The following is a 110,851-nucleotide window of genomic DNA, read 5'->3' on the forward strand; positions in this document are numbered from 1 at the left end:
GGCGTGGAGGTTGCTGTCATCATCGCCGCCGCAACCTTTGGGATCGCGCTGATACTGGCTATTCATAAGGGGTATAACGTGAAGCGCCAAGCGGATGGATCGTATGAGTTCACTGCGAAGCCTTCTGCATGAGATCCGGCTTGGTTCCTGGGCCGCCGTATTTCTTTGCCTGCAAAAAGTGCGCGCACGAATTTACTAGGCGCGTGAACGTCGGCCTGCTTTGCCCGAAGTGCTTTTCGCTTTCGGTGGTTCCCAGGCTTGTGTTGAAATAGCCACTTAGAGTCTCTCCAATGCTGACAATCTGCGGCTGGTATTTCCCGCAGTTTTCGATTTCGCCAACATCGCTCCTGCAGGCCTCGGGAGACACGTTCTCGTCTCCCGAGGTCCGGCAGGGAAGAGGGGCAGAGAGCGCGTAGCACCAAGCCCTGAAGCGATGGGTGCGGGAGCACGCTGAAGAGCTGGAAGACTTCGGAGAGTTTGAGCCCGGCAAGAACGAGGCGGTGCTGAGCAGTGGGGACCGCTTGGACGTGCTCTTCGACAATGCCAGACAGCGCTTGGCCGTGGAAGTAAAGACCAGCAAATGCTCGGAGGACGAGCTCATGCGTGGGGTCTACCAGTGCGTGAAATGCCGAGCCGTCCTCCGGGCAGAACAGTTGGCGATGCGCCAAATGCCCAACGGCGAGGCCGTCCTGGTCTGTCCGCGTGCTCCCAGCAACACGACTAAAGCGCTCGTCAAGCGACTGAACGTGAACTTCCACCGGGTGCCCGTCGATGCAGAACGCTGAACAAGGGTGTGCGGGAGAGCGTGCGTGAGGGGCCTGGGCTGGGGGCCCATGGGGTTGCTTGTCGTAGCAGGCTGGATGCTCAACAAAATAGGTGAGGGGGCTTTCACGGTGCTCCTCTACTTGGTGATCGGGGTCGTCCTGCTGCGTGAAGTTATGGTTCTGATAGCGAGGTTCGGCTGGTTGAAGCCGCAGGGTTCGGCTACAGCGGATGATGCAACGGAAGCGAAGCGGAAGCGCTGCGAATCACGTAGAGGGGCGAGCGTTGCAGAGCTGATCAGGGCCGTCCGGGAGCGGAATGCGGATCGCATCGAGTTCCTGGTGCTGCAAAAGAACATCAGCCCGTATGAGTCAGGGCGTGTTCCAGGGCAGGCCGGTATCTCAAATGCCAGTCGAGAAGCCCAGGCGGTGGGGTATCGAGCTGCAACGGAGTTCTTCGAAGATTGGTCGAGAAACGGCGCCAAGGCGCGCTTCTCAAGGACATGAGGCCGGTGTCAGTGAGGAGTCAGCTAAACACCGTCCTCCGCAATGTTCTGCATTGCGTTGACTGCCTCAAAGGCGACCTCACTCCCACAGCCACCCGCCTTAAACTGGCCGAACTTAACTGGACGAGCTCACAACCGATGACGCGCTATCCCTGCCTCGTTTCGCTCGCTGCGACTGCAGCCATGATCGCCTTAGCTGGGTGCGCTTCAATTGATCGGCCAGTCTTGAGCCACTTCGAAATGACCGACAGCGGGTGGAACATGACAGCCAAGACCGCGGCAAACTATGCTCCGGACAGTGGTTCGGCGGAAAAGGCCCGTCTGGGGTGGATCAAGCAATACACCGAGGCCAACGGGTGCAAGGGGTTCGAGGTGGTCTCGCGTCGCTGGACAAAGGAGCCTACGGGTAACTTTGTTCAAACCGGCTTTTCCGAGTCTGTGGGGTCGCTCGCCTACACCGGGACCTGCCAGCGCTAGCAGGCGTTGCAGCCGTTGAGACGCGGCGAAGCCAAACCTTGTTGGCCTGATCTCAACGCACCTGTTCCATGCCCTCCGAACCTTCGCAACCCCTCCCTAACGACTGCGGCACCTTGTTGGTGCTGGCTTAGGAGAACGCATGAACGACGCATTGGAAGAGGTGGACACCCCCGAGAAGCATATCGAGCGGATCGATGGGTGGATCCGGGCGTTGACCAACGAAGCGCATTTCCAGGAAGAGCGGGTTCATCTGCTCAAGCCTTTGGTGTTGGACACAGAAGTTCAGATCGCCATGAAAGCCAAGCTGGACAAGACCCGGGGTGTGGCGCTGTGGAATCACTTGGCCCCATTGCTGGGGCAAGACTACATCCGAGACTTGGCTCGACTGTTCTTGGACAAAGGAGGGAAGACGGGCAGCTTGACCAACATCTGGAAGAAGCTTCAGGTGCCGGGAATGCGAGATCACTACCGCGAGAGTTACAGCCGTATGGATGATGATCTTCAGGCGGAGCCCCTTGAAGGCATCAGTGCTGCAACCGTTGAAGCTTGGCGCCAGCGGGATCGCGACGACAACGCTGCTCAGTTCGATGAGAAGTGGGCAGCGATTGCTCAGACCATGGCTTATTTGGACGCCGACCCGCTCGCGCTGAAAATCAAGACCTTTCGCGACAAGCACCACGCGCACATGGAAATGCAGCCCATGGGGCAGGAACCCAAGCCATTCGACATCGCTACGCTGGGGCTGACGTTCAATGAGGTTTTTAGCTTCGGTCGGCGATGCCAGCAACTGCTGGCAGACCTGGGCGTCTTGTTGACCCACACCCACTGGGAGCCGGATCAATTCTCTGGCATCAGCGCCGAGAGTGGCAAGGCGTTGTGGATGACGCTGGCGAAGTGAATCACCAGCGTCTCGGTCCTGCCCGTTAGTCGTCGCTCGGGAACTGGAAATCCATGTCCGCAGCGGACACCAGATCCTCGCCAGGCATTAGCTCCAGGTCTTGAGAGTCCAGCACATAGAGGGCGTGCGACGTGGTTCGGTATCGAAGCTCGACTCGGACCAAGCCCCCGTCCCCGCTCGGTGTGGTGTATTCGCCGGTCAGCTGCGCAATCAAGTGTTGCTGACCGACCAGTAGGTGTCCGGAGAAATCCGTCGAGCATTGGATCTGCGCGTTCTCACCAAGCATGCGGCGATTGGGCTCCGTCATGGCCATCAGTTGGCGCTGGGCGAAGCGCTGAAGGGACGGCAGGGGCAGGCCAGGGGATTGGTGAATCGCGACCGTTGCTGAAGCGGTAGTGTCTAAGAACCGGACCAGCTCATTGAGGATAGGCGCGGGGGCAAGGTCAGGCAGCAGGTGCTTGCACCTGGCGGAGGCCAACGCCCGATCTACGACCAAAAGCACGTTGCCGGGAGGCTCTCCGGCAGGAAGCAGTGGGCTGGCTTGGAGGGCAGCCAACGACTTGAAGCCGCAGAGGGCGGCAATCAGTTCTCGAATGTGGTTCTTGGTAACCACAATGCCAGCATCGGCAAGGGTCTTCTCCGCCAGGAAGGCGGGGCGGGAATAGATCGACATGGTCAGCTCTCTTTACGAAGCCGGGTGAGCGATTACGCCGTCTTCGTCGCCAAGCTGGCAGTCGAATCGGGTAGGGACGGGTCAAGCTTTCAAGCGAGGGTTCGAGCCACTCACAACTCAAGGTCTCCACCGTCCGTGGAGCATATCGGCATCTCTTGAGAGAGGCAACGGAAAATATGGGGTCGATAGAGCTGGGCCAAGACAGGAGTCTTGGTCCCAGCCGTTCGTATCTACCGAATTTCGTAGGTTCAGATCACCAGCGCTGGGTCAGTCGCTTTACCATCGGCAATGAAGAGATTGACTGCGGTGTTGCCAACAATGTTGGTCGCAGCGAGATCTACAGCTCCGCCGATGACGCCGCCCAAGACAGGAACCATCTTGCTGAGGTTGACTACTCCAGTTGTGCCGGCCTTGGTCAGCAGACGGAAACCGACTGCTTGGTTGATTTTTGTGAGCGTCGCGCCCGTGATCCGGTTGATGCTGGCCTGGGCCATCTTCTTGCCAACCTGAATGCCAACGTCTTTAAGCACTTCTTTGGCTGCGTTGCCGGTAAGGCACGCGTAAACCATTGTTTTGACCTTGTCGTCCCTGACGTTGTAGCCACCCATGTGGGCGATGGCTGCGATCATTCGGATCTGGATGAAATACACGCTGGCTAGGTTGGCTGGGATCGTCACGGGCATGACCAAGAGACCGCCCAGGCCAGTCACAAATCCAGATGTAGCGGCTTTCGTGTTCTGCCAGCGGACAAGGGAGTTGGCTTGTTCTAAGAGTGTTCCGGACTCCTTTTTGTAGCTCTCAGCCATCTCAATGGCGTTATCCACGCCAGGCAAGCCGTTCATAGCCTTGTCGTATGCATAGTCGAGTGCTTGCATGATCTTGCTTTCAGTCAGTTCACTTTTTGCCACGAGTCATTCCTTGTGTGACATGGATACAGCCGCCTTGCTTGTGCAACGCGGTGACGAAGAAATAGAGTGTTGATCAGAAGGAGGTACGTCAGCGCAAGAGGGGGCATGACTGGGCAACGTCTCCTCCTTGAGATCACGATTGTTTCGAGCATAAGCCGTTGGTATCGGCCGTTCACAAAAAAACTTTAGACTGCCAGCGCCCATCAAGCACGCAGCGCTTGAGATGTTTCATCGTCCTCCATGGACGCAGCAGTGGTATGGAGATTAGCCGAAGGGTGGCTGGATTAGGAGATCTAATGCTGCCACGCGATTACTCTTCAACGAACTTGCCCCAGTGGGCCTTCCCTCAAGCCTTCTACTCCTTCACTGCGTTGCGGCCCATCCCTGCGCTCGGCATGGCCGTGCTTGCTCTTGGGTGCGGGAAGGGCCGGATCCGGGGCCATCGGTTCGCGGGCAATCTGCTCTGCCAGCAGGCCAAGCCCGATGAACTACTACACCGAAGCCAACGCCGAGTTCCAACGCCTCTCCGCCGTCTCGCTCGAAGACGCCGGATACACCCCGGCCGAGTTCGCGCAACGCTACGGCGACCTCCCAGCCAAGCAAGCCGCCTTCGAAGCCGGCGCTGACTACGACCTGGATCGCGTGGACTTGGGGTGGCGATAGCCGCCCCACTCGGTGGCTGAGGACACGAGCAGCTCCCATAGCCGGTTCGTGCGCGCGTGGACGTGGTGCAGGCAATGCGGGCCTGGGCGAAGAAATAACGCGTCAAGGGCGCTGAGGTCTGGCTTTGCCACGCCGCTGCATCGGATGTGAGCCGTTTCACGGATTCTTCCGTTTTGGAGGCATCAAAGCAGATCTGAAAATTAGTCGTTTTCTTCGGCCGGTCAACCCTTGCCAAACCGCCGATCCGATCAAGGATGAATGAATAAACATTCATGGGAGGGCGAATCGATGGGTAGTTACACATTAAAACAAGGGGAGAAGGCCGAGGGAACGAGCAAGATCTTCTTCATTGGATCGGATGGTCAGCTGGTGGAGGGTGAGGTTCATGGTCTCCCGTCATTCGGAGCGTTGCTTCCGTCATTAGCTGAGAAGCCAACCAGGTTTATGAGCGCAGCGGTATCCGGGTCGGTGGCGGTGTCGCCTGCGGCGCAGGCATTTTTCCGGAAGATGGAAAAGGCATTCGCGGAGCGTGAGCGCGAGCGCCAACGCAGGAAAGCGGTGCGGCGGGCAGGAGCACTGGATAAGTGGCTGCCGAAGGCTGCGCCATCCAAGGCGCAGGCGCGCTTCTGATGGCACGCCTCTGCAAACCCCAACGCCTGCCCAAGGTCCTGGTTCCAACAGCCATCCATGAAGTGCTTCGCCGGCAATCCCAGGCTGCCGGCATCACCACGGCCGAAGCCGTCCGCCAGTTGTTGGCGCAGGCGCTCGCCTATCCCATGGGGTCCCCCGCAGGCGAGGAGGAAAGCCGGCGGGTCGCACTGGCCCCGGTCAATGCGCCTGCCGATCTAGTGCTCGCGATAAGGTCCAGGGCCGCCGAGGAGAAGGTCAGCGTCGCAGAAGCGGTGCGGCGAGGATTGAACGAAACACTCAACGAGGGGAGGGGGGCATGACCTGGTGGACGGGTAATGTGTCGATTGTGTTGCTGGCAGCCATCTCACTAGTCATCGTGGGCTACAGACTTTGGCGACAAAGAAAGCGACGTTTAGCTGCCAAAGCAAACGTGGACGACTACAAGAATGCGTGGGGACACTTCATGCAAGGAGGTCGATGGTTACACCAGAAGCATTGCATGACGCTGTTTGACGCTCGCATGCTTTTGTATCCGGTTCATCAGGGAAGCAGTGACAGCGCTTGGAATTGGGTTCGCGCGTGCCTGCCGGCAGAAGTTACGATCCCCATGAACGCCCCAGGCCCGCTGAGCTTGAGCGGGTGATACGGAGCGACGCGAGGGCGAGACGGGCACTCATCGCGCAACGCATGAACGACGAAGAGGGAAGGACGTTCTTTCCGTTCCAGATGCTGGCCTCTATGGCCATGACGTCCGCAGGGCTGGGCGCCCCTGACCGGTCTTGGTTACATGGCGCCGTTGGGCGGCCGTGGCTGGTTGAGGATGACAACGTAAGGACGAAGGACGTCATCCTCCAAGACATCGGTTTGCGATGCCACGCTCTCGAGCTGGCCTTGGCCGTGGAGGAAAACATGCACGGGGAGGCTGTGGATGGGGCTGAGGTTGTGGCCGATCCAGGGGCTGGAGCTCAAGCTGGAGCTGGGGCTGAGGCTGGGAAGGTGTCGGACCCCACAAGCAAAGCGATTTGGGTTGAGCACATCCACGGAAACTGCTGAGACGGCGCTGCCGGACGGCAGGCCACGCCTGAAGGGGTGCGACCATCAGGGCAACGAAAAGGGGCAGCTGCCCCTTTCGTCCTGACGGCCCGCGGCCCGCATCGTAGCCTTTCATCATTCCAATCGATGAGCGGCTACCCATGAAGCACGCAACCCCGCACTTCCCCCTGTCCAACCATCACCGCGACCTGGCCATCGTTGTCCTTGCACAAGCAGGTGGCACTGTTCGCGACATCGCCCATGGCGTTGAAGCGTCCACGAGCACCGTCCGCCGCGTGCTGAAGGCCGCTGCCGTTGCACCCGGTTGGGGCTACGGCATGCGCAAGTTCCTCATCTCGGGTGTCGAGTGGGACACCGACGGGCGCGTGCTGAAGCGCTTGCCGAGCGAAGGGGAAGTTCTCCTTGGTGCTGAGCAGATTGACGATCGAGCCCCGGACGAGATCGCCGAACTGGTCTACAACACCTTCAGCGATCACCACGGTTACTGCATTTGCGCCTGCCAAGTGTCGGAGGTGATCAAGGATGCAGAGAGATGAGGGCCATCTCACAGTATTCGTGTTTCTTGCTTTCGATGCGGCAAATAGCGGGTTTAGTCAATAAATGATCGGCGGACGCCCTTGTCAATACATGGGGTTTTTATAGTGTTTGTTGAAGGGGAATGACATCTGAGAGAGCACGTGACTGATCGCCGCAAACGCTATTTCGCTTACGAGCGTCGCTCGGGGGGCACCTGCTATTTTGCCAAGGACATGCACGAGCACCTGCAGCGCTATCCGCACACCATCGGCCATTACCAGCTGGCCCGCTGTCTGGGCACGTCCGCGCTGCTGACAGCCTCTGAAGCGAACGATCACGCTTGGTTGCCCAAGCCCAAACCGAGCACTCCATGCCCTACACGTTGAGGCCCAAACCACCAAAGCCGGACCTTGAGGAGATCTATGCAGCGCGCATCGCTCCCGACGTGTTGGCTGCATTCTCCCGCTTGGCGGCAGGGCAGGGGCTTTCCGTTCAAGCCGCGTTGACTCAACTCATCCGGGAACATGCCCAGGTGCGGCAGCCGTTTGCCAAGCGCGTGCGTCTCCAGAAGGGGGGAGGCCAGCGTTACACGGCCATGCTGCCGGAGTGCTGGGTCGAACCACATGTGGCGATGGCGTTGCTGATTGATGAGAACAGGGCCGGGATCAAGCGAGGCGAAGCCGTGCGGCAGCTGGTGAGCCGGTGCCTGGCTGCCAGTTCGTGGCCAGATAGCGAGGGCTCGTGAGCCGCACGGCGGTTGCTGCCTTTTTCTTGTCTGCGCTTTAGAACGGCTGACTGGCTTCCGTGGAGGATGCAGTGCCATCAGGGGAAGCGAACGCCAAAAGCCAAAAGCCAAAAGCGGCTAGAGCAAAACCCTGCATGGGGAAAGATGCAAGGGCCTATGCGCCTCCCTGGGATCAATTTTGAACGGGGAAATGTGAGTTGGTGCAACTATTTCCAAGATCTGCTTTTGGATATCCAGTTTTTAGATTTAGTCAAAAAATGATCGGTAAATGGCATTGTCAAAAATGGGTTTTCTCATAACCTGGAATCAGAGGAAGGCAGCCCGCTGACCACGACTTCAAGAAAGAGACAAGCCCATGATCATCGTCCTTGCCGTTTACGCATCCAGCCTGTTGCTCGGCATTTTCATCGCCCAGGTCATCGCTGACCGGATCGAATCCAATCCACATTTCGTTTAAGGAGTTTCTATGTTCTTTTATCCATTCAATGAGCAAGGGTATGTTTGCGTGGACCAGTTGGACGCCGAGCGAGACAACGAAACGAACCGCCTTATGTATGAGGTGCAATCGCTCGCTCGGGAACGAGGACCGAAGGCTTGGGCACTGTTCCTGGAAATGCAAGGCGCCGGAAATGATCAGTGGGAGGCGTTGACGGCCAAGGTCGACGAGGCGTCGAACGTTTCCTCCGAGGAGGGCTTTCGGGCCTATCAGGCTCATTCCTACGCCCGTTACGTGCTCACCGTCGCTCAATGCGAGCAACAGCTCGCCGCGTTGAGCGCTCTTCGTTGGGACGAACCATGAGCGCTCAACCCGATCGGCTGCCCATGATCCCCGAGCTCAAGCCGCTGGCCGCTCACGACTACGTGGCACTGCTGCACTTGCTTTGGCTGGGCGTTTCAGGCCTTGGCGTTGCCCGGTGTGGCTGGGAGATGGTCACCGGCAAGCAAGCAGCGCTGTCCGACGTGGCCCTGGGAGTCCTGTTGCTCTGCGCTCCATTGGTCGTGGCCTGCATCTGGGGCGGCTGTTTGGTGGGCGTTGCCCAGCATTACCGTCTCATCTGAAACCCGATTACCTGACATAGCGGAGGACACCGTCCCATGCGCAAGATCTTCAACAAGCTGCTCAACATCGCCCTCTTCGGAATGGTCCTCTTCGCCCTGGACAAGGTTCCGGAGCGCCTTGATCGCATGGCGCATACCGCCCAAAACTTGGCTCAGAACGTCGGCTATTCAGGGCCGATGGTCGGGATTCCCTCGGGTGCTCCAGACGATTACGAGTGGTGATCATGGGCACATTCAAGATTTCATCCCCCGCATGAAAACAGGAGACGATGCTCATGGGGCGCAACAGGCCGAGTCCCTACAGTCCGCGCAGTTGGCGGCATCACGGGCCAAGGTTCGGTTCTAATGGACGATGACGTTTCCTGGTCACAAGCGGAGCTCGTCCGCTTGGCTTGGGCGGCACGGCGAGACAGCCTCGCACGGGGCGAGCTGCTACAAGCCTTCCAAGCAGGCGCAGACTTTTATGCGCCGCTTTCCAGCCGCGATCTCGATGACGACCCCTTCGTGGCCGTCGGCGACTGCGTGGCCGCGATCGTGATGCGGGAGTTGACGGGCGCGGGGGAAGCGGAGGCCTGGCTCCATACGTTTTTAAGGGCCCACGAGTTGCGGCAAGACCTCCCTCCGCCGCTGAGCGCCACCTGCAAGGGCAAGCGACGCTTCTGAACCCGACGATCCGTTTGTCCGATGGATGGAGTGCGAATACGCCGAAACTAGCTGTTGGGCTTGGCCGCCGCTTCCGCTCGTCCGTTAAAGTCCTTGATCCAGTCCAGCATCGTCTGCACGTCCGCCAGAAGCTCATCCGGCGCCGGCAGCCACGTCGGCGTCTCCATAGACTGGGAGTGCTCGAATGCCGAGTATTTGGTCATCATCTTGTTGATCAGCGCGCAATCATCTGCTGTGATGGCATGCAAGCGTTGAAGCACGTTTAGCGTTCTTACTTCGCGCCTGAACCGATTGATGACGCCTGAGCAAAGATCATCCTCAACGGATCGCTCCACCAGGATGCGGAAGTTGCTGCAAGAAGCTTTGAGAAGGATTGCTCTGACGTCAGGGTCTTGCTTCTTGATTCCGACGATGCTGTTCTTGATATGTTCAAACCCTGTCTTGGGCTTGAGTGAGAATGCGTCAATCGTAGTCGGCATGCCGGTGCTCGCGCCGTCGCGGCCGATGGCCACCGTGGTGACCTCCACCGGCGGGAGTGCCAGGTCAGCGCGCTGCTTTGCTGCGTTCCTTAGCAGCACCATCAGGGACAGCCGGTGGGTGAATACGATCACCTGTCGTTGCTCTGCCAAGCTAACCAAACGCCTAGCGACAGCTTCCTCATAGAGTTGGTCCAAGGATGAGATCGGGTCGTCGAAGATGACAGGGATGCCACTATCGGCTCCCGTGGCATCGGCGAGGAACGCGGCCAACGCCACGATACGCTGTTCCCCTTCGCTGAGAACGTCCCTGTTCTTGACCGACAGTGCTGCTTCCTTCAACTCAATGAAAAAACTGTAGACGCCTTTCCCCGAGGACTTGTGGTTCATGCGCACCGGGATACTGCCACCCCCCAAGCCATCAAGCTCCGCGTTGAATCGATCGCAATACCCTTGGGCCAGTTCCAGCTTCCCGATGTCATTGCTTTTGGTCGTCAGTGGGGTCGTTTTCGTCATAGGAAGGGCTTTCGCGACGATGGCAAGCTTCTTGAGTCGCTCCACCTCTGCCTTTATCGGCTCAACCTGACCAGACAACCATTCCTGCGCCTTTAGCTCCCGCAACCTGGCTTCCTTCTGGGCGCGGCCGGCAGGGTCCAACAAGGTGGCCAGCGCTTCGCGTTGAGCCGTGATGGTGGCAGTGGAAGAGGCGAGCGCGCCGGTCCAGGGGGACCAGTCCATTTCAGGAACCGCCGACAACTCGATTGCACTGCCCATCGCTTTGACTCTGGCGTTGACGTTCTGTGCCAGCGCTGCGGCTTGCTCGCTGTCGAGGGTGACGGCCGCGCACTGTGCTTGCCACGATGGGCTTTCTGCGTCGATCAAAGCGGGGAGCGTGAGGGCAGTAAGCGCAGCCTCAGCCGCCTTCGCCTCGGTCTGGAGGGTCGCACTGAGATACTGATCAAAGCTCTTGAGCCGATCCTTCCCCTCTCCGTCCAGAGGTTGTTGGCAGAGCACACAACGGGCTCCATCTCCCACGTGTGGATAGGCGTGCTCTGGATAGGCGTGGCCCGTTGAATAAGCTTTGGCCGCCTCCCAGAGCGTCTCCCAGACCGCGTCCCCAACGCCCTTCAGTGGCATGCCTTCAATGAAGGCGGTGGCGTAGGCAGTGGCGGCCTGCCGCTTGTCCGCAGCGGTTTTGCGTGCCGCGATCAGGCCAAGCGCTTTCTCGTCGCTCAATGCCGATGCAAGCTCACCCATGTTCTCGGCAAACTTCGAGAGGCGATCCAGATCCGAGATGGCCTTTGCGTGGGCATCAGCAGGATTGGCTTGCGCAAGCGCCGTTTCCAAGGCCAGTCGCTCTTTAAGCCATAGGTCAGGAAAAGCGCAGGCCTTGTCGATTGCATCATGGTCCAGCGCAGGCTTCAGAGACTGGAGAAAGCGGTTGGCCACGGACTGGGCGTGCTCTACTGGTGTAAGTGGGAGGTGAGTCTGGAGCTGGCCCGCTCGGGCTTCTAGGCGTTTTCCAACCCGGTCAGCAATGGAGATCAGGGCGCTGACGAAACGCATCGAACGGGGCAGGTAAGTTGCTTCGCTTGGGGTGTCGCCAAGCTCCATGGCGGTTGCTGAGTCGAACACTGGCACCGCGTTGAGCTTCGGGTGTGGTCCTGACGCTGCGTTCCAGCCGAGGGTGCTGGGGGTAGCGGATCCATCGATTTCACTGAGTGTGGTGACGGCGACCTGAGCAGAAGCGGATTGCTGTGCATCGTGGAACACGTTGCCGTGAATCATCCCCTTGGCGCGTGCACCGCAGATGTGCTTCAACAGGCGCGCGTAGCCAGATTTGCCCGAGCCATTGGCACCGTAAACAACCGTCATACCCTTTGTAGACACGTCCAGCACCGCATCTGGTCCGATTGCGTTCACGCCGCGGATCTCGGATACCGAATCAATGCGCAGTGATCCCGCGGTGGGGGTTCCCAAGATGACGCCAGGAGCCAGAGCGGGATGCTTGGCGGCAAGGGTTTTGGCCGCCTCTTGCATGCAATGATCGGCGAGTGCGTCGATTTCCAGTTCGTTCGGATTGCGCCGGTCTCGCACCAACCCGTCCGCGGCCATTCGCAACCAACTCGGTCGCAAGTCCAGCCAACTCTCTAGCGTCGCGGGCGCAGTAGCCCCGTCCTTCTTTGCCATCGGTCACTTCCCTTGTGCGTGGCGGTAGCCAGGAAGGCTCCGTCCCCCTTTGCCAATAGTGACGCGGGTCACATTTGGGGGCAAGTCGGCGATGGTCCTATGCATCAAGGATTGCGCTCAAGGATTGGCAGGGCAGGCCGATAGCCCGTATTCGAGGCCAACTCAAGAACGATGGGCGATGTCGCCAGATGCGGAAGGAAATGTCCCGTTACGCGGGACCGTCTTTGGTCTTGGCTTCAAGCAGTTTGGCGAATGTTTCGCGCTCTTGAATCGGCAGCTTGACGAGCGCGTTCAACATGTCCGCCAGGTGGGACTGCTGGGAGATGCCCTCCATGCTCAGGGCAAGAATGGCTTCGGACATGCTTGGCGTCGTGGCGACCAAGTATGCAGGCGGCACTTCCAGTGCTTCGGCGAGCTTAAAGAGCGCCTCCAGGCTGATCGACATCGATCCCGACTCGTATCGAGAGATTCGCGCGGAGGCAGTGTCTTTGTCCAAGCCCATCCGGATCCCCACTTCGCGCTGACTCAAACCCCGAAGGTCACGGGCTTGGCGCAGGCGCGCGGCCACGATCGCCCTAGGCGTGGACGGGGCAGCGGTCATGGGCTGAACGGATGCATTGCAGGCATGCGGTCAGGATGACGGAAGGCCTACGCCCCGGGTAGACTCTACGTGACACGTAAGTTGGCGGCAACCCATAGCTAGGAGCAGGGTATGAAGCGTTGGACAGGGGGCATTTGCGCGGTTGCTTTGATGGTTTCAACCGGGGCTCACGCCCAAGATGCAACGGGATTGCTGCGACAGATCGGGCAGGCCATTTCGGGGACGCCCAAGGCGGCGGCTGATCGTGTCAGGACCCCTTACTTTGAGCCCGCCGGCACCTACTGGGACGACGGCGATCCACCGGTGTTGGACGGCTACACGCGGATCCGTTGGGGCCTTGCGGCCACAGCCTCAGGCGGCTTCGATATGTGCGAAGGCAACCTGATCGCGCTGACCAAAGCCGGGTTCGCAATGGCCCCATCCACCCGGACCCACTGCATCGGCTCCTGGGAGCACCAGTTCAAGCGGGTGGGAGAGAGGGGCGACCCTGCCTCCGCCTTTGACGCCAAGGCGCGCCAGATTGCATCAACGGACGCGTTCTACCTTCGGCCGCACCTCGACGTGGAGATCGACCAGAAAACCGGCATCCTCCACGCCTACGCCAAAATCTTTAACAACTCCTGGTATCCGAACTCCCCCGGGTTTCTTCCCACGGCGGTGATCGGTGCATCGCCCTTCGGCAAGGGCAACGCGGTGGTGGGGGTGGAACACGGTGGGCGCTATCACGCGGCGCTGCGCCTGAAGCCCGAAGACGTGGCAGAGCTTGGCCGGGTGGGACGCGACGCTACCGGCGACCGAATCTTTTTCAAAGTCGTGAAGGGCGGGCTTCAGCCCAATGGATTGCCGGACATTGTTCTCCAAATCGACCGGATGGAGATCGGCTACAAGAACCAGGTCATCGGCATCATCCCTTCCAAAGACAAGGACGCATGATATGAAACAAGCAATGATCGTGGCCGCAGCAGTGGCACTCCTGACCCTGACGGCCTGCTCTGGTGACAAGGGGCCCACCAAGGAGGACGGGGTCAAAGTTGTAGAAGGGTTCTTTACCGAGCAAGGGAAGCAGGCGACGTTGCAGCGCACCTGGAAGCTTGAGGTCACCGATGCGGGCGGCCTGGAGTTCGATTGCGAGAAGAAGCCCAATGGGGATCAAGAGTGCATGGTGGGCGGGTCGGTAAAAGCCCAGGGTTCCATCGGTGGCCCGCCCACCAAGCCGGAGCCGGGCACCCTCAAGCCGAAGCTGCGTGCACTGTTCCGCCCTCAAGGCGAGGGTTGGCAGCCGGTCGAGGTGAAGGACGAAGGGACGTCCGCAGGCTAAACGCCTGGACGCCATGTCTTGACTGCACACGGGTTCCGATCAAGCGTGCAGCCACGACCCCAAGGGAGAGAAAAGATGACTGCTTACGCACCGCAGCCCCGCATGATGGCCCCACCTGGGCCGTCTCAGATGATCCTGCCGTTCGTGATCTTGGGCCCGTTGGGGCTTGTCGCACTGGCATCGGGACTGGAAGTCATGAAGCGGGACTTCTTCATCGGCCTGATCTGCTGCGTGCCGGGAGGCCTGATCTTTGCGTTCTTGGCCTTCTGCTTCGCTCTCCATGTTCGAGCTCAGCGGCTTTGGGGCTGGCACGTCCAAACCGGCCGTGTCCCGACGTTCCGCAATCACGGGTTCCTGAAGGGGGCGGCAGTCGGTGCGGTGACCGGGGGCGGCTTGGTGGTGATGGCGGCGTGGCTCGGCTTGCGGCTGATGGACGACCCGCTCTATGGGACGTTTGCCAACTACGCCTTCTACGGGGCCTTCCTCTATGGTCTGCCGGTGTTGGTTTTGATGGCCGTGGTGGCCGGCTGGGCAAAGCGAGCGTGGGATCGCACGGCCATCCCTCCACCGCTGAAGAACGTCAGCGGCCCTGGGGACAGCGAACGGCATGTCACTTGAAGCAAAGCAGGGGCCCGAAAAGGGGCCCTTTCCACGTGTCCCTCCCGTGCGCCTTTTCCTTGGGCCGCCTTTGCTTTTGGCCTCAAGAGCACGCGGCCCCGGGCCGCGTCGTAGGGGAAGGAAAGGCAGGTGGCAGCGGCTTCCGCCGCCGCCAGGCGTCACCGACAAGAGGTAGGCGTATCATGGCTTAGGCCCCATGCACGTCAGGCTGAACTCCAGGGTTGATCCTGATGAGGTGGTCGAGCTACGGATACCAGTGGCGAGCGATGACGTGGCACACGTTGTTCACCGGGCACGATGGCCACGCCTTTTATTACCCAGACCAGCCGTTAGACACCCACCCGGGCTGCCCGATGCAGCTCTCGTCAGAAATGGACGCAACCGTCCAGCTGCTCGGCGAGGCGTGTGGTTGATCGAACGTTCCGCAGAAGGGGCGCCGACTCAGCCACCCCCATGCTGCGCAAGTGTTCAGCCTGACGTGAGGCCAAGCTCTTTGATCGCGCCCCAAGGCATTATGGTAATGCCGTCGCATTCGCCCGCGAGGACGCCGTTGGAATCCGCCTTGGAAACGATGCCATGTCCGTTGTTCCCTCGGACTACTGCGGCACCGCTGTCCCCCGGCGCGCATGCGAGCGCTGGACCCTGGACGCGTATCCAAGTGCTCGCACACGGAAGAGCCTGGCCGGGTCCGCACGAGATGCCAGGATCCCACCCGATGCTGACTACCTTGCCGCAACTCCACCCCGTTCGGACGCCTCGGAAACAGAGTTCTTGCCCCACTTGTGCACCTGTCCACATGTACATGATCGAGCGCTTGTTGTAGTCCGAGGTTGAGGTTGCATACACGCTCCTAAGTGGCGTATGGGCGCCGACCGTATGCCATTGAACGTCATGACTGGCATCGTTGATGCCATCGACGTAGGTCAGCGGCGTGGAAAACTTGGTGGGGTAGCCGTAGTTGCCGTAAATCAGAGCGTCGGGGCAATGGGCAGCAGTCGTAATACCTTTCCGACCCGTCGCGGTATGCTTGACGGGAAATCCTGAGGTGCAAAAAGAGTTGTTGTTCTGAAGCACCGCGCCGCCGTTGATGTATTCCATGTTCAACGACTTGGACATGTTAGGCCTGAGGGAGAGAGAAATGCCTAAGACGCGTTCAAGCTTTTTAAGGGTCGTCTTGAGTTCCTCAGTCTTTGCCTCATCACCCGTAATGTGGATCACAAGCAGGTCTTGACCGGGCAGCCCCATCGTGCCCACGATGCCGGGTATTGCGCCATAGAGTAGGTCTCGATGCTTATCTACAATGGCGTAAAACTCTTCTTCGTTATGCTTGCGGCCGGTCTCAATAACGACGCGGGTGGTGCCGCTGGCTGTTTTTAGAACCCTGCTGTTCACGGGCTCTGAGCCCTTCAGTTCGACCAGGATGTGTTGATCCGGCCCCTGCTGAATAGATATTGCGGTCAGTCTTTCTGAAAATTCCTGCCGAAGGTCCTCCATCGGCTGCAGTATTTCGGTCTGAACTGCGAGTCGGGTGACCGCGTCGTCGATGGATACTTCGGGATGCTCGGTCACATAATTCTTCACCAATGTTTGCATCTCCTCGCCTAGTTCGGAGTCCGGATCGGGCACCTGTGCCCAAGCGCTCGTCGACAGGCAAAGCAAGAATGAACAACCGAGAAGCTTCCATTTCATAAGGGTCTCCGTGTCCCTGTAGGTTGATCCCAGCGCCATGCAATGCGTAGGGAGAAAGCAGGCTATCAGTCAAACGAAGAACGTTCAGTGACCAGCCTCACACACTACTGCTGCTTCGTTTAACAGGGCGAATGAATAAACAGGCGTTCAACCGCGCGGATAGGGGGCAGTGCGGTCATCGCGGAGGACCAATGCAAGTCAGACTGAACTCCTGGTAGTCCACCCGTCCTGGGTTGTAGAACTGCCGATACCAGCGGTAAGCGGTGGCTTGGCCCACGTTGTTCTCGCTGCATGCAGGCAGGCCGGATTGGTTTCCAAAACTGCCGTTGGGGGTGCATCCGGGTTGCCCCGTGCAGGTCACGTAAGGAACGGACGCAAGCGCCGAGCTGCTGGGCCATTCCCAGCGATAGGGGTTGTTCGTCTTCCCCACCAGGTCGGACGCGCAGGCCTGGCGACAAACCGCCATGGATGTGCCCCCGCCGGTCCAGTTGTAGTCGCAATAGTGCATGCCCATGTTGGACACGCACTCGAAGTCATAAGAGTAGGCGTAGTTGATGTTTCCAACGTCTCCCAATGCGTTGCATTGCTCCGCGTAGCTCGCTGACTCGCTGACGTTCGCCGGCCAGTTCCCGGGCATCGGGGCAGGGGTTTCCGTGCGGACAACAGGAACGTTCTGGATGGCCCACGCCAGGCGGGCCTTCTCTGCTGCCGTCAGGCCGACCACTGAGTCGTGATACCAATACCCCACGCCACTCGATCCAGGGGGCGGTGGCAACTCGTCCACGGCCGCCGAATGCCACGCAGCGACCTGCAAGCTGCCATCGCTGCAGCGCGGGGCCGTCGGCACGCACGTGTTGACCGAATTGCGCTGGCTGCCGGTATCCGACCAGGCCGACCATCCACCAACGTTAGGCAATGGAACCGTTGTGCGACCGGCGGGGCAGGCGTAGGTGATATCCCGCGAACGGACCTGCTCCCATTCCTGCGACACGGTCCCCGTCATCCCGGAAGGGCATGACCCCGTGCGCGTGACCCACTGGGCCTGCGTTTGCCGCTCGCTGGTGGGGCACGCCTGGCAGTTGCTGGCAATCGTCTTTTTTACCTCGACAGCACGAGCCCAGGCTTCCGGATGCTCCCACGCCGCGTCGGTGTTGGGATCAACGCCTCCGTTCGGACAGACGGTGCGGGTGCGAAGCGTTTCCGTCCCCCACGTCCCCGCCGGGCACGTTCCCGTTTGCGTCAACGACTCTGCCTGCTGACAGGGCACCAACGCCGGCGGCAAGGTCGGTGGAAGGCCGATGGGCGAGGGCTGCGGCACCAACGGGGTCGCTGCGGCAGGGGGCAGGGCTGGAACTGGAGGAGGGGCAGGAGGCAGCCCCTCAGGCGAGGGCGTGACGGGATTCCCTGGGAGTGCATCGTCCACCGAAGGCGCGGATGCCACGGGTCCCGCTGGGGTCGTTGGTGCATCAAGGAAGGGAGACGGCACGGGTGCAGCCGGTTCAATGACAGTGGCCACCGAGCCTCCGCTTGCCAGCCCCGAGTAATACACCACCTCCAACACGTTCCCGCTCTCCTGGCAGGCGGCGGCCAACGTGGGCACATCCAACTGGCCTCCCGTGTTCCATTTCGCCGAGGTCGCGTCCACACGAACGTCCTGGACGTAAGCGTCTCCTGCCACTGCACTGAGGAACGGCACGCAAGCCCGGCGGGGCACGCCGGAGAACGCCACGGTGAAACTGTCTCCAAAGCGGCGAACCGTGGAGGGAGTGATGGCAATGGGACCGCCCCAGGCGTTGCTCAGCGCCGACCCAGAGGATGCCTTTCGGAAGTCGGCGGGCGCCAGGTTGTCCTCGACCACGCTAGACGCACTCACGTTTCGATACGTGCCCACAACGCCGTAGGAACGATCAATGGCGTTCGCCATCGCGCGGAGGTTCTCAACATCCGTTGCCACATACACCCGGGTCTGGACGCGGGGATAGAAGAACAACGCCGCTGCGCCTATGGCTGCGGCAGCACCCAAGGCCAGCAGCAACTCGGCCAGGGCAAAGCCTGGAGTGGGCGAACGTGGGCGTGGGCGGGCATGCGGTGTCATTCACTTCAGCATGCGACAGAACCGCGTTTTGACAAGCCCTGAGAGCATCTCCTGTTTTTAGTCAAAAATGGTTGAAATCAATGGGTTGACATCAGTTGGAGATGTGGTTGGATCGTGGTGTAGGAGCGGTTTAATGGGTAAATCGACCTACCCACAAAGAGGGAGTGAAGGCATGAAGATCCATCCCGTAGAGCCCGCTAGCAACGACCTGACGCACTTCCAGCTCCACACCGCCATGCAGTTCCTGGACCGCACCAATGGCCTGAATCAGTTGGCCGAAAAGCACCGCCGAATCCAGCGCCTGGCCACCCGCGCCCGCCATGAGCGGCGATGGAACAAGGAAGCGGAGCGCTTCGCATGAGCTTGAACATGGCCTTGCTTTTGGTCGGCATCCTGAGCACTGCGGTGTTCTACCGGGACCTGGTTGCCAACCCCCTTGACGCCGGGCGTGGATTGCTCCGGTTCTACCAACTACCGGCCCAACGTCGGCAAAGCAGCGTTCTTCCGGACGTATCGGCGGAGTGGTGGCGCGTGATGTTGTTGCCCGTATACGTTTTGTCGGCCTTGGTGCTCATCGGGATCCTGGGAGGTGGGCAATGAGCGCTGGGACCGAAAACCTCATCCGGGCCATTCAAACCAACGATTCGATGGCCTTCTACGGATGGCTGCACGCGCTCAGGGGAACGCCAGCCTTGGATGCCGGCGTGGCCGGTGATCCGGGCATCACCCCTTTGGCGGTGGCCGCGGTCATGTATGCCAATGTGCTCAAGTCAGACCGTCACCAAGCAGGGGGGTATGCGGCCATGGTTGCAGCGCTTCTGGACGCGGGAGCCAATCCCTTGGCGCGGATCGGGGAGCGTTTCGTTGTGAGGCGAAACCATGCCGGGAAGCTCGAACGGCGTCGGGTGGCCGATGGTAAGACGCTGGCTGAAGTTTGCGAGAGCGTTCTCGCCCCCGCTATGGAGGCCTGGTTTGAACGGTATACCGTCGACCGGATGAACACCGAACTCCACCGACACCACCCGGCGTTCGTTCAATCCCCACGGCACATCGCGGAAGTCGCCTGAAGCCAGAGCCGGCGGCTGCTCGCCGCCGAAAAGCGGTGGGGAGAAAAGGAGGGGAGGGCCACGGCTTCCGCCGGGCCCAGGCCTTGCTTAACCCAAGACGTCTGCACGGCTACAACCCCCTAGCTGCACGGCCCTTGCGGGAATAGGTTTGCATCGTAGTGTGTTGCACGACCTATCCATAAAAGGGAATATCCGCATGCGACTTGTTGTTTGTTGCTTCAAAGGGGGCGTGGGGCGCACAACGCTTTCTCTCAACCTCGCGGCCGCTTTCGCCGGCCAGTCCCGCGTGCTGGTCAACGACCGTGACCCGCAATGCGGTTCAGTGGCATGGGCTGCGCTGTCTGACGAAACCCCGTTCACCGTGGGCCGCTCGTCCTCCCCGGGGTTCGATCTGGAGATCCAGGACCTGCCGCCCAGCGCACCGGTGAAAGACCAGCTCCCGGACGGGGATCTCTACATCGTGCCCACGCTGCTGGACGGTGGCAGTTATGTGGTCTACCTGCGCACCATTGAGACCCTGCGACGTCAGGGCAAGCCGTTCCTGCCGGTGGCCAACCGGGTCAACCTCAAGCGTGCAGAACACCGCCGCCGGCTGGGAGACCCGAGCCTAGCAGGGGCCGTTGTCATCCCCGAGCGTGCGGCCCTGGCGAGCTATTACGAGCTGGGCGAGACCGTCTTCTCTATGCGTGGCGCAGGCGTAAAGGATGCACGGGAAGACATTTTGAGGGTGGGTGGAGCTATCCAAAAAAGGTTGACCGATGCTAAGGGGGCTGCATGATGGAGGCCCCGTTGCTGCCCCTGCCTGAGCTCATGGCTACCAAGAAGAACCCTGTCAAGAACGCCATGCGTAAGAAAGCCCCGGTCCGCAAGAACCTGGCCGCCGCCGCCAAGGTGGTTCACTCCAAGCCGGAGCGGGAATATGCACCGCTCATCGACTTGGGGCAGTTCTCTGAGGAGGAGTTGGCTGAGCTGATGGTGGCTGCAGGGGACGCCCCTGCGCGAAAGACGTATTTCGACTACAGCGAAGAAGCGCCCTACACCCGATCCGGGCAGAGGATCTACCTGGAGGTGGGGCGCGATTCAACGATGTTCGACTACCGCGACGAGAACGGGACGCGTGTAGAGCGAACGATGGTCACCGTTCCCCCAAAACTGCGAGAGCAGCTCCAAGAGATCACAGGGGAGGAGCAGCCCATCGTCACGACGTCGATCATCGCCCTCGCGTCCTGGGCCTGCCAAGAGCTCAAGAAGACCAAGCGGCGCTTGGTGGTGACGACGGCGACTGATGACCTGGACCCGGTGCGCAAGCAGGTGCGGAAGGCCATCGTCGCAAAAAGTCGAAAAACTCGCTGATCCCCCCACGCAATGGCGGTAGTAGGCGATCGAGCCCCTCAGATGGGGTGTTTTTAAGTTTAGCAGAGGCATGGAAGATGCTCATCAGCAATGAACCTGCGGTTGTTGCACTGGGAATGTCACCCGAAGAGGCGGCTGGGCTCGATAGGGCATTGGCTGAGGTGAGGCGGTTGCTAGGCCCGTTGGATGCCTATATGGCCACGTATGCAGGCATGCGGAACCCTACGCTGATTTTTGGTAGGAAAGCCGTTGATGCTCGGAAAGGGAATCCGCTGCTGATAGTCAGAAAAGTTCGTAACACCTATGTGCTGGGCTTCGCCAAGTCTCAGAAAAGCGGACGTCAAGTGCTCCAGTATTTTTTTGATGCCGGGACCTGGGGCGATTTGATCAAGGGTGAGGTCTACCCCCTGGAAAAGCTTGCAGAAAATAGCTCAGTGTTCGCATCAAAAATGAAAAGGCTTGGCACCTGGTTGAAGAAAGAACACGAGGATCTTTACGAAGTCTGGATCGAAGGTGAGTCGTTGATGCCATCTGACTATCTTTTGAACGATGGCCACAATGAGCAAGGCTCCCTTCTACTGGGGGAACTTCAGCAGCTTTCTTCAGAACCATCCATTACCACGCGAGTGCAACTGATCGATGCGCGGTTAGGTCAAGGAAATTTTCGGCAGAAGGTGCTTGATCGCTGGGGCCGGCGCTGTGCCGTCACTGGGTGCACAGTAGAGGCATTGCTTCGCGCCTCCCATGTTCAGCCTTGGGCTTACGTGGTGAAAGCCAATCAGTCGCTACCGGGCGCGCCGGATCCACGTCTGGATCCTAACAATGGGCTGCCGCTTGTGGCGACCCTTGATGCGCTGTTCGATTCGGGCTTGATGACCTTCAACGACGATGGTTGTGCGCTTTTTGCTGACGCTTTCATAGAAGAAGAACTCATTGCAAAAAAGCTCATTCCCGCGCAGGCGCGTCTGAGAAGCTTGCCCGGGGGTGAGTTGAAGCGCTACCTCCAAATCCATCGGGACGAGGTATTTCAACGGCCGAGGGGGAGCGCGAGGCAGGGCCGGGCCGCCGATTAAAGCCAGCTCTAGGCCGACGCGGAATAATGGCCATGGCAAGGGCCACACCGCCGTATAGTTGGATTTCCGTGTGCTTGATGAGGTGGGTGAGCGGTTCGTTTCCGATGTCTGGGCAGCGGAGATCTCGCTCGCCGGGGCCCTACGGCAGTCGATGGACCGGTGCCTGGACCAGAATAGGTGAACGGTCGAAGCACGCTCATGTGCGATTGGAATGCTTAGCTATTGCTTCAATGTGCTTGGCAAAGCACGTTTAGAATATTCGGAAGGAGCATCAATCTTGGAAGATCCTCGACGACAGTTGGTAGAAATCACCTTGAGCTGGGAAAGAGCATTCGGCAACGCCCGATCCATCACATCGGCTCTGTCCGAGCATTATGCTGCCGTGCTCCTTGGCTGTCCCCTGGCCGATTACTCCACAAGCAAGAGGGCTGCAAGGGCAGTCCAACGGGGCTACGACTTCGTCTACCGAGGCCTGCGCTGCCAAGTGTAGGGAAACCGGCCTAGTGGGAAGCGTGGGAGCGCGGTGACCTGGGTGCCGAAGCCGAGAAACTACGACTGGGACCGGTTGATCTGGATCCTCTACAACCCTGCCTACGAGGTCCAGGAGGCCTGGCTCTGGGAGGTGGAGGCCTACAAGCTCCGGTTCGATGAGGTCCAGCGTCTAGGGCCGGCGCACATGCGCTTGGGGAAACCACTTGCCGATCTGATAATCTCAGGTGACGGATCATCATGGAGCGGTAGATGAGTAATCAGGTTACATACGAAGAGTTGATTAAGCTGCTTAACGAGATCGACCCTTTTTATAAATCAGGGAACTCGATTCCTGCGGAAAGAGCATTCATTCCTATAGCTGTATGGGAGCGCTTCAGAGCTCTTATAGGGCGCATTCAACTTGAAGAGCATACGCAACACGTTAGTTCTGAGGAGCGTCCAATTGATGCGATCAAGTTCCCAGGAAAGCCTGACATTTCTAGCGCGAACCAGCGGGCTGAAGGTGGCTATTCGGATGGCTGGAATGATGCGCTTACGGAAATCCGAAACATCAACACGCGTAGGCTCTAGTCCCGTCAGCGAACGCTGTATTCCGTGTTTTTAGGTGGCGTTGCTAACACTACACGGCTGGCTACCTCATCGTGAGGGGGGGGCTCTGGCGAGCCACGAAATCTGGCCTCAGCGGGCCGGAGAGGGAACGCTTGGTCCACGAGCTGATGGACGCGCGGCGGGCCGTGAAGTCGGCGAAGTCCAACGGGGACAAGGAGGCTCTGGTCGCCGCCCGGCGTGCCGCGGACAGCGCGAAGAGAGGCCAGGGCGAACGGGGCCCGGTGTGGTGGACCGATGGGCCGCCGGATTGGAACCGGCACCTGGTGGAGAACTCGCCCTATGCGGTGTGGTTCTCTGAAAGACGAGCAGTAGCAGGTTCAGCGTAAGCCATCATGCCTTTGGCTGGGCACTCATTTCTGACAGGCCGAAATCCATTTCAAGGTGGAGAACAACGGCGTCGACGACGTTGGGCGTCTGGGTGGCTCCTCTGGCGAGAAGGCTTCGCTTATAGCGATCAACACAGTCCGAAACAACAACGTGTTGACCATCTTCCTCCGCAACAAGCACGACCTGTTCTAGGGCGCGATACATCAAAGCTTGGTAGCGCAAATGGTCAGGGAGAATGACGTTGGGTATCTCAATCACGGTTGGATAGACATCAAGCACCATTGCTGATGGATAGTTCGAATCATCCCTGCCTTCGTGTTTAAAGTGAAGTTTGAATAGACTGGAAGCTCCGTTCCCGCCATACGGTTGAGCCCATAGCTTCCAAGGTGAGGTGAAGTGAGGAGCAAGCACGCTCATAGCGGCAGCAACCGGCCTGTAGCTTCGATCCCTCAAGGAGATTTGTTCAACCATTGCAAGGTCCATTTATCGCTCTCGCTCCATGTTCAGGGACCGTCAGCCAATCTTTGCCCGATAGGTTGAGATCTTCAGCCACACCCATCGCTTTCCTCCTGGGGTGCTTGGACAGCACCCGCCTTCCGGCCGCCTCGGCGGCTGTTATTGGCATTGGCCATGATCCTGGCCACCTCTTCTTTGTCACCGCGCACCAAAGCGATCAGCGCCAAGCCGCGCGCGTCCCACAGCCGCACGACGCCTTTCCGTGCGCGCGTCAGGTCCACCCCGGAGCGCCGGGCCAGCTCGTGGCCCACCGCCCGGTGGTCGGGCGCTTCTTCCTTCAGCAGGTCAGCCACTTGCCACCTCCACGCGCTTGAACTCAATCACCCACACCCACGGGTTTTCCGCCCAGATGCCGCCGGTCGAATCCCACAGGGTCATGCTGCGGACAGTCAGCGATTCGTGCGCGCCGCCGTTGAAGGTGAACCGACCGTTGAGTTGCTCAATTCCTTCAGCCAGCGCATCGGCTTCACTGATTGCCTGCAGCCGCTCCACGCGCACGTCGGTGATCTCCAGCACCAGGCGGCACGCCCAGCGCGGCAGGGGATGCTGGGGCGCCACCGGCCCGGATCGCATCGGGCGAAGCCTTCGCGGTAGTAAGCGATCTGCTTGCCGTCATCCGACACGGTGGATGGCAGGCCGCCCCATGGGCCCCAGCGCTCACCATCGGCGCGGTGCTGGCCGTACGTAGGGAAGATGGCGTGCGTCTCCCTCACCCACAACCGGTCGCCGGGCTGGCCGAAGGGGCAGTACACGATTGGGCCGCCATACTCCCAGTAGCAGCCACGGAGCGGGGGACTTCCTTCGATCATGCATGCCGTGCGCACGATGTTGGCGCTAGGTTGCGGCTTCACCAGCCGCCGGGTCTGCGTCTTCGCGCCCGACAGGATGGCGCGCACCATGGCACCGTTGAACAGTGTAGGGTGGGTGACCCGTTCGGGCGGGTACATGCAGGTGCACGGCAAGCCGTTCGGCACCACCGGTGATCTGATGCACTACATCGGGATCGGCTCAGATCCGAACGCCGCCAGCAAGGCGAACGGCATCTTCTGGATCGACAACAAGGGCAACGCCTATTTTGGTGGCAGCTTGTCGGCGGGTACGTTGCGCAACGCAGTACAGACCACATCCACTGCAGGCAACGCCGAAATCATCAACGGTCCATTCTCGACATTGGGTCGGCAGAAGAGCGTGGTGGTCAGCTACAGCCTGCGGAAGACGGACACGGCCACCACCGGCACATGGAACCCGCCGAGCGGTGCAGTGAACGCTACGATCTACATCTACCGGAAGGTGGGAAATGGCCCAGAGCAAATGATCAACAGCTTTGTGGTCAATGGCGCGTTCGAGGTGTTGAACGAGACTGGCGGGCCGTCCAAGCTTGTTTCGACCATGAGCGGTGCGCATACGTTCAACGACAACACGCCGGGCACCGATCAGTTTACATATCGTGCAATTCTGATCAGCCGCAACGTCGCTGCCTCAACACCCAGCAGTGGCACTGTGAATGTTGAGATACAGCAGAGCCTTGGAATCATTTCAGTGGAGCAATGAGCATGAGCCTCATCCTTTCCGAGGGCGGCAACAATGCGGTGGAAATGTTCGCTACCCGCATCGATGTGCAGTGGGACTTCCGCACCAACACGGGCCCGGTGCTGTTCCACTTCGAACGGGTGGACTGGGACCGCTCCACCCGCATGGTCAACGCGCGGGGTTATGACCGGACCGTGCCGCAGGACATTGGGCTGATCAACGGCCAGTACACGATCACCGATCCGTTCACCGGCGAAGAGTCGGTGGAGCCGGGCTGGAAGCTGATGGCGCTGATCAAGGCGGCGACCGAGCGGGTTTGGGATGCCGAGACTGCCGTGCCTCCTGTGGCAGATACTGACGAGGGCGCGCCGGCGTGATCCGTGAATCAGATGTCCGGGGGTACTGGTGGGACTGGATATCCGCGAACCTGCCCTAGCCGCCCAGCTGCAACAGCTCCGGGACGTTGTTGCGCGGCGAGTTCACCGCTCGGCTAACCCGGTATGCCTCCATCGCAGGGGGCTCGCTGGCCAGCAGCATCGCCATAGCGTCGTCGGGCTCGGCGGCCATCCAGTCGTCGACCTGGTCCGCCTGCAGCCACACCGGCATGCGATCGTGGATATCGGCCGATACCCCGCTGCTGTCCCCGGTAATGACGGTGAAGGTGCCGAGGTTGCCCTCGGCCAGGAGGGGGCTGGTGTCCTCCCACAGGCCGGCGGCGAGCAGCGGCCCAGCCGCATGGATGAACCACGGATCCTTCTTGCCGTCTTCGGTGTTGACCGACCACTCGTAGTAGCCGGCCATCGGCACCACGCAGCGGCGCTTCTTGAAGGCAGTCCGGAATGCCGGCTTCGTCGCTACTGTCTCGATCCTGGCGTTGATGGTCGAGCCTTGCAGGCTCTTCGCCTTGGCCCAGAAGGGCAGGAGACCCCACACCATTCGGGTGACCTGCCGGCCCGTTCCGCGGTCGATGATGACCGATGCGCGCTGGCTCGGGGCCAGGTTGTAACTGGGCGGCAGCTCGAGCAGGTCCTGGGCCAGGTCGGGCAGGCCGAGCTGATCAGGTTTGAAGATGGGGGTTTGGACGAATCGGCCGCACATGAGCTACATCTACGGCACCCAGCGTGATTACTCCGCCTAGAGCATCACAATATTTTATTCACAGTTCGGTTATGTTCGACCTCCCCATCAGGAGCCGGCAATGCCGATTCACGCAGTCGTCTACGCCAGCCACGTGGCCGCTGAGCTACCAGCAGAGCGTCTGGACGCCCTTGTTCAGGACGCTGCGAGGTTCAACGTGATCGCAGGCGTGACCGGCCTGCTTCTATTCGACGGGGAACGCTTTCTGCAGTACCTAGAAGGCCCTGATGATGGATTGCGTGCGGCCTATGGCCGCGTGCTCATCGCGAGCAGCCACTTCGACATTGTGCAGCTGGCTCGAGGGCTGGTCGGTAGCCGGCTGGCTCCGTACTGGTCTATGACCATGGTAGGTACGCCGCGACGAGACCTCGGCACAATCGCGGTCGCGGACTGGAACAGCTTCGTCCGCCGCGGAAGCTCGCTGCGGCCAACGGCGATGGACCACTTGGTCAGAATCATGGATCGGCACCGGCAGGACGAGTGCCGCGCAGGCTGAACCCTTCACCGCTGTATCGGGCTATGAGACTGCGCCGGCCTATCCTCCTGCCCATGGACGCCGACACCCAGACCCTGACCCCCATGCCTGACGGCTTCTACTGGAAGCCCCGCTGCCACCTCGACACGCTCCCGACAGGCCTGTTCCTGCATGGGGAGCAGGTAGCGTCCATGCAGCAGAGGGTCGATGGCAGGTGGCTGGCCAGGCTGACCCCCGAGGATGGGGTGCATGCACCGCTGCTGCTCCGGCACTGCAGCTCGTTTGATGCAGGCCGGCGCGGTTGCGAGATGTGGGCCTTGCGCCACGAGCAGGCGCTGCGCCGGAAGGTGGCCAAAAAGCTACAGTGGATCCAGGACAACGTGGTGCTGCGGGGCAGGGGGAAGCAACTGGACCCCCGCGACGTGCTCGGTCCGGCCTAGACCTGCTCGGCGCTGCCAGCTTGCCGGTCTGCTGCACCTTGGATGTGATCGGATAGCCCAGCCAGCGCCTGCTGGAAAGCGGCATCGAAGAGTGGGGAACTGCTGCCATCGCCGCCATGCACGTCTGCCACTTCGGGTAGTACATGGGACCACAGCTCCGCCAGAGCTGCAGGCGTAGGGTGGGAGGCTATGACCGCCTGTAGGCCGTACTCCAGGGCCTTGATGTAGCCGCGTGAAGCTTGGAGTTCGAGCTCGCATCTCGCCAGGCGTTCGAGGATCTGCTCTATCGGCTGATTCATGGGTATCTCTGCTAGGTCTGCGCCTTAGTCTACGGCCCAGTCAGCTGCCGTTGCCTCCGTATCGGCCCTTGCGACAGGCCGGCGGGACAATGGACCCATGACAAGAGAGCACGCAGGAAAGGCGCGCTGGGTGCGCGCGAGGGCGGCTCCGCGATGACGGCAGGCCGAGTTCCTCTACCGGCCTAGGGGACAAAATTGAACGTTGGAGCTGAGTGCAGGGTCAAGAGCTCATAGATTGTGAGCGTCTGTACGCCCATTGCGGAAGCGGCATTAGGAATGGGGATGCCATTCTTTTTCTCGGCATTCCATTTTTCATGCGTAGCGATCTTCCAGCCCTTGTGCATCGCCGTAGCGATCAAAAAGGCATCCGCTTTGTCTGCATTCGCGAATACCGCCTTGGCCCGCGGCTGGTAATGCGAGCTAGACGCTGCCCATTGCTGTACAGCCGCGTAATTGGTCATTACACCGGGGTCGGTATCGTCTGGTAGGAAGAACGCAGCTGGCATCGCATTGGCCCAGGTTACGCACGGATCACCTGCGGGCCCGTCTAGCAGTTCCTTTCTCACCTTATTGATGCTGAAGACCTTCTGGCTCGCGTGAGCGTTGACTACCCAGTCCCAAAAACCAGTGCAGAACCCGAACTGATAGTGAAAATTCTTGCCCTGCAGGAACACGTTAGTGTCTATTAGATACATTTTTAGGCTTCCCTGCCGAATACACGATTGCCAAGTTTGATCACCGTGTCAGGCTTGCTGTTTAGAAGACTTGCAGCTTCGCGAAGCAAGGTCTCGCCGCTGAGCGCACTTCCAACTACTGCTCGCGTCAGTCGTTTGCTATTCCGGACAGGTATGGTCCTGAATGGATCCCCGCCTGGCTCGCGCGGCTTCCTCGGAAGCGGCCGGAGATAGAGCTCGAATTCCGGCCAGCTAATGAGTCCGTTGTCGAAAGCACGGCGCGCAATCACGGCTCGGCTTACGCGGAATAATCTCGCGAGCGCTTCCACGTTCGGCGTATTAGTCCACTGCGCCAAAAATTCATGATTAGGAACTAGGACCTCGGCAGATACAGCATTGCAGAAGATTTCAATGCCGCGGTCTGTGGTCGGACTGAGATCCGAAACTCCGCTTTCCCCAAGCCAGATGTGGGCAATCTCATGCATCAGCGTAAACACGGAGGCGACAACGGCGTCCTGTCCATTGATGAAAACTATAGGCGCCATGGGGTGCGCGACTGCAAAGCCACGAAACTCGCCTTCCGAGAGGCGACGTCTAGTAAACGCGCGCACGATTCCCGACTTCATGACCAAGATGCCCTGGTCCTCAGCTCGGTCGGATAGCTTCCGGAAATATGCGTCGGCGTCTTGGCTAGATGTTCTATCAGCCACGGTTACGCCGAGAGTCCGGCGAATGTCCTCCGCGACGACGGCCACTTTTGGGCGACTTGCAAAGCGGAAGCGGCCTACGAACGGGAGCGAGTCCGCGCCTCCCTCGCGAAGATGGTCAATGAACCATTCCTGTTTTGAAGTCGCGTCTGCCAAGACTTCAAAAAAATCATCGCTCAGCGGTGCGGCATCCGTCACCCGCCTTAGGTCAGGGATAGAAGGGCGACTAGGTTCTGGGGGCACCTGTAGGAAAAGGAATCCAAATGGAATCCTCGCCAACTTAGCTACCTTCTCCGCCTGACGTATCGTCAACTCACCCTGGAGGATGCGCCTCCGGTCGTCGTCTCGCTTGGCGATTTCCTCGGCGAGAGATTGGCGGTCTCTGCCGGCTTCCTTGGCAGCCCAGTCGAGGACCGTGAGAGAGAGGTTCAACGCGGCCATTTAAGAGCGCTCAACTGCAGTTCCGAACAAGTGCGCATAGGATACTCCTTGATCCTTCTAGGGAGGATAGGGCTTAAATGCTCGGCCGCGTCAAGTGCCGTAGTCTCATGAGGTGGTGAGATGGCCTGCTAAGTCTGTGGTCGCGGGAACATATCTTTTGGGCGGAAGTCTGCGGTGGTGCATGCCGTGGCAGCTTGCTGCATACGGCTAAGCATTAGTAGCTGCAAATCGCAGCAAATCGGCACACCTTTGGCACAGCTGTTAGTAACAGCGCTGCTACAAGTAGCTGGATCGCCCCCCTCCTAAGGGGAAGGTCGCCCGTTCGAATCGGGCCGGGGTCACCAGAAATCAAATACTTACGCCGATTGGCACTGTGCCATAAGTCCATAAAATTCCAGAATTCTCAGGAATTGGTCACAGTGGTCACAGTGACGAATCAATAAGTTAGCGTCGCCACTGCACTGTCGTCTCCTTCAGGCGTCAGGTGTGCGTAGTACTTCTCCGTGGTGGCGTAATCCGAGTGGCCCGCCAGTATCTGCACGCGGCGAAGCGGCACGCCAGCCATGACCATATGAGCGCAGAACGTATGCCTCAAGCGGTGCAGGCTCCCGCCCACGCCTGCTTTCTTTGCATCGCTGGCGAACCAGTCGCTCACCGTGTCCTTGTGCACGCTCACCAGCGGATCCGGAAGCGCGGCAAGCGCGGCGGCGGCTTGGCTGTTCAATGGCACCTCCCTCCACCTCCCTGACTTCGTCCGCCCGTTGCCATCCTCATCGGGGTCACTTTCGATCAGTAGCCGACCAGCGACCGCGTTCTCATGCTTCAAGTGCATGAGCTCGCCGCGGCGTATGCCCGTGTGCGCCATGAACCGCCATAGGTTCGCCCTGGCCTCGTTGGCGGCATAGAGCTGCTGCTTGGCGCTGGCGCTGTAGAACTTCACCGCCACGCTGCGTACGCCGCGCGGGGCTTTGATGCCCTCAAACGGATTGGCGTCCAGCTCCTTCCACTGGACACCGCAGCTCAACGCAGCCTGGAGGCGGCGAACCTCCTTGCCCACCGTCTCAGGTGCCATCTTGTCCGTGACCAGCCGCTGGGTCTTGTAGGCCTCCAGCTCGATCGGCCGCAGAGTGTCGATGGGGCGATGACCAAGCTTCGCGATGATGATGCGAAGTTCGCTCTTGGCCTTCTTGTGGGTGGTCGGATGCTCCGCCTTGTACCAGGTGAGCCAAGTGTCCAGGAACTCCCGCAGCGCTGGCATGCGGGGAATGATCCGGACACCGTGCCTTAGTTCTGCTTCTTTCGCAGATCGTATCTCCTCAGCCTCTCGTGGGCTGAGGCGACCGATGGCGACGCGGCTTCGGGAACCGCCATCACGCCAGTTGAGGTACGCGACGTCGTCCCGCCAGTAAATTGTGACTTTGACTATTTCTGCGCGCTATAGATTGCTTCGTAGAGTTCCGCCTTTTCATAGAGCTTATTGCCCATGAACTCGCGCGGCACCAGGTTGTATTGCTCGACTCGGGCATAGAACTGGCTGACCGAGACGCCGCAGTAGAAAGCGGATTCCTCGAGCTGATACTGCGCTTCATCGCGTAGAAGCGTCAATGGCTCGTTGCTCGCTCACCAAGCGCGCCCAGGCAGTCTGTAAAGATCTCACTTCATCCGCCCATGCCCTGTATTCGTCCCGCGGCATTGGGGCTTCCAGTCCGCGCTTCACTCGCTCCACATATTTGCTCTTCCTGGCTATCGCTTCTCGATACAACAGCTCGGCCTCCTCCAGCCTGTCGGCCCGTTTCGCGGCCTGCAGTTGGGCCAGCCGGCGAACTGAATCCGGATTAGTAGAGAGCACACGGGGGGCATGAGGCAGCGCCTGCCCGCCGGTCATCGGCACCCGCTTGTGGTTGCTTACCGGGTCCATCACTCGGTGGCGCCAGCACTCGCGCCAGTCACCAGGGTCCACCGGGCCATCGCCTGGAACGTCCAGCGGCAGCACGATCCCATGGCCCTCAATGAGCGCCCACAGGGCCTTCAGGAACCCATCAGTCGGAAGCCGTAAAAGGCTCAGCCGGCCCTCGGCCAGCACCTCGGCCCCATCCCTAATTTGTAACGCCAGTAGGGCCTCACCAGTCGCCGTGGGATCCCCGGCGCGGGTGCTCCAGCCTACCAAGCAACAGCGCTCTCCATCCACCTCACCAGCCCACGCGTAGACCCGGAAGCGGGGCTTGTCGAAACGAGAACCCAAGTGAGCCAGCAGCCGCTCACGCTTCGAGTGACGGCTCAACGGGGTGAAGTGGTTCTCTGCATACAGCAACGCAGCGTGCCGCCGGGCCAGCAGCAAGGCAACCCGGTCAGGGGCCGCCGACGCTTTCCACTTTGACCAGCTCACGACATCGCGCAGGCCCTTTGCAGCAGCGCATGAACGGCAGGCAGGCACCCAGTTCTCCACCACGCCAGCGGGGCCGCCCAGTTGCGCGGGGGCCAGCGACGTAGCAGTCCAGGACTTGGGAGAGGGCAGGTCCAGAGGATCGGAGCAGAAGGCGCAGGCGTTGCCGAACTCCGCCAAGCCCGCTTTGCGTTGCCACCCATTGGCCTTGCCTTCCAGCGGGGCGTCGGCTCGGGCGATGGCATCAAGGAAGGGGGCGAGCTCAAGCATGGGAAGCCCCAAAGCCGTTCAAACCAGAACTAGCGCCAGGATCGCAGGACGGGGGCAGGGGAGCGTAGCAGGTGCTTGAAAAAGATTTGACTAAAACGATTTGCCGAGCTTGTCGAACCTCGCCAGCAACCCCCGATCTCAAACCCAGAACTCGCTTCGCCGATGCGTTCTCAGGGCAGCTTTGAACCTCCAGCCGCTGATCGAATGCCGAGGCGCGGTGAACGAGAGTTTGGGCAACCCGCTTGACTAAAACTGAATGACTCAAGGCTTTTCGCGCAACCAAGCCGAGCGCCGAACTCCAAGCACTCGACCGCCAGAGCCCCCGAGCAGCGTTGACTAAAACGGATTGAGGCAGGGCTTTCCGAACACCCGAGCAGCACTGCAGAACCCCAGCACTCGACCACCCGAACCCAAGGAATCGATCAGCGGAAACAGGGGGTGACAGTGGTGCGGGGACGTGGGGGTTGGAAGGGGGGCCGTTACGGAAGTGGGCGTGGGGCTGATCGTTGGGAAGCAGGCTGACGGGGTGCTTCGCTGGATGGGTTGCAGGGGGGAAGCGGAACGGATTGGGCGGAAGCGGTGGGGCGAAGGCGGTGGGCATTGGGTCTCCGGGTTCGTTGAGGATTGGGGCTTTCCTAAACTTCTACCGGGGAAAAGCGGAAGGGCAAGAGCGGTGGAGCGAAAACTGGGGGGCGATTGCGAGGAACCGATTTGTCTCCCTAGTCACCGTTAAAGGTTTTCCGAAAGGTGAAGGGAGTGGGCCATACACAAGTCGCACCAAGGTGTTTTTCCGGCTTGGCTAGAAACGCTGCGCGTTTCCACCCGGTCAAGCCTTGCTGCGCCTTGTTCTACGTCTTGGCTAACAACTTGGCCAACAGCTCGGCTGAAAAGATGAGAAAAGCACTGGGAATCAAAAGATCTCCGGCTTAGCCCGCTTGCGCTTCTGAAAACTCCTGCTAATCCATTAGGTATGGATTTTCATCGCAGGGGGTTAAGTGGTTCGCCAGTCGCTACTAATGAAGTCTTTCAATATCGCCAGCGATGAGCTGGAGAGTGCGCGCTATCTCGCGAAAGAGGGGGGGGTCTCCCTCAACAAGTATTTGCGCCTGGCGGTTCTCGAAAAGAATCGCGGCGTGGTGCAGGGGCTGGAAGCTAACGATGCCCTGAAATACATCCAAACCACGGTACGCGAAGCCGAGTCCCGAAATGCCTTGGCGCTGGAAAGCGCGCTGGCTGACATGCGCGCCGAGCAGGCGGCAGCACTCCAGGCAAACGAGGACTTGGTGATGAAAACCCTTCAGGCCTTCAGCCAGTTCCTCTCGCCATCCCAGCCATCCCAAGGAAGCCCGCGCACGCCCCGTCCAGAAACGGCGAAGACGCCTTCCAAACCCGATGCGACCGACTGGCAGCGCTACGCCAGCGGCTCTTAACACTTCCCCCACTGCCTCAAAGGAGCTCACCCATGAAACGTTTCGCACTCACTCTCACCATCGCCGCACTGCTTGCTCCGGGTCTGTCGTCTGCCCAGGACTCGCGACAACCGGAACCGCAGAAGAAGACGGACAAGCTGCGCATGTTCAAGGCCGGTGGCATCGGTTGCTTGGCCGGCGGTGGCCTGGCCTATCTGACCGGAAAGAAAGACAAGGCGGCAGTGGCATGTGCTGCCGCCGCCGTCGTGGGTGGCATTGCCAGCTACCGCGCCCAGGTCAAGGAAGCCCAGGAAGTGGCAGATGCAGCCAAGGCCGCGGGCTTGGATGCGCGAGTCCAGACCAAGACAGTGGAGACCAAGGACGGCCAAGCTGAGGCACTGGACAAGCTGGTCATCAAATACCCCGTCGCAGACATGAAGTCCCTGAATCCGGCCACGGCAAACACGCTCGACAAGTTGGGCGCGCTGCTCAAGTCGAGCAAGGAAAAGTTGACCGTCTCGTTCAGCGGTGCCGACGCAAGCGTGTGCGAGGTGCCCTTGGTTGAGCTGGCCAAACGGGGGGCGTTGGCAAACGCCACCGTCCAGGACGCCTGCGGGACCGGCGACCACGCCATCACCGTCAGCCCCATCCCTGACGTTCGTTGATGCCAGCGGTGGACCGGGGGCGTGAGCCCCTGGTCCAGATCTTTCTCAATCTCCTGGAGGAACCATGAGCAACACCCCATCCCCTGAAGAGCTGCGCCGCCTCCAAGAGTTGGCTGAAATGTTTGACGACGGCACATCCATGCCTGGGACGCCGAGCCCTGAGCGGTCCGCTCCTTCGCCAGGCGCAAGCGAGGTCATGAATGCCGCCAAGCATTGGGGCCGCGTGTTTGGGAGCAAGGCCAAAGAGCTCTCAGAGAAGGCGGTCGAAAAATCCAAGGAAGCCCAGGACGCCATCGCACGCCGGGCAGCAGAGGCGAAGGCGAAGAAAGAAGCAGAGCGAGCGCAAGACGCCGCCGCCGCGATTCCAGCCGCTGCGCCAACCGAGCTGCTGCAGGTCGAACCCGAGGCGATTTCTCCGCCTGTTGTGACGGAAACCATGGTCGAGTCGGAGGACGAGGCAGCGCGGCTCGAGCGACTGGCTCCGATGAAAGCCAATGCGAAAAAGGTAACCAAAGAGCTAACCAAAGCGGTTCGTGAGAACCCCGCAGTCGCTGCATTGATCTACGACGGGATGGGCACGCTCCCGCAGTTGCGCGACCTGCCCGATGAAGTGGTGGACCCTGTCACCCCTGATCAGCACTCCCCATCCGCCCCCGAAAGTATTCCCCAGGGGGAGCCCGTCGTATCGGTAACGCCGGACCATGCCCCCAACAATGGGCCGAGCCGAAAGAAGGGCTATCAAATGTTGGCCGCGGCTGCTTTTGTTGTCCTGGTGCTTGCTGGCGCCACGGCATGGTGGGTCACTCGCCATGATTCCGAAACGCCGGGCGTGGCCGCAGGCACGGCCGCCCCGGCAGCAATGCCCCCGGTCGTGGCTACCCCGCGTCCAGCGCCCGTCGTTGATCCGCTGCCGGTGGCCGTGCCGATTGAGCGCGTGCCTGCGTCACCCGTTGACGCAAAAGCTACTCCCCTACCGGATGCAATCCTGCCGGTTGAAGCGCCGGCCACAAAGCTTGTCCCAGCGATCACACCCAATGCCAAACCCACATCCAAGGTTTCGATGCCCACGGTCCGGCTAGCGGTAAAGCCGAAAGCCTCCGTCGTCCCCGCGCCCCAGCCAAAACCTGATGAAACAAACGGATGGCAGGAAAAAGCCGGCGACGACATGGATGCATGGGCAAAGAAGGCAGGGATCAACTGATCCCCTTGCCGAAACCAAATGATCCATTACAAGTAATGGGTATTTAAACCAAAGGGAGGCGTCATGTTGGGTTGGTTGTTTCTTCCATACAAAAGCACAGGGGTTTCGTTTACCTCCCGCTTCATGCGGTGGCATGGTGAGCGATTCCTCGGTCGTCCTGAGGGCTTGGGTCTTCGCGGCATACTTCAGGATGTCCTTGATAGTTATTACTACTTGGCCGTGGACCGTCCGGTTCAAGAGCACAAACACGATTTCAAAACATGGCAGATCGACCAGCAGCACGCGGAAGAGGCCCGGCTCGTGAGCAAGGCGGAGATCCCCAAAGCAACGTTTTTGGCCGTCGTCGCGATTAGCTTGGTTTGTTCGCTAGTGGCTGCTCCGTTTGCCGACTGGAAAGGCTCCCCCATTGGCCAAGGCACTTCACTGCTGACCAAGTTGGACGTGAATAAGGGGGTTAAGGCGCTGATGGCTTCTAAAGCATCTCCTCAAGCCGCGCAGGCGACCGACGACTCCACGGTAAGGGCAGATTGCGAAAACAAATTCAGGACCGGTCGCTATACGAATAGTGACATTCCGGTGTGCTCGAGCGTGTGGAACGAGCTGGCAACCAAGGGGGGACAATGATCATGAACATCTATTCGCTGTTGGACATCGCTATCCAGTTCAAGCACCGCGTGCTGTTGCGAGCACCGGCTCGACCGGTGGCCGATAGGATGTGGTTCAACGTCGCCGCACGCTTTGCCAACGTTCGCGGAAAAGTGAACGCCCATAACCGGGTGTCGAGCCGCACGTTGGTGGTGCCCGCGAGTTATGGGCCCAGAGCTGAGGCACTGGGGGCCGTCTACGACGCGGCAACCAATACCTATGTTGTCCCTGACGCGCTGGATGAGAAAGATGCTAAGTTCGCGCCGTTCTGGCCCTCTGCTCCGCGGGACCTCCAGAACCAGGAGGGACGTGCCGAGCTGTCAAGGGACGGCCAGGTAATTGAAAGCCTGGTCCATCCGCACGATCGCTTGCAAGGCGGGGACAGCACCGCGCTGTTTCTGATGTATGCGGCCCTGCCGATCATCGGTGCCGTGATCGCTGCCCTGACCTCCATTCCAGTCGTGGGTTGGCTGGCTTGGCTGCTGTTGCCGGCGGTGGTGCCCTACGTCCGCGCGATCGCGCGCAGCGAGAAAGCGCCCGAGGCGTTCAGGGCAACCGTGCTGACCTTCGTGCTTCCGCTGGCAGCAGCCAAAGGGTTCCTTCTGGCGGCTGGATCCAGCGGTATTGCGTTTGGTGTGTTTGCGACGATCCTCAACGTCTATCTCTTTCTCGGACTGCTCTATTGCCTGATCGCACCTGTTGAACAGGAAGATCAAGCGTGGGGAGGCCGTTGGACGCGGATCAAAGGCTTCGCGTTGTGGAACACCGCGGGGTTGGTGGCGATCGGTATGACGATGCTCTTCCCGTCGGTCATCGGCGGCTTCCTCTGGTTCGTGATGGCCGGTGCCTATGGCTTCGTCTACTACGCCCGGGATTACAAAGAGCGCACCTTGGTTCTTCAGTCCCAGAGCGCGCGCTTCAATCTGGGTAAGCAAGGTTTGATGGAGGACTTCAACAGCCAGGCACTGGAGGCACAGGTCCGCAAAGCGCTGGCCGACCCCAGCCCCTTCATCCAATGGGGTGTGGCGCTGGGTCACCTGCGGAAGAAAGGCGTCAAGAAGTCCTACGACACTGACTCGCCGGCCGGCATTTCTATTGAGGACCTCTTCATGCACGCCATGATCTGGGCCGAAACCGGTATGGGCAAGTCGGCTTACATTCGCTGGCTGATGGCCGAAATCCTGAAATCCGGCTATCCGTGTGCGTTCGCCGTCTTCTGCGGCAAGGGCGCCTTGGCGGGCGAAGTGCGCGGCATGCTGGACATGGTCATTGAGACCGGCGTTCACCTGGGGCTGATTGAAGGCTTGGATGCGCAAGGACTGAAGGCCGCGCTGACCAACACGAAGATGGAAGACGACAACGCGGACATCTGGACGGGCATCTCAAGCTTGGTCATCGACCACGCCGCCGTGATCCTCGAGGCGCTACACCACCACGAGCTGATGCTGCGTGCGCTGGATGCGGCGAAGAAGCTCGAGCTGGAAACCGAAATCGAGGGGTTGCTCCAGGTCAAAGACCAGGACGAGGCCAACGGCAAGGACGTCGCCGACATTGATGAGGCGTTGGCACGTTTAGGCAAAGAGTTGGGCGAGCGCATTAACGCCCTTTCCGAAGAGCGCGAATGGAAATGGACCCTGGAGCGCTTCGATAAGCTGATTCAAGCCATCGGTGACGTGCGTGCCGACAGCAATATTCCTGGCGAGGGCTTGTTGGCTGCTGCCAACTACATCGGTGTGCAACCCATTCACCTAGGCAACGACGAAGATTTCATTGCGCGCAAAGCCGACTGGGCGGAGCGACTGGCAAAGGCGCCGCAGACCATCCATCCGGATCTACTGCAGCCCGGCTCGCTGCTTCAGCAGTCGTTCGGCTGGGTGTTGAAGACGTGGCCGGCCTTTGCCGCAGAGACCCGTGGCAGCTTCATGGCCAACGTTCAGAACCGGCTGGTGCCCCTCATGCGCGGCAAATACCTGGTGGACGACCAAGGGGTGCCGTGGCACAGCATTGAGCACGGGTCGGTCAACGTTGGCGACATGCTGAAGGGAACGTCCATGGGCGTCAACGTCCCAGATACCCGGCACGGGACGGCCGGCATTTTGGTTCAGAACCTCATCAGCCAGCGGCTCTACACCGGCATCAAGCTTCGCAACGAAGTCAGCGAGGCAGAGTGGCGCGGGCGCGGTGAGCTGCCCGTCATCCAAATCATGGACGAATGCCAGAACCTCATTGGCCGTGAAGAGCAGCGCATCCTGCCGATCTCTCGCTCGACAAAAATGGCCTGTATCTACGCTACGCAAGGTTACGAAGGAATCTTGGCCAAGCTGCCGGAAGCCGCTGCCCAGCAGTTCTGCAACAGCTTCCAGAACTGGGCCCTGTATCGCACCTCGCCTCAGAGCTACGAATACATGGAGCTGCGCTTCGGGGTAGAAGAAATGACTGTATTTCGGAGCAAAACGGCCGGTCTGGATTACGACGGCGGGCTTGACATGGTCTTGGACAACGCTTTGTTCGATCCCAACCACCCCAATGCAGCGGGCATGAAGCAGTTGCGCAAGGCCGGGGCGGGACGCGTGGTGGCGAGTCACATTGATCCGGTCAGCAAGAACCGCTGGGTAGGGCAGAAGTTCACGGGCATCCAAGCGACAAAAGACCTCGAGATCCCTGCAAATGGTCGTCGCGAGTCCCAGCCGCTGTTCTCCAAGTCCGAGTTCAATGGTCTGCTAAACCAGCAGGGGCGCGCCATCCTCTGGTTTAACCGCGCCGGTGTTCGGCGGGCCGACATCTGCAAGACGCCGTTCTTGCCTTTGGACAAGGTCGACGACGTGGTCAAGGCCATCAAAGCATCGAGGGCGGCGTAAGCCTCCCTCTCTACCACCCCCACTATAGGAGCCAATCAGCATGAACCACACCGAGAAAGACCAACAGTTCCGCGAACGCATGGCCGCTTCCACGAGCGAGGACGCCAAGCAATGGACCTCCCTCGACCGGAAAGCCGAGAGCGAGCAGCGCGACGTGGATAAGATGCAACGCTCGCTGAACAAGCGCCTTGATCCAGAGCGCATCACCCAGTTGGAGGAGCAGGTTCAGAGCCTGGGCCTTCAACGCCACGAGATGGAGGTGGCCGGCCGCCCCGGCCTCTTCCTTCGGAAGCAGCGAGCCGAATACGACGAGAAGCTGCAGGGCATCGAGACCGGCCTGAAGGAAGCACGCAAAGACATCCGGGAATGGTCCCGGCAATCCGAGCCGGAGGTGGTAGCCAAGCACCAGGCGCGCATGCAAGGCAAGCAGGACGAGCTCAACGAGACCGTGAAGCAGCGTCAAGGCCTGGGCATGCTGCCCTCGGAAGAGAAAAAGCAGGAGCAGCGCGTCGATGGGGCGGTCGAGACCCCGATGATGCGGGTGGACGAATGGCGGAAGAACCGTCAAGCCGCGCAGGGGAGAGACGGTGGCACGGAGGCGAGCGTGCCCCAATACGGACATGGCAAGTTCGGGTTTGCCACCTTTGCTGCCACCGCAAAGGCCGAGCAGGAAAAGATGCGCAAATACGAGAGCGAGTTCGACTGGCAGAAGCAGGATCGCGAGCGCCAGCCCAACGTCTTCCGTCAGTGAAGACAGAGGCTTCCCACAAAGGGCTCCTCGGGGCCCTTTGTGTATGCAGCGTCGAATCATGAGTGGTCCGATCTACCCATAAATGCAACGTCAAAAGCAGCTTAAGGCAACAGCAAGGATCGGGGTTTGACAAAGGGAAAAGCGGACGCATGCTGAAGCAATGAACAACAATCCCAAGCGATTTGCCAGGCCAAAACGAACCGCCGTCATCAATGCGCGGGTTGAGCCCGAGTGCCGTGAAGCCTTGGAGGCGTATGCGCGCAAGCATGGTTACTCCCTGGCCGATGCCCTCTCGCGACTGATCAAAGAACATCTCATCAAGCAATAGTTACGGCGTTGACTAAAATGGAAAACTGTCGAGCGCTTCTCATTTTCGCGCTTGCCAATGTGTGCATTTGTGTTTGACTGGGTTTACACAAAACACAATCGAGGGAGGTCCTCATGCATATTTTCGCTGACGCTTATGAGTTTTCGGTAGACAACGTGGGAAACCTGTTGCTCACGCTGGGTGGGATTTCCGTGGTGAGCTACGTGGTCGCAAACGTCGCCGGCTGGATGGCATGATTGCCTGGATCCGCGCGGATATGGAGCAAATGGATATGCACAACGTCGTGTTTGTGCTTCAGGTCGGTTTTATTGTCGGCGTTGCACTCTTCCTGAAAGTTTGCGGGTGATTGCCAAACCGGGAAAAACCGGTATGCAATGGGGATGGAACCCCACATTGAAAATCGAGCAAACCTGAGCGGGGGCGATTTTTTGAATCGCCCCCATGAGTCGTTGTTCCACTCAATCATGCGTCCCCTGACCCTTGCCCGGTTCTACGGGAAGCACCACGAGCAGCTGGCCACGTCCGACCCCAGACAAGCGCTGGCGTTGGCCGAGCAGTTCTGCCGTCAGGCCCAGGTCGCTGGCTTGGACACCTGCACACAGGTGGGGTTTGACTGGGTGATGACGCCCAGCCGGTTCTCCAATCGGATCAACCTGGAGCTGGGTCAGGGCGGCCATGCCACGCTGGTCCAGGTTGAACCCAACCTTTCCCCCCACCAGTTGGATGCGACAATCCATACCGGCCTCATAGGCCATAAGACGCTCGCCCAGGTCTACGCATTGCTGCCCAGTGATCAACGGGACGGCCTCTTGTCAGAACTGCGCGAATCCATAGACCAGGTTCAGGGCAACCGCATCGCCGCCGATCGGCTCCAAGCCCTTCGGGCCCAGCCCGAGCTGCCTTCGCCACCCCAGCCGCGTTTGGACATTGCCCGCGTGCTGCAGCGCTTCGAGGTTCCCGAGCAGCAGGCCAAGGCGACAGAAAAGCACCTCATCGCGACCTACGGCGACGCGTTGACACGGATGCATGGGAGCCAGGTGATTGCTGCTGCCCATGCGCGTTCTCCGCACTTAGGGCTCTACGGAGCGCCTTGGCAGACTTGGCTTTGCGAGCACGCAACGACGGGGTGCCTCGATGGGGTGGAGGCGTGTTTGGGTATGCAGGCCGAGCCCAATGTCCCCAACACCAATGGTGAGATGCCGCTACACCTTGCTGCGCGCCACGGCCACCCCGGCATCGTTCATCGGTTGATTCGGGCCGGCGCGGATCCAGCCTTGGGCAACCCCCTTGGCGAAACACCTCTCCACGTTGCCGCCCAACACAATCATGCGCGTTGCTGCTTGGAGTTGCTGGCTGCAGGCGCGGACCCCGGGCATTTGGACCGGGAAGGGCGGAAGCCTGGTGACGTGCACCGGGGAAGGGGGAAGGGGCGTGAGCAAGCCTTCGGTCTTTGACTGCTGGAGCTGGACGGTCCCATCGAGCATCGAGCCAAGCCGGGACGTCCGGTATTGGCCCCAGGCCTTGCTGTCCGGGGTCTGCGTCGCCACGGTGACGTATCCAGCCGCGCTATGGCTGGGCTGGCAGATTGGGAGCAGACACACCCTCATGAACTACAGCCAAGGCCTCACCGGAAGCCTGGCGGCGCTGGGCAACCTTGCCACCGGCACCATCTCCCTGCGTGAGCCGGCCAGCGCGTTCTGGGAGGTCGCCCGCGAGCAGGCCACCTTCGGCACACTGGCGAGGATTGGAGTTGCGGCAGGGTTAGCTGGGTGGGCGGCTGCGTGGGTCACCCGCCGGGGCCTCATCCCTCGCTCGAACACCTGGCACGTATCCGGTGCTCAACTGCTCCAGGGCAAAGAAGCGCTGACTGAAGCTCGCCGGCGTTCGCTCACCAAGAAAGAGCGGGAAGACGAGGTGCATGCCTTGTCGCTGCACCCTGATTGGGTGGTCTCCAAGAAGCTTCTGGCTCGTCACATGTTCCTTTACGGAAGCGTGGGCTCGGGCAAGAGCGTCATCCTCAAGCACCTGCTGGAGCAGGTGGTGCGGCTGAACAAGAAGGCCTTCGTTTATGACATCAAGGGCGACTTCACCTCCATCTTCAAACGGCCGGCGATTGTTTGCCCGTTCGACAAACGCAGCTGGGTCTGGGACGTGGGTAGGGACGTAGCTACCGTGACCCAAGCCGCCGCGTTTTCCCAGTCAATCATTCCCAGCGAAGAAGGATCTGGGGCGTTCTGGGCTTCCGCAGCGCAAGCGTTGTTGGAAGGCTGCGTGCGCGAGCTACAAGCGACGAAAGGCAAGGACTGGGGGTGGTCAGAACTGGCCGAGTTGGTTGCCCGACCCGCTGAACAAATGGGGGAGGCCATGACGCTCTACTACCCGCGTGCAGGAGCGCTGATTTCCAATCCAGACAGCAACACCACCTCCAGCTGCATGGCCGTCCTCGCCAACGGCACCGCGGTCATCGAGCGCTTGGCCTTGGCCTGGCCGGGGCGAAAGCCGGATCGCATGTTCTCCATGTTGGATTGGATCAAAGACGACTACACGGGGCGCAAGCAGGTCATCGTTCAATCAGGGCCGGACGAGGTGCTTGCGCGCAGTTACATCTCGGCCATGATCAACGTCGCGGTGCCAGAAATCATTGGGCCGAGCCTGCCGGATGATGAAGCCGGGCGATTCCTGGGGTTCTTCTTCGATGAGCTCACATCAGCTGGCAAGCTCAACATCGAGCCATTGCTGGCACTGGGCCGCTCAAAAGGCGTAGTGGCCTGCATGGCCGTGCAGGACTGGAGCCAGGTTGAGAAGGTCTACGGCGACAAGACAGCCCAGGCATTCAGTGGGTTGGTCGGCACACACATTGTTTGCCAGTTGCAGGTCGGCGAGACGCGAGAAAAAATCAGCCGGAACCTGGGCAAGCGGACCGTTGCTTGGCGCACGCATGACGACAAGGCGGCCATCCACGAGGAGAGCAAGGCGATTGTGCCACCAGGCCGGCTCACGGACGATCTAGGCTTCCGCAAAGGGAAGGCCTACCGCAAGGAACACTGGGGCATCCGGGCCATCGTGCAGAGCTCCGGCGATTTGTTGTTGTTGTCCTGGCCGGGCGTCAGCTACCCGAAGGTCCGAGATGGCCAGAAACGTGCGAAGTGGACCAAGCAGGGCGCGCAACCGGTGCAGAAAAAGTCCCTGCCCGAAGCCAACGCGCAGAGCGCCGCGGAGGTCCAGCGCGTCCTGAAACTGACCGCCGATCAAGCCAGCGCAGAGCTTCAGAAGCGGGGGGCAACGCCGCCGAAGCTCCGTGCCGTCAGTCACGATGAGCTGGAACACATCTTCCGGAAGTAGATCAATCTCGCTCTTCCTCATCCTAGCCGTAGCTTGGTGACAAGAACTCGAAGCTCTCAAGCCGGTCGCAGCTGATGCAGTGATACATGTGAGAAGCGTCTTGGAAATGCATGCCGCAGAAAGACCCGCAAAACGGGCAGCACTCTTCGAACTCCAAGTCACCCCAGTTCCAGACACCCATGTATTCGGGTATGCCATCTCGGTCATGACCTACGATGGCGAATGAGTCCTCCGTCGTCCCCACAAAGCCGTCAATGCCAAAGTGCGAGAGGATTGGGAGGACATCCGCTGGGTCAATGTGAAACCACTCGCCGGGGCCTCGCTGAACGTTGAAGTGTTCGTGGATCTCTCTCTCCACGCGGACGTCGTCGTCGGTGCGGATCCAGCCGAGCAGCAACAGCTTGCGATGGTTCCCGGTTTGTAGATTGCGACGGCGCCGTTCGATGTCTTTGGCTCGACCAATCTTGACCAGATCGTCGGTGTCTTCAATGAAGAAATAGATCATCCAGGCCTCCGAATCCCATTGCTGATTTGAGCATTTTTGCTATGAATTGGGGGACACCTGTAGAGGAGAGCCCCATGTTCAACGTCACCGCATTGACCGCTCAAGGCACGGACAACAAGTCCGGTGCCGCCGTGGTCGAATACCTGATGGCTACCGAGTATTACCTCGACAAAGACGGAAACGCGCAGGGCACCATGGCGTGGGGCGGCGAGATGGCCGCGCACCTCAACCTGCTTTCTGCCGCGGTGACACGCGAGACAATGAGCAAGTTGGCCGAGGGGTTCGACCCACTGACGGGGAGGGCGCTATGCCAGAACGCAGGGCACAAGGGGAGGGTGCGGCCAAAGGTGGACAAGAACGGGGATCCCGTCATGGATGCCCAAGGCAAGCCCGAGGTTGTTGTCGTCGGTGGTCACCGGGTCGGCTACGACGTCACGGTGTCATCGCCCAAGGACGTGGGGATCCTGTTTGCGATGGAGTCGCCCGAAAAGCGCGATGCCGTGCTCAAGGCGCATCAGGCCGCTTCTGCAACGGCGATGAACCGGCTGGAATCGATGGTCGAGACCCGCCGCGGGAAAGGCGGCAAAGACGTGATCGGCGTCAGCGGCTTGGTGTGGTCCAGCCACCAGCACTTTGCCGGGCGAGACCTGGACATGGATCTCCACACCCACCACCTGGTCTACGGGGTGGCGTTGGGCGAGGACGGCAAGGAATCGACCTTCGATGCCGTCGAAATCTACCGGCATGCCCGGGCCATGGACGAAATCTACAAGCTGGAGCTCTACAAGAACCTTCAGGACTTGGGCTACCAGGTCGAGCACGTCCGGGAGCTGGACGACGACGGCAAAGAAACCGACCGATCCTACGCACGCCTGGCCGGCATCGACCAGGACGTCATCGACCACTTCAGCAAGCGCCGGAAGGCCCTGCTCGAATACGCAGAACAGCATGGGGTCACCAACCAGCAGGCGAACAAGGCCACCCGCAAGCACAAGCACGAGCCCACGTATGCCGAGCTGGTGGAGCATTGGCAGGAGGCCTTGAAGGGCTTCGACCTGACCCCCGACAAGCTCAAAGCAGCTCAAGGCAGCCTGGACCAAGTGGAGCACAAGAGCGACGCCGAGTTGCTGGAGCTACTGCATCAGAACGAGGCGGTGTTCAACGGCATTGATCTGGTGCGGGTGCTGGGGATGGAATACGCGGGCAAGTTGGACGCGGCCGGGCTCGATGCCCGCATTGAACAGTTCAAGCAAGACAATGGCCTGGTGCTGGTCAACGCCGAGCGCCTGGCAGACGAAGACCGGGGGCTGACGCTGGCCCGCAAGCACACCGAGGATCGGTTCTGCGCCCCATGGATGCTGGAAGCGGAGCAGGCGGTGGTGGACATTGCCAACCGCCGGGCCAATGAGACCCAGCACCACGCCTCGCAGGCCACGGTGAATCGCGTCATCGAGGACTACCAGCAAGTCAAGGGTTTCCAGCTTACGCAGGAGCAGTTGGTGGCCGTGAACCACATCTGCCGAGGCAGTGGTGGAGTAGCGAACTTGAGCGGCCTGGCAGGCACGGGCAAGACCACGATTTCGGAGCTCTACAAGGAGGCCCTGGAATCCGAAGGCATGGTGCTCTTGGGGGTGTGCGTGTCGAACAAGGCCGCCCAGAAGCTTGAAGCGGAATCGGTGGTGCCCTCCACGTCTATGGCCCAGATGCTGTTCGATTTGGATGAGGGGAAGCGCTTGCTTCAGCCCAACGACGTAATCGTGATCGATGAAGCAGGCATGGTGGACACCCGCGACACCCGAGCCTTGTTGGCCTATGCCGAGAAAGCGAAGGCCAAGGTCATCCTCCAGGGCGACGCAGAGCAGTTGCAGCCCATCGGCGCGGGATCCGGCTTTCAGCTCACCAAGCAGGCGGTGGGCGACGTGAAGTTGACCGAGATTCGCCGGCAGGCGCGGCAGGAGGACCGCGAGACGGCAATGGGATTCTATGCTCGGGACGAGAACGGCAAGGTGATCGATCTGAAGAAGGGCACCCGCAGCCGGCAACAAACGCTGGACATGGGCGAGGAGCAAAAAAAGCGGCTGATGGACTCCATCGTGGAAGCCCACTCGCAGGAGAAATCCATCGAGCGCCTCGTGACCGACTACTTCAAGAACAAGGCCCCGTTGGACGACAAGCTGGTGCTGGCGCATAGCCGGGCCGAGGTGGGCGCGCTCAACGCCGGGATTCGCCAAGGGCTGAAGGAGCGCGGCGAGATCGGCACCGATGAAGTGGTGGTGGAGGGGCGCGTCAATGGCCGCAAGTTCGATCTAGCCTTGGTGGAAGGGGATCGGGTGATGTTCACCGCAAAGAACGTGGAGCTGGGGGTGGTCAACGGCACCCAGGCTACCATCCAATCCATCAAGCCCTCGCGCTCAGGCGGCTACGACATCACCGGCACGCTGCGGTCAGATAACCCCAAGGAGAACGGGCGTAAGGTCGTTTGGAACACGCACGAGCACAAGGCGGTGGTCCACGATTACGCCGTGACCGTCCACAAGTCACAGGGGCAGGGCAGGCGCGAAGTGTTCCACCTCATGAACCTGGGGATGATGGACAACGCGTCGTCGCTGGTGGCCTTTACCCGGCTCACCAAGGGGAGCTACAAGCTCTACGGGACCTACGACGACGTGGAGCAGCTCAATAGCCGGTTGGGGCTGGAGCGATTGAAGGCAACCGTGCTCGATGCCGGGGTCAAGGAGCGGCAGGGGGCCATGCCCCCAGCCCAGAGTCCCAGGACACAGGCCGGGGCTCTTCAAAGCAAGCTCGATGCGCTGTTCCACGAGCACAAAGAAGGGCAAGAAACACGACGGGCAATGAGTGACGGCGAGCGCAAAGCGCGCCGCCTCTTGGAGGTTTTCGATCATGGCCGTCAACGAGCGACCATACCACCAGGATCTCTGGAAGGGGCCCGGATTCCGGCCTCACGGCTACAGCAGGGACTGGGGCGCTGACGACATGCGGGTGCGTTATAGTTCGCGGAGAGCCGTGTGGTGCTCAAGGAGAACCAGCTTGAAAGCGAATGGATTTGGCGGATCGGTCTTTGCCGGAGCGATGGGGGCTTTGCTGGTGGCTTGCCAGCCCGGTGGCACACCGGCACCGGTCGGAACTGCCCCCGTTGCGGTCGACAATAGCCCGCAGGTTAGTAGCCCGGCGGATGTTCCTTCAGAAGCTCCCTCTGCTTCGAGCGTCGAGGAAAGCTCCGCTATCGCTAGTTTCCGGAAGTATTGCTATGACACCCAGAGCGATACAGCGAAGGTGACGCGGTTAATTGAAGTTGATGCATTACAACCTGCTGACGAGGCGGCCAGCGGCTACTCCAGGGCGCCTCAGCGAGGGCGGCGACAGATGTATACGCTCCCGTCGAAAGGAAATGGGACGTCATCGTTCAACCTCGTGATCAACAACTTGGGAGTGTGTGGTGTTCAGGTCAGTGGTGAGGCAGCGGCCGTGCTGGAGGCGGATATCATCAAATCGTTCAACGCCTTCCGTGTGCCTGCCCCGCAGAATCCCGCAGTCCGCGCCGGCGTTTTCATTCCCTACGGTTCATCGGTTAGTGAACAAGACGTCCGTAGGCACGGATTGATCAATACCATGACATCTGACGCCAAGAGCGTTGCCATGGTGATCTATATCCCGCCATTGCAGGCCGAAGAGGTCTTGGCGAACGCCCGTGGACAGTAGAGTGTTCGCTGACGGCTGTCGTTTTCTGACAATAGCCATCTCTCGTTTTCGCTCTCAACCAGTTCGAACGGGATGATTCAGTGATAAGAGGAGCAGATTCAATGTCTGGGCAGTGTCTTGATCCCATCAACGGCCGGGGTCCATACATCGAAAAGATGCTTGGTCGCCATGCTGAGTCCTTGGAAATCACTGGCTCTCTTGCAACTGCTGGTGAACTCTTCGTCGCCAAGCTTGAGATATCGGCCGACGATCCGCATCAGCTCATCCCTACCTGCCTTCTCATCAGGCAGGTGTCAGCGCTTCGTGCGCTGGCCCTCTTGGCAGTGAACGGGTTCTACACCGAAGCGCTGGGACACCAACGAAGCCTAATGGAGGCGCTGGCCCGTCTGTCGGCTTTAGTAGCTCGCCCTGAGTTGCTTCAGGACTATCTGATCCAAGACGTCTTGAATCGGAAGAAGATGTTGGGCGACATCCTCAACTTCCGCCAGGACTGGCCGCCTGAGATGGTTCCCGAGCCGTCGGATGAGGAGTTGCGGCAGGAAATAGCAGAGGCTACCCACCGTTTGACCCACTTCAAAGATCAGCAAGGACGGACGGCCCGTGACATCAAGACACTTGATTGGGCTCAGATAGGTGGCGTGGATCAGCTGATGTATGGCAGGTTCGTCATGGCCTCTGAGGCGCTTCATTTTTCACCGAAGTCTTTGGAAGGCCTGTTGGTGACCAACGGGGACGTTCTAGAGTCGATACGCATAGGTCCGGAGGAAAGGGACTTTGATCACCTTCTGATGACGTCCTGTCGCTATGTTTTCGTGGGTATACAGCGGCTTGCAAACCATCTGGGCGTTGACCTTCTGGGCGATGTGGAAGATCTGTATCAGCGTTTCAATACGCTTGATGAGCGGATGGCCGACGATGCGCTCCGCGAGGAGTGAAGTCAGCACATCGATCATGGTGATGCCTGATTCGCGAGCTCAGAGACGGTAGTGGCCTGTTCCGGCGGCATACCTAGCGCAGGACGATGCGTGACGACGACAGCGCCAATGCGAGCAAAACGGGGTAGAGAAACAGCCACTTGAAGGCACCCCAAAGCAGGCCGTTGCTCGTCGCTGCATGCCGTCCAAGTGCTGGTGCGCGTGCTGGCCACATGAACCCATGCGCCAGACTTTTCATGTGCCACGTCGTCCGCCGACGGGGATCCCGGATGAGGACGCCCGGCGGCTTGGAGTAGATCCGCCAGCCTTTCTGAAAGGCCTTGTAGCGCCACGCAAATTCGTGCTGCTCAGCGTCGGCCTGGGTTCCGGTCATGCTGGAGAGCGGAACAAAGGAGAACGTTTGTCCCTGCCAGCCTCCGCGACTACTCCGGTGCTGCTGCTCCCGTTGCCTCAAGTCCACGGTTTGACCGACGTAGCAACAGCCATTGGAAAAGAACAGGGCGTAAAGGTGCCGGGTGCGGGGCAAGTATTTTTGGTTGCGTTTCCAGGCCAAGGGTCCTCCATCAATGGGTATACCTACATACCCATAGAGGAGAATCCGGGTTCGTCAAGCGGCCCAACGAACAAGGGCCCCGAAGGACCCTTGCCGAGATCAATCACCTCCTTTGTCCACCTCGCAATCGTTCAACGCCCCAGGTTGATGCTGATCCCGAACCCGGCCACCGGCTTGTTGCCGGAACCGAAGCTAACGCCAGCCGAGACGCTGACCTTTTCAGACACGCGAGCCCCCCACCCGACGCTCAACGCCGCCTCGCCGCCGCTGAACCCGACGCCCGCGTTGAGGTTGACCTGGCCGATGGCGGCCCCGCCGCCCTGAGCAGCCGCGGTTGCGGCCTGGGTCATGGCGCCCATCTGCGCGCCCAGGGCATTGATGCGGCGATCCTGGTGGCGGAACCGACGGTCGGTCTCCGTCCAGCGGTCATCCCAGACCTGCTGCACGTCGTAGAGCTGTCCGCCATTGACGGCATCCGTCGATCCGCGCTCGATACGGCCGTTGGCTACAGATGTCACGCGCTGGTTGCCTGCGTCCACGCCCGCCGCGGTGACCGAGGGACCGCCTTGAACCTTCATGCCTTGGGCGTTGACCGTGGTGGCACCGACTTGGACCGAGCCTGCGTCAGACAGCTGCACCTTGTCGCTGACCGAAACCGTTTGGCTTCCGTCCTCGTTGGTGGTGACTTCGACGTTCCTGCCCGCCTTTGCAGTTGAACCCGAGCCGGTCCCGGCGGTTCCGTCCACGCCATCGTTGCCGGCAGGCCCTTGGATCCCTGGCTCCCCTTTCAGGCTTGCCAGCCAATCGTGCTCATTGCCCTGGAAACCGTTGGCCAGCGCCACCTCATAGGCGCTCAACCCATCCCCGCCACGCGGTCCGGGCGTGCCCGAGCCGCCCCCAGGGGTTTGCTCAATGGTGGTGACGCGACCATCCAGATCGGTCAGGGCGTCGCCCACATTGTTGTAGGTGTTGCCGCTCTTGAAGGTGTAAGTAGGAGCTGCGAAGACACCGCCTGCATAGGAGGCTCCCCCGCCCAGTGCCGAAGCAACCGGCTGCAGCTGGCCCACCGTGGCCGCGTCGTTGTTGGCCACGCCCGCCGTCACGTTGGTAACGCGGCGAGTGCCTTGAGGTCCACCAGCGCCCACGGATACCGTGTCTGCCTCCCGGCATTCCGATCCCTCGCCCAGCGCAACGCAGTTGTCTGCGTAGGCGCCAGCGTTTGCTCCGAGCACGGTGACTTTGAACAGCCCATCCCCGGTTCGGCTGGATGCACCAACCACTGTGTTGTCCTTCCCATTTGTTCCGGCGAGGGAGCCAACCACGGTGTTGCGCACGCCATGGGTGGTTGAGCCGCCGCCGACGACGGTAGAGTTGTAACCATTGGTTTTAGTGTCAGTGCCGATGGCGATCGCCGCTGCATACTGGGTCTGCATCGGATCGCCGTAGCCTTGTTGGCTGTGATTGCGAGTGGTGGCATTGGTGCCGACGGCAACCCCATCGACGTAAGGGATGACGCCCGATTGACCGTAGTTGCTGTAGAGGTTGTTGCTGTTGGCGCCGTTGCCGATGGCGACACCTCCGCTTGCGGACGCCTGGTGTCCAAAGGCGGTGCCTCCCAGTGAAGCGAATCCAGACGTGCCGACCACGGTGGATCCATTGTCTCTAGCGACACTGTTAGCACCCACAGCCGTTCCGTTCAGGCCGACATCAGCGTTGGCACCGACCGCAGTGCAGTTGTCCCCCTGGGTTCCTTGCGCCCCAGCGCCTATGGCAGTGCAGTTGATACCACCAGCGTTGGCATTGGCGCCGTCGGCAGTGGAGTTGTCCCCCGTGGCCCGAGCGTTCTCACCCGTGGCGGTAGAGTTGACGCCGCTGGCGACTGCACCTGCGCCCGTGGCGGTTTGGGCGTGAGCCGGCGCAACAAACAAGGCTGCGCCGATCAATGCAGTTAAAACAGCTAGTCGATGCGGAAACATTCAAACCCTCCCGAGTTATGGATTGATACTTAAATCCATAGCAGGGGATTTCATTTGCGCAAGCCGATCAGGCGATCTTTTTCCAAGTGTTAGGAAAGGTTGCCGAGCAAACCCGACCCGGGAACATCCATCGCCAGGACATTTGATTTTCACTGCCCCAAGCCAGGCACGCTGCTTCCATTCCGGGCGGGCACCAGCTCGGCGCAAGTGCTCGGGCAAGCACGTAAGAAGAAGGTTCTCCTGCTGCTGCGAAGACGGGGAGCTTTCGGCCGTGGCGATACGCCCACTTGGATTGGCCGCATTCCGCTTTCAACTCGACATGCGGGTAATCACGGGGGGCAGTCCAGCGCCCGCCCCAGTTCAGGCCAACCATTTCTGACAGCTCACCGAACCGCATGTAACCCGCCAGCACGTGGGGATCGTCCAAGTCCCAGCTTGGCGCTCCGTTGATGAACACCCCGGCGTCCAGGGCCAGCCCGTAGTTATGACAGGATCCCCAGGATCCCACGCTCGTCACCCCACTTGCCGAGGCCAGCAGAGCGGCTTGTCGCTCCGGACTCCGATAGCCTTCCACCACGCGAATATCAAACCCCTCTGCCGCCAATTGCGCCAAGACGGCTTCCACTTTTTCACGCAAGGCAGGCGAGACCCCTTTCCAGATTCGCTCTTGCTTGGGATGAAAGAAACGGTAACCGGGGCCGTGTTGCTTTGGGGTTGTCCAACCCAGAGAGGGTGGCGTTGGATTAGAGGGGGTGGGTTTGATGGTTGAACAACCGGCCATCGCCATTAAAGCGATGGCCGCTGACGCGGGAAAAGATTTGCTGCGGGGTTTCATGCTTTCCTCCCAGAAAGATATGGATGCTCTCAGGGGTATTCGAATTTAAGGAAAGCGCAAGGGGTTTGGATAAAAAAGCCCCCGGCAACCCGGGGGAGGAGACCTGTCGCCGAGGGCTTAGTGAGGCAAGGGACGAACTAAAAGGCTCGCCTCGTTTGAATCGATAACATAAATGCCCCGAACGTCAAGGGGGGCATCAACGGACACTGCTGCGGTTTCCCTGCGACCGAGAAGGCTCATCGGTCTCTGCGGATCCGCGTTGTGGAACCACTGTTATGGGTTAGCATCTGGGCTCACACCCCAAGGATGAGACCATGACTGAACAGAACCAGGACAAGTCAAAGGAAGATCTCTTCAAAGAGTTCATTTACAGCCTAGCTGCGGCAGACGCAGTGGCTGATAGGGCGGCCAACACCCTGGACACGTATGGACCTTACGTGGCTCAGGTTGTAAGGGAGACATGGACGGCGTTGCAAGGTATGCCGTTGATGTTCTTTGCTGGTCACAGTGGGATGGCGGCCCATGTCGAGCTCGAACCGGTGCAACGTGCAATTCAGCGCGCTCGGTGTATCAACTGTCGCATCGCCTCGATCCGCTGGAAGCTAGTAGCTCACATTTCCTCGCTCGATGATGTGCAACCACCGGCACCTAATTTGTTGGCGGCCGAACTCGCGCTTGGCATAGCTGAGCAGGGGAGCGATGATGCCTTTAATGGATTCGTTGACTCGGTGCTTCAGAAGGATCTGCTAGAGAAGGTAGTGAAACCGGCGTCGCCTGGTGCGCCAGCTGATCCCACGACCGGTCGTTTCTGAACGATGCGCTGCCTCGGCTGCCCTTCCAGCAGAAGGGCGGTCAGGGCGGTGAGCTCGGGAAGTCCAGCTCTAATTTTGCTGTTTAGTTCTGCCACTAGACTTCTGTCGATTCTTTGTCCTAATGGCTGCTTCCAGATCTGCTGCCAAGTCTTCAACTTTCGGATTGTAGTAGCGCATGAGCATCTGAGCGGTCTTGTGACCGGAGATGCGCATAACCTTCTGTAAAGGGAGTAGGTTGGCGAGTTCAGTCAACCGCGTGTGTCTTAGATCATGTAGGGTTGCACCTGTTACGCCCGCGGCGTGGCACGCACGCTCCCAAGCTTGCGTGAGGCTGTCCGCGGCGATTGGCGAATTACCTTCGTCAACCGAGAAGACGGGACCATGTCCTGGGTTGGCCGGCACTGGATGGTTCTTCAGGGTCTTGCCATGCCGAGCTAGCCATACGGCGTGGTGCTCCGCCGTAAGCGTATTCAGCGCACTGACCGCGTCCTTGGTCAGCGGAATTGTGCGGCTGCTTACCTGGCCCGCTATTGGATTTTTAGTGTCGCGGAAGATGGCTTGAGGTGTCCCTTCAAGGCTGACGTCCTCCCATCGAAGCTTGACGGCCTCGCCACGTCGACAGGCGGTCCACCGCATGAACAAAATGGCGGCTCGGGTGGCTGGACGCATGGGTGCAAGACAGTCGAGGATGGACCGCCATTCCTCCGGTGAAACCACGCGTTCACGGCTATTGCTTATGGCAGGTTTGGTGGCCTTCAGTAGCGGGTTTTCCTTCAGCGAGTAGTGCCACTCTTCAATGGCGGCCGTGAACACTTGAGATACGACGGCTTGGTTCCGGCGCACGGTAGCCGGTGCGAGGAGGTAAGTCTCGTCAAGGGTGTGGCCCATGCCAAGGGAGGTCATTCCGAAGTCGCGTGGTAAGAGATCCGCCACAGGACGGTTGCAGAGCTTTGGAAAGCGTTCTTGAATCGACCTCAAAAGCCGCTCATCTCCCTTCCCGGCTTTCTTCTTCGGGCAGATCTCGGCGATGTAGCGGTCGATCCATTTTGAGAGAGTCTGCGTGCCCAGCAGGTCAGAAGCGGGGCGCTTCTCAACATGAAGGGCGGCGCGTTCGCTGGCGGCGAATGCGGCCGCATGCTTGAACACTGCGGCTCGGCTGTCCGCAGCAACTGAGGCGGACAGCTTGTTGTAAGGGAAGGTCCTGTTGATTCGGTGAATGTTGCCGGCCGCATCCTGGCGTTTCACGCGGACCTGCCAGGCGCTGCCGCGGTCGTAGACCCCTTGGCCTGTCAGTTCCTTCTTGGGGCGAGCCATGCTTGATAGTCCCTATCATTAGAGGTGACTAGTTTTCCCAGAATTTTCCCTGTTCGTCAATAAGTAATTGATATTTAGTGGTTAAAAGGATGTTAGCTTATATTTCGTAATGCGTAGGTCGTAGGTTCGATTCCTATTTCCGGCACCAGCTACAGCAAAAAGCCCCGGCCTTGGTCGGGGCTTTTTGTTTGTGGGCAATCGGAAGTCATTGACTGGTGCGGCATTTGTTGCGAGCCGATCGTCGCAAGCATCAATGCTGCTCGTTGCGGAAGGTTTGCATCCGTATGGGTGTTGTGGGTCGCATTCGGAAGCCTGGCTTCCAAAGCACTTATGCCTGAGCAGGGTCGGACCCTGACCCAATAGCTCGAAGACATGAAGCTTGGAGCTTCAGTTTGCAAGAGCGAATGCAGCAAAGTGCGGCATCAATCCCCTAGACTCGCCTTTAGTCGCCAGGCGATTGGAGAGAGCAGCAATGGGCTATCAGCTGTGGACATCGCCGGTAACGGGATATCGACGTCACGGCACACGATTGAGCGATTTTAACGAGGTTCTTGGCGGCAGGGTGCTGACGAGTGACATCTGTGAACCGCTGAAATGCTGTGCCGCTGGAGCGCCTGCTGATGAAATTCGTGCTGAGCTCGAGCGACTTGATTTCACCATTGCTGGAGTGAGAGAGCATGAGGGTGGTCCCGTGATTGGCTATGTGGAAGGAGCGGCCCTTCTGCATGGCGAAGTACGCGATCATCTCCACGATCTAACAGAGGTCGCGGCCATTCCAAAGGCCACGGATATTGTTGCCCTACTGCGGATACTCAAAGATAGGCCCTTTGCGTATGTGGAGGGAGAGTCCGGCATCGAGGCAATTGTGACCTGGGCAGATATCAATAAACCCATGGTTAGGATTTACATTTTTGGCTTGATATCAATGCTGGAGATGCATCTCAGCTTTTGGGTGGCTAACGTATACGGCAAGGACGAATGGAAGCGGGTGCTTACGGATGGCAGAGTCAAAGCTGCCGCTGTTGTACAGGATGCCCGTAGAGAGATAGGTCAAGAACTGCCTCTAATTTACTGTCTACAACTATGTGACAAACGGAAGCTTATTCTTCATTCTGACGAACTAGTGGGCTTGCTGTGTTTAGGCTCAAAGAAGGCGGGAAGGAGGTTCTTTAAGGGTGTCGAAGTGCTAAGAGATGCACTTGCCCACAGTCAGTACGATTTGGTGGTGGCAAATGCATGGGGGGATTTGCTGATTCTCATTGCTCAGATACAGGGTGTATTGGCTCTATCTGACGCTCAGGTTGAAAATCATGCGGAGAAAAGCTCCAAAGGATTTTCCGGATCTCTCTGGTGAAATGTTTTTCATGCAGTGGAATGAATATGAGATAGTCATATCTGCATCAGCTGAATTAAGTCTATGGCATTGGCTCGGGTCTTCGCGAGTTATCTTATGACGAGCAATTGCACTGGGGTTGCATGCTGAGCTTGACATCGGCCGAGCTCGAGCAGTGCCTGCAGTCCGGCCGAGTGATCACTTGGCCGGACCGCGTTTCATGGAACGCCCGCGCCAGATTTCAGGCCATACGGCGGCGGCTGCTGCTCTACCAATCCGCTCGTTCTCTTCGTCAGACATCCCCAGCCAGTCTGTCATTTCATTGAGGCCGGGCCAATGACGGTCAAGAAAGGCTGATAAGTACTCAAGATCAAGCTCCAGCGTGATCTTTTCACTATTCTTCGTTCTAACTTTGATTGGACTCTGGCAGGCGGCAAGTATGGTTATTGTTAAGCCTGGCTCTTCAGTTCGCGCAAAATAGAATAGCTCAGGGAGTGCGAAATCTAGAAGGGGTACAAAAAACCTAACTTCAGGAATTTCATAGAGCTCGCGCGGATCATCTTCATATCCGGAAAAATATATGACCACTTTGCCCTGCGCTTCTCGCGCGAGCTTCTTGGTTCTCTTTAAGCTGTCAAATAGATTTCTCGCAAAATCCACTTTCCGCGCTAAGACATCCTTACGAGGAATGTGCAGGGCGATAAATCCGCTGCTGCGGATGAGCTCGGCATGCTCTGCTGCCTCTCTGTGTTTCCCGATATGGTCATTGGTTGGTGTGCAAAGTGCTGTGATTGCGTTCTTGGAAGTGCTCAGTTTGTTGCTAAACGGAACTTCGATGGTCCATGATCCCTGATTATGTTCTGTCTCTGCTGGGTCAAATAGCCGCCAGTAACATTGATCATTCTTGGGGTGGGACAATATAAGTAAGATGGGGGCTGGGTTGTTGCAGTAGTAGTTGAAGTGTTTGATTTCACCTCTGAAGATGTAGCTAGATTTTGTCTTCTGTCTGAAATATGTCGCGCCGTGCTTTATCTGAACGGCAATGACTTGGCCAGTCACTGAGCCGTCTTCCATTACCACGTCGATGTAACCATCTATTCCAAAATCGTCCTCTTGATGTGTTCGGCGAAATAGCCAGCCGAATTCAGTTACTACTCTTCCCACATTTTCCACGCCCTTGTTCCCGATGCGTGATTGAAGGCTAATCTTAGGGTAATTGTTGTTCATAGGGTTGTGCGTTCTAGTCCCAAAGGGAGTGATCGACCTATTGATGTCTGACCGCTGCGCGTGTGACAGCGTTGCTGTGATGATCCATCGTTTGTTTGCTGATTTTTACAGGTGACCATCAGTGGCTGCCATCTCTTCGCGAAGAGTGGTGCAATTAATAATTGGGATTCGTATTTGCTGGTTGAGCTTTACCGGCGCTGTTCAATCCTTTGATTTTTCTTAATTCAACAATCGCATGATTGTATGAAATTTCGTATAATACCTGGATACTATGGAAGTGCCTCAGTTCCAGAGGCTGATGACCTCTGAAATGGCAACAGTAGCCATGATGCCCAAGGCGATGAGGAGAAATAAAAACATATATTTGCTGAGCGGTCTGAATATCCTGTACGCGCCTTCTCCTTTCTTTACTCTTTGCCACTCAGTAAAAAGGAGTATGCGACCTTCCTCTTGGAATTCGGTCAGTAGGTCAGTGCTGCCTGTTTGCAGAGTGCGCTCGCTCCATTCCTTGTTGTCGACCTTGGTGAGGAGGTAGATGACGGACTGATGTTTATTCGGATCTAGGCGCATTCGCAACATCGCGATGTTCCTTTTTATTGAAAGCATGTCTTCTGCAAATTCTATATGTATCTGGGGTTCCGCTGTTCCCTGCGCTCTAAGTCTTTTTGATGATGCTTGAATATGGAGGCATCTGGATGAGATTTCAGCGATCTCTGCTCTGACAGTGTCCATCCAGGCGAGGCGGAAGTCGGAGATCTTCGCGTCTTTGGATAGCGTAGCGGTCAGGAAGGTCACACCTGCGGCGACGGTGGCGGCGATGACCGTTCCGATTGCTGTCCATAGCTCTTTTGAGGGAAATTCCACTTTGCCGTCCTGTTTGATCTCCTGGGAAGTATCGGCTGGGAATGGCGAACGCTTTAGCCCTTGCTTTCTTCCACCTCGTCATAGCGCGGTCGATCCTTGTCCAAACACCGCCTCGCATCCTGTCCTAAGTTGCTCTTATCGTCACTTACGGACAGTCGCTCAATGTCATCCGCCCTTACCAAGCGCATCGTTCTTACGTCAGAGCCCCGAGATCGCCCCTATGAGGTTAGGGACGCCCAGGTTCGCGGCCTTATTCTTCGCGTGCAGCCCTCTGGGCACAAGGCTTGGATCGTGACCTGGGCGCACGGTAAGCGTCGTACCTTAGGTTCAGTCGAACATCTGTCACTTGATCAGGCCCGCGACCAAGCCCGGCAAGCCGTTGCTGAGTACGTTCAGTCGGGATTGCCGACGCTCGCGAAGACCAAGCCCACCAGTTGCACGCTCGAAACGCTGCTCAACGATCATTTCGAGCCTTGGGCGATAGCTGAGCTCAAGGGTGGTCGCCAGTACCCGGACCGCATCCGATCGGTGTTCCCGTGGCTGTTGCGCCGTCAGATCATCGAGATCGACGTACCCACAATGGAGCGATGGTGGCGCGGGCGTGTCGCTGGACCCGACGCCGTAACCAGGGCAACCGCAGCGCGCGACTTTGCTTGTTTGCGGTCTGCCTTGTCTCGCGCCGTGGAGTGGAAGCTGATCGAGACGAGCCCCTTGATGGGCATGCGTCAGCGGTCAGCAGCTAGCCGCAAGGTGGTTCGGTTCCTTTCCCCAGATGAGGAGGCGATGCTCCGGGCCGCGCTGGCAGCGCGCGATCTAGCTGGGGTTGAGGGAAGAGCAAATGCCAACGCTTCTCGTCGCCGGTATCGGCAAGCGGTTCTGCCTGATTTGCCGATGGACGGGTATGTCGATCACCTAACGCCCGTGGTTCTTACAGCCATGAACACCGGTATGAGACGGGGTGAGCTGCTGTCGATGACATGGGCCGACATCAACTGGGAAGCAAAGATGCTCACCATCCAGGCGGAGAACGCCAAGTCCGGCAGGCAACGTCACATCCCTCTGAACGTCGAAGCCATGGAAGTCCTGCAGCGTTGGGCCGGTCAAGCGGGCGAGCGACGCGCGGGCAAGGTATTCGAGGTGAGCGACATCAAAAAAGGGTGGGGCAAGCTGATCACTGATGCCCGCATCAAACAGTTCCGGTTCCATGACCTACACCATCACTTTGCATCGTGCCTGGTGCGGGCGGGAGTGGACTTGAACACTCTGCGAAAGCTCTTGGGTCATGCAGATATCACTCTGACGATGCGGTATGCGTTTTGTGATCCTTTGCAGGGTGGACGGATGCCCAGCTGAAGCGCCACTGGAGGATTTCAGTCGCCAAATGAAGAAGCTGCCCAAATCCACGCGTACCAGTTTGACCTATTACCGAGGCACGGAGCTGACGTGCTACCCAGAGCTGATGGACCTCTTGGATATCGACGTGTGGTTTCCTGATCCACACGCGCCTTGGCAGCGTGGCAGCAACGAGAGAACCAACGGATTGCTTCGGCAGTTCCTGCCCAAGGGCATCGATCTGCCCTGCGCGAATCAGGAATATCTCAACCACGTTGCGATGCCCATCAGCACGCGAACACGTCAGGGGCTGGGCTGGAAGACACCCGCCGAAGTGATAGACAAAGAGATCGCTGAATCCAGATCACGTGTTGCGCTCACTTCTTGAGACCGCCCTGCCTTCTCCGGCTATATCGATGGATTGCTCAGAACACGCCTGCGGGAAAAAATTGCGACCCATGCCCGTCAAATCATGCTCCTAATGCCCTAGCATAGAGATCACTCACACAGGCATGGACGCGTTGACAGCCGCATGGGTTGGTCACGTGAAGATGAAGATCGAGGAGATCGCAGGGATGAAGCATCTTGCATGGAGCACGCGTTTTGGGATTACTTTGGTCGCAGCCACATGCGCCACCCAAGCGGTTGCCATCGAGCCGTATCAGGAGTACCGCAAGCACATCGAGTCTGCGCAGAATCTAACGGCGCTCAAGGACGACCTGATGGGCGACAGCGTCAGTCCTTACAATGGACAGACGGAGTTTGCGGTCACGGACATCAGCCTGCCGGGCAACAGCGCGCTTGCTGTCCAGTTGCGCCGGCGATTCAGCATCGAACTCGATCTTGTGGGTGACACCACCTTCAATGCGAATATCGACGGTGTGGGTGGCTGGGAGATCGATGTCCCCCATATTTCGGGAACGTTCCCAACGTCGGGATGGGCCGACGACCGCTGCAGCGGACACATGGTTCCCTCTTATCCATCTGCATTCCAGCTGACGGAGATATGGCAGGGCAACAAGGTGCACATCCCGGGACAGGGTGACCGCGCCATGCTCGGACTCAATGCGGATTCACCACGTCCAGACGATGGTATCGCTCGGAAATGGACGACCATGCAGCGAGATGCCATCGACTGCATTCCCATGCAGGCAGGACTTTCAGGGGAAGGATATCGCCTGAAGACTACCGAAGGCGTAGCGTATTACTTCGATATAGCCACCAGCCGACTGGCCGGCACCCTGGACAGATCGATGGGGGAGGGTGGTCGCGCCCGGGTGGGCCGCGTTCGCAGGTATCTCCAGGCCAGCAAGGTCGAAGATCGTTTCGGGAACTGGGTCCAGTACGCGTACAACGCTGAGGGGCGGCCGACGAGGATCTGGTCCAGTGATGGACGCGAAATCACGCTTGTCTACGAAGGCGAGCACCTTGCCACGGCGACGGCGAACGGGAGGAGCTGGTCCTATGCCTACGGCGCGGTCGAAGGCAAAACGCGCCTGACGTCGGTGACGCAGCCTGACGGGAGCGCTTGGACCTACGGTTACTCGAGTGCGCTGGTAAGCGAAACGCCCGTGTGGGATGGCAATTCACGGCCCGACTGCGCCGAGCAGCCCGTTGAAGCCTTTGGTGCGCTTACCATGGTGGTGGGCCATCCATCGGGCGCAAGCGGAACATTCAATTTCCGCAACATGCGCCACGGGCGCAGTGGCGTGCACAGGAGCACTTGTCTCCAGCGCGTCAGCAATGCGGATGCCTCCACAGGCGTCTACTACTACATTCTTTCCACGCCGAACTTCTTTGATGTCGTTTCACTTACGGACAAGACAATCTCTGGTCCGGGGCTGCCGACGCCGCTGACCTGGTCATACAGTTACGGGAACGGGTTCGAGCCCCTGTGGGGAAGCGCTGGCTCACCCGCGGTTTATCCGTGCACCACCTGTAAGCAGGAAAAAAGCGTAACCGTCGCTAATCCTGACGGAACGAGTACGGTACACCGCTACGGCAGTCAATACGCCCTCAATGAGGGACGGCTGCTCGGGACCAGCACCCTAGACGCGACTGGCAATGTGGTGAGCACGCGGTCCAGTGTTTACATGTCAGCCGCCGAGGTCGCAGTGCAGCCCTTCGCATCCGCGTATGGCTTGATTTACGGTTCGGATGACCCCAGTACGGCGCAGGTGCGGCCCGTCGTGGCCGAAGCGATTGATCAGGATGGCGTCAGCTATCAGACCAGCATGCTTTCGTTTGATGGGTATGCCCGACCAATCCGAGTCAATCGGTCCAGTGCATTGGGGTCACGAACAGATGCCACGACTTATCAGGATAACTCCGCTCTGTGGGTTCTGGGACAGCCCGCGACGCAGGTAAACGAAGACACCGGCTTGGTTCCGTCTGAGACGCGTTATGACGAACTCATGCGACCCGTCGAGGAGCTCGCTTTCGGTGTGCTGAAACAAAGTCTCTCGTATAACGCGGATGGCACCGTCGCCACGGTTGCCGACGGCCTTGGACATGTCACTGCTCTGCACGACTGGAAGCGTGGGATGCCACAGAGCATCACCTTCGCTGACGGGGTGTCGCAGTCTGCGGTTGTTGATGACAATGGCTGGATCGGGTCGATCACCGACGAGAACGGTTCGGCAACGGTGTATGCCTACGACGCGATGGGGCGCATTGCCAGTATTGACTGGCCGGCCGGTGACAGCGTTGCTTGGGCTCGCACGACACAATCGTTCAGCCAGATCGGAACGGATGAACATGGCATCGGTCCCGGCCATTGGCGCCAGGATGTCGTCATGGGCGGTCTTCGGAAGCACGTCTACTTCGATGCATTCTGGCGTCCCGTGCTTACCGAAGAATACGACAATGCGTGGCGCCCTGAGACGCAGCGTTTTCAGCGATTCGCCTATGACGAAGCGGGCCGTCAGGTCTTCTCTTCCTACCCGGGAAGCAGCACCGCACTCACTGCAGGCACATGGACGACGCATGATGCGTTGGGCAGAGTTCGCGCGGTGTCGGTGGACGCTGAGTCCGGGCTGCTGACTACGCTGACCGAGTACCTCGGTGGCGGACAGATCAAGCAGACAGACCCGCGGGGCAATGTAACAACCACACAGTTCCAAGCCTTTGGTGAGCCGTCTACGGAAAGCCCCGTGGCCATCTCACATCCGGAGGGCACAATCACCGAAATCAACCGGGACATTTTCAGCAAGCCGGTTGCCATTGTGCGGAGGAATCTGGACGGCAGTGTGCGCTTAGGCCGGAGCTACGTTTACGACAGCGGCCAGCGTTTGTGCAAATCGGTGGAGCCGGAGACCGGCGCGACACTTCTGGCTTACGATGCGGCAGACAATCTGATCTGGAGCGCAGCCGGGATGGATCTGGCTGACGTCACAACCTGTAGCTTGGACTCGGCTACAGCGGATGTCCGCAAAGTTTCCCGTGGGTACGATGCGCGGAGCCGTCTTGTTTCTTTGCGCTTCCCGGATGCCAATGGCAACCAAGACTGGGCGTACACACCGGACGGAAAACCAGCCACCGTCACCACGCTCAATGAGGCGGGTGCGACGCAGGCATTGAACACGTACACCTACAACAAGCGAGGCCTGCTGACAGCGGAAACGTCCAGCGACAGTACCTTGGGTATCCAGTCGCTTGGTTACGCTTACGATCCACTTGGCGCAGTGGCTGGGCTGACCTACCCAAGCGGGCGGTACGTAGATTACGCGCCCAACGCGCTCGGGCAGGCAACCAAGGCAGGGGATTTCGCTACCGGCGTGTTGTATCACCCAAATGGTGCGATCAAGCAGTTCACCTACGGAAATGGACTGGTCCACGGCATGGAGCAGAATGCGCGCCAGCTGCCTGCCAGAACAAGCGACAGCGGTGGCGCACTGGACACGAGCTATGAGTACGATCCGAACAGTAATGTTGGTCGTATCGTTGATCACCTGGATGAAAGCCGCACCCGCACGATGACCTACGACGGATTGGATCGTCTGGTAGAGGCGGCTTCGCCGTCATTCGGCGGTGATGGGTTATTCCGGTACTCCTATGATGCCGTGGATAACCTCCGCAGCGCCAATCTTGCTGGAATCAAGGATCATGTGTATTGGTACGATGCAAATAATCGCCTCGCCAATGTCCAGGACAGCGGCGGTGCCACGACGATTGCCCTGACCTACGATGTCCAGGGGAATGTGGCCATGCGCAGTGGCCTGGGTTACTCGTTCGACTTCGGCAATCGACTGCGTGCGGTGGCTCAGGCGGAGCAATATCGCTATGACGCACAGGGTCGACGGATTCTCTCAACCGCTGCGGACGGCGGAACGATCCGCTCGCTTTATGGGAACGACGGTATCTTGCGGCGCCAGGACAATGCCCGGACGGGGAAGAATACCGAGTACATTCATCTCAATGGGAGCCTCGTCGCCCGAGTGAGCCAAGTGGTTGCGCCTGTCATGCCGGTGCTGAGCGCACCCACATTCAGCAATGACGGTGCCTATGCGCTTAGCTGGACCGCAGTGCCGCTGGCGACCCGTTACGAACTGAGGGAACAGTCAGATGAGCTGGCTTGGACCACGGTCTATGACGGCCCCGAGCTTGGCTGGTCAGTCAGTGCGAAGGAAGAGGGAACGTTTTCGTACAGCGTACGTGCGTGTCAGGCAGCGGCCTGCAGCAGCTGGAGCGCGACCGCTTCGGTGTCCGTGCAGAAGCCGCCGGCAGGTGGCGTGGCCGTTTCCCTCGCCCCCGTTTCGCTCAACGGCACGTATGTCGTGTCTTGGAACAGCGTTCCCGGTGCGGCGACGTACCGGCTTGAAGAGGATGCCGGCGGCGGCGCTTGGTCCGTGGTGGCAGACGCTGCTGCCAACAGCTTCACCGCTGCCGGCAAGGCAGCAGGCATCTACTCCTACCGCGTTCAGGCGTGTAATCCAGCTGGCTGCGGACCGGTGTCCTCACCGGCCTCCACGACCGTGGTTTATCCACCGGCGGGAATCGTCGGTGTTTCGGTGCCGGGGGAGAGCCTCGGCGGCGCCTATACGGTCGAGTGGTCGCCGCTTGCGGATGCTACCCGCTATGAGCTCGAGGAGAGCGCCAACGGCGCAGCCTGGACGGCCGTGGCAACGCTGGCGTCCACCAACCAAGCCTTCAGCGGGAAGGCATCGGGGAGTTACGCCTATCGTGTGCGCGCAGGCAATGACGCAGGGTGGGGTGCGTATTCGGAAGCGGCGACTGTTGCGGTCATCCAGCCGCCCGTGGCGCCTGAACTCTCCGCCCCGGCCGGCTCGGCGGACGGAACGGCAGTCGTCAGTTGGACGCCGGTTGCGATGGCAGTGAATTACGTGCTCGAAGAGAGCGTAGAAGGTGCGGCGTGGGCTGCGATCCAGAACGACGGATCCACGCAGGCCTACCGATCTGGCCTTGGTTTCGCAACGTATTCGTATCGGGTGCAGGCGTGCAATGCAGCGGGGTGCAGCGGTTACTCGAACGTTGCTTCGGTGGCCTCGAACCCACCGCCTGCCACACCCACCATCACGTCCTCGGTCCAGTATGTGTGGCTCGCAAATGGCGCTCGAAAGATCCGATGCGAGGCGTCCTGGACCCCAGTGACTGGCGCAACGAGCTACGAGTTCCAAGCCTACGGCGGAAGTACGGAGTACGTGGGGCCGCTGACCTCGATCAAGGCCGAAGGCTCAGCCTACTGCGCGATCAACCACATCATCCGGGCATGCAATGCGAACGGATGCTCGGCTTGGTCCGATCCACCGAAGGATCAGCCCGTGGTGGACCTCGGTGACCTGACGAACCCATGGTGACGGTGATGGAGATAACGATCATGAAGATCATCAGGCAGGCGATTGCAGTCCTGGCGTTGTTGAGCTTGGCAGGGGCAGTGGGTGCGCAGGAAACGGTGGAGTACATCCACACCGACGCACTGGGATCGCCCGTGGCGGTGTCCGATGCTGGCGGAACTGTCATAGAGCGGAGTGTGTACGAGCCGTACGGCGCATCGGTCGGTGGGGAGCTGACCGACGGTCCCGGGTATACCGGGCATGTGAGCGACTCGGCCACCGGGTTGAGCTACATGCAGCAGCGGTACATGGACCCGCAGCTGGGCGCGTTCCTGTCGGTTGACCCCGTTACGGCATATGAGCAGCCTGTTGGGCAGTTCAATCGGTATCGGTATGCGAACGGAAATCCATACAAGTTCACGGATCCGGATGGTCGCATCGTCGAGACCCTATGGGATTTGGCAAACGTCGCGATGGGTGCCAGTAGCGCCTATTCAAACTTCACAAAAGGCAATGTGGGCGCGGGCATTGTCGACTCAGTTGGTGTAGCCATTGATGCAACGGCTGCGGCTGTACCCTTCGTGCCCGGTGGCGCTGGGGCCACGATCAAGGCAGTCCGCACCGCTGACAAGGCGGTGGATGCTGCGCGATCGGGGCGGAACACGAACAAACTGCGTCCGGACTCCAATGCAGAGGGCGCACACTCTGCTTTCAAGCGCGGAAAGGATGGCAATATTAGCAACACAGCCACTTACGAACCGAATTCGAATAATCCATCCGGCTTCCAAGAGGTGAAGCGTGTTGATGTAGCCGGCAGGGCCCACACCAACCCAGATGGATCTACTGTTCCTACGCCTCACGTAAAAGAGGCAGGTCAGAAGGGTGTACGTCCGGCACTGCCGGAAGAACTGCCGAAGCTAAAGTGAGAATACTTATGGATACTGCTATCTCGTTGTTGCAAAAATGGTACGCGCGACACTGCGATGAAGATTGGGAGCACTCCTACGGCATCAAGATAGATACGCTGGACAACCCGGGATGGATTCTTACCGTCGACTTGGCCGATACGGAGTTCAGTGAAAATCTGCTGCCTCGCAATCGCGTTGATCGTTCAGAAGCAGATTGGGTCCAGTCGGAGATTTCAGGGCAGCGCTACATTGCTTGCGGGGGCGTGTTTAACCTAGAGGAGATGGTTCTTCAGTTTCTGACTTTCGTTGGGGAGCGCGGAGTCGAGAACTTCTGTGCGCCGTCCTCGGGGGCTGGGACGTAGTTGAATCGCCCCGGGCTCTCGTGGAGGCTCCAACCTTTGAGGGCATGCAGTTATGAGCAAGTCGAATAAGTTCTCCCTCGAAATCCGCGAGCGAGCCGCACGCATGGTGCAGGAGCATCGAGGAGAGTACTTGCCGCTTTAGCTGGAGCCGACCGACGGTCCCGGTATACCGGGCATGTGAGCCACTCGGCCATTGGGTTGAGCTAAAGGTAAGCTCTACAGTGGAGCGGCAGTCGGCAGTTGGTCGACAGTTGTTCGCCGAGAGGACCTAGGACCAAAAAGATGACGCCCAAAGAAGAGGTTGAAGGATTGCTCAGCGATTTGCTGGAGTTCGCTAGAAAGATGCTTGTCGAGCATGGGGAATTTCACCCATTTGGCGGCTACCTCACGTCCTCTGGAAATGTGGTTCACATGGGTGTCCAGATGGATGGGGGCGGCGCGGTAGATCGAACGAGCCTGCTGCATTCGGCTTTGCAAGAGCGGGCCGATTGCGCCATTGCATGTGGTGTGGCTTCAAACATTTGGCTGCCGCAGAGTGATGGCGTCGGATTCGATGCGGTCAAGGTATTTCTGGAGCATAAGGATGGATATTGTACGGACGTGTTCTGTCCATACGATCTTTCTAGGCACGATCCGCTACTTGCCCCGGAAATGTTTGCTCAGCGTGGCGATTCGGTCTTTTTTGCCCAGTCTTCCTTGGACTGCGGAAGATAATGTCTGGTTGTTCCGTGATCTGTTAGCCAAGCATCCTCACTGGGCGCTCTTAATCGCCCCGCAGGTTAGTTGCGGCCAGACGCGGAACTTCCTGGAAGCCCAAGGCCTCTCTCAAGCTCAAGGCTTCCCCGCCCCGGCTTTCCGCAGTACATCGGCAGCAACCTCGCCGGCATTCAATGCCAACGGGTCTGGTTGGTGATCAGAGCAGCCCTCTGGCAGGAGGAAATAAGAATGGCAGGCGGCATACAAGCGGCAGCCTAAAGCCGGAGTTCGGCGGCACCGGGAAATACGAAGACGATCTCAAGACGCTCGCCGGGGATACAAGGCCTGCGGTTCGAGGGGACCGTGCTCCCCCTGGGGCACAAATCGGGGAGAATGGCGTTTTTGGTCGCCAGACGAACAGCTCCGGTGGAAAAAGTATCGACATCCCTGCCAATGGTGGTAAGCCACATGAAACCCTACACTACGATTGAACAACGTCCCGACGGTGGGCACTATTTTCCGCTGCAATTGCAAGGAGTGGAGCTGGGCAAGTTGGCAGCTTTGCTCCGAGGGCGCCGGCTTCTTGCATGCAAAGTCCCCAAGATGCAGACAGCCAGATCGGCTTGGCAGGTGATCTTGATTTTTGATCCTGATATGTACCTTGAATTGACATCTTCTAGTACCGTTGCTCAGGGATGGGACGATTTTGGAACGATAAATGTCGAAGTGCTGGCCGGAGCCGCTGTCGAATCAATGTTCGAACGGGAAAATTTGCAGTTTCCGGAAGTCCTTGTTGTTGTCCGGGCTGAGATTGTTCGTTGGCAAGGCGGAGGGTTGATCGTTGATTCCGGTATTCGTTTGCACTTCGCCGATGGCCGGACCTTCTCAGCCGTGGCTTCGGACGTGCCTGGAGCGCTTCTCTTGACCATGCCAGAAGAGGCTGCTCCAACTTCTTGGCAGTTTCCAGCAAGTGAATACTCCTTCGTAGCGATTGAATGAGTAAGTTTGATTCTGCTGTTCGGCACATTTTCTTATTCAAACGAGCCTCTTGGCAGTAGCTTGTGACTGGCATTGCGTAGGTCGTAGGTTCGATCCCTATTTTCGGCACCAGATTCAGCAAAAGCCCACGCCTTGGTCAGGACTTTTTGTTTGCGGCGGGTCGGAACCTGTTGGTAGAGAAGGGCTTTGTCTCGAGTCGTTGTGCGCCTTAGCTCAATTGCAGCCAACTGTGGATGATGCGTATCCGTGCCGATCAATTGCAGTAACCGCTAGCATCTTGGCCGATCGCCTTCTTGGTCATCGGCCAGCGGCTGGGGTTTCCGTTGACCATGACCACGGCACCGTATCACTTGATCGTCAAATACGGCGATGAAGAACAGGGCCAGTGGACGGACTTTGAGGCCACAAGCGCCTTGTTCCATCCGGATAGTGGCTACGAACAGGCCATGAGCATTCCGTCCGAGGCGACGCGCAACGACACGTCCCTACACCCTTTCTCGCAACGGGAAACGGTGGCCCTGTTCGCAACCGCTTCCCAGGTATGTTGTCTTTTCAGGTCGGGGATGTGATGGTGTACATCGTAAGCTTGATCCCTATGCCGGCACCAGATAAGGCGAGAAGCCGCGGCCTTGGTCGGCGCTTTGTTTGTGCGGCTGTTGGAAATCTTTGATTGGTGAGAGGTTCGTGGCGGACGGATTGCTGCTGGGCTTCATTGGGGCGAGTTGCGGATGGCTGTTGCCGTGCGCACGGGTTGCGTTGGTCTTGATCACTTGGCTTCGTCTCAACTTACATGAAGGTGTTCCATGGCCTCACTGATCCAAGTTCGCCTGGTATCCCCAGTACGCTTGGTTGGTAGTAGCACGTTGGCCCTTGATGCGTAGGTTCCGGATAGGCACGGACGCCAACACAAGGGGAGATGCGCGGATCTCTGCGAGCGCGCAAACGGTGACCCACATCCACCTTTGTCGTTGTCCAAACTGGAATGGGCAGCATGGTTCAATCATCAGCGGCGGCTGGAACCCACCGTCTAAAGTCCATCTGCCGTGGGTGAGGCGAACTACAATCGGCAACTAGCCAATCAAGCCCTCGCGGTGGCCTCCTGAGTTAAACCAGCCGACCTCCGAAACCTGGAGTGATTCCTTCCGAGAAATAGCCATGGGTTGAGAGACCCGGAGGTGAAGTAAATTGAAGAGATCTATCTCATCTCAGCAATATTCGGGGTTGGTTGCGATTGCGGCGAAGGGCCATTTTTGCTTGCCGGAAGGGGGAGTGAGGTGCCTCATTGACAGTGAGCGCGAGTTGCTGATTGATGCTCTATTGCAAGAGCTTTTAGAGGTAGGCTTAGGATCTGACGACGAGCCCAATCGCCGAGGTTTGGACATCGAAGAGCTCATTGATTTCGTTGGGCCGGCCGCGGAACAGCCGGATGTATCGAAAGGGAAGGTCATCTGAAGTGGGGCCAGATAGCTGGTCATAGGTGCCATTCCGAGCTCTAGGCAAAAATCGAAAGAACCCGTCTCCTCAGTCAAGGCTCTGTTCTATGCCGTCTATCGGATAATGTCGAAGTGCCAGAGGCGGCAGGGCGTCGAATGGCAATATTATTTTCGCGGAGTGCTATATCAAGCATCATCCCGATAGCAGCCCGATAGCGGGGCTTGACCATGAAGAGGTTTGCATGGAGTTCCGCAAGAATTGCATTCGAGGGATTGGCTATGAATGATGGGGCTGTAAGTAAGGGCGGAGAAGTTGAGTTCCCTGTGCCTACTGTCTGGCGGCCTACGTTGGTGGCCATTGTTGATGCTCTGGTTAGAGAGGAAGAGCTACTTCTGCCGGAGGTCACCCTTCAAGCTCAGGAAACATGGAAAGATGCGCAGGAGAGCGTTCGAGCATATGGGGCGAACCTTAAAAGTCTGCCCGAGGAGTCTTGGGACTCTTCTGTTTGCATTTGGTACGGGGGTTTCTGGGACGTTCTAATCGATCTGTACCCAGAGGAAGAAGGGAGAAGCGATTTAGTGCTTCAGTTGCACGTGTATGAAGTTGATGATGGCTACCGCTATGAGATCGTCTTGGTATACGTGCCGTAGTGATCAAGTGCCGATTACCGTCTAAGCCGTAGGCGGCATGTCAAGTTGAGAGTCTGAAGTGCCGGGATGGTGCCGCCCGCATTCTTCGGTTGGCGCAACCGCGTCACCTGGGCCCTACAGGATCCCAATAGAGATTACGAGAAGTTTTATCCGGGAGGGAAAAGACGATGAGTGACCAAGGTCCTCTGGAAATAGAGATGGCTGATGTTCTATTTTATTCTGCGCGGGATGAGCTGTATTTCTTCACATGGTTGAAAGATATTGGATCGGTGTCTGAAGTATTTGGCCAAGGGCGAGCTATATACGCCGTTGTTGACAGGGAAGAGCTTACGTTTGACGATGCGCTCGAATTCATTTCACTTTTTCGTCGCTATCTGATTCCGTTGCCTGAGCTCAAACGTCTAGATGTTCCTGGAATATCGAAGAGATTCAGGGATCCAAGTGCTTTTTGGTACTCGGAGGTATTCGAGGTTGCGAGTGATTAGAATGGGATCATCCGCATCACCGCCCCCTGAACTCCCTACGCGCCGGCCCCTTGATCATCTCCCTCCCTGCGACCAACAACCCTTCCACCAAATGCTCCCCCAGCAGCGACGCCGTATCCCCATCGCGTCGCGCAATGTGTTCGGCATGCAGTATCTCCAGCACCGCATCCACCGCTTCCAGAACCCGCAGGGGCACGGCCACGTGGCCCGATCGCTCAAGCTCATCAATCCGCTCAGTCCGGTTCGCCGGCGGATCCGGCACCAGGGCCAGATGGCTCGCTCGCACGCGGGCAGGCTGCTCCTGCTCCCAATGCGCCAGGCATCGTTCCAGCCTCTCGACGAGGTAGGGCGGCAACGTGTGGATGTGATCTCCCAGCAGGGCGGTCATGCGCGGTGAACCCGGCGGATGGTCGATAGGCATTGCGGCAACCTCGCAGTGAGGCCACCCGCGCAGCAGCGCAGGGTGGCAGGCGATGCGGGTTGGCATACCGGGTAGATAAACCATAAACCGGCGGATCAGGGATCCCCACACACCGCCCGCCGTGTAACCGGGAGACGATGCAGTGCATTCTCCGCCGTGCCCCGGAGGGCAGAACAGAGTCCATGGTTTATCTACGATCAGGATGCCAATCCCGGCCGATGCCCCGTGGCACCAGCAGCATCATCGTGCGCAGCGCCAAGTACCCGCGTCCATGAGGAAAACTGCGAAGTAGGGCGCTTAGGCCAGCACCCCATACGTGCAGAACCCGCCACCCCTGGACGCTGCGGCCTCCGCGCATCCCAGTCCCACCCGTTCGGCTGATAGGCGCAGCGCGTCTATTCGAGCAGGCCTCCTGCGACACCCAGCAAAAAGGCCCCGGTCGCCCGGAGCCTTCGTTCATCACCTTACCTACGCATCAGGCAGGCAGATCCCACTTGTCCGAATCCGCGCGCTTTTCCTTGTAGATCGTGCCGGCAAAATCAACGTGCAGTTCCATCCACACACCATCACCGCGCTCGGCCACGATCTCGAAGTGCTTGGGTTTGCGGTCCGGATCACTGCCCACCGTCCACCCCGCCTTCTCCACTGCAGCCAGCGCAGCATGCGGATCGGCCTTTGCATCCGGGTGGTGGTGCTTCGGGCCGTGATGTGGCTTCTTGTGTTCGACCTCGACAAAGCGTCCGCCCTTCTTGCCAATGCGGGTCACTTTGATTTCCGATGGCCGTTGTTCGCCTTCCAGTCGTATGGCCAAGCCTTCCTCCAGCGTGAAGGCCTCCGCGCCCTTCGGTCCCAGATCGGCCAGGTACGCCTGGTCGTCGGCAATGAAGGTGAAGCGATGGGCAAAAACGTGCTCGATGACGCCGGCGAGGGCGACTTTTTCATGGTGCGGCATGCATTTCTCCTGAGAGCGCCCAACCGCGGGCGCAGCTCAGTGATGGCGACCGGCCGGCGTGGTTTCAAGCCACGGCGCCGGGCCCGGAAGTGAACGGATCAGCTTGGTTCAGCTGGCCATGCTGACCCGGTTCCGCCCCTCTGCCTTGGCGCGATACAACGCCTCGTCGGCGCGTGCGGTAAGTCCCTCCAGCAGGCTCTGATCGCCACCGGGCAGGGCCTCGCCCAGCGCGCCGCCCACACTCACCGTCACATCGATGCGGACGCCGTCGACATTGATCGGCGCCGAGGCAATGGCGCTGCGCAGCCGTTCGGCGGTCGCCGGTACTTCGTCGATCGCAGGCGCGGCCAGCAGGGCGATGAACTCCTCACCGCCGAAACGCGCGAACAGGTCGCGCTCGCGCAGGGCTTCCCGGCAGCGTTTGGCGACCACCTTCAATACCTGGTCGCCCACGGGATGGCCATGGGTGTCGTTGATCTTCTTGAAATGATCCACGTCCACCATCAGCACTGCCACGGTACGTCCGCTCGCTTCACGCGCGGCGATGATCTGGGCGGATCGTTCTTCGAAATGGCGGCGATTGGGCACACCGGTCAACGGATCCGATGAGGCGAGGCGCCGCAGCTCGGCGGCCATCAGCAGATCGGCGGTGACATCAGTGAACAACCAGATGCGCCCGTACTCACCGTTTCCCCGCACCGGGTGGGTGTCCACTTCAAACGTGCGTTCGCCCAGTGTCCAATTGATCTTCGCGGCAAAGTTGACGTTGCCCACCTGTGCGGCATATGCCTGTTCCAGCTCGGCGTGGTTGTCGCAGCGCTCGCGCAGGGCGCGCATGGGGCTGAGCAGATCCGCGGCACGAAGACGGCCCGGGGCGCAGCCCAGCAGGGTGGCGGCGTGCTCGTTGATCACCGAGCCCATGCCATCGCCATCGATCAGCACGATGCCGGCGGGAACACTCTCCACCAAGTCGATGAACTGATTCTGCACGATCACCTCGCGCGCGCTCTCCCGCCGCGCGGAGAGCAGCCGAGCTACGCCTTTGGCCAGCAATGACACCTGTGCGGTCATGGAGCCGGCCGGTTGCGGACTGCGCCACAGCAGCAGCACACCACTCAGCGGTGCATCACGGGTTGGCGTCGGGACGAACAACAATTGCCGTGCCGGGCCGCCCAAGGCGTGCACGATGGCGGTCGGCAGGCGGAACGCGCTCGCCTCCACGGCGTGCCCATTCCAGGGTGCTTCGAAGAGCCCGCTTCGCGCCAGGTTGAAGCCCGCTATCGGTAACGCGGGGGACGAGGCCGTCCAGGCGGCACGTCCATTCGATTCAACTTCCACCGCCATTACCAGATCCGCCCCTGAGGCGAGTTGGGCGAAGTGGCACAGGCTGGCGAGTGCCTCGCTGTCGCTGGTGGTCACGCGACTGTCCTGCCGAGGCGGTGTTCGAGGATTTTCTGCACTTCGTCGGCTGCGGTCATGTGTGGCAGATGACCCGATGCCGCGATCACATCCAGTGTGGCGCCGTTGATGGCCTGCGCCAGCCATTCGCCTACCTGCACGGGCACGGCGACGTCGACCTCCGTCTGGATCAGATGCACCGGCGTGGAGATCTGGGCGGCTACGCCGCGTACGTCCGACGTGAAAATGGTGCGCGAGGTGTTGAGCGCAATGTCGGGGCGCATCCGGAACAGGGCGTTGGAGAAATCCGCGATGACCTCGGAATTGTCCACACCGACCACCATCGGCGCGAAACCGGCGACCCACGCCTGGTAATTGGCGCTCATGCTTTCAAACAGGTTTTCCAGGTCTGCCGGTTTGAAACCACCGGTATAGCCCTCGTCGTCGAGATAACGCGGCGAGGCGCCGATCATCACCATGCGCTGGAACACCTCCGGCCGGGCGACCGATGCGGCAGCACCGATCATGCCGCTCATCGAGTGACTGATGTAGGTGCAGTTCTGGACGCCCAGGTCGTCGATGATGTCGAGCAGGTCATCGGCGTAGCCGAAAATGGAGCCGTGCCGTTCGAAATCGTAGGTGTCCGCACCGTGCGGACCGCAGCCGGCCAAGTCGAAGGAAATGACATCGAAGCGTTCGTCGAACCACGGACGCAGCGCAGTCCACGCGGTCTGGTCGGTACCAAAACCATGTGCCAGGATCGCGACTTCTTTGCCGGAGCCACTGCGGCGGCCGTTGAATCGTTCAAAGCTTTCCACGCACTTTCATCCATCACGCCGCGCAAGGGAAAGATACTAGGCCACCGGGGGAGGCCGGTCCACCGCAGCGGTGGCCCTTGATCGGCAGGGTCCAACCCCCGCTTGCGCATTGACCCAACGCAATGCGGCGCGGCATTCGCGGGTGCTACAGTCCGCCCATGTTCCGGGAAGGGAAGTCCTGCATGAAAATCGCCGTCTTCAGTGCCCGCCCGTACGATCGCCGCTCGCTGGATGCCTGCAACCAGCAAGGCTACGCAGCAGATGGCTTCGAGTTCATTTACTTCGATGCCACGCTGGACGCCCATACCGCGGCCCTGGCACAGGACTGCGATGCGGTCTGTGTGTTCGTCAATGATCGCCTGGATGCGCCTGTGCTGCAGGCTCTGCATGCGTTGGGCGTGCGCGCGGTGGTGCTCCGGTGTGCCGGCTTCAACAATGTGGATCTGGCCGCCGCCGAGCAGCTCGGTTTCTTCGTTGCCCGCGTGCCGGCCTATTCGCCTGAGGCGGTCGCTGAGCACACGCTCGCGCTGATCATGACGCTCAACCGGCAGACCCACCGCGCCTATAACCGGGTGCGCGAGGGAAACTTCATGCTGGATGGGCTGCTGGGTCGGACGCTGCACGGCAAGACGGTCGGCATCGTGGGCACCGGCAAGATCGGGCTGGCGACGGCGCGCATCCTGCATGGCATGGGCTGCACGGTGCTGGGTCACGACCCGTACCCGTCGCCTGAATTCGATGCGCTGGGCAGCACCGTGCCGCTGGATGAACTGCTGGCCCGGTCGGACATCGTTTCGCTGCACTGCCCGCTGACGGCGCAGACCCAGCACATGATCGATGAGGCCTCGCTGGCGCGGATGAAGCCTGGTGCGATGCTGGTCAATACGTCGCGCGGCGGGCTGGTGGATACCGATGCGGTGATCCGGGCGCTGAAATCCCACCATCTGGGCCACCTGGCCATCGATGTCTACGAGCAGGAAAGCGCGTTGTTCTTCCAGGACCGTTCCGGCGAAATCATCGACGACGATGTCTTCCAGCGGCTGATGACCTTCCCCAATGTATTGGTGACCGGGCACCAGGGTTTCTTCACCGCTGAGGCGCTGCAGGAAATCGCGGAGACCACGCTGGGCAATCTGGTGCATTTCGCGGCCGGGTCCGAGTGCCCCAACCGGGTAACCAAGGCGTAGCGTGGGGCTCAGGTGCGATGCACCGTCGCGCGTGATGGGATGTACAACGGGGAGCAGGAACCATGTGGCAGCAGAACTACGATCCGCTTGGTAATGCCAATCTGTCCGCGATCCTGGCGGCGCTGCCGGTGCTGGTGTTCCTGCTGGCCCTGACGGTCTTCAAAATGAAAGGTCTCACTGCGGCCGTTCTGGCGGTAGTGGTTTCTGCGGCGGTATCTCTGCTGGTGTTCGGCATGCCGGCCGGCGCCATCGCCGGCGCGGCGCTGCTGGGCATCGCCAACGGCGTCTTCCCGATCAGTTTCATCGTGCTGATGGCGGTGTGGCTGTACAAACTGGCCATCCGCAGTGGCAAGTTCGAGGTCATCCGCGGCAGCATCGCGACGATATCCGAAGACCAGCGCATCCAGGTGTTGCTGATCGCATTTTGTTTTGGCGGTTTTCTCGAGGGGGCGGCGGGTTTTGGCGTGCCGATCGCCATCTGTGCGGCGCTGCTGGTGGAATTGGGTTTCCGGCCGTTGAAGGCGGCCATGCTGTGCCTGCTGGCCAACGGGGCAGCCGGCGCATACGGGGCCATTGGCATTCCGGTGCTGGTGGGCGCGCAGCAGGGCGGCGTCAGCCTGGACGCGATGTCGTTGATGCTGATCGCGCTGGTGCAGGTGATCGCTCTGCTGACGCCGGTCATTCTGGTGGCGATGCTGGATGGATGGCGCGGCGTGCGCGACACTTGGCCGGTGCTGCTGTTTGTCGGCGCGGTGTTCAGCGGGGTGCAGACCCTCACGCTGTATCTGCTGGGGCCGGAGCTGGTGGATATCCTGGGGCCGCTGGCGGCGATGGCCGGGCTGGCCGCCTTCATGCAGTTCTGGCGCCCCAAGCGCATCTACCGCGAGGAGGGCTCTCCCGCGGGCACGACGCAGCGTTACCAGTTGAAGGACGTGCTGCTGGCGTGGTCACCGTTCTACATCCTGACCGCTGCCATCCTGCTGTGGAGCCTGCCGGCCTTCAAGGCGTTGTTCGCCGCCGGTGGCGCCTTGAGTGGATCGGTCCTGCACCTGCCCATCGGCCTGCTGCACGAGCGCGTGCAGGAACTTCCGCCGCTGGTGAGCCAGGTGCATACGCTGCCGGCGGTATGGAACGTCGGCTGGATCAATGCGTCGGGCACCGCCATCCTGGTTGCCGCCCTGCTGACGGTGCTGCTGTCGCCGCGGTTGAGCGTGCGCATGGCCGGTGAGGAGCTGGCGCAGACCGGGCGTGAGATGTGGAAACCGCTGGCCACGGTGTCGCTGGTGATGGCGGTGGCCTACATCACCAATTACTCCGGTGCCTCGTCCACCATCGGCCTGGCGTTGGCACAGACCGGGGGCATTTTCCCGCTGCTGTCGCCGGTGATCGGCTGGATGGGCGTGTTCATCACCGGCTCGGTGGTGAACAGCAATACCCTGTTTGCCCACCTGCAGGCAGTCACCGCGACCCAGATCGGTGTGCCGGAGGCCCTGCTGGTGGCGGCCAACACGGCGGGCGGAGTGATGGCCAAGCTGGTATCTCCGCAGTCCATCGCCATCGCGGCCGCTGCGGTGAAGCTGGTGGGGCAGGAGTCGGCGATCATGCGCACCACGCTGGCCATCAGCCTGGGACTGCTGGCTTATATATGTGTGTGCACGTGGGTGCTGTCGATGGTGATGGGGTGAGCCGCACGCGGCGCATTGCCTGAGGCGCGCCGCCATGGTCTGCCACGCAGGGCATCGCGCTTGCTGCGCCTTTTTTCACGCGCAGTCAAAATCACGCTGCGTTGTACTGCAGCGCGTCCTGCACGCCGCGTACGTCGACGACCTCCCAACCGATCATCGCGAGCCCGATTGAGCGGGGTACAGGCTTCTGACCGCTACGGTAGTAGGCGAGCATGCGTCGGCTGATCCCGAGCGCGTCGGCAGCGGCGTCCAGCGACATCCTGTGACGCGCCATCCAAGTGATGATCTGTTGGTGGGAAAAGCCCCCCGCCTGCTCAACGGCAAGGGCGCGCAGGGTATCACTCGGCAGGCTGAGCTGGTCGTCCGCGTCGAAGACGACGCCCAGTTTCCACTCGTCCAACGCCGCACGCTGGAAAACGCGACGAGCGCGCAGACGCTGAAGTGTAGGGTGGCGTTCAATGACATCGGCGAGGTCGACCACCGCTTCGAATCCATCGGCATACGCGAGATGCAGCTTGCAGCCATCCCTTGTTGCCACGTGCCTGAGGCTGAAATGCGTCTGTTTCATGGATTGAGTTCTCGCCAACGCGCCGCAAGCAATTGGATGTTGTTCTCGGCCCACATGACTGCTTCAGTCAACTCACGTCGAGAAACGTGACCGGAAAGTAACGCCAGACCCTGGATGACCATCAACGCTTCGCGACCATCGCGCGTTCGTACGTGGAAGTGGGGCGGTGGATGGTCGGCGGCGTACAGGGTGATGGTGCAGCTGCCAAGTATGGCGACGGTAGGCATCGCTAGGTGCCGCCATACGATTGATACATCGAAAGCGGTGCAACTATTGCACTATAGCGGTGGGCTGTCCAGCGCTGCACTGTCCGTGGGCCTTGTCTGCGGTGTAGAGACTCTGCTCGGCTGAGCCAACTCGCCGCCATCGGGAAATGCCGTTCCGGACAGTTCCCAGCGCACTTCGCAACTTTCCTCATGTACGCCTGTGTCGCCGATAGACAGGATGGGTGTGCTGGAAGCAGCTCCTCCAGCCGGCAATGGCCGTTTCGCTTCCGTCAGGGAGCGGTCATTGCCTTTTGCCCTCCTTGTTCGGGCACGGCGGATGGTGCGGCGGCTACCCGGTTCGGGGCTGGGCGTTGCATGGGGTCTTCCCGATCCGCCGCTTTTTTTCCGTTGCAGGGGATGGGGGGTTGCGGGTAGGGTGCCGTGTGGCTCCTCTCGTCCAACCCGGCGGAATGCCCCAAAAATCGACGCTGCGACAACGTGTCGCATGCCGAAAACGTCGAATTCTGCGTCAGATCAATGTCAATGGCTTTCTTAAATGGTCGGTGACGGCCTAAACTTGAAAGGCTGACTCTTCCCCCGTTCTCCGAACCCGTCGATCCTTGGCAGGTCGGGCCGGCTTTTGCCGGACTGGGCAGGGCGGGGTGGCATTCCCTCGCAATTGGATCGACCGATGATTCCGTTGAAAACCCTTGGACGCTGTTTGCGTCCGGGCCTGCTGTTCGCACTGGCGGTGTTTCTCACCGGCTGCAACACGGCCATCCTGAATCCGAAGGGCCAGATCGGCCAGGATGAGAAGACCCTGCTGATCACGGCTGTCGTGTTGATGCTGCTGGTCGTCGTCCCGGTCATCATCATGACCCTGACGTTCGCCTGGAAGTACCGCGCTTCCAACACCAAGGCCCGTTACGAGCCGAACTGGTCGCATTCCACCGCGATCGAAGTGGTGGTCTGGTCGATCCCCTGCATGATCGTGCTGGTGCTGGCCGTGCTGACCTGGCGCTCCTCGCACGCGCTGGACCCGTATCGCCCGATTGAATCGGACGTCAAGCCGGTCGTCATCGAGGCGATCTCGCTCGACTGGAAGTGGCTGTTCGTCTATCCGGAAGAAAAGATCGCCGTGGTCAACGAGATCAAGTTCCCGGTCGATACCCCGCTGAACTTCAAGATCACGTCCGATACGGTGATGAATGCGTTCTTCATTCCGCACCTGGGCAGCATGATCTACTCGATGGCCGCGATGGAGACCAAGCTCCACCTGATCGCCAACGAGACCGGTGAATTCCCGGGTATGTCCTCGCACTACAGTGGCGCGGGCTTTGCCAAGATGCACTTCACGGCCCATTCGGTCACCGAGCCGGAATACCGTGCGTGGGTGGACCAGGTGCGTGCCGAGCAGGGCAACAGCCTGAACAAGGACACGTTCAAGGCGCTGGGCGAAGAGCGCAATTCGGACTGGCATCCGGTCACCTACTACGGTCAGGTGGAAGAAGGCCTGTTCGACTGGGTCATCGCCAAGCACATGGGCGATAACCGGCACTACGGCATGAAGCACGCGCACCCGGGTGCCGCTGCAGCCGATGCGGGCACGCAGGAAGAGCATGAGGGCCACGCCCCCATGGACGACCACGAGTCCAAGGCGTCTGGCGAGAACCTCGACGCCAACACCAACGAACACGAGCACGCGGGCCACGCCGGCCACGAGGGCTCGGGAGAATGAACATGCTGGGTAAGCTCTCTATTGAGTCGATCCCCCACGATCCGATCGTCCTGACGACGTTGATCGGCGCGATGCTTGGCGGTCTGGGCGTTGTCGCCCTGATCACCAAGTTCAAGCTGTGGGGCTATCTGTGGAAGGAGTGGTTCACCTCGGTGGATCACAAGAAGATCGGCGTGATGTACCTCATCGTCGCCTTCGTCATGCTGCTGCGTGGTTTCTCCGACGCGATCATGATGCGTACCCAGCAGGCGCTCGCCGTCGGCGGGTCCGAGGGCTACCTGCCGCCGCATCACTACGACCAGATCTTCACCGCCCACGGCGTGATCATGATCTTCTTCGTGGCGATGCCGCTGATCACCGGCCTGATGAACCTGGCCGTGCCGCTGCAGATCGGTGCGCGCGACGTCGCGTTCCCGTTCGTGAACTCGCTCAGCTTCTGGCTGTTCGTGTCCGGTGCGGTGCTGATCATGCTGTCGCTGTGGATCGGCGAGTTCGCCGCTACCGGCTGGCTGGCGTTCCCGCCTTTGTCCGGCATCGAGTACAGTCCAAGCGTCGGCATGGACTACTACATATGGGGTCTACAGGTCGCAGGCCTGGGCACCACGCTGAGCGGCATCAACTTCTTCATTACCATCCTGAAGATGCGTACGCCCAGCATGAAGCTGATGCAGATGCCGATCTTCACCTGGACGGCGCTGATCACCAACATCCTGATCGTCGCCGCCTTCCCGGTGCTGACCATCACCTTGGTGCTGCTGACCCTGGACCGTTACCTGGGCACGCATTTCTTCACCAATGACGGTGGCGGCAACGCCATGCTGTACATCAACCTGATCTGGATCTGGGGTCACCCGGAAGTCTATATCCTGGTGCTGCCGGCCTTCGGCGTGTTCTCCGAAGTGATCGCCACGTTCTCGCGCAAGGCGTTGTTCGGCTACAAGGGCATGGTGTACGCCACGGCCGCCATCGGCGTGCTGTCCTTCATCGTGTGGCTGCACCACTTCTTCACCATGGGCTCGGGTGCCAACGTCAATGCCTTCTTCGGCATAACGACGATGATCATCTCCATTCCCACCGGTGTGAAGATCTTCAACTGGCTGTTCACCATGTTCCGCGGTCGCGTGCACTTCACCACTCCGGTGTTGTGGACCATCGGCTTCATGATCACCTTCGTCATCGGCGGCATGACCGGCGTGATGCTGGCGATCCCGGCCATCGACTTCGTGCTGCACAACAGCCTGTTCCTGATCGCCCACTTCCATAACGTCATCATCGGCGGCGTGGTGTTCGGCATGTTCGCCGGCATCACCTACTGGTGGCCGAAGATGTTCGGCTACAAGCTCAACGAGTTCTGGGGCAAGTGTGCGTTCTGGTGCTGGTTCATCGGCTTCTATGTGACCTTCATGCCGATGTACGTGCTGGGCTTCATGGGCATGACCCGTCGCCTGCAGAGCACGGTCAACCCGGCCTACGAGCCGCTGCTGCTGATCGCTGCGGGCGGTGCCTTCATCGTCGGTGCCGGCATCCTGTGCCAGGTCATCCAGATCTTCATCTCGGTCCGCGACCGCAAGAAGAACATGGACCTGACCGGCGATCCGTGGGATGCCCGTACGTTGGAGTGGGAAACCTCTTCGCCGCCGGCCTTCTACAACTTCGGTACGCTGCCGCAGGTCACCGAGCTGGACGATTTCTGGGCCCGCAAGCAGCGCGGTGAAGCCTGGCCGAAGCCGGCCAAGTACACCGACATCCACATGCCGCGCAACACCGGCACGGGCGTGGTCATCGGTGCCTTCAGCATGGTGTTCGGCTTTGCGATGATCTGGCACATCTGGTGGCTGGCGATCATCGGACTGGTCGGCATGATCGGCACGTTCATCTACCGCACCTTCGACAAGGACGTGGACTACTGGGTCCCGGCTGCCGAGGTGGAGCGCATTGAAAACGAACACCGCAAGCACCTGGTTGCCCAGGGTCTGGTGAAGTCGGAGCTGAAGGCATGAGCACCCATACCCCTACCGTGAACCACGGGCACGCCGCACACGCGGCGGCCCATGGCCATGACGACCACGAGCACCACGACACCGGCGGCAACACCGTCTTCGGTTTCTGGGTGTACCTGATGAGCGATTGCCTCATCTTCGCTTCGCTGTTCGCCACCTACGTGGTGCTGGTCGGTGGTACCGATGGCGGCCCCGGCCCGGGCGACCTGTTCGAGCTGCCGTTCGTCGCGTGGGAAACCGCGCTGCTGCTGACCTCCTCGCTGACCTTCGGCCTGGGCATGATCGCCATGCACAAGAACAAGGTCGGTCAGCTGTACCTGTGGCTGGGCATCACCTGGCTGCTGGGCTTCGGCTTCATGTGCATGGAAGTGTGGGAGTTCAACCACCTGATCCATCAGGGCTACGGCCCGGACCGCAGTGCCTTCCTGTCGGCGTTCTTCGCCCTGGTCGGTACCCACGGCCTGCACGTGAGCGCGGGCCTGTTGTGGCTGCTGGTCATGTTCATCCAGGTCAAGCAGAACGGCCTGACCCAGACCAACAAGACCCGCCTGGCGTGCCTGAGCCTGTTCTGGCACTTCCTGGATCTGATCTGGATCGGCGTGTTCTCGGTCGTCTACCTCAACGGAGCGCTGTAATGGCACATGACAACGCACACGACCACGCGCATGGCACCGGCGGCGAGAGCCACGGCAGCGTCAAGTCGTACCTGATCGGCTTCGTGCTGGCGGTGATCCTGACCGTCATCCCGTTCTGGGTGGTGATGTCGGGTGACTTCTCGCGCACCGTCAGCGGTGTGGTGATTGCCGTATCGGCGGTCCTGCAGATGCTGGTCCACCTGGTGTTCTTCCTGCACCTGGACCGCTCGTCGGAGAGCCGCTGGAACGTCAACGCGGCGGTGTTCACCGTCGTGGTGATCGGCATCATCGTCGCCGGCACCCTGTGGGTCATGCACAACATGAACGTGCACATGATGCACTGACGTCCAGTCGACGTTGCCGCAGAACGCGAAAGGCCACCCCTCGGGGTGGCCTTTTGCTTTGGGTGATGGGCTTCATCGGTTTGGGACGAGCAGCCGACTGAAGTCGGCTCTACCGTGCATGGTGCCTGGTGTGTTCATCGGTAGCGCCGAGCCATGCTCGGCGAGCGCAGCGGCCCGGTGGCTCATCCCACCTTGCGCAGGAAATCCTCGGCGGCCATCGGCCTGCCCAGGTGATAGCCCTGCAACTGGTCGCAGCCCAGGTTGCTCAGGTAATCGCGTTGGCCCGCCGTCTCCACGCCCTCGGCCACCACTTTCAGCTGCAGCGAACGGCCCAGCGCCACGATCGATGACACGATGGCCGCGTCTTCCGCGTTCTGCTCCAGGTCGCGCACGAAGGCGCGGTCGATCTTCAGTTCGGTCGCGGGCATGCGCTTGAGGTACAGCAGGCTGGAATACCCCGTGCCGAAATCATCGATGGAGATCCGCACGCCCAGCCTGGTCAGCGCATTGAGGATCTGCAGGCTGGTTTCCACGTTTTTCATCGCCGTGGTTTCGGTGATCTCCAGCGTCAGCCGGTCCGCCTCCAGGCCGTGCTTCTGCAGCGTCTCTTTCACCGTTTCCACCAGGCCGGGGGCGGCGAACTGCAGCGGGGAGAGGTTCACTGCCATCGTCCAGTGCGGATGGCCGGCGTCGTGCCACGCACGCAGCTGCGCACAGGCCTGATCCAGCACCCAGTCACCGATCGGCAGGATCAGCCCGCTGCGCTCTGCGATAGGAATGAAGACATCCGGTCCCAGCATCCCCAGCTCCGGGTGCTGCCAGCGCAGCAGGGCCTCGGCGCCCACGGCCGGTGCGCCGGAGGCCATGAACTTCGGCTGGTAGTGCAGCAGCAGTTCGCCGCGGTCGGTCGCGCGGCGCAGGTCCTGCAGCAGCCGCAACTGGCGGTTCGCACTGACCTGCATCGATGGCGTAAAGAACGTATAGCCGTTCCGTCCGCCTTGTTTGGTGTGGTACATCGCCGCATCAGCATTGGCCATCAGCTGGCGCTCGTCGTTGGCATCGTCGGGATACAACGCAATGCCCAGGCTGGCAGTGACCTGCAGTTCGGCCGACTCGATGCTGAAGGGTTTGCCCACTGCGGCAATGATCCGCTCTGCCACCACCACCGCATCGTCCGGTTCGTCCACGGGCAGCACGATCACGAACTCGTCCCCGCCCAGGCGCGCCAAGGTGTCCTGCGGTCGCAACAACGAACCGATGCGCTGGCTTACCTTCACCAGCAGGCGGTCACCCAGCTGGTGGCCGTAGGCATCGTTGACGGTCTTGAAGCCGTCCAGGTCGCAGAACATCACCGCGACGCCATGGTGGCGGCGGCGCGCCTTTTCGATGGACTGTTCGATGCGATCCTGCAGCAACGAGCGGTTCGGCAGCTGGGTCAGCGGGTCGTGCAGGGCGGCCTGCAGCAGCTTGTCATTGGCCCGTTCCAGCGACTCGGCCAGCAGGCCGGTGCGTTCGCGCATCTGCCGGTCGAACAGCGAGGCCACCAGCGCAATGCCGATGGTGCCCAGGGTGGTGACGATCACCAGCACCGCCAGCCACTGCGCATCGATGCCGCCATCGATCACCGCGCCGCACAGGCTGTCGGCGGGGAAGCGCGCGGCGGCCATGCCGGTGTAATGCATGCCGACGATGGCCACGCCCATCACCAGCGAGGCCAGACCACGCAGGCTGCGGGTGTTGCGCCGCTCGGCGCGCAGGCGGAAGGCGATCCACAGAGCCGCACCGGCGGCTCCGATGGCTATCAGGATGGAGGCGGTGAACCACAGCGGGTCGTAGTCGATGCCCGGCTGCATGCGCATCGCCGCCATGCCCAGGTAATGCATGGTCGCGATGCCCAGCCCCAGCAGCACCGCGCCGGCGACAAGGCGATGGGTCGGCAGCAGGGGGCGTGAGACCAGCCACAGCGCGTATGCGGAAGCGCCCACTGACACGGCCAGCGAATAGAACGTGATGGCCAGGTCGTAGCCGATCGGGATCGGCAGCTTGAAGGCGAGCATGCCGATGAAGTGCATCGACCAGATGCCCAGGCCCATTGCCGTCGCGCCGCCGGCCAGCCACCAGCGCGCCACGCGCCCTTGGGTTGTCGCGAGTCGTCCGGCCATGTCCAACGCGGTATAGGACGCAAGGATCGCGACCAGCAGCGAGAACAGGACGAGGCTCTGGCTGTAGCTGCCAGTCATGGGAAATCCTTGGGAAACGTGGGGGTGCGGGCAAGGCGGCGCGTATCTTATCGACCGGTCCGGCTTCAACCTGAGCGTGGCCTCACACGACGGGTCAGGTGACGGTCAGGTCGCCCGGTCGCAGCACCTGCGACGGCGCTCGGCTATGCTCGCCGTCCAACGCGCAACCGGAATCATCATGGCCAAGAGCCGTACCGCCTACGTCTGCAGCGAATGTGGCGCCGACTACAGCAAATGGCAGGGTCAGTGCACCGAGTGCAAGGCCTGGGACACGCTGTCGGAGATCGTCGTGGAAAGCGCCGCCGCTGCCGGCGCACCGGCGTCACGGCGCAGTGGCTGGGCCGGCAAGATCGACCCGCCGAAGGTCACCGCGCTGAAGGACGTGGCGCAGACCGACCACATCCGGGTCAGCACCCGTATCGGCGAGTTCGACCGCGTGCTCGGCGGCGGCCTGGTGGAAGGTGCGGTGGTGCTGGTCGGTGGCGATCCTGGCATCGGCAAGTCCACTCTGTTGCTGCAGGCGGTGGCCCTGATGGCGGCCGAGTTGCCGGTGCTGTACGTCACCGGCGAAGAATCGCTGGCACAGGTGGCCGGCCGTGCGCACCGTCTGGAGCTGCCGCTGGAAGGCGTCAACGCGCTGGCCGAAACCTGCGTGGAAACCATCCTGCAGCATGCCGGCAAGGCCAAGCCGCGGCTGATCGTAGCCGACTCGATCCAGACGCTGTGGACTGAATCGCTGACCGCCGCACCGGGGTCGGTCAGCCAGGTGCGCGAGAGCGCCGCGCGGCTGGTGCGCTTTGCCAAAGAGACCGGCACGGCCGTGTTCCTGGTCGGGCATGTCACCAAGGAGGGCGGCATTGCCGGGCCCCGCGTGCTGGAGCACATGGTGGATGCGGTGCTGTATTTCGAGGGCGAGAGCGGCAGCCGCTTCCGCCTGCTGCGGGCGTTCAAGAACCGCTTTGGCGCGGTCAACGAGCTGGGCGTGTTCGCGATGGGCGACAAGGGCCTGAAAGAGGTCTCCAATCCGTCGGCGATTTTCCTGTCCGGCGGCAGCACGCGCCAGCCCGGTTCCTGCGTGATGGTGACCCGCGAGGGCACCCGCCCGCTGTTGGTGGAGGTGCAGGCACTGGTGGACTCCTCGCCGCTGTCCAATCCGCGCCGCGTGGCGGTGGGGCTGGAACAGAACCGGCTGGCGATGCTGCTGGCGGTGCTGCACCGCCACGGTGGCGTGGTGGTGGGCGACCAGGACGTGTTCGTCAACGTGGTCGGCGGCATCCGCGTGCAGGAAACCGCGGCGGATCTGCCGGTGCTGCTGGCGGTGCTGTCGTCCCTGCAGGATCGCGCGCTGGCGGAAAAGACCATCGCCTTCGGTGAGGTCGGGTTGTCCGGCGAGATCCGTCCAGTGCCCAATGGCGAAGACCGCCTGCGTGAAGCGGCGACCCACGGCTTCAAGCGCGCCATCGTGCCCAAGGCGAACGCGCCGAAGGGCGGCGCAGTGAAGGGCATGGAAGTGATCGCCGTGGAGCGGCTGTCCGAAGCGCTGGAAGCCGCTGCGCAGTAGCGATAGCGCCGCGCCATGCGCGGCGAGCGCAGCGGCGCACTTCGCGGTTTGCGTGCGGCGAGGGTGTCCGCCGAGCATGGCTCGGCGCTACCGGGTCATCGCGTGTCGCGGCCGCTCGGTAAGGAATGCGTGGGCATACGGCCCGATGCTTTACCGGGTCGTATGCCCGAATACCAGTTCGATCACGAACTGGCTGCCGAAGAACGCCAGCAACAGCAGCAGCATCGCGCTGAGGGTCCAGTGCACGGCCTTCAGCCCACGCCAGCCGTAACGGCGACGGCCAATCAGCAGCACACCGAAGACCAGCCACGAGAGCACGCTGAGCACCGTCTTGTGCACCAGCTTCTGTGCCAGCAGGTCATCGACGAACAGCACGCCGGTGACCAGCGTCAGGGTCAGCAGGGCGAAGCCCACGGTGATCACCCGGAACAGCAGTGATTCCAGATCGGCCAGCGGCGGCAGGGCGCGCAGCCACGGGCGGAACTCGCGGCGGCGCAGGGCGCGTTCCTGCAGCCACAGCATGATGGCCAGCAGGGCGGCGATGCTCAGCGTGGCGTAGGACAGCAGGGCCAGCCAGGCATGGCTGGCCAAGCGCCAGCCCAGCTCCCGGCTTGGTTCGTGTCCATAGCCGTGATACGCGGCCAGCAGCAGCGCGGCCAAGGGGAACACGACCACGCCGAGCGCCGCCATGCGCCCGCGCGCACCGACCAGCGAGGTCAGGCCGGCCATGCCCAGGCCCACCAGTGAGAGTGCGGCGAAGAAGTGCATGTCCGGGCCGCCGGCATTCTGCAGCGCCACCTGCACGTGGTAGCCCGCATGCAGCAAGGTGGCCGGCACCGCCGCCCACACCCAGCCGCGATTGGGGCGGGGCGCATCGCTGCCGACCGCGCGCACCAGCATCACGGAAGCGGTCAGGTAGAGCAGGGCAGCGATGAGAACGATTGTCATCGTAGAAGTTTCGCACACCCCCAGCACAGTAGCGACGACCCGTCGGTCGCACCCGGGCCGGCGGCACCGAGGCCCGGAACCCCGGTAGCGCCGACCCAGGGTCGGCGAGCGCGAAGCGCGGCCCGCGTCGGGCATCACAATCCCGCACAGCGTCCCCCAAGCACGGCCCGGCGCTACCGGTCCCGTTTCCCGGACCGGCTATACTGTATGCCTCATTGTTCCCCGTTCCAGACAGGTTGCATCGCATGTTCGAGTCCCTGACCCAGCGCCTTTCCGGCACCATCGAGCGCCTGCGTGGCCGTGGCCGCCTGACCGAGGAAAACATCCGCGACGCTACCCGCGAAGTACGCATCGCGCTGTTGGAAGCGGACGTTGCCCTGCCGGTCGTGCAGGCCCTGATCGAGCGCATCAAGGAGCGCGCGGTCGGCCAGGAAGTGTTGAAGTCGCTGACCCCGGGCCAGGCGCTGATCAAGGTCGTCCGCGACGAGCTGACCGCGGTGATGGGCGCTGAAGCGAGCGAGCTGAACCTCAATGTGCCGGCGCCGGCGATCATCCTGATGGCCGGCCTGCAGGGTGCGGGCAAGACCACCACGGTGGGCAAGCTGGCCAAGCACCTGAAGGAAAAGCGCAAGAAAAAGGTGATGGTGGTGTCGGCCGACGTCTACCGTCCGGCCGCTATCGAGCAGTTGAAGACGCTGGCCGACCAGGTGGGTGTGCTGTTCTTCCCGTCCAGCGCCGACCAGAAGCCGGAAGCGATCGTCCGCGCGGCCATCGACGATGCGCGCAAGTCGTTCGTCGATGTGCTGATTGTCGATACCGCCGGCCGTCTGGCGATCGACGAAGCGATGATGGCCGAGATCAAGGCCCTGCACGCAGCGGTCAATCCGGCGGAAACCCTGTTCGTGGTCGATGCCATGACCGGCCAGGATGCGGCCAACACCGCGAAGGCTTTCGGTGATGCGCTGCCGCTGACCGGCGTGGTGCTGACCAAGACCGACGGTGATGCGCGTGGCGGTGCCGCGCTGAGCGTGCGGCACATCACCGGCAAGCCGATCAAGTTCGTTGGTGTCAGCGAAAAGCCCGACGGCCTGGATGTCTTCCATCCCGACCGTATCGCCAGCCGCATCCTGGACATGGGCGACGTGCTGTCGCTGGTGGAGCAGGTTGAACAGCAGGTCGACAAGGACAAGGCCCAGAAGCTGGCCGAGAAGGTCGCCAAGGGCAAGAAATTCGACCTCAACGACATGCGTGACCAGTTGGAGCAGATGCAGAACATGGGCGGCATCGGCGGCCTGATGGACAAGCTGCCGGGCCTGGGCCAGATCCCGGAGCACCTGAAGCAGCAGGTCAGCCAGGGCAAGGAAGTGCCGCGGATGATCGCGATCATCGGCTCGATGACAAAGAAAGAACGCCGCAATCCGGGCCTGCTCAACGGTTCGCGCCGCGCCCGCATCGCGCGCGGCTCGGGCACCCAGCCGTCTGACGTGAACAAGCTGATGAAGCAGTACATGCAGATGGAAAAGATGATGAGCAAGATGGCCGGCGGCGGCATGAAGGGCATGATGCGCAGCATGAAGGGCATGATGGGCGCCATGGGCGGCCGCGGCCTGCCGTTCCGCTGATCATCGCCCGGTGATGAGCGCGGTCTGGTGCAACGGTGAGCCGGCAGACGCCGCCGCGTTGTCCGCCGCACTGGTCAATTACGGTCACTTCACATCGCTGCAGGTGCGCGATCGCGCGGTGCAGGGATTGGACCTGCACCTGCACCGTCTGGTGCAGGCCACCGGCACGCTGTTCGGCACGACGCTGGAGGCGCAGCAGGTGCGGCGCTGGATGGCATATGCGGTTGAGCACGCGGAGATGGCGGACGCTTCAATGCGGGTCACCGTATTTTCCCGCGCCTTCGATTTCCGCGATCCCTTGGCTGCCGTGCCGGTGGACGTCCTGGTGGCCGTGGGGGCGCCGGTGCAGTTGGCCGCCGTGCGCGCGGTGCGCAGCATCGGCTATCAGCGTGAGCTGCCGGCCCTGAAGCACGTGGGGACGTTCGGCCTGTTCCAGCAGCGGCGCGATGCCATGGCGGGCGGCTTCGACGATGCGCTGTTCCTGACCGCGGATGGTCTGGTCAGTGAAGGCACCACCTGGAATGTGGCATTTCTCGATGGCGAACAGCTGGTATGGCCGCAGGCGCCGGCCTTGCGCGGTACGGCCGAGGCACTGCTGCAGGCGCATTGGCAGGGGCCTCAGGTGCAGCGCGCCTATCACGCGGCGGAACTGGCCACGGCCACGGCGGCGTTTGCCTGCAACGCGAGCGGCATCTGGCCGTTGGGTGGCATTGACGGGCGTCTGTTGCCAGATTCCATCGCCTTGGCCGAACGGGCCCGGAGCGTCATGGCCGCCGTTGCCTGGCAATCACTGGACGAGCAAGCGGTGCCGTCCCGCCCTCCGGACTGACAGCCCATTCAGCCCGGAAAGGTCCGCTGGGGTTGGCGCGGACGAAAGCTGCCGCTATAATCGCCGGCTTACCGCGCCATCCTGGCGACTGGGTTACATAGGAAAATACACCATGGTCAAGATTCGACTGACCCGCGGCGGCGCCAAGAAGCGTCCCTTCTACCACATCATCGTGACCGACGTCCGTAGCGCCCGTGATGGCCGCAACATCGAGCGCGTTGGTTTCTACAACCCGGTTGCCCAGGGCGCCGAGAAGCGTATCGAGCTGGACCTGGCCCGCGTTGACCATTGGGTCAAGAACGGCGCCCAGCCGACCGACAAGGTGCGCAACCTGATCAAGGAAGCGTCCAAGTCCCAGGCCGCTGCGGCCTGATCATGAAGGGCCGCGCCCCGCGCGGCCCGTCTGGCCTACGCAGATGAAAGATATCGAGCGCCGGATCCTGCTGGGCAGGGTTGCCGGCGCTTTTGGTGTGCGCGGCGAAATAAAGCTCGAGTCGTTTACCGAGCCACGTTCCGCCATCTTCAATTACCAACCGTGGATCGTGCGCAGCCCCTCGGGGCAGGAATCGACGCTGACCGGCGTGCGCGGACGCGACACCGGCAAGCATCTGATCGCACGGTTCCCCGACGTCGACGACCGCGATGTGGTCGAAGCGATGCGTGGCACCGAGGTGTACGTGGCCCGCAGTGCGCTGCCGCCGCCGAAGCCCGATGAGTATTACTGGGTCGATCTGGAAGGCCTTGACGTGAAAACCGTCGAGGGCGTGTCGCTGGGCCAGGTGTCGCACCTGTTTTCCACCGGCTCCAACGATGTGCTGGTCACCCGCGGCGACCGTGAACGGATGATTCCGTTCGTGCTGCCGGAGTTCGTCAAATCGGTGGACTTCGACGCCAATCTGGTCGTGGTCGACTGGGATCCCGACTTCTGATGCGGTTCGACGTCATCACGTTGTTCCCTGAATTCCTCGCCCAGTCCGCTGGGCTGGGCGTGGTCGGACGGGCGCAGGAAAAGCAGCTTTTCAGCCTGCATGGCTGGAATCCGCGTGATTACGCCGAAGGCAATTACCGCCGGGTGGACGACCGTCCGTTCGGTGGTGGCCCCGGCATGGTGATGTTGATCGAACCGTTGCAGGCGTGTCTGGCGGCGGTGCGGGCGGCAGATCCGACGCCGGCGCGGCTGATTTACCTCAGCCCGCAGGGACGGCCGCTGACCCAGGCCAAGGTGCGGGAACTGGCGGCGTTGCCGCGCATGATCCTGCTCTGCGGCCGCTATGAAGGCATCGATGAGCGTTTCCTGCAGGGCGAGGTCGACGAGGAAATATCCCTCGGCGACTACGTGCTGTCGGGCGGCGAGCTCGGTGCCGCCGTGATCATCGACGCGGTTGCCCGGCTGCAGGAGGGGGCGTTGAACGACGCCGAATCCGCCGCCCAGGACAGCTTCGAAGGGGAACTGGGCCTGCTCGATTGCCCGCATTTCAGCCAGCCGGCCCAGCATCCACTGGGAAATGTGCCGGACGTGCTGCGGTCAGGCAATCACGCGGCCATCGCTGCCTGGCGGCGCCAGCAATCGTTGGTACGCACTGCACAGCGGCGCCCGGAGCTGCTGGACGAGGCCACCTTGTCCAAGGCAGATCGCAAGCTGCTGGAGCAGGGCAGGCAGGAGCTGGCTCGCCAGGTCCCGCCAACGGATCAAAAACCCTAGCGCGCTGGCCCCGGAGTGGGCTAGAATCGCGGATTACCTCGGCCGTTCACCGCCGACGTGCACGACACATAACAAACGTGCAGCACAGTCCAGTGACTGCATGAGCCCTACGTTGTCAATCGACACACCCACCCGAACATACGAATCGGTGTAACCCAATGAGCAAGCTGAACAAGTCCATCCTCGCAGATTTCGAATCTGCCCAGATCACCCGTGAACTGCCGAAGTTCAGCCAGGGCGACACCGTTGTCGTCAACGTGAAGGTGAAGGAAGGCAACCGCGAGCGCGTGCAGGCCTATGAAGGCGTTGTCATCGCGACCAAGAACGGCGGCCTGAACTCCGCATTCACCGTCCGCAAGATCTCGCACGGCTACGGCGTCGAGCGCGTTTTCCAGACCCACAGCGCCATCATCGACTCGGTCGAAGTGAAGCGTCGTGGTAAGGTCCGCGCCGGTAAGCTGTACTACCTGCGTGGCCTGGAAGGCAAGGCTGCCCGCATCAAGGAAGATCTGGCTGCTGCTGCGCAGGCCAAGGCCGCGCGCCTGGCTGCCAAGGCTCAGTAATACCTGTCGACGACTTCGGTTGTCGCCGCAACGGCCGCCTTCGGGCGGCCGTTTGCGTTTGGGTGGCGGGAGCCGCTATGTTCCGGGGATGAATGCACAACCTCCCCTGATTCCCGAACATTACCCACCGCAGGTGCAGCGCGCCCTGCAGAAACTGGATGCCGCCGGTGCGAAACGCGCGATGTCCGCCCCGCCCCTCTATCGCCTGTTCTGGCGACTGGGCTGGGACGTGGCACCGCCGGTGCTGGCCAGCTTCGCCACCAACGTGCTCACCACCGGCCTGTGGTTCGGTGCCGGCTGGGGACTGGCGATGTGGCTGCTGTTCTGGCGCACCACCGGCATGACCGGCGCCACGATGGTGGCGGCGGGATTGCTGGCGGGGCTGTTGTTCGGCGTCTGCATGGCCTTGCTGCTGCGCTACCAGCGCCAGCGCCTTGGGCTCCCGTTGTGGAGCGAAATCAACCACTGAGATCGCGCCGCGCCTTGTGATGCGGCGGGGTATATCGGCGCGGCGGGATATATCGGCGCGGCGGGATGACTCGACGCGGCGGGATAAATCGACGCGGCGGGATAAATCGGCGTGGCGGGGATGAATCGACGCGACGGGATGAATCGACGCGGCGGGATGAATCGGCGCGGCGGGATAAATCGACGCGGCGGGATGACTCGACGCGACGGGATGATTCGTGCCTCGGTAGAGCCGACTTCAGTCGGCTGCTTTTCGATGGAGCAGCCGACTGAAGTCGGCTCTACCAGAGCTGGGCATGGGGCAGCCGACTGAAGTCGGCTCTACCCGATCCGGGCATGGAGCAGCCGACTGAAGTCGGCTCTACCTGGACCCGGACGCGGACCAGGATCCGGATCCGGGGGGGCGCGGGCGGTGGTGGCGTGCCACCGGCGGCTCAGCGCGGTGGGGCGGCCGGGGACACGGCCGTCGGTGCCGCCATCTCCAGCGCGGCATCCGGGTCGGCGACCGGGGACGGCGGGCTGGCCGGGACCTCGGCGGGCGTGCCGTGTGCCGGGGTACCCATCATCCGTGCCTTGCGCCAGCCACCCCAGCGGTAATACGCCAGCGACAGCAGCATCGACACCAGCGAACTGGCCGGGAAACTCCACCAGATCGCATCCACGCCCAGGTAGGGCTGCAGCAGTTCGGCAAAGGGCACGCGTACGCCCCACAACGACCCGGCCAGGATCAGCAACGGCGCCAGCACCGCGCCGGTGGACCGCACCACGCCGGAGATCACGAAGCTGACACCGAAGAACAGGAACGACCACACCGCGATGTGGTTGAGGTGGCGCGCGGCCTCCAGCGCTTGGCTGCCGTCGGGCAGGAACAACGCCAACGTGTAGCGGTCGAGCAGGATCAGCGGGGCGATCAGCACGCCGGTCATCAGGAAATTGAACAGCACGCCCTGCCGCGCGGTGGCGCGCACCCGTCCCCACTGCAGCGCGCCCACGTTCTGCGCGGCCATCGACGAACACGCCGCGCCGATCGCCATCGCCGGCATCTGCACATACGTCCACAACTGCAGTGAAGCGCCGTAGGCCGCTGCGGTATCGGTGCCGTACTGGTTGACCATGGTCATCAACATGATCATCGACAACGAGATCAGCACCATCTGCAGGCCCATCGGCACGCCCTTGACCACCAGCGCTTTCAGGATCGGCAGGTCCACTTTGAACAGCGCCATGTCCTTGCGACCCAGCCACAGCACGTGGCGCTTGTGGCGCATGTACAGCAGCAACGCAATCAGCGACAGGGTCTGCGCGATCAGGGTCGCCCACGCGGCGCCCGCGATGCCGAGCTCGGGCAACGGGCCCAGCCCGAAGATCAGCAAGGGGTTGAACACGATATCCAGCGCGACCGAAACCAGCAGGAAGCGGAACGGCGTGCGCGAATCGCCCGCACCGCGCATGGCCGCACTGAGGAAGGCGAACGCGTACAGCGTGGGCATCGCGAGGAAGATGACTTTCAGGTAGGCCTCGGCCAGGGGCAGCGACTCGGCCGGTGTGCCCATCGCGGACAGCAGCGGATGCGCAAGGAACCAACCGGCCACCGCGATCACCACCGACAGGCCGATGAAGAAGGTGGCGCTGGTGCCCATCACCCGACGCGCCTGGCTGATGTCCTTGGCGCCCATGGCCTGCCCGATCAGGATCGTCGACGCCATGCCGATGCCGAAGACCGAACCGATCAGGAAGAACATGATGTTGTTGGCGTTGGCTGTCGCCGTCAGCGCGGCCTCGCCGAGGAAGCGCCCGACCCAGACCGCATTCACCGAGCCATTCAACGACTGGGCGATGTTGCCCGCCAGGATCGGCAGCGAGAACAGCAGCAGGTTGCGGCCGATCGGGCCGGAGGTCAGGTCAAGGGGCGCTTTTGCCATGGACTGGGGATCGAACGGACGTGCGCGAACACTAGCACTTGGCGGGTCTGCAGGATGTGGCGGTGAATCATTCACCGATGGGTACTGCAGGCAGCCGGGGGAACCTTGATTGCTGGAGGGAAGCCCGCATGTCCTGAGCACAATCACCTTGAATCCGCGAACGGAGCAACCCCTGTCGATGACCGAGCTTTCCCTGCCGCAGCCCAGCGTCCGTCTGGACATCTGGTTGTGGGCGGCACGATTCTTCAAGACCCGCAGCTTGGCCAAGCAGGCGGTGGACACCGGCAAGGTGGCCGTGGCCGGACAGCGACCGAAGTCATCACGTGCGGTGCGTGTGGGCGAGCAGCTGACCATCGAACGGGGCGAAGAGCACTTCGAGATCGCGGTGGCCGCGCTCAGTGATCAACGCGGGCCGGCGACCATGGCGCAGCAGCTGTACGTCGAAACCGAGGCGTCCAAGGCGCGGCGTGCCGAGAAGCGCGCACTGCGCATCGCTGCGCGTGATGGCTACCAGGCGCCGGAACACAAGCCGGACAAGCGGGCGCGCAAGTTGATCCGTGCCCTGGGTGATCTGGACGCTATCTAGCCGTCATGGCGTCAATCGCATAGGTCAGGAACCGACGCTTCTACCTATGACGTGACCGTAATGGAACTGCATCATGGGCGCGCGCCGCTTCAGCGAACACGCTCGCCCGTCCTTGCCGACAGGTACCGGCATCACACCGGTACCTGTCGCCCGCACTGCGCAGGCTTACGCGTGCAGGTCGTAGCGGTCCAGTTCCATCACGCGCGTCCAGGCGGCGATGAAATCCTGCACGAACTTCTTCTGCCCGTCGTTGCTGGCATACACCTCGGCAAGCGCACGCAGCACCGAGTGCGAGCCGAACACCAGATCCGCACGGCTTGCGGTCCAGCGCGTGGTACCGCCGCTGCGGCTGATGCCTTCATAGCCATCGCCTGCAGCCTTCCATTGCGTGCCCAGGTCCAGCAGGTTGACGAAGAAGTCGTTGCTCAACGTGCCCGGCCGGTCGGTCAGTACACCGTCCTTGCTGCCGTCCACCGTCGTGCCCAGCACGCGCAGGCCACCGACCAGAGCGGTGAGTTCGGGCGCGGTCAGGGTCAGCTGCTGCGCCTTGTCGATCAGCAGTGATTCGGCGGGGACGCTGTAACGGCCCTTCAGGTAGTTACGGAAGCCATCGGCCGCCGGCTCCATCACCGCGAACGAGTCGACATCGGTCTGTTCCTGGCGGGCATCGGTACGGCCCGGGGTGAACGGTACGCTGACGTCATGGCCCCCCGCCTTGGCGGCCTGTTCGATGCCGACACCGCCCGCGAGCACGATCAGGTCGGCCAGTGAAACCTGATGGCCACCCTGGCCATTGAACTCGGACTGCACCGTTTCCAGTGCGGCCAGCACCTTGGCGAGCTGCTGCGGCTGGTTGACCGCCCAGTCTTTCTGCGGGGCGAGGCGAACACGCGCACCATTCGCGCCACCGCGCTTGTCGCCGCCGCGGAAGGTCGATGCCGAGGCCCACGCCGTGGACACCAGCTCGGCGATGCTCAGGCCGGTTGCGCTGATCTTCTGCTTCAGCGTGGCGATGTCCTTGGCATCGATATGCGGCTGCGTTGCGGCCGGCACCGGATCCTGCCACACGAATTCTTCGGCCGGGATCTCCGGCCCCAGGTAGCGCGCACGCGGCCCCATGTCACGGTGGGTCAGCTTGAACCACGCACGTGCAAAGGCATCGGCGAAGGCCTGCGGATCGGCGAGGAACTTCCGCGAAATCTTCTCGTACGCGGGGTCGAAGCGCAGCGCCAGGTCGGTGGTGAGCATGCTCGGACGGTGCTTCTTCGACGAATCGAAGGCATCGGGAATGACCGCCTCGGCGTCCTTGGCCACCCACTGGTGCGCACCGGCCGGGCTCTTGGTCAGCTCCCACTCGTACTTGAACAGGTGCTCGAAGAAGTCGTTGCTCCACTGCGCCGGCGTGCGCGTCCACGTCACTTCGAGGCCGCTGGTGATGGTGTCGCCGGCCTTGCCACTGCCGTAGCGGTTGCGCCAGCCCAGGCCCTGGTGTTCCAGGTCATCCGCTTCCGGTTCAACGCCGACATTGTCGGCCGGGCCGGCACCGTGCGTCTTGCCGACCGTATGGCCACCGGCGATCAAGGCAACGGTCTCTTCGTCGTCCATCGCCATGCGGCCGAACGTATCGCGGATGTCATGCGCGGCGAGCACCGGATCCGGGTTGCCGTCCGGACCTTCCGGATTGACGTAGATCAGGCCCATCTGCACCGCGGCCAGCGGGTTTTCCAGCTTGCGCGAATGCACATCGCCATCGGCATCGTCATCGGACACCAGTACGCCGCCGGCTTTCTCCACGCCTTCCGAGCCGTGCTTGTAGCGCTCGTCACCGCCCAGCCACGTGGTTTCGCGACCCCAGTAGACGTCCTGGTCCGGCTCCCAACTGTCCGCACGACCGCCGGCAAAGCCGATCACCTTGAAGCCCATGGACTCCAGCGCGACGTTGCCGGTGAGGATGAGCAGGTCGGCCCAGGAGATGGCCTGACCATACTTCTGCTTGATCGGCCACAGCAGGCGACGTGCCTTGTCCAGGCTGACGTTGTCCGGCCAGCTGTTGAGGGGAGCGAAGCGTTGCTGACCCCGGCCACCACCACCGCGGCCATCGCCGACGCGATACGTGCCCGCGCTGTGCCACGCCATACGCACGAACAGGCCGCCGTAATGGCCGAAGTCGGCCGGCCACCAGTCCTGCGAATCGGTCATCAGCTGCGTGAGGTCGGCCTTGAGGGCGGCGTAGTCGAGCTGATTGAACGCTTTGGCGTAATCGAACTGCGGATCGAGCGGATTGGAGCGCGCGGAATGCTGGTTGAGCAGGTCAACGCGCAGCTGCTTGGGCCACCAATCCTGATTGGTGGTGCCTTCACCAGTGACGGCATGGTTGAAGGGACATTTTGCTTCGCTTTTCATGGGTAGCTACCTGTGTACTGGCGAGGAGGATCGACCTGACCAACCTAAGCACGTATGCGCAATCGGTACAGTCGATTTATTCAACCATGCTGATAGGTCTGGGCTATAGGACAGGGCCTGCACGTCATGCGTTTTCGCAATCGACTCAGGGGCGCTTGCCGAACAAGCCGCTGCCGATCTTCATGACGTCACCGATCCCGAACTTGCCGTCACCATCCTGATCCAGCAGGCCAGCGAGGCCACCGCCGGCCATGCCGGAGGCCTGCGCCTCCTGACCCAATTCCTGGCTGAGCTGGCCGGCATTGCCCTGCTGTGCAAAACGCTGTGCCAGGTACGACATGACAATGGGCGCGAGCAGGGCGAGCAACTGGTTGGACCTGCCGCTGTCCAGGCCGGTTTTCTGGCCGAGCAACTGGGCAGCCTGCGGCGTTTGGCCACCGAACACATGGCCGAGGATGCCTGCACCGTTGGTGGCCTGGCCGCCGCCGCCGCCCAGCACCGCACCGAGCAGGCCCCCCAGATCGAGGCCCCCGGACGCAGCCCCTGGAGCGGCCGCGCTGACGGTCGAATGGTCTCGCTGCAAGGCATTCAGCAGCGACTGCGCGCCTTGGGGGTTGCTGGCGTTGTTGCCCAGCGCCCCCATCAGCAGCGGCAGGGCGGACTGGATGGCCTGGCTTGCCTGGTTGCTGTCCACGCCCAGCGTCTTGGATACCTGCTGCAGGGCAGGGCCCTGCTGCAGTTGCTGGAGGAGAGTGGAAGTGAGCGAGGAAGCATTCATGGCGGAGCTCCTGGGCGGTGGATGGGAAACCGCCCGAGCATAGCGCTGCGTGCACTAGCCCGGTGCGAAGGCCTCACGCCGCGCTCGAACACGCCAACCACAAGCCCGGCCCCTGTCACTCCTCGGTGCCTTGGCCAATCCGCAGCAGCAGTCGGTCGAAATCAGGCAGGAGTACCCGGTTGCCGTGCCCGCTGAGGTGATCCTGATCGAAGAACAACGGCTGCTCGCCATCCATCGCCGTGCAGCGCTCAGCCGTGCATAGCAGTGGCATGGGGTCCCATATGTGCACGGCGGGGTACCGCGCGGCCAAGCGTTGCAGCAGCGCCATCTGTGGGGCCCGCAGTGCTTCCATCTGTGCGCGGGACACGCTCAGCCCACCGGCGCAGGCCGGGTTCATCCGGTTGAAAGCGTCAGAGCACCGGTAAGCGGCCGAACGAAACACCGGCAGGGGGGCATCAATGATGACCTGCACCTTCAGCGGTTCCAGTCGCGCCAGCACAGCATCCGCCTCACGCTCGGCTGCAGCTTCATCAGCCGCACTGCGCTCATTACGCAGCGTGGCAAAGGCTGCCTCCTCTCCACCGCTGAAGTCCACATCGCGCAGTTCCGGCATGCGCAGGGACGCGAGCAGTACGATGTCGCCGGGCCGCGCATCGCGTTCGATCCCGGACAGCACGCGTTCCAGGTAGGGCGCACACTGGTCGCTGCTGGCACGCAACAGATTGACGATGCTGCAACCGCCTCGCTCATCCATGTGCAGGTTGAGGTCGAACTGCCGCGCCGCGATGCTCACCATGTTGCGATACGCCGCCGCGTGCGAGTCGCCGGCCACGAACAGATTGCGGCCCGCCAGTGCAGGTGCATCGATCGTTTCAACCGGCATCCACTTCGGTTGCCGCTGCGCCCGCCAGGTGTAGCCGTCGCCGGTGGTGCTCAGTGACAGACTGTCTGTGTACTGGACGGTGGTCCAGGCGGCTGCCGTGGACACACCCAGCCCGGCCATTGCGACGAGCAGGATCTTGCCGGGATGCCAGCGTTTGCCCCAACCTGCCGCGCGCACCGGGCATTCCACCCAGTGGTAGGACGCGCTGGCCAGCATCAGCAACAGCACCGGATAGGCCCACAACGCGATGCCCTGCATGCCGTAGGTCCAGCGCAGCAGCACCAGCAGCGGCCAGTGCCACAGATACAGTCCGTAGGAAAGGCGGCCTAGGTAGGCCAGCGGACGCCACTGCAGCGCGCGCAGCAACGGCTGCGCGCGCTGGGCACCGGCGGCCGCCGTCGCCGCCGCAAGCAACATCAGCGTGCCGACGACGGTGCCTATCACCCCCGGGACCGGGGACAGCAACTCCGGTACGAACAGGAAGCCGACCACCAGCAGCAGCAGACCCGGCAGTGCCCAGCCTTGCCAGTGGGGGGCCAGCCGACGCGTGGCGACGAACTGGTACAGCAGTGCGCCCGAGGCCAGTTCCCAGAATCGTGCGGGCAGCAGGTAGAACGCCGACACCGGCGCAGAACGCGTCTGCCAAGCGCCGAAGCACAGCGATGCCAGTGCGAGTACCGGCAGCAGCCACCGCGACCACGCCTGTGTGTGTCTGCCGCGCAGCCAGACCAGGAACAGCAGCGGGAACAGCAGGTAGAACTGCTCTTCCACACCCAGCGTCCAGGTGTGCAGGAAGGGGTTGAGATCGGCACCGGGCGAGAAGTAATCGCCACCCTGCCAAGCCAGAACGAAGTTGCTGACGCCCAGCAGTGCGCCCAGGCCGGTCTGGTCGAACTGCTCGTTCCGCCACGCACGCGGGATGAGCAGTGCGGACAACAGGAAGGTAACCAGCAGCACCAACAGCAGCGCCGGTAGCAGGCGCAGCACCCGCCGCCGATAGAAATCCAGCAGGAAGCGGCCCGCGTGGTCGTTCGGCCGTGAGGCCAGTGATTGGCTGATGACGAAGCCGGAGACGACGAAGAACAGGTCGACGCCGGTGAAACCGCCGGGCAGCAGCGTGGCGTCGACATGGAATAAAATCACCGCGATGACGGCGAGCGCGCGTAGGCCGTCGATAGCGTTGTCACGGCGTGGTGTCGTATAGGACATGGATGATTCCGTGGCAGACGATGCCGCAGGATCAGAGCGATGGTCTGCCCGGACAAGTGGCAGACACGACAGTGCTGAGAGCGGTTGGGCTGGCGTTGCGTCGCGGCAGCCGACTGAAGTCGGCTCTACCTGGGTGCGGCGGCGGCAACGTTACCGCTGCCGCTTGCCTGGCTGATTCCGGCGCGTCACTACCGCGCCGGCAGGGCTCAGATCAGCGCTTTCAGCCGGTACAGCGCTTCCAGCGCCTGGCGCGGGGTCAGCTCGTCCGGATCGACCGCCGCCAGGGCGTCCAGCGCGGCCGTATTGTGTGCAGCAAACAAGCCGAACTGCTGCGGTGCATCCAGCGCCTGCGGTGCAACCGCAGCGGACTGGGTCTCGCCACCACGCTGTTCCAGCTCGGCCAGACGGCGACGCGCCTGCGCCACCGTTGCCCGCGGCAGGCCGGCCAGCGCCGCGACCTGCAGGCCGAAGCTGCGGTTCGCCGGCCCGTCCTTTACGGCATGCATGAACACCAGTCGCTCGTTGCCGCCTTGGTCGGTGTGCTCCACCGCATCCAGATGCACATTCGCGATGCCGCTGCGGCCCCCTTCGTGCTGTTCGTCGGCCAGGGCGGTCAGCTCGAAATAGTGCGTGGCAAACAGCGTGTAGCAGCGGTTGTGCCATGCCAGATGACGGGCCACCGCATCGGCCAGCGCCAGTCCGTCGTACGTCGATGTGCCACGGCCGATCTCATCCATCAACACCAACGAATGCGCCGTGGCGTGGTGCAGGATGTAACTGGTTTCGGCCATCTCCACCATGAAGGTGGACTGCCCGCGCGCGAGGTCGTCGCCTGCACCGATGCGCGTCAGGATGCGGTCGATCGGACCGATCACCGCGCGGCTGGCCGGCACGAAACTGCCGATATGGGCCAGCAGCACGATCAACGCGTTCTGCCGCATATAGGTGGATTTACCGCCCATGTTCGGGCCGGTGATGACCAGCATGCGGCGGTCCGGATGCAGGTCCAGGTCATTGGGTTCGAAGGGCTGGTCACGCACCGCTTCCACCACAGGATGGCGACCGCGCTCGATCTTCAGGCAGGGCGCCGTTTCCAGCTCCGGGCGCGACCAGTCCAGCGCCTGCGCGCGTTCGGCGAAGCCGGCCAGTACGTCCAGTTCGCTCAGGGCGCCGGCGCACTGCTTCAGTGGTTCCAGGCACTCGCCCAGCGTGTCGAGCAGTTGCTCGTACAACTGTTTCTCACGCGACAGCGAGCGGTCTCGCGCTGACAGCACCTTGTCTTCGAAGGTCTTCAGTTCTTCAGTGATGTAGCGCTCGGCATTGGTCAGTGTCTGGCGGCGGGTGTAATGCACCGGCGCGCGATCAGACTGTCCCTTGCTGATTTCGATGTAGTAACCGTGCACGCGGTTGTAGCCGACTTTCAGCGTGGCGATGCCGCTGCTCTCGCGCTCGCGCTGCTCCAGGTCCACCAGGAACTGGTCCGCATGGGTGGACAACCGGCGCAGTTCGTCCAGCTCGTCATCGAAGCCATCGGCCAGCACGCCGCCATCGCTGAGCTTGAGCGGTGGCATTTCGGCGATCGCGCTGGCCAGCAGGCGCGCGCAGTCGTCATGCTCGCCAAGCAGCTGATGCAGCGCCTGCAGGCGCGGCGAATCGAGCGGCGCCAGCACCTCGCGCACGGCCGGCAGCAGGCCAAGTCCATCGCGCAACGTGGAGAAATCGCGCGGTCGCGCCGAGCGCAGGGCCACGCGGGTGAGGATGCGTTCCAGGTCGCCCAGGCGGCGGAACTGCTCGCGGATGTCCGCCTCCGCGCCGCGGTCGATCAGCGTTTCCACCGCGTGGTGGCGCTGCACCAGCACATCGCGCAGGCGCAGCGGGCGATGCAGCCAACGGCGCAGCAGACGGCCGCCCATCGGGGTGACGGTGCTGTCCAGGACGCCGAGCAGGGTGTTGCGCGTATCACCGTCCACGCGCGTATCCAGCTCCAGGTGACGGCGCGTGGCGGCGTTCATGGCGATCGCTTCGCCCGCGTCTTCCATCGCGATGGACGTCAGGTGGGGCAGGCGCTGCTTCTGCGTTTCTTCCACATAGCCCAGCAGCGCACCGGCCGCGCCGGTGGCACGCGGTTTGTCATCGATACCGAAGCCGCTGAGGTCATGCAGCTTGAAAAAAGTCAGCAGCTGGCGGCGGCCGCTATCGGCGTCGAACAGCCACGGCGCGCGTAGGCGCACGCCCTTGCGCTGGCGCAGGAACTCGGGCCAGTTGTCTTCGTCGGGCACCAGCAGTTCGGCCGGTTCCAGACGGGCCAGCTCTGCCTCCAGCGCGTCGTCGGTGTCCACTTCGTTGACCAGGAAGCGACCACCGGCCAGATCGGCCCATGCCAGCCCGTAACCGGACTTGCTGCGCGACAACGCCATCAGCAGGGTGTCGCGACGCTCATCCAGCAGCGCTTCGTCGGTGACCGTACCGGGAGTGACGATGCGCACGACCTTGCGTTCAACCAGCCCCTTGGCCAGGGCCGGATCGCCGATCTGTTCGCAGATGGCGACCGACTCGCCCAGCGCGACCAGCCGGGCCAGGTAGCCCTCGTAGGCGTGGACGGGGACGCCGGCCATCGGAATCGGCGCGCCGCCTGAACTGCCGCGCTGGGTCAGGGTGATGTCCAGCAGGCGGGCGGCTTTGCGGGCGTCGTCGTAGAAGAGCTCATAGAAGTCGCCCATGCGGAAGAACAGCAGCAGGTCCGGGAACTCGGACTTTGCGGCGAAGAACTGCTTCATGAGCGGGGTGTGTTCGGGCTGCTTCTGGGTCACGCGGGGGCCATCGGGATACGGGTGCGGGCACGGGGTGGCCGCGGGTTGACCATTGTAGGGGAGGGGGGCGATGGGGGCGATGGCTTGGTCTGCACTGGTCAACCCCCTTGCAAAGCTCGGCTCATCTGGGCGTCACTGCAACCCGTTGGGCTGACGCTCTTGATCTTGGCCTGCTGGCACGGCTGCGCATGACGATTTTTGCCCGATCCACCGCAATCATTTCGTCGATGGACTGGATACCCATTTCGAACAACCTGTCGAGGCCGCTTTCCAAGCGTAGCGCTTGGGCAACCTTGATGATTGTCCTGAAGGCGCAGTCGCCTGTGCGCTCCATCTTGCGGATGGTTCCAAGCGAGACCCCGGTCCGCTGCGCCAGATCGACCTGCGTCATGTTGCGCGCGATGCGTGCAAGCTTGATCCGTCTTGCCATCTCGGTCGATATCTCGTCGGGCGTTGCGAGACTGAACTTCACCACGTCATCCGTCTTGAAAAGAACGCCATTGTCTGAGTGACCGCTAATTTAATGATCTTTGGTGGGTCTATCTGCACGCAAGCGCCAAGATAGTGGTGTTTAAGCTAGCACGCTCTCGGCGTAACACATTTCAGAAATAGAACCCCACATTGAGATTGAGCCGCGAGCGCCAGCGCGGCGGTCTTCCGTCATTGATGCCGATGCCTTCACCCCCAGCGAACCACATGTCCTTGCCGGCTATCCAGTCCACGTAGGTCAGCATGATGCCCTTCTGCAGGCTGCAGCCGCTGACGTTCTGCACGGAGGTGCGCGTGCCCGCCGTGCGCTGCACCGGGCGCGCCGCACTCAGGTTGTTGTAGCAGGTGATGTCATCCAGCCAGCGCTGCTCGCCGAACGAATAAGCCAGGTTCACCGACGGCACATCCGCGTGCGCGGCGATCTCGAACGGCGCCTGGAAGGCGGACAGCGCGATGCGCTCGCCGGGGACGTCGTAACGGTAGCGCGCCCATTGCACCTGCGCCGTCCAGCCCTCGCGCTGCCACTGCGCATGCACGGCAGCACCGTGGTGCCCGTGATGGCGGCGCGTCTGTGTGTTCTGCACGGTGCCACTGAAGCCCGACGCGCCCACCAACACCTCACCGCCCGCCCAGTCGGTGCTCCGCTCGTAGCGCAGGTGCACACGGTCGCGTTCGCGGTAGGGCAGCCCCGGCACCTGCGCCACGTCGAAGGAATACCGATCCGTGCGGGAGCCGGTGCCGTATTCGTCGCCGGCAAACCAGCCGATGTGCCACGCGTGCGCACCCCGCTGGTGACTCACCACCACGCCGGGATCGTAGTCGTCTTCGATGCCGAGGTAATAGCCCGCACCGAACCAGAAACTCTGCGACACCGTGGGCAGCAGGCCGAAGGGCACCTGCTGGATGCCGGCGGTAACGAGCGTGGATTCCGTGGCCTGCCATCCGACCTGCGCGTGATGCACCGCGTCGAAGCCGTCGTACCAGCGATACTGTGCGGAGAACGTAAGCGGCCCGCTGCCTGCTTTGATGTCCGCGCGCAGCAGCTCCAATTGCAGCCTGCTGGTGGGGCCATAGTCCAGCCATCCGTAGTTGAAGCGTACCGCGCCGCCGATGTCAGCGTAGGGCGCGGTAGTGGATGACGGCGCATCCTCTGCGCGTAGTTCAGTGCTGGACCACGCGGTGGCCAACAGCAACGGGAGTGCTTTCTTCATAGCGCCGTCGGGCTCCAGGAAGCGGAAGAAGGCCAGACACCTTAACGCGTCGCTGTGAGGATATTGACCACGATGCGGGTTGCGCGCGCTGCTTCGCGCACACGGGTGCCATCACTCCGATGCCGTGGCAGGCAGGCGCAGTTGTTTCCAGAGCGCGGCATCGACGCTGCCCAGTGCCTCCAGTTGCGGCTTCCCGAACAGGTAGCCTTGGTACAACGCGATGCCCAGCGAACGCAGGAACTGGTACTCCGCCACGGTCTCCACGCCCTCGGCCAGGACCGTCGAGCCGACCGACGTGCCGATGTCCACGACCCCCCTGACAATGGCTTGGCGCACCGGGTCGGTGTCGATGCCACGGATCAGTGCCATGTCCAGTTTCAACAGATCCGGCTGGAAATCGGCGAGCAGGGTCAGCCCGGCATAACCGGCGCCGAAGTCATCGATCGCGGTCAGGAACCCGCGGGCGCGGTAGTCGCGGAAGATGCGGGTGATGTGCAGGCGGTCGCGCATCTGCTCGGCTTCGGTGGTCTCGAAAATCAGTTTTTCGGTCGGGAATCCGCAGGCCTGCGCAGCGCTCAAGGTGAGGCGGATGCAGGTGGCCGGCTCATACACGGCGTTGGGAAAAAAGTTGATCGACAGCCGCTCACGCAGCCCGAGGCGCGAGGCGGTTTCGATGGCCTTGACCCGGCAGGTCTGGTCGAAACGGTACAACTGCTCCGGGTGCACCTGGGCGATGACATCCGCCGCACTGCCGCCGTCCATCGAGCGCACCAGCGCCTCGTAGCCGAAGATGGATTCGTCGCGGGCATCCACGATGGGCTGGAAGGCCATGCGGACGTCGAAATCCAGTCGGTTGTCACCCTGGCAGCCCGCGCAGGGATGCGGGCTGCCGCCCGTGCCGAAGAAACGTTCCAGGTACATCAGCAGTCTCTCGAGTGGATAGCGTCATGGTGCCGCGAACGGCGGGGCGTGCCAAGCCGGCGTCCGTCATTCCGCCGGTGCGGGACCGGCCAGCATCGCGGCACGTCGTGCCCGATAGGTTTCCGGCGTCTGCGGCTTGATGAACAGGGCCGTCAGCTCCGGATACTCGCTTCTCACCGTAGTCTCGATGCGCGCGATGCAGGCCTCGATTTCCGGCGTGGTGCAATCATCTTCGAACTCCGCGCTCAGCATCGCCACGACTTGATTGGGCCCCATCTGCATGGTGCTCAGGCCGTTGGCGTGGCGCAGGTCAGGATCGGCGTTGGCTACGGCCATGATGCGTTCGGCCACGTGCGGGTGCGCCGGTTCGCCGACGAGCAGACCCTTGGTTTCACGGGCGAGCAGGAAGGCCGTGAGCGCCAGCACGCCGGCGATGCACAGCGACGCCACGCCATCCAGGACGGGCATGTCCAGCACCTGCGCGGCCAGCAGGCCGGCCATCGCAAAGAAGAGCCCGAGCAGGGCGGCGCTGTCTTCCAGCAGGACGGTGAACGTGGTGGGGTCCTTGCTGCGCCGGAACGCTTCGAAGTAGCCCATGCTGCCCTTCGTAGCGCGGAACTCGCGCAGCGCGATCCACCACGAAGCGCCTTCGAACACCATGGAGACGCCCAGCACCACATAGCTCACGGTGTGGTTCGTGGCCGGCTCCGGATGGCGGATGTGCTGGATGCCTTCGTAGGCCGATACGCCTGCACCGGCCGCGAACACCAGCAGGGCCACGATGAAACTCCAGAAATACAGCTCGCGACCGTGGCCGAAGGGGTGGGCCGCATCCGGCTTGCGCTCTGCGCGGCGCAGTCCGTACAGCAGGAGCACCTCGTTGATGGTGTCGACCAGCGAGTGCACACCCTCGCTGACCATGGCCGAGCTGCCCGATATACCGGCGGCGACGAACTTGGCGATGGCGATGGCGAGGTTGCCGGCGAGGGCGGCATAGATGACGAGACGGGAGCCGGAGGGCTTGGCCATGGTGGGGGAACCGGTGGGGAGGCCCATCATCGGCAACGGGCTGTGCCGACTGCGTGCACGGCGGGGCGGCGGTAATCTGGCGGCAATGTTCCGTCTACAGGGTGCATGCTAGGTTCGACCCATCCCCGTGCAAGGACAGCATCGTGATCAGGACCCTACGCCTTGTTTCCCTTGCCATGGCCGGGCTGGTCCCGGGCGTGGTTCTTGCCCAGCAGGGCCCCGCCGACCGGGTGCCGCCGGCCTCCCACTGCCTGGATGCGCGCGATATCCGTCAGGTAGAACAGGCCAGCGCGGAGTCCATCGCGGTGCGCGGCGGCAATGGGCAGGCGTATCGGCTTGATTTCAGCGGGGCGGGATGCCCGGGCATCAACGAAGCCAGCCAAGTGCGGCTGGATGCACCGGCGGGCTGGGCCTGCGGCCGCCCCAGCGAGCAGGTTGTCGTGGATGGGCGGAACTGCGGCATCAGTGCGGTGACGGTGATGGACAACCGGGATTTCGCTGAGGCTGCGCGTGAAAGCAGCCGTCAGTTCGCCGCTACCCTGCCGGGCATCACGGTGACCGGCGATGGGGATGCCCAGGGCGCACGCCGCAGTGCGCGGCATACGTTCCAAGGCACGCCCGATTTCTGCTTTGCCACCCGCCACGTACGCAGCTGGAATGAAGATCCGCAGGGTGTGGTGGTTGAAACCAATCCACGCCGCAACGGCGGCGTGCGTTACTACCGTGTGGAGCTGGGCGGGTCCTGCAGCATTCTTGCCGGCGCACAGTCGGTGGACTTTCAGTCCGGCTTCCAGAACGGTCTGATCTGCGGCAACCCGGGCGACCGCATCGTGATGACGCCGTCGGGCATCATCGGTGACCTGCGCGCCAGCACGCCCCGCTTTGCGCGGCCGGGCTGTGAGGTGCTGGCGGTGTACCCGAAGGACTAGCCGGGGCACGAATCAGGGCGCGCACCAGTCGGTAGCCGACGACGCGCGCACGAGCTGCCTGGCCGCTACGATCAGGCCCTCCTGCAGGTGCTCGCTGAGCGTGCCATCGACGTCTCCGTCGCGCTGGGCGATGTGTGCGGCATGCAGGATTTCCAGAAGGGCGGCCAACCCCTGCAGCCGGCTTTGCGCGGCTGCCGACAGCGGATCGGGGCAGAGGGAATAGGGTGGCATCGGCGGACCTCGCAGGCGGGGACGCCCCCTGCGTCAAGGCGCAGGGTGGCGGGCGATGCGGGTTGGCGTACCGGGGAACACTTCAAAGACCGGCGGATCGGGTAAGGATCCCCACGCAGCGCCCACCGTGTGACCGGCAGAACGATGCATTCTCCGCCGTGCCCCGAGGGGCAGAACAGAGTCAGATGAAGTGTTCAACACGGGACGCCAATCCCGACTGACGTGTTGCCGCGTCAGCAGGGCCATCGTGGACAGCGGAACGCGCTTTCGTCCATGAGTAAAGCTGTGATGTGGCGCCACCACCCCTGTCGGGACGTAACCTGCGGGGTAGGGCCGCGCATCCGATCTGATACAGGGGAGTGCACGGGCCTGCGCCACCGTCGGCTGCACCCCGCCGTTTGCGACATGGCATCATCACCGTCTTGCCCCCAGCCCCCGTGAGTGTTCATGCCAAGCCTGCTGCTTTTCCTCGTCATGCTGGTTGCGCCCGTGCTGTCGGCCCAGGCCGCGCCGGTGCAGCCGCAGAACGGCGATCTGCTGTTCGTCACCGCCGCCCGTACCGGGCTCAGCGGGGCCATCCACGATGCCACCGGCAAACAGGGGGCGGCGAGTTACGACCACGTTGCACTGGTCGCGCACGAGGAGGAGGGCGAGGTGGTGCTGCACGCGGACGAGAAAGGTTCCCGCGCGCAGCACCTGGACAGCTTCCTCGCCGATGCGCGGGCCAAACATCGACAGGTCATCGTCTACCGTTTGAAAGGCGAAGCGCGCACGGCGATCCCGGCGGCCATCGCACGTGCGCGTACGTTGCTGGGCAAGCCGTACAACTTCACCTATGTGCAGGACGAAGGCAGTTACTACTGTTCTGATTTCATCGAGCGCGCGTTTCGTGCACAGCACGTGTTCGCTACCCAGCCGATGAACTTCAAGAACCTGCAGACGGGCGAGATATCGTCGTACTGGGTGGATTTCTACAAGAGCAAAGGTATGGAGGTTCCACAGGGTGCACCGGGAACCAATCCGAATGACATGTCCGCATCGCCGGTGCTGGACCGCATCGGCAGCGCGCTGTAAGGCTGCACGCGCAGGCGTCGGCGCTCTTTCGCCTGCCGAAAGGGAATCGTCCCTGCTTTTGGATTCAGACGCATCGGAGATAGCGGGATGAACATGGTGTTGACTGCCGTGCTGGCGGTTTTTCTTGTGGGATGCGGATCGGCATCGGCATCCGTGCCGGTCGCGCAGCGGGGCCAGGGGCAGCCGTATGAGATCGTTGGCAGCGAGGTGTGGGACGTGCCCGATCCGGTGTCGGGCCGCGGGTACCAGGTGTTCGTCAACCTGCCGGCGTCGTATGCGAAGGACCCTGCACGCCGTTACCCCGTGCTGTATGTCACCGACGCCGACTATGCCTTCCCGGTCCTGCGCCAGGTGGGCAGGCGGCTGGGCAGTTCGGTGCAGGAATTCATTCTGGTGGGCGTGTCCTACGCGGTAGGCGAAGAGGGCACGACCAGCCGGCGTCGCGACTACACGCCCACGGCGCTGGGCGCGGCCGATGCGCCGGATGGTGCGGTGCATGGCGGTGGTGCCGCACACGCCGCCTATCTGCGGGACCAGGTGCTGCCCTTCGTCGCGCAGCGTTTCCGAACGGATGAAACGCGTCGGCTGTTCCTGGGGCACTCCTACGGGGCGCTGCTGGGTACGCAGATCCTGTTCAGTGATCCCGCGCTTTTCTCCGGCTACGTGCTCGGCAGCCCCTCTTACTGGTACGACGACCACGTCATGGACCGCATGGAGCGGGAGTCTGCGCAGACGCTGCGTGACATGCCGGCCACTGTGTATTTCTACATCGGCGCGTACGAGGCCAAGAAGGTCGGTGACCCGCGCTACCTGCAGGACGATGACATGGTGGAGGATGCCCGCCGGATGGAGCGCACGTTGCGCGCGCGCAAGTATCCGTCACTGAAGCTGAGGCTGGATGTGTTGAACGATGAAGACCACCTGACGGTCGCCCCGCGTGGGTTCACGTTGGGCTTGAAGTATCTGCTGCCCGGACCGAGCAAAACCGACCCGTAACGCATGCAGGCCGGTAGAACCGCGTGGTGGAGCCGCATGGTAGAGCCGACTTCAGTCGGCTGCTTTGGACCAAGGCGGAGGTAGAGCCGACTTCAGTCGGCTGCTTTGGACCAAGGCCGAGGTAGAGCCGACTTCAGTCGGCTGGTTGAAGATCAGCCGACTGAAGTCGGCTCTACCACCCCCACACCGTCCGATCGCCCGACCCCGTCACCGCCCCCACACCGTCCCATCGCCCCGACACAGTCCCATCGCCCGACCCAGTCCCATCGTCCCCACACCGTCCCATCGCCCCGCGCAGTCCCATTCCCGCTACGGGGTCGCGTCCGGTTCGGGCGGCATGAAGAACTCCACCTTGCCGCAGCCCGTGCAGAGAAACGATTCGAAGCGCTTTCGGTTGACCAGCAGCTCACCGATGTTACCCAGCAGGAGAGGCCACATGCGCGTGCCTTCATGCAGTTGCAGGGTGCCGGCGAACTGCATGGGCGATGCGCAGCGCAGGCAGCGCTCGGGCGCGTAAGCACCGGGATGCGCAGCCAGCGGTGCGGTGGAATCGAATCCGCAGGTGCCGCAGACGTCGGATTCCTGCGGAACGGCGGCGCCACAGTGGTTGCAGGACCAGCAGATCATCGTGTGTTGTTTCCTCTGACGGTGCAGGACCGAGTGTAACCGGCGGAGGGTAGAGCCGACTTCAGTCGGCTTCGCCGATATGCAGCCGACTGAAGTCGGCTCTACCAGGGGCGTGTTTGAGCAGCCGACTGAAGTCGGCTCTACCAGGGGCGTGTTTGAGCAGCCGACTGAAGTCGGCTCTACCAGGGATGTGGTTGGGTGTGGATGGGCAGCCGACTGAAGTCGGCTCTACCGGCTGGGTTGCAGGTGGATATTCGGGTGGGCGGCGAATATTTCCAGCACGATGTCGAAATAGGTCTGACCGGTGCCGTCTTCCAGCGCCTGCAGTTGCTGCTTTATGCGGGTGGTCGAAAAACCGGGTAGCGCGAGTTTCTGCTGCAGCCATTCGCGGGTGGCTTCAAGGCCGAGAGAGGCCCTGCTGATGTCCATGTCCCGCCACACCACCGTGGCGTGCTCCATGCCCAGCAGCTTCCCGTAGCCGCCGTACAGCAGGTCGTCCAGCGCATCGAGGCTGGCGCCCAACGTCCAGTCTTCGTCTTCCATGAACACCCGGTTGAGCTCGGCATACAGTGCCGGTATGTCGGTGATGCGGGATCCTTCGATGA

The 110,851-nt window shown here is 61.3% G+C and carries 119 protein-coding genes (2 of these 119 cut by a window edge); 75 read left to right on the top strand and 44 right to left on the bottom strand.

Translation table 11 applies throughout. The features are described from left to right. The 5 genes from IFT58_RS11425 to IFT58_RS11445 form a co-directional block, all read left to right on the top strand. On the top strand, positions 1-132 hold the end of the coding sequence (locus tag IFT58_RS11425) for a hypothetical protein (protein WP_042613100.1). The gene continues 225 nt to the left of window position 1, outside the view; only the last 132 of its 357 coding nucleotides appear in the window; the start codon falls outside the window, past its left edge; it ends in the stop codon at positions 130-132. Positions 133-437: 305 nt separating this feature from the next. Further along, positions 438-785 (top strand): hypothetical protein, encoded by a 348-nt coding sequence (locus IFT58_RS11430; protein WP_192095038.1) that lies wholly within the window; start codon positions 438-440, stop codon positions 783-785. Positions 786-860: 75 nt separating this feature from the next. Further along, positions 861-1,268 (top strand): hypothetical protein, encoded by a 408-nt coding sequence (locus IFT58_RS11435; RefSeq protein ID WP_192095040.1) that lies wholly within the window; start codon positions 861-863, stop codon positions 1,266-1,268. Between the two features lie 224 nt (positions 1,269-1,492). Next, complete coding sequence (locus IFT58_RS11440; RefSeq protein ID WP_192081637.1) at positions 1,493-1,744, top strand: hypothetical protein; 252 nt, start codon at positions 1,493-1,495, stop codon at positions 1,742-1,744. Between the two features lie 139 nt (positions 1,745-1,883). Next, positions 1,884-2,642, top strand: a complete 759-nt coding sequence (locus IFT58_RS11445) for a hypothetical protein (RefSeq protein WP_192095042.1) — start codon at positions 1,884-1,886, stop codon at positions 2,640-2,642. A gap of 25 nt (positions 2,643-2,667) precedes the next feature. On the opposite strand, the gene IFT58_RS11450 is transcribed toward IFT58_RS11445, so the two are convergent. Beyond that, the gene (locus tag IFT58_RS11450; RefSeq protein ID WP_192095044.1) at positions 2,668-3,315 is read right to left on the bottom strand and encodes a hypothetical protein; all 648 of its coding nucleotides are present in this window, start codon (positions 3,313-3,315) and stop codon (positions 2,668-2,670) included. Between the two features lie 248 nt (positions 3,316-3,563). Next, positions 3,564-4,223 carry an EcsC family protein gene (locus tag IFT58_RS11455; protein WP_197974112.1) on the bottom strand — a complete coding sequence of 220 codons (660 nt, stop codon included), beginning with the start codon at positions 4,221-4,223 and terminating at the stop codon, positions 3,564-3,566. A gap of 483 nt (positions 4,224-4,706) precedes the next feature. Between IFT58_RS11455 and IFT58_RS11460 the strand changes: the two genes are divergently transcribed. The 11 genes from IFT58_RS11460 to IFT58_RS11510 all read left to right on the top strand — a co-directional run bounded on the left by IFT58_RS11460 (position 4,707) and on the right by IFT58_RS11510 (position 9,552). Next, entirely contained in the window at positions 4,707-4,886 is a 180-nt protein-coding gene (locus IFT58_RS11460; RefSeq protein ID WP_192081640.1) for a hypothetical protein, read from the top strand. Between the two features lie 258 nt (positions 4,887-5,144). Next, positions 5,145-5,516 carry a hypothetical protein gene (locus IFT58_RS11465; RefSeq protein WP_192081641.1) on the top strand — a complete coding sequence of 124 codons (372 nt, stop codon included), beginning with the start codon at positions 5,145-5,147 and terminating at the stop codon, positions 5,514-5,516. Beyond that, positions 5,516-5,836: a hypothetical protein gene (locus tag IFT58_RS11470; RefSeq protein ID WP_192081642.1), complete on the top strand. Its 321-nt coding sequence runs from the start codon at positions 5,516-5,518 to the stop codon at positions 5,834-5,836. The genes IFT58_RS11465 and IFT58_RS11470 overlap by 1 nt, the downstream gene beginning before the upstream one ends. Beyond that, a complete protein-coding gene (locus IFT58_RS11475) occupies positions 5,833-6,159 on the top strand; it encodes a hypothetical protein (protein ID WP_192095046.1) in 327 nt (108 codons plus the stop codon). Before IFT58_RS11470 ends, IFT58_RS11475 begins: the two co-directional genes overlap by 4 nt. 550 nt (positions 6,160-6,709) lie before the next feature. After that, complete coding sequence (locus IFT58_RS11480) at positions 6,710-7,105, top strand: hypothetical protein (RefSeq protein ID WP_192081644.1); 396 nt, start codon at positions 6,710-6,712, stop codon at positions 7,103-7,105. A 141-nt stretch (positions 7,106-7,246) separates the two neighbouring features. Beyond that, the gene (locus tag IFT58_RS11485) at positions 7,247-7,471 is read left to right on the top strand and encodes a hypothetical protein (protein ID WP_192095048.1); all 225 of its coding nucleotides are present in this window, start codon (positions 7,247-7,249) and stop codon (positions 7,469-7,471) included. Then, a complete protein-coding gene (locus tag IFT58_RS11490; RefSeq protein WP_192081645.1) occupies positions 7,456-7,830 on the top strand; it encodes a hypothetical protein in 375 nt (124 codons plus the stop codon). The genes IFT58_RS11485 and IFT58_RS11490 overlap by 16 nt, the downstream gene beginning before the upstream one ends. Before the next feature lie 466 nt (positions 7,831-8,296). Next, positions 8,297-8,629 (top strand): hypothetical protein, encoded by a 333-nt coding sequence (locus IFT58_RS11495; RefSeq protein ID WP_192081646.1) that lies wholly within the window; start codon positions 8,297-8,299, stop codon positions 8,627-8,629. Further along, positions 8,626-8,889 carry a hypothetical protein gene (locus IFT58_RS11500; protein WP_192095050.1) on the top strand — a complete coding sequence of 88 codons (264 nt, stop codon included), beginning with the start codon at positions 8,626-8,628 and terminating at the stop codon, positions 8,887-8,889. The genes IFT58_RS11495 and IFT58_RS11500 overlap by 4 nt, the downstream gene beginning before the upstream one ends. 36 nt (positions 8,890-8,925) lie before the next feature. Next, on the top strand, positions 8,926-9,111 hold the full coding sequence (locus IFT58_RS11505) for a hypothetical protein (protein ID WP_192081648.1): 186 nt from the start codon (positions 8,926-8,928) through the stop codon (positions 9,109-9,111). A gap of 123 nt (positions 9,112-9,234) precedes the next feature. Next, the gene (locus IFT58_RS11510) at positions 9,235-9,552 is read left to right on the top strand and encodes a hypothetical protein (RefSeq protein ID WP_192081649.1); all 318 of its coding nucleotides are present in this window, start codon (positions 9,235-9,237) and stop codon (positions 9,550-9,552) included. Positions 9,553-9,599: 47 nt separating this feature from the next. On the opposite strand, the gene IFT58_RS11515 is transcribed toward IFT58_RS11510, so the two are convergent. Next, on the bottom strand, positions 9,600-12,218 hold the full coding sequence (locus IFT58_RS11515; RefSeq protein ID WP_249405675.1) for an AAA family ATPase: 2,619 nt from the start codon (positions 12,216-12,218) through the stop codon (positions 9,600-9,602). Positions 12,219-12,426: 208 nt separating this feature from the next. Continuing rightward, entirely contained in the window at positions 12,427-12,819 is a 393-nt protein-coding gene (locus IFT58_RS11520) for a helix-turn-helix transcriptional regulator (RefSeq protein ID WP_192081650.1), read from the bottom strand. 111 nt (positions 12,820-12,930) lie between these two features. Between IFT58_RS11520 and IFT58_RS11525 the strand changes: the two genes are divergently transcribed. The 3 genes from IFT58_RS11525 to IFT58_RS11535 all read left to right on the top strand — a co-directional run bounded on the left by IFT58_RS11525 (position 12,931) and on the right by IFT58_RS11535 (position 14,755). Further along, complete coding sequence (locus tag IFT58_RS11525) at positions 12,931-13,752, top strand: hypothetical protein (RefSeq protein ID WP_192081651.1); 822 nt, start codon at positions 12,931-12,933, stop codon at positions 13,750-13,752. Between the two features lies 1 nt (position 13,753). Further along, positions 13,754-14,137, top strand: a complete 384-nt coding sequence (locus tag IFT58_RS11530) for a hypothetical protein (protein ID WP_192095052.1) — start codon at positions 13,754-13,756, stop codon at positions 14,135-14,137. A 129-nt stretch (positions 14,138-14,266) separates the two neighbouring features. Beyond that, a complete protein-coding gene (locus IFT58_RS11535) occupies positions 14,267-14,755 on the top strand; it encodes a hypothetical protein (RefSeq protein ID WP_192081653.1) in 489 nt (162 codons plus the stop codon). A gap of 468 nt (positions 14,756-15,223) precedes the next feature. On the opposite strand, the gene IFT58_RS11540 is transcribed toward IFT58_RS11535, so the two are convergent. Then, on the bottom strand, positions 15,224-16,444 hold the full coding sequence (locus IFT58_RS11540; RefSeq protein WP_192095054.1) for a hypothetical protein: 1,221 nt from the start codon (positions 16,442-16,444) through the stop codon (positions 15,224-15,226). A gap of 175 nt (positions 16,445-16,619) precedes the next feature. Further along, positions 16,620-18,539 carry a type 4 pilus major pilin gene (locus tag IFT58_RS11545; RefSeq protein WP_192095056.1) on the bottom strand — a complete coding sequence of 640 codons (1,920 nt, stop codon included), beginning with the start codon at positions 18,537-18,539 and terminating at the stop codon, positions 16,620-16,622. A gap of 172 nt (positions 18,540-18,711) precedes the next feature. On the opposite strand from IFT58_RS11545, the gene IFT58_RS11550 reads away from it, so the two are divergent. The 8 genes from IFT58_RS11550 to IFT58_RS18665 all read left to right on the top strand — a co-directional run bounded on the left by IFT58_RS11550 (position 18,712) and on the right by IFT58_RS18665 (position 23,459). Continuing rightward, positions 18,712-18,900, top strand: a complete 189-nt coding sequence (locus tag IFT58_RS11550; RefSeq protein ID WP_192095058.1) for a hypothetical protein — start codon at positions 18,712-18,714, stop codon at positions 18,898-18,900. Next, positions 18,897-19,139: a hypothetical protein gene (locus IFT58_RS11555; protein ID WP_192081657.1), complete on the top strand. Its 243-nt coding sequence runs from the start codon at positions 18,897-18,899 to the stop codon at positions 19,137-19,139. Before IFT58_RS11550 ends, IFT58_RS11555 begins: the two co-directional genes overlap by 4 nt. Then, positions 19,136-19,606 carry a hypothetical protein gene (locus tag IFT58_RS11560; protein WP_192081658.1) on the top strand — a complete coding sequence of 157 codons (471 nt, stop codon included), beginning with the start codon at positions 19,136-19,138 and terminating at the stop codon, positions 19,604-19,606. The genes IFT58_RS11555 and IFT58_RS11560 overlap by 4 nt, the downstream gene beginning before the upstream one ends. 163 nt (positions 19,607-19,769) lie before the next feature. Further along, positions 19,770-20,384: a ParA family protein gene (locus tag IFT58_RS11565; protein ID WP_249405676.1), complete on the top strand. Its 615-nt coding sequence runs from the start codon at positions 19,770-19,772 to the stop codon at positions 20,382-20,384. Positions 20,385-20,416: 32 nt separating this feature from the next. Further along, positions 20,417-20,959, top strand: coding sequence for a hypothetical protein (locus IFT58_RS11570; RefSeq protein ID WP_192095060.1), 543 nt, complete (start codon positions 20,417-20,419; stop codon positions 20,957-20,959). 77 nt (positions 20,960-21,036) lie between these two features. Beyond that, positions 21,037-22,032 carry an HNH endonuclease gene (locus IFT58_RS11575; protein ID WP_192081661.1) on the top strand — a complete coding sequence of 332 codons (996 nt, stop codon included), beginning with the start codon at positions 21,037-21,039 and terminating at the stop codon, positions 22,030-22,032. A 741-nt stretch (positions 22,033-22,773) separates the two neighbouring features. Then, entirely contained in the window at positions 22,774-23,094 is a 321-nt protein-coding gene (locus IFT58_RS11580; RefSeq protein ID WP_192081662.1) for a hypothetical protein, read from the top strand. Between the two features lie 71 nt (positions 23,095-23,165). Next, positions 23,166-23,459: a hypothetical protein gene (locus tag IFT58_RS18665; protein WP_342029559.1), complete on the top strand. Its 294-nt coding sequence runs from the start codon at positions 23,166-23,168 to the stop codon at positions 23,457-23,459. A gap of 4 nt (positions 23,460-23,463) precedes the next feature. Here IFT58_RS18665 and IFT58_RS11585 read toward each other — a convergent pair whose 3' ends face one another. From IFT58_RS11585 to IFT58_RS18815, 3 genes are all read right to left on the bottom strand, one after another. Next, positions 23,464-23,943 (bottom strand): hypothetical protein, encoded by a 480-nt coding sequence (locus tag IFT58_RS11585; protein WP_192095062.1) that lies wholly within the window; start codon positions 23,941-23,943, stop codon positions 23,464-23,466. Positions 23,944-24,005: 62 nt separating this feature from the next. Continuing rightward, positions 24,006-24,269 carry a hypothetical protein gene (locus IFT58_RS11590; RefSeq protein ID WP_192081664.1) on the bottom strand — a complete coding sequence of 88 codons (264 nt, stop codon included), beginning with the start codon at positions 24,267-24,269 and terminating at the stop codon, positions 24,006-24,008. Continuing rightward, a complete protein-coding gene (locus IFT58_RS18815) occupies positions 24,262-24,549 on the bottom strand; it encodes a hypothetical protein (RefSeq protein WP_249405677.1) in 288 nt (95 codons plus the stop codon). The genes IFT58_RS11590 and IFT58_RS18815 overlap by 8 nt, the downstream gene beginning before the upstream one ends. Before the next feature lie 243 nt (positions 24,550-24,792). Between IFT58_RS18815 and IFT58_RS11600 the strand changes: the two genes are divergently transcribed. Next, positions 24,793-25,527, top strand: coding sequence for a hypothetical protein (locus IFT58_RS11600; protein ID WP_249405678.1), 735 nt, complete (start codon positions 24,793-24,795; stop codon positions 25,525-25,527). Between the two features lie 2 nt (positions 25,528-25,529). Further along, a complete protein-coding gene (locus IFT58_RS11605) occupies positions 25,530-25,883 on the top strand; it encodes a hypothetical protein (RefSeq protein ID WP_192095066.1) in 354 nt (117 codons plus the stop codon). Positions 25,884-25,938: 55 nt separating this feature from the next. Here the strand turns inward: IFT58_RS11605 and IFT58_RS11610 are convergent, their stop codons facing one another. Next, positions 25,939-26,604: an SOS response-associated peptidase gene (locus IFT58_RS11610; protein ID WP_192081667.1), complete on the bottom strand. Its 666-nt coding sequence runs from the start codon at positions 26,602-26,604 to the stop codon at positions 25,939-25,941. Between the two features lie 100 nt (positions 26,605-26,704). Here IFT58_RS11610 and IFT58_RS11615 point away from each other — a divergent pair, with 100 nt between their 5' ends. Further along, positions 26,705-27,139 carry a BLUF domain-containing protein gene (locus IFT58_RS11615; protein WP_192081668.1) on the top strand — a complete coding sequence of 145 codons (435 nt, stop codon included), beginning with the start codon at positions 26,705-26,707 and terminating at the stop codon, positions 27,137-27,139. Positions 27,140-27,192: 53 nt separating this feature from the next. Further along, on the top strand, positions 27,193-27,558 hold the full coding sequence (locus IFT58_RS11620; RefSeq protein WP_192081669.1) for a hypothetical protein: 366 nt from the start codon (positions 27,193-27,195) through the stop codon (positions 27,556-27,558). Here IFT58_RS11620 and IFT58_RS11625 read toward each other — a convergent pair. The 6 genes from IFT58_RS11625 to IFT58_RS11650 form a co-directional block, all read right to left on the bottom strand. Further along, positions 27,555-27,857: a hypothetical protein gene (locus tag IFT58_RS11625; RefSeq protein ID WP_192081670.1), complete on the bottom strand. Its 303-nt coding sequence runs from the start codon at positions 27,855-27,857 to the stop codon at positions 27,555-27,557. The two genes, IFT58_RS11620 and IFT58_RS11625, sit on opposite strands and share 4 nt — an antisense overlap. A 182-nt stretch (positions 27,858-28,039) precedes the next feature. Next, positions 28,040-28,552 (bottom strand): DUF4411 family protein, encoded by a 513-nt coding sequence (locus tag IFT58_RS11630; protein WP_192081671.1) that lies wholly within the window; start codon positions 28,550-28,552, stop codon positions 28,040-28,042. 2 nt (positions 28,553-28,554) lie between these two features. Continuing rightward, on the bottom strand, positions 28,555-29,679 hold the full coding sequence (locus IFT58_RS11635) for an ImmA/IrrE family metallo-endopeptidase (protein WP_197974114.1): 1,125 nt from the start codon (positions 29,677-29,679) through the stop codon (positions 28,555-28,557). 436 nt (positions 29,680-30,115) lie between these two features. Beyond that, positions 30,116-30,937: a site-specific integrase gene (locus tag IFT58_RS11640; RefSeq protein ID WP_249405148.1), complete on the bottom strand. Its 822-nt coding sequence runs from the start codon at positions 30,935-30,937 to the stop codon at positions 30,116-30,118. 164 nt (positions 30,938-31,101) lie between these two features. Further along, the gene (locus tag IFT58_RS11645; RefSeq protein WP_192081672.1) at positions 31,102-31,284 is read right to left on the bottom strand and encodes a hypothetical protein; all 183 of its coding nucleotides are present in this window, start codon (positions 31,282-31,284) and stop codon (positions 31,102-31,104) included. Beyond that, positions 31,265-32,332 carry a hypothetical protein gene (locus IFT58_RS11650; protein WP_192081673.1) on the bottom strand — a complete coding sequence of 356 codons (1,068 nt, stop codon included), beginning with the start codon at positions 32,330-32,332 and terminating at the stop codon, positions 31,265-31,267. Before IFT58_RS11650 ends, IFT58_RS11645 begins: the two co-directional genes overlap by 20 nt. A gap of 1,016 nt (positions 32,333-33,348) precedes the next feature. Between IFT58_RS11650 and IFT58_RS11655 the strand changes: the two genes are divergently transcribed. The 10 genes from IFT58_RS11655 (at position 33,349) to IFT58_RS11695 (ending at position 43,531) form a co-directional block, all read left to right on the top strand. Then, positions 33,349-33,762: a hypothetical protein gene (locus IFT58_RS11655; protein ID WP_192081674.1), complete on the top strand. Its 414-nt coding sequence runs from the start codon at positions 33,349-33,351 to the stop codon at positions 33,760-33,762. Positions 33,763-33,794: 32 nt separating this feature from the next. Next, the gene (locus IFT58_RS11660; protein WP_192081675.1) at positions 33,795-34,406 is read left to right on the top strand and encodes a hypothetical protein; all 612 of its coding nucleotides are present in this window, start codon (positions 33,795-33,797) and stop codon (positions 34,404-34,406) included. 64 nt (positions 34,407-34,470) lie between these two features. Beyond that, positions 34,471-35,607: a hypothetical protein gene (locus IFT58_RS11665; protein WP_192095067.1), complete on the top strand. Its 1,137-nt coding sequence runs from the start codon at positions 34,471-34,473 to the stop codon at positions 35,605-35,607. Positions 35,608-35,670: 63 nt separating this feature from the next. Then, the gene (locus tag IFT58_RS11670; protein ID WP_192095069.1) at positions 35,671-36,231 is read left to right on the top strand and encodes a hypothetical protein; all 561 of its coding nucleotides are present in this window, start codon (positions 35,671-35,673) and stop codon (positions 36,229-36,231) included. A gap of 2 nt (positions 36,232-36,233) precedes the next feature. Then, complete coding sequence (locus IFT58_RS11675; RefSeq protein WP_192095199.1) at positions 36,234-39,110, top strand: hypothetical protein; 2,877 nt, start codon at positions 36,234-36,236, stop codon at positions 39,108-39,110. A gap of 40 nt (positions 39,111-39,150) precedes the next feature. Next, positions 39,151-39,861 (top strand): hypothetical protein, encoded by a 711-nt coding sequence (locus IFT58_RS11680; protein WP_192095071.1) that lies wholly within the window; start codon positions 39,151-39,153, stop codon positions 39,859-39,861. Between the two features lie 160 nt (positions 39,862-40,021). After that, positions 40,022-40,189, top strand: coding sequence for a hypothetical protein (locus IFT58_RS11685; protein WP_192095073.1), 168 nt, complete (start codon positions 40,022-40,024; stop codon positions 40,187-40,189). A gap of 113 nt (positions 40,190-40,302) precedes the next feature. Next, positions 40,303-40,425: a hypothetical protein gene (locus IFT58_RS18945; protein ID WP_274603062.1), complete on the top strand. Its 123-nt coding sequence runs from the start codon at positions 40,303-40,305 to the stop codon at positions 40,423-40,425. 144 nt (positions 40,426-40,569) lie between these two features. Further along, complete coding sequence (locus IFT58_RS18820) at positions 40,570-41,643, top strand: ankyrin repeat domain-containing protein (protein WP_192095075.1); 1,074 nt, start codon at positions 40,570-40,572, stop codon at positions 41,641-41,643. A gap of 151 nt (positions 41,644-41,794) precedes the next feature. Continuing rightward, positions 41,795-43,531 (top strand): type IV secretion system DNA-binding domain-containing protein, encoded by a 1,737-nt coding sequence (locus IFT58_RS11695; RefSeq protein WP_249405679.1) that lies wholly within the window; start codon positions 41,795-41,797, stop codon positions 43,529-43,531. A gap of 22 nt (positions 43,532-43,553) precedes the next feature. Here the strand turns inward: IFT58_RS11695 and IFT58_RS11700 are convergent, their stop codons facing one another. Continuing rightward, complete coding sequence (locus IFT58_RS11700) at positions 43,554-44,036, bottom strand: GIY-YIG nuclease family protein (protein ID WP_192095077.1); 483 nt, start codon at positions 44,034-44,036, stop codon at positions 43,554-43,556. 74 nt (positions 44,037-44,110) lie between these two features. Here IFT58_RS11700 and mobF point away from each other — a divergent pair, with 74 nt between their 5' ends. The 3 genes from mobF (at position 44,111) to IFT58_RS11715 (ending at position 48,691) form a co-directional block, all read left to right on the top strand. Beyond that, positions 44,111-47,026, top strand: a complete 2,916-nt coding sequence (mobF, locus tag IFT58_RS11705) for a MobF family relaxase (RefSeq protein ID WP_192095079.1) — start codon at positions 44,111-44,113, stop codon at positions 47,024-47,026. Positions 47,027-47,084: 58 nt separating this feature from the next. Further along, a complete protein-coding gene (locus IFT58_RS11710; RefSeq protein WP_192095081.1) occupies positions 47,085-47,756 on the top strand; it encodes a hypothetical protein in 672 nt (223 codons plus the stop codon). A 179-nt stretch (positions 47,757-47,935) separates the two neighbouring features. Continuing rightward, positions 47,936-48,691, top strand: coding sequence for a DUF5677 domain-containing protein (locus IFT58_RS11715; RefSeq protein WP_192095082.1), 756 nt, complete (start codon positions 47,936-47,938; stop codon positions 48,689-48,691). 73 nt (positions 48,692-48,764) lie between these two features. On the opposite strand, the gene IFT58_RS11720 is transcribed toward IFT58_RS11715, so the two are convergent. The 3 genes from IFT58_RS11720 to IFT58_RS11730 all read right to left on the bottom strand — a co-directional run bounded on the left by IFT58_RS11720 (position 48,765) and on the right by IFT58_RS11730 (position 52,055). Further along, positions 48,765-49,244 (bottom strand): GIY-YIG nuclease family protein, encoded by a 480-nt coding sequence (locus IFT58_RS11720; protein WP_192095084.1) that lies wholly within the window; start codon positions 49,242-49,244, stop codon positions 48,765-48,767. A gap of 131 nt (positions 49,245-49,375) precedes the next feature. Next, positions 49,376-51,220, bottom strand: coding sequence for a YadA-like family protein (locus IFT58_RS11725; protein WP_192095086.1), 1,845 nt, complete (start codon positions 51,218-51,220; stop codon positions 49,376-49,378). A gap of 67 nt (positions 51,221-51,287) precedes the next feature. Continuing rightward, positions 51,288-52,055 carry a M15 family metallopeptidase gene (locus tag IFT58_RS11730; RefSeq protein WP_192095087.1) on the bottom strand — a complete coding sequence of 256 codons (768 nt, stop codon included), beginning with the start codon at positions 52,053-52,055 and terminating at the stop codon, positions 51,288-51,290. Between the two features lie 314 nt (positions 52,056-52,369). Here IFT58_RS11730 and IFT58_RS11735 point away from each other — a divergent pair, with 314 nt between their 5' ends. After that, positions 52,370-52,867 carry a hypothetical protein gene (locus IFT58_RS11735; RefSeq protein ID WP_042613147.1) on the top strand — a complete coding sequence of 166 codons (498 nt, stop codon included), beginning with the start codon at positions 52,370-52,372 and terminating at the stop codon, positions 52,865-52,867. 69 nt (positions 52,868-52,936) lie between these two features. Here IFT58_RS11735 and IFT58_RS11740 read toward each other — a convergent pair whose 3' ends face one another. After that, on the bottom strand, positions 52,937-54,181 hold the full coding sequence (locus IFT58_RS11740; protein ID WP_042613148.1) for a site-specific integrase: 1,245 nt from the start codon (positions 54,179-54,181) through the stop codon (positions 52,937-52,939). Between the two features lie 529 nt (positions 54,182-54,710). On the opposite strand from IFT58_RS11740, the gene IFT58_RS11745 reads away from it, so the two are divergent. Next, complete coding sequence (locus IFT58_RS11745) at positions 54,711-55,535, top strand: hypothetical protein (RefSeq protein WP_192095089.1); 825 nt, start codon at positions 54,711-54,713, stop codon at positions 55,533-55,535. 177 nt (positions 55,536-55,712) lie between these two features. Here IFT58_RS11745 and IFT58_RS11750 read toward each other — a convergent pair whose 3' ends face one another. After that, complete coding sequence (locus tag IFT58_RS11750) at positions 55,713-56,741, bottom strand: DUF4365 and DUF1817 domain-containing protein (protein ID WP_197974613.1); 1,029 nt, start codon at positions 56,739-56,741, stop codon at positions 55,713-55,715. 282 nt (positions 56,742-57,023) lie between these two features. Further along, positions 57,024-57,605 carry a hypothetical protein gene (locus IFT58_RS11755; protein ID WP_192095091.1) on the bottom strand — a complete coding sequence of 194 codons (582 nt, stop codon included), beginning with the start codon at positions 57,603-57,605 and terminating at the stop codon, positions 57,024-57,026. A 162-nt stretch (positions 57,606-57,767) separates the two neighbouring features. On the opposite strand from IFT58_RS11755, the gene IFT58_RS11760 reads away from it, so the two are divergent. From IFT58_RS11760 to IFT58_RS11795, 8 genes are all read left to right on the top strand, one after another. Continuing rightward, positions 57,768-58,958 (top strand): site-specific integrase, encoded by a 1,191-nt coding sequence (locus IFT58_RS11760; RefSeq protein ID WP_192095092.1) that lies wholly within the window; start codon positions 57,768-57,770, stop codon positions 58,956-58,958. Further along, entirely contained in the window at positions 58,915-59,325 is a 411-nt protein-coding gene (locus tag IFT58_RS11765) for an IS30 family transposase (protein WP_192095094.1), read from the top strand. The genes IFT58_RS11760 and IFT58_RS11765 overlap by 44 nt, the downstream gene beginning before the upstream one ends. Before the next feature lie 163 nt (positions 59,326-59,488). Further along, entirely contained in the window at positions 59,489-64,753 is a 5,265-nt protein-coding gene (locus IFT58_RS11770) for an RHS repeat protein (protein ID WP_249405687.1), read from the top strand. Positions 64,754-64,773: 20 nt separating this feature from the next. Continuing rightward, positions 64,774-65,655, top strand: a complete 882-nt coding sequence (locus IFT58_RS11775) for an RHS repeat-associated core domain-containing protein (protein ID WP_249405680.1) — start codon at positions 64,774-64,776, stop codon at positions 65,653-65,655. Positions 65,656-65,663: 8 nt separating this feature from the next. Beyond that, the gene (locus IFT58_RS11780) at positions 65,664-65,999 is read left to right on the top strand and encodes an immunity 53 family protein (protein WP_192095099.1); all 336 of its coding nucleotides are present in this window, start codon (positions 65,664-65,666) and stop codon (positions 65,997-65,999) included. 282 nt (positions 66,000-66,281) lie between these two features. Further along, positions 66,282-66,713 carry a hypothetical protein gene (locus IFT58_RS11785; protein WP_192095101.1) on the top strand — a complete coding sequence of 144 codons (432 nt, stop codon included), beginning with the start codon at positions 66,282-66,284 and terminating at the stop codon, positions 66,711-66,713. A 450-nt stretch (positions 66,714-67,163) separates the two neighbouring features. After that, positions 67,164-67,694: a hypothetical protein gene (locus IFT58_RS11790; RefSeq protein ID WP_192095103.1), complete on the top strand. Its 531-nt coding sequence runs from the start codon at positions 67,164-67,166 to the stop codon at positions 67,692-67,694. Between the two features lie 293 nt (positions 67,695-67,987). Next, entirely contained in the window at positions 67,988-68,263 is a 276-nt protein-coding gene (locus IFT58_RS11795; RefSeq protein WP_249405681.1) for a transglutaminase-like domain-containing protein, read from the top strand. Between the two features lie 24 nt (positions 68,264-68,287). Here IFT58_RS11795 and IFT58_RS11800 read toward each other — a convergent pair whose 3' ends face one another. Next, positions 68,288-68,464, bottom strand: a complete 177-nt coding sequence (locus IFT58_RS11800) for a hypothetical protein (RefSeq protein WP_192095105.1) — start codon at positions 68,462-68,464, stop codon at positions 68,288-68,290. Positions 68,465-68,879: 415 nt separating this feature from the next. Between IFT58_RS11800 and IFT58_RS11805 the strand changes: the two genes are divergently transcribed. From IFT58_RS11805 to IFT58_RS11815, 3 genes are all read left to right on the top strand, one after another. Beyond that, positions 68,880-69,146 (top strand): hypothetical protein, encoded by a 267-nt coding sequence (locus tag IFT58_RS11805; protein ID WP_192095106.1) that lies wholly within the window; start codon positions 68,880-68,882, stop codon positions 69,144-69,146. Positions 69,147-69,355: 209 nt separating this feature from the next. Then, on the top strand, positions 69,356-69,778 hold the full coding sequence (locus tag IFT58_RS11810; RefSeq protein WP_192095108.1) for a hypothetical protein: 423 nt from the start codon (positions 69,356-69,358) through the stop codon (positions 69,776-69,778). A gap of 167 nt (positions 69,779-69,945) precedes the next feature. Then, positions 69,946-70,263 carry a hypothetical protein gene (locus tag IFT58_RS11815; protein WP_192095110.1) on the top strand — a complete coding sequence of 106 codons (318 nt, stop codon included), beginning with the start codon at positions 69,946-69,948 and terminating at the stop codon, positions 70,261-70,263. A gap of 16 nt (positions 70,264-70,279) precedes the next feature. On the opposite strand, the gene IFT58_RS11820 is transcribed toward IFT58_RS11815, so the two are convergent. The 4 genes from IFT58_RS11820 to IFT58_RS11835 all read right to left on the bottom strand — a co-directional run bounded on the left by IFT58_RS11820 (position 70,280) and on the right by IFT58_RS11835 (position 73,852). Continuing rightward, positions 70,280-70,651, bottom strand: a complete 372-nt coding sequence (locus tag IFT58_RS11820) for a hypothetical protein (protein ID WP_192095112.1) — start codon at positions 70,649-70,651, stop codon at positions 70,280-70,282. Positions 70,652-71,159: 508 nt separating this feature from the next. Then, positions 71,160-71,636 (bottom strand): hypothetical protein, encoded by a 477-nt coding sequence (locus IFT58_RS11825; RefSeq protein WP_192095114.1) that lies wholly within the window; start codon positions 71,634-71,636, stop codon positions 71,160-71,162. Between the two features lie 108 nt (positions 71,637-71,744). Further along, a complete protein-coding gene (locus IFT58_RS11830) occupies positions 71,745-73,055 on the bottom strand; it encodes a diguanylate cyclase (RefSeq protein ID WP_192095121.1) in 1,311 nt (436 codons plus the stop codon). Further along, on the bottom strand, positions 73,052-73,852 hold the full coding sequence (locus IFT58_RS11835) for an alpha/beta fold hydrolase (RefSeq protein WP_192095123.1): 801 nt from the start codon (positions 73,850-73,852) through the stop codon (positions 73,052-73,054). The genes IFT58_RS11830 and IFT58_RS11835 overlap by 4 nt, the downstream gene beginning before the upstream one ends. 182 nt (positions 73,853-74,034) lie before the next feature. On the opposite strand from IFT58_RS11835, the gene IFT58_RS11840 reads away from it, so the two are divergent. Beyond that, the gene (locus IFT58_RS11840) at positions 74,035-75,039 is read left to right on the top strand and encodes a 2-hydroxyacid dehydrogenase (protein WP_192095125.1); all 1,005 of its coding nucleotides are present in this window, start codon (positions 74,035-74,037) and stop codon (positions 75,037-75,039) included. A gap of 62 nt (positions 75,040-75,101) precedes the next feature. Beyond that, the gene (locus IFT58_RS11845; RefSeq protein ID WP_192095127.1) at positions 75,102-76,724 is read left to right on the top strand and encodes a lactate permease LctP family transporter; all 1,623 of its coding nucleotides are present in this window, start codon (positions 75,102-75,104) and stop codon (positions 76,722-76,724) included. Between the two features lie 91 nt (positions 76,725-76,815). Here the strand turns inward: IFT58_RS11845 and IFT58_RS11850 are convergent, their stop codons facing one another. Together IFT58_RS11850 and IFT58_RS11855 are read right to left on the bottom strand one after the other, a co-directional pair. Then, positions 76,816-77,292: a DUF2442 domain-containing protein gene (locus IFT58_RS11850; RefSeq protein ID WP_192081710.1), complete on the bottom strand. Its 477-nt coding sequence runs from the start codon at positions 77,290-77,292 to the stop codon at positions 76,816-76,818. After that, positions 77,289-77,519, bottom strand: coding sequence for a DUF4160 domain-containing protein (locus tag IFT58_RS11855; protein ID WP_192095129.1), 231 nt, complete (start codon positions 77,517-77,519; stop codon positions 77,289-77,291). Before IFT58_RS11855 ends, IFT58_RS11850 begins: the two co-directional genes overlap by 4 nt. Positions 77,520-78,189: 670 nt before the next feature. Between IFT58_RS11855 and cyoA the strand changes: the two genes are divergently transcribed. The 4 genes from cyoA to cyoD are packed head-to-tail and all read left to right on the top strand — an operon-like array spanning position 78,190 to position 82,215. After that, positions 78,190-79,236: a ubiquinol oxidase subunit II gene (cyoA, locus tag IFT58_RS11860; RefSeq protein WP_188326542.1), complete on the top strand. Its 1,047-nt coding sequence runs from the start codon at positions 78,190-78,192 to the stop codon at positions 79,234-79,236. A 2-nt stretch (positions 79,237-79,238) separates the two neighbouring features. Next, positions 79,239-81,236, top strand: coding sequence for a cytochrome o ubiquinol oxidase subunit I (gene cyoB / locus IFT58_RS11865; RefSeq protein ID WP_188326543.1), 1,998 nt, complete (start codon positions 79,239-79,241; stop codon positions 81,234-81,236). After that, on the top strand, positions 81,233-81,871 hold the full coding sequence (cyoC, locus tag IFT58_RS11870) for a cytochrome o ubiquinol oxidase subunit III (protein ID WP_192095132.1): 639 nt from the start codon (positions 81,233-81,235) through the stop codon (positions 81,869-81,871). The genes cyoB and cyoC overlap by 4 nt, the downstream gene beginning before the upstream one ends. Then, a complete protein-coding gene (cyoD, locus tag IFT58_RS11875; RefSeq protein ID WP_188326545.1) occupies positions 81,871-82,215 on the top strand; it encodes a cytochrome o ubiquinol oxidase subunit IV in 345 nt (114 codons plus the stop codon). The genes cyoC and cyoD overlap by 1 nt, the downstream gene beginning before the upstream one ends. Positions 82,216-82,397: 182 nt before the next feature. On the opposite strand, the gene IFT58_RS11880 is transcribed toward cyoD, so the two are convergent. Continuing rightward, positions 82,398-84,455, bottom strand: coding sequence for a bifunctional diguanylate cyclase/phosphodiesterase (locus tag IFT58_RS11880; protein WP_192081712.1), 2,058 nt, complete (start codon positions 84,453-84,455; stop codon positions 82,398-82,400). 178 nt (positions 84,456-84,633) lie between these two features. Between IFT58_RS11880 and radA the strand changes: the two genes are divergently transcribed. Next, positions 84,634-86,016: a DNA repair protein RadA gene (gene radA / locus IFT58_RS11885; RefSeq protein WP_188326547.1), complete on the top strand. Its 1,383-nt coding sequence runs from the start codon at positions 84,634-84,636 to the stop codon at positions 86,014-86,016. 150 nt (positions 86,017-86,166) lie between these two features. Here the strand turns inward: radA and ccsA are convergent, their stop codons facing one another. Further along, complete coding sequence (gene ccsA, locus IFT58_RS11890) at positions 86,167-86,964, bottom strand: cytochrome c biogenesis protein CcsA (protein ID WP_192095139.1); 798 nt, start codon at positions 86,962-86,964, stop codon at positions 86,167-86,169. 245 nt (positions 86,965-87,209) lie between these two features. Between ccsA and ffh the strand changes: the two genes are divergently transcribed. From ffh to IFT58_RS11925, 7 genes are all read left to right on the top strand, one after another. Next, positions 87,210-88,586 carry a signal recognition particle protein gene (gene ffh / locus IFT58_RS11895; RefSeq protein ID WP_188326549.1) on the top strand — a complete coding sequence of 459 codons (1,377 nt, stop codon included), beginning with the start codon at positions 87,210-87,212 and terminating at the stop codon, positions 88,584-88,586. A 13-nt stretch (positions 88,587-88,599) separates the two neighbouring features. Continuing rightward, a complete protein-coding gene (locus tag IFT58_RS11900) occupies positions 88,600-89,415 on the top strand; it encodes an aminotransferase class IV (RefSeq protein WP_192095141.1) in 816 nt (271 codons plus the stop codon). A gap of 112 nt (positions 89,416-89,527) precedes the next feature. Beyond that, complete coding sequence (gene rpsP, locus IFT58_RS11905; RefSeq protein ID WP_188326551.1) at positions 89,528-89,788, top strand: 30S ribosomal protein S16; 261 nt, start codon at positions 89,528-89,530, stop codon at positions 89,786-89,788. Positions 89,789-89,831: 43 nt separating this feature from the next. Then, a complete protein-coding gene (rimM, locus tag IFT58_RS11910; RefSeq protein WP_188326552.1) occupies positions 89,832-90,344 on the top strand; it encodes a ribosome maturation factor RimM in 513 nt (170 codons plus the stop codon). Then, entirely contained in the window at positions 90,344-91,117 is a 774-nt protein-coding gene (gene trmD / locus IFT58_RS11915; protein ID WP_192095143.1) for a tRNA (guanosine(37)-N1)-methyltransferase TrmD, read from the top strand. The genes rimM and trmD overlap by 1 nt, the downstream gene beginning before the upstream one ends. A gap of 158 nt (positions 91,118-91,275) precedes the next feature. Continuing rightward, a complete protein-coding gene (rplS, locus tag IFT58_RS11920) occupies positions 91,276-91,680 on the top strand; it encodes a 50S ribosomal protein L19 (protein ID WP_188326554.1) in 405 nt (134 codons plus the stop codon). Positions 91,681-91,768: 88 nt separating this feature from the next. Further along, entirely contained in the window at positions 91,769-92,149 is a 381-nt protein-coding gene (locus tag IFT58_RS11925) for a DUF6404 family protein (RefSeq protein ID WP_188326555.1), read from the top strand. Between the two features lie 433 nt (positions 92,150-92,582). Here the strand turns inward: IFT58_RS11925 and IFT58_RS11930 are convergent, their stop codons facing one another. After that, positions 92,583-94,070 carry an MATE family efflux transporter gene (locus tag IFT58_RS11930; protein WP_192081715.1) on the bottom strand — a complete coding sequence of 496 codons (1,488 nt, stop codon included), beginning with the start codon at positions 94,068-94,070 and terminating at the stop codon, positions 92,583-92,585. Positions 94,071-94,248: 178 nt separating this feature from the next. Between IFT58_RS11930 and IFT58_RS11935 the strand changes: the two genes are divergently transcribed. Continuing rightward, positions 94,249-94,656: an RNA-binding S4 domain-containing protein gene (locus tag IFT58_RS11935; protein WP_192095144.1), complete on the top strand. Its 408-nt coding sequence runs from the start codon at positions 94,249-94,251 to the stop codon at positions 94,654-94,656. A gap of 165 nt (positions 94,657-94,821) precedes the next feature. Here IFT58_RS11935 and katG read toward each other — a convergent pair whose 3' ends face one another. From katG to IFT58_RS11975, 8 genes are all read right to left on the bottom strand, one after another. Further along, positions 94,822-97,059 (bottom strand): catalase/peroxidase HPI, encoded by a 2,238-nt coding sequence (katG, locus tag IFT58_RS11940; protein ID WP_192095146.1) that lies wholly within the window; start codon positions 97,057-97,059, stop codon positions 94,822-94,824. Between the two features lie 145 nt (positions 97,060-97,204). Then, a complete protein-coding gene (locus tag IFT58_RS11945; protein WP_192095149.1) occupies positions 97,205-97,837 on the bottom strand; it encodes a DUF937 domain-containing protein in 633 nt (210 codons plus the stop codon). A gap of 115 nt (positions 97,838-97,952) precedes the next feature. Continuing rightward, positions 97,953-99,929, bottom strand: a complete 1,977-nt coding sequence (locus IFT58_RS11950; protein ID WP_192095150.1) for an acyltransferase family protein — start codon at positions 99,927-99,929, stop codon at positions 97,953-97,955. A gap of 206 nt (positions 99,930-100,135) precedes the next feature. Continuing rightward, positions 100,136-102,706, bottom strand: a complete 2,571-nt coding sequence (gene mutS / locus IFT58_RS11955) for a DNA mismatch repair protein MutS (protein ID WP_192095192.1) — start codon at positions 102,704-102,706, stop codon at positions 100,136-100,138. 154 nt (positions 102,707-102,860) lie between these two features. Continuing rightward, on the bottom strand, positions 102,861-103,211 hold the full coding sequence (locus IFT58_RS11960; RefSeq protein WP_192095152.1) for a helix-turn-helix transcriptional regulator: 351 nt from the start codon (positions 103,209-103,211) through the stop codon (positions 102,861-102,863). A 130-nt stretch (positions 103,212-103,341) separates the two neighbouring features. After that, the gene (locus tag IFT58_RS11965) at positions 103,342-104,439 is read right to left on the bottom strand and encodes a hypothetical protein (protein WP_192095153.1); all 1,098 of its coding nucleotides are present in this window, start codon (positions 104,437-104,439) and stop codon (positions 103,342-103,344) included. 111 nt (positions 104,440-104,550) lie between these two features. Next, positions 104,551-105,270 (bottom strand): EAL domain-containing protein, encoded by a 720-nt coding sequence (locus IFT58_RS11970; protein ID WP_197974616.1) that lies wholly within the window; start codon positions 105,268-105,270, stop codon positions 104,551-104,553. 156 nt (positions 105,271-105,426) lie between these two features. Then, entirely contained in the window at positions 105,427-106,389 is a 963-nt protein-coding gene (locus IFT58_RS11975) for a cation diffusion facilitator family transporter (RefSeq protein WP_188326563.1), read from the bottom strand. 143 nt (positions 106,390-106,532) lie between these two features. On the opposite strand from IFT58_RS11975, the gene IFT58_RS11980 reads away from it, so the two are divergent. Further along, complete coding sequence (locus tag IFT58_RS11980) at positions 106,533-107,318, top strand: DUF6491 family protein (protein ID WP_342029560.1); 786 nt, start codon at positions 106,533-106,535, stop codon at positions 107,316-107,318. A gap of 12 nt (positions 107,319-107,330) precedes the next feature. On the opposite strand, the gene IFT58_RS11985 is transcribed toward IFT58_RS11980, so the two are convergent. Further along, positions 107,331-107,549, bottom strand: a complete 219-nt coding sequence (locus tag IFT58_RS11985; RefSeq protein ID WP_192081734.1) for a hypothetical protein — start codon at positions 107,547-107,549, stop codon at positions 107,331-107,333. Positions 107,550-107,996: 447 nt separating this feature from the next. Here IFT58_RS11985 and IFT58_RS11990 point away from each other — a divergent pair, with 447 nt between their 5' ends. Both IFT58_RS11990 and IFT58_RS11995 read left to right on the top strand, forming a co-directional pair. After that, complete coding sequence (locus tag IFT58_RS11990; RefSeq protein WP_192081735.1) at positions 107,997-108,623, top strand: YiiX/YebB-like N1pC/P60 family cysteine hydrolase; 627 nt, start codon at positions 107,997-107,999, stop codon at positions 108,621-108,623. 87 nt (positions 108,624-108,710) lie between these two features. Further along, positions 108,711-109,619, top strand: coding sequence for an alpha/beta hydrolase-fold protein (locus IFT58_RS11995; protein WP_192095156.1), 909 nt, complete (start codon positions 108,711-108,713; stop codon positions 109,617-109,619). Positions 109,620-109,928: 309 nt separating this feature from the next. Here IFT58_RS11995 and IFT58_RS12000 read toward each other — a convergent pair whose 3' ends face one another. Together IFT58_RS12000 and IFT58_RS12005 are read right to left on the bottom strand one after the other, a co-directional pair. Then, a complete protein-coding gene (locus tag IFT58_RS12000) occupies positions 109,929-110,246 on the bottom strand; it encodes a hypothetical protein (RefSeq protein ID WP_192095158.1) in 318 nt (105 codons plus the stop codon). Positions 110,247-110,474: 228 nt separating this feature from the next. Continuing rightward, positions 110,475-110,851: the 3' portion of a barstar family protein gene (locus IFT58_RS12005; protein WP_192095159.1), read on the bottom strand. Its footprint extends 16 nt past the window's final position; only the last 377 of its 393 coding nucleotides appear in the window; its start codon lies beyond the right edge, outside the window; its stop codon occupies positions 110,475-110,477.

Source organism: Stenotrophomonas sp. CFBP 13718 (genome assembly GCF_014842145.1).
Classification (GTDB): Bacteria; Pseudomonadota; Gammaproteobacteria; order Xanthomonadales; family Xanthomonadaceae; genus Stenotrophomonas.

Bases quoted from the DNA above. Each gene is read 5' to 3' on its own strand.
- IFT58_RS11750 (WP_197974613.1), bottom strand. From the start codon at position 56,741: ATGAACAACAATTACCCTAAGATTAGCCTTCAATCACGCATCGGGAAC.
- IFT58_RS11575 (WP_192081661.1), top strand. From the start codon at position 21,037: ATGCTCATCAGCAATGAACCTGCGGTTGTTGCACTGGGAATGTCACCC.
- IFT58_RS11460 (WP_192081640.1), top strand. From the start codon at position 4,707: ATGAACTACTACACCGAAGCCAACGCCGAGTTCCAACGCCTCTCCGCC.
- IFT58_RS11930 (WP_192081715.1), bottom strand. From the start codon at position 94,070: ATGGCAAAAGCGCCCCTTGACCTGACCTCCGGCCCGATCGGCCGCAAC.
- IFT58_RS11450 (WP_192095044.1), bottom strand. From the start codon at position 3,315: ATGTCGATCTATTCCCGCCCCGCCTTCCTGGCGGAGAAGACCCTTGCC.
- IFT58_RS12000 (WP_192095158.1), bottom strand. From the start codon at position 110,246: ATGATCTGCTGGTCCTGCAACCACTGTGGCGCCGCCGTTCCGCAGGAA.
- IFT58_RS11815 (WP_192095110.1), top strand. From the start codon at position 69,946: ATGAGTGACCAAGGTCCTCTGGAAATAGAGATGGCTGATGTTCTATTT.
- katG (WP_192095146.1), bottom strand. From the start codon at position 97,059: ATGAAAAGCGAAGCAAAATGTCCCTTCAACCATGCCGTCACTGGTGAA.
- IFT58_RS11495 (WP_192081646.1), top strand. From the start codon at position 8,297: ATGTTCTTTTATCCATTCAATGAGCAAGGGTATGTTTGCGTGGACCAG.
- IFT58_RS11465 (WP_192081641.1), top strand. From the start codon at position 5,145: ATGAATAAACATTCATGGGAGGGCGAATCGATGGGTAGTTACACATTA.
- rpsP (WP_188326551.1), top strand. From the start codon at position 89,528: ATGGTCAAGATTCGACTGACCCGCGGCGGCGCCAAGAAGCGTCCCTTC.
- IFT58_RS11670 (WP_192095069.1), top strand. From the start codon at position 35,671: ATGTTGGGTTGGTTGTTTCTTCCATACAAAAGCACAGGGGTTTCGTTT.
- IFT58_RS11610 (WP_192081667.1), bottom strand. From the start codon at position 26,604: ATGTGCGGCCGATTCGTCCAAACCCCCATCTTCAAACCTGATCAGCTC.
- IFT58_RS11990 (WP_192081735.1), top strand. From the start codon at position 107,997: ATGCCAAGCCTGCTGCTTTTCCTCGTCATGCTGGTTGCGCCCGTGCTG.
- IFT58_RS11900 (WP_192095141.1), top strand. From the start codon at position 88,600: ATGAGCGCGGTCTGGTGCAACGGTGAGCCGGCAGACGCCGCCGCGTTG.
- IFT58_RS11975 (WP_188326563.1), bottom strand. From the start codon at position 106,389: ATGGCCAAGCCCTCCGGCTCCCGTCTCGTCATCTATGCCGCCCTCGCC.
- IFT58_RS11695 (WP_249405679.1), top strand. From the start codon at position 41,795: ATGAACTACAGCCAAGGCCTCACCGGAAGCCTGGCGGCGCTGGGCAAC.
- IFT58_RS11855 (WP_192095129.1), bottom strand. From the start codon at position 77,519: ATGCCTACCGTCGCCATACTTGGCAGCTGCACCATCACCCTGTACGCC.
- IFT58_RS11840 (WP_192095125.1), top strand. From the start codon at position 74,035: ATGAAAATCGCCGTCTTCAGTGCCCGCCCGTACGATCGCCGCTCGCTG.
- IFT58_RS11660 (WP_192081675.1), top strand. From the start codon at position 33,795: ATGAAACGTTTCGCACTCACTCTCACCATCGCCGCACTGCTTGCTCCG.
- IFT58_RS11810 (WP_192095108.1), top strand. From the start codon at position 69,356: ATGAAGAGGTTTGCATGGAGTTCCGCAAGAATTGCATTCGAGGGATTG.
- IFT58_RS18820 (WP_192095075.1), top strand. From the start codon at position 40,570: ATGGAACCCCACATTGAAAATCGAGCAAACCTGAGCGGGGGCGATTTT.
- IFT58_RS11665 (WP_192095067.1), top strand. From the start codon at position 34,471: ATGAGCAACACCCCATCCCCTGAAGAGCTGCGCCGCCTCCAAGAGTTG.
- IFT58_RS11615 (WP_192081668.1), top strand. From the start codon at position 26,705: ATGCCGATTCACGCAGTCGTCTACGCCAGCCACGTGGCCGCTGAGCTA.
- IFT58_RS11725 (WP_192095086.1), bottom strand. From the start codon at position 51,220: ATGTTTCCGCATCGACTAGCTGTTTTAACTGCATTGATCGGCGCAGCC.
- IFT58_RS11780 (WP_192095099.1), top strand. From the start codon at position 65,664: ATGGATACTGCTATCTCGTTGTTGCAAAAATGGTACGCGCGACACTGC.
- IFT58_RS11540 (WP_192095054.1), bottom strand. From the start codon at position 16,444: ATGAAATGGAAGCTTCTCGGTTGTTCATTCTTGCTTTGCCTGTCGACG.
- IFT58_RS11625 (WP_192081670.1), bottom strand. From the start codon at position 27,857: ATGAATCAGCCGATAGAGCAGATCCTCGAACGCCTGGCGAGATGCGAG.
- IFT58_RS11555 (WP_192081657.1), top strand. From the start codon at position 18,897: ATGAGCTTGAACATGGCCTTGCTTTTGGTCGGCATCCTGAGCACTGCG.
- IFT58_RS11545 (WP_192095056.1), bottom strand. From the start codon at position 18,539: ATGACACCGCATGCCCGCCCACGCCCACGTTCGCCCACTCCAGGCTTT.
- IFT58_RS11985 (WP_192081734.1), bottom strand. From the start codon at position 107,549: ATGCCACCCTATTCCCTCTGCCCCGATCCGCTGTCGGCAGCCGCGCAA.
- IFT58_RS11790 (WP_192095103.1), top strand. From the start codon at position 67,164: ATGAAACCCTACACTACGATTGAACAACGTCCCGACGGTGGGCACTAT.
- IFT58_RS11620 (WP_192081669.1), top strand. From the start codon at position 27,193: ATGGACGCCGACACCCAGACCCTGACCCCCATGCCTGACGGCTTCTAC.
- IFT58_RS11585 (WP_192095062.1), bottom strand. From the start codon at position 23,943: ATGGACCTTGCAATGGTTGAACAAATCTCCTTGAGGGATCGAAGCTAC.
- IFT58_RS11560 (WP_192081658.1), top strand. From the start codon at position 19,136: ATGAGCGCTGGGACCGAAAACCTCATCCGGGCCATTCAAACCAACGAT.
- cyoB (WP_188326543.1), top strand. From the start codon at position 79,239: ATGCTGGGTAAGCTCTCTATTGAGTCGATCCCCCACGATCCGATCGTC.
- IFT58_RS11880 (WP_192081712.1), bottom strand. From the start codon at position 84,455: ATGACTGGCAGCTACAGCCAGAGCCTCGTCCTGTTCTCGCTGCTGGTC.
- IFT58_RS11500 (WP_192095050.1), top strand. From the start codon at position 8,626: ATGAGCGCTCAACCCGATCGGCTGCCCATGATCCCCGAGCTCAAGCCG.
- IFT58_RS18945 (WP_274603062.1), top strand. From the start codon at position 40,303: ATGCATATTTTCGCTGACGCTTATGAGTTTTCGGTAGACAACGTGGGA.
- IFT58_RS11730 (WP_192095087.1), bottom strand. From the start codon at position 52,055: ATGAAACCCCGCAGCAAATCTTTTCCCGCGTCAGCGGCCATCGCTTTA.
- IFT58_RS11970 (WP_197974616.1), bottom strand. From the start codon at position 105,270: ATGGCCTTCCAGCCCATCGTGGATGCCCGCGACGAATCCATCTTCGGC.
- IFT58_RS11505 (WP_192081648.1), top strand. From the start codon at position 8,926: ATGCGCAAGATCTTCAACAAGCTGCTCAACATCGCCCTCTTCGGAATG.
- IFT58_RS11475 (WP_192095046.1), top strand. From the start codon at position 5,833: ATGACCTGGTGGACGGGTAATGTGTCGATTGTGTTGCTGGCAGCCATC.
- IFT58_RS11525 (WP_192081651.1), top strand. From the start codon at position 12,931: ATGAAGCGTTGGACAGGGGGCATTTGCGCGGTTGCTTTGATGGTTTCA.
- IFT58_RS11825 (WP_192095114.1), bottom strand. From the start codon at position 71,636: ATGCCGCACCATGAAAAAGTCGCCCTCGCCGGCGTCATCGAGCACGTT.
- IFT58_RS11640 (WP_249405148.1), bottom strand. From the start codon at position 30,937: ATGCCAGCGCTGCGGGAGTTCCTGGACACTTGGCTCACCTGGTACAAG.
- IFT58_RS11740 (WP_042613148.1), bottom strand. From the start codon at position 54,181: ATGGCTCGCCCCAAGAAGGAACTGACAGGCCAAGGGGTCTACGACCGC.
- IFT58_RS11820 (WP_192095112.1), bottom strand. From the start codon at position 70,651: ATGACCGCCCTGCTGGGAGATCACATCCACACGTTGCCGCCCTACCTC.
- IFT58_RS11570 (WP_192095060.1), top strand. From the start codon at position 20,417: ATGGCTACCAAGAAGAACCCTGTCAAGAACGCCATGCGTAAGAAAGCC.
- IFT58_RS11945 (WP_192095149.1), bottom strand. From the start codon at position 97,837: ATGAATGCTTCCTCGCTCACTTCCACTCTCCTCCAGCAACTGCAGCAG.
- mobF (WP_192095079.1), top strand. From the start codon at position 44,111: ATGTTCAACGTCACCGCATTGACCGCTCAAGGCACGGACAACAAGTCC.
- IFT58_RS11995 (WP_192095156.1), top strand. From the start codon at position 108,711: ATGAACATGGTGTTGACTGCCGTGCTGGCGGTTTTTCTTGTGGGATGC.
- IFT58_RS11580 (WP_192081662.1), top strand. From the start codon at position 22,774: ATGAGTAATCAGGTTACATACGAAGAGTTGATTAAGCTGCTTAACGAG.
- IFT58_RS11535 (WP_192081653.1), top strand. From the start codon at position 14,267: ATGATCCTGCCGTTCGTGATCTTGGGCCCGTTGGGGCTTGTCGCACTG.
- rplS (WP_188326554.1), top strand. From the start codon at position 91,276: ATGAGCAAGCTGAACAAGTCCATCCTCGCAGATTTCGAATCTGCCCAG.
- mutS (WP_192095192.1), bottom strand. From the start codon at position 102,706: ATGAAGCAGTTCTTCGCCGCAAAGTCCGAGTTCCCGGACCTGCTGCTG.
- IFT58_RS11685 (WP_192095073.1), top strand. From the start codon at position 40,022: ATGAACAACAATCCCAAGCGATTTGCCAGGCCAAAACGAACCGCCGTC.
- IFT58_RS11850 (WP_192081710.1), bottom strand. From the start codon at position 77,292: ATGAAACAGACGCATTTCAGCCTCAGGCACGTGGCAACAAGGGATGGC.
- IFT58_RS11515 (WP_249405675.1), bottom strand. From the start codon at position 12,218: ATGGCAAAGAAGGACGGGGCTACTGCGCCCGCGACGCTAGAGAGTTGG.
- radA (WP_188326547.1), top strand. From the start codon at position 84,634: ATGGCCAAGAGCCGTACCGCCTACGTCTGCAGCGAATGTGGCGCCGAC.
- trmD (WP_192095143.1), top strand. From the start codon at position 90,344: ATGCGGTTCGACGTCATCACGTTGTTCCCTGAATTCCTCGCCCAGTCC.
- IFT58_RS11490 (WP_192081645.1), top strand. From the start codon at position 7,456: ATGCCCTACACGTTGAGGCCCAAACCACCAAAGCCGGACCTTGAGGAG.
- IFT58_RS11520 (WP_192081650.1), bottom strand. From the start codon at position 12,819: ATGACCGCTGCCCCGTCCACGCCTAGGGCGATCGTGGCCGCGCGCCTG.
- IFT58_RS11765 (WP_192095094.1), top strand. From the start codon at position 58,915: ATGCGTTTTGTGATCCTTTGCAGGGTGGACGGATGCCCAGCTGAAGCG.
- cyoA (WP_188326542.1), top strand. From the start codon at position 78,190: ATGATTCCGTTGAAAACCCTTGGACGCTGTTTGCGTCCGGGCCTGCTG.
- IFT58_RS11845 (WP_192095127.1), top strand. From the start codon at position 75,102: ATGTGGCAGCAGAACTACGATCCGCTTGGTAATGCCAATCTGTCCGCG.
- IFT58_RS11630 (WP_192081671.1), bottom strand. From the start codon at position 28,552: ATGTATCTAATAGACACTAACGTGTTCCTGCAGGGCAAGAATTTTCAC.
- IFT58_RS11925 (WP_188326555.1), top strand. From the start codon at position 91,769: ATGAATGCACAACCTCCCCTGATTCCCGAACATTACCCACCGCAGGTG.
- IFT58_RS18815 (WP_249405677.1), bottom strand. From the start codon at position 24,549: ATGCGATCCGGGCCGGTGGCGCCCCAGCATCCCCTGCCGCGCTGGGCG.
- IFT58_RS11950 (WP_192095150.1), bottom strand. From the start codon at position 99,929: ATGTCCTATACGACACCACGCCGTGACAACGCTATCGACGGCCTACGC.
- IFT58_RS11435 (WP_192095040.1), top strand. From the start codon at position 861: ATGCTCAACAAAATAGGTGAGGGGGCTTTCACGGTGCTCCTCTACTTG.
- IFT58_RS11760 (WP_192095092.1), top strand. From the start codon at position 57,768: ATGTCATCCGCCCTTACCAAGCGCATCGTTCTTACGTCAGAGCCCCGA.
- IFT58_RS11635 (WP_197974114.1), bottom strand. From the start codon at position 29,679: ATGGCCGCGTTGAACCTCTCTCTCACGGTCCTCGACTGGGCTGCCAAG.
- IFT58_RS11675 (WP_192095199.1), top strand. From the start codon at position 36,234: ATGAACATCTATTCGCTGTTGGACATCGCTATCCAGTTCAAGCACCGC.
- cyoC (WP_192095132.1), top strand. From the start codon at position 81,233: ATGAGCACCCATACCCCTACCGTGAACCACGGGCACGCCGCACACGCG.
- IFT58_RS11655 (WP_192081674.1), top strand. From the start codon at position 33,349: ATGAAGTCTTTCAATATCGCCAGCGATGAGCTGGAGAGTGCGCGCTAT.
- IFT58_RS11935 (WP_192095144.1), top strand. From the start codon at position 94,249: ATGACCGAGCTTTCCCTGCCGCAGCCCAGCGTCCGTCTGGACATCTGG.
- ccsA (WP_192095139.1), bottom strand. From the start codon at position 86,964: ATGACAATCGTTCTCATCGCTGCCCTGCTCTACCTGACCGCTTCCGTG.
- IFT58_RS11550 (WP_192095058.1), top strand. From the start codon at position 18,712: ATGAAGATCCATCCCGTAGAGCCCGCTAGCAACGACCTGACGCACTTC.
- IFT58_RS11605 (WP_192095066.1), top strand. From the start codon at position 25,530: ATGAGCCTCATCCTTTCCGAGGGCGGCAACAATGCGGTGGAAATGTTC.
- IFT58_RS11445 (WP_192095042.1), top strand. From the start codon at position 1,884: ATGAACGACGCATTGGAAGAGGTGGACACCCCCGAGAAGCATATCGAG.
- IFT58_RS11480 (WP_192081644.1), top strand. From the start codon at position 6,710: ATGAAGCACGCAACCCCGCACTTCCCCCTGTCCAACCATCACCGCGAC.
- IFT58_RS11510 (WP_192081649.1), top strand. From the start codon at position 9,235: ATGGACGATGACGTTTCCTGGTCACAAGCGGAGCTCGTCCGCTTGGCT.
- ffh (WP_188326549.1), top strand. From the start codon at position 87,210: ATGTTCGAGTCCCTGACCCAGCGCCTTTCCGGCACCATCGAGCGCCTG.
- IFT58_RS11700 (WP_192095077.1), bottom strand. From the start codon at position 44,036: ATGATCTATTTCTTCATTGAAGACACCGACGATCTGGTCAAGATTGGT.
- rimM (WP_188326552.1), top strand. From the start codon at position 89,832: ATGAAAGATATCGAGCGCCGGATCCTGCTGGGCAGGGTTGCCGGCGCT.
- IFT58_RS11735 (WP_042613147.1), top strand. From the start codon at position 52,370: ATGACTGAACAGAACCAGGACAAGTCAAAGGAAGATCTCTTCAAAGAG.
- IFT58_RS11680 (WP_192095071.1), top strand. From the start codon at position 39,151: ATGAACCACACCGAGAAAGACCAACAGTTCCGCGAACGCATGGCCGCT.
- IFT58_RS11650 (WP_192081673.1), bottom strand. From the start codon at position 32,332: ATGCTTGAGCTCGCCCCCTTCCTTGATGCCATCGCCCGAGCCGACGCC.
- cyoD (WP_188326545.1), top strand. From the start codon at position 81,871: ATGGCACATGACAACGCACACGACCACGCGCATGGCACCGGCGGCGAG.
- IFT58_RS11785 (WP_192095101.1), top strand. From the start codon at position 66,282: ATGACGCCCAAAGAAGAGGTTGAAGGATTGCTCAGCGATTTGCTGGAG.
- IFT58_RS11965 (WP_192095153.1), bottom strand. From the start codon at position 104,439: ATGAAGAAAGCACTCCCGTTGCTGTTGGCCACCGCGTGGTCCAGCACT.
- IFT58_RS11770 (WP_249405687.1), top strand. From the start codon at position 59,489: ATGAAGATCGAGGAGATCGCAGGGATGAAGCATCTTGCATGGAGCACG.
- IFT58_RS11530 (WP_192095052.1), top strand. From the start codon at position 13,754: ATGAAACAAGCAATGATCGTGGCCGCAGCAGTGGCACTCCTGACCCTG.
- IFT58_RS11775 (WP_249405680.1), top strand. From the start codon at position 64,774: ATGAAGATCATCAGGCAGGCGATTGCAGTCCTGGCGTTGTTGAGCTTG.
- IFT58_RS11470 (WP_192081642.1), top strand. From the start codon at position 5,516: ATGGCACGCCTCTGCAAACCCCAACGCCTGCCCAAGGTCCTGGTTCCA.